This is a genomic window from Mesorhizobium vachelliae (assembly GCF_033977325.1).
GTDB lineage: Bacteria > Pseudomonadota > Alphaproteobacteria > Rhizobiales > Rhizobiaceae > Mesorhizobium > Mesorhizobium vachelliae.
The window spans coordinates 56,201-167,983 of sequence record NZ_JAVIIR010000014.1; the positions used below are offsets into that span (position 1 = coordinate 56,201).

At 64.5% G+C, this 111,783-nt stretch carries 113 protein-coding genes and 1 tRNA gene (2 of these 114 only partly in view); 63 read left to right on the top strand and 51 right to left on the bottom strand.

Going from position 1 to position 111,783, the window contains the following annotated elements; translation table 11 throughout:
• The 4 genes from addA to RFM41_RS25670 all read left to right on the top strand — a co-directional run.
• Window positions 1-998: the end of a double-strand break repair helicase AddA gene (addA, locus tag RFM41_RS25655; protein WP_320252216.1), read on the top strand. It extends 2,515 nt beyond the left edge of the window; only the last 998 of its 3,513 coding nucleotides appear in the window; its start codon lies beyond the left edge, outside the window; the stop codon is at window positions 996-998.
• A 74-nt stretch (window positions 999-1,072) separates the two neighbouring features.
• Complete coding sequence (trxA, locus tag RFM41_RS25660; protein ID WP_112129004.1) at window positions 1,073-1,396, top strand: thioredoxin; 324 nt, start codon at window positions 1,073-1,075, stop codon at window positions 1,394-1,396.
• Between the two features lie 133 nt (window positions 1,397-1,529).
• Window positions 1,530-1,811, top strand: coding sequence for a cupin domain-containing protein (locus RFM41_RS25665; protein ID WP_027166948.1), 282 nt, complete (start codon window positions 1,530-1,532; stop codon window positions 1,809-1,811).
• A gap of 69 nt (window positions 1,812-1,880) precedes the next feature.
• Window positions 1,881-2,072 carry a hypothetical protein gene (locus tag RFM41_RS25670; protein ID WP_320252214.1) on the top strand — a complete coding sequence of 64 codons (192 nt, stop codon included), beginning with the start codon at window positions 1,881-1,883 and terminating at the stop codon, window positions 2,070-2,072.
• A 108-nt stretch (window positions 2,073-2,180) separates the two neighbouring features.
• Here the strand turns inward: RFM41_RS25670 and RFM41_RS25675 are convergent, their stop codons facing one another.
• From RFM41_RS25675 to RFM41_RS25700, 6 genes are all read right to left on the bottom strand, one after another.
• Complete coding sequence (locus tag RFM41_RS25675) at window positions 2,181-2,591, bottom strand: VOC family protein (protein WP_320252305.1); 411 nt, start codon at window positions 2,589-2,591, stop codon at window positions 2,181-2,183.
• 61 nt (window positions 2,592-2,652) lie between these two features.
• Window positions 2,653-3,978 carry a bifunctional folylpolyglutamate synthase/dihydrofolate synthase gene (locus RFM41_RS25680; protein ID WP_320252212.1) on the bottom strand — a complete coding sequence of 442 codons (1,326 nt, stop codon included), beginning with the start codon at window positions 3,976-3,978 and terminating at the stop codon, window positions 2,653-2,655.
• A gap of 234 nt (window positions 3,979-4,212) precedes the next feature.
• Entirely contained in the window at window positions 4,213-5,139 is a 927-nt protein-coding gene (gene accD / locus RFM41_RS25685; protein ID WP_320252211.1) for an acetyl-CoA carboxylase, carboxyltransferase subunit beta, read from the bottom strand.
• A 95-nt stretch (window positions 5,140-5,234) separates the two neighbouring features.
• A complete protein-coding gene (gene trpA, locus RFM41_RS25690; protein ID WP_320252208.1) occupies window positions 5,235-6,074 on the bottom strand; it encodes a tryptophan synthase subunit alpha in 840 nt (279 codons plus the stop codon).
• A 2-nt stretch (window positions 6,075-6,076) separates the two neighbouring features.
• Window positions 6,077-7,327, bottom strand: coding sequence for a tryptophan synthase subunit beta (gene trpB / locus RFM41_RS25695; protein ID WP_320252206.1), 1,251 nt, complete (start codon window positions 7,325-7,327; stop codon window positions 6,077-6,079).
• 26 nt (window positions 7,328-7,353) lie between these two features.
• A complete protein-coding gene (locus tag RFM41_RS25700) occupies window positions 7,354-8,013 on the bottom strand; it encodes a phosphoribosylanthranilate isomerase (RefSeq protein ID WP_320252304.1) in 660 nt (219 codons plus the stop codon).
• Window positions 8,014-8,123: 110 nt separating this feature from the next.
• On the opposite strand from RFM41_RS25700, the gene RFM41_RS25705 reads away from it, so the two are divergent.
• A complete protein-coding gene (locus RFM41_RS25705; protein ID WP_320252205.1) occupies window positions 8,124-8,342 on the top strand; it encodes a hypothetical protein in 219 nt (72 codons plus the stop codon).
• Window positions 8,343-8,592: 250 nt separating this feature from the next.
• On the opposite strand, the gene RFM41_RS25710 is transcribed toward RFM41_RS25705, so the two are convergent.
• The 4 genes from RFM41_RS25710 to RFM41_RS25725 all read right to left on the bottom strand — a co-directional run bounded on the left by RFM41_RS25710 (window position 8,593) and on the right by RFM41_RS25725 (window position 11,983).
• The gene (locus tag RFM41_RS25710; RefSeq protein ID WP_320252203.1) at window positions 8,593-9,351 is read right to left on the bottom strand and encodes a M48 family metallopeptidase; all 759 of its coding nucleotides are present in this window, start codon (window positions 9,349-9,351) and stop codon (window positions 8,593-8,595) included.
• A 120-nt stretch (window positions 9,352-9,471) separates the two neighbouring features.
• On the bottom strand, window positions 9,472-9,951 hold the full coding sequence (locus RFM41_RS25715; protein ID WP_320252201.1) for a DUF2852 domain-containing protein: 480 nt from the start codon (window positions 9,949-9,951) through the stop codon (window positions 9,472-9,474).
• Window positions 9,952-10,066: 115 nt separating this feature from the next.
• Window positions 10,067-11,209: a benzoate/H(+) symporter BenE family transporter gene (locus RFM41_RS25720; RefSeq protein ID WP_320252199.1), complete on the bottom strand. Its 1,143-nt coding sequence runs from the start codon at window positions 11,207-11,209 to the stop codon at window positions 10,067-10,069.
• Window positions 11,210-11,212: 3 nt separating this feature from the next.
• Window positions 11,213-11,983 carry an alpha/beta hydrolase gene (locus RFM41_RS25725; RefSeq protein ID WP_320252197.1) on the bottom strand — a complete coding sequence of 257 codons (771 nt, stop codon included), beginning with the start codon at window positions 11,981-11,983 and terminating at the stop codon, window positions 11,213-11,215.
• 215 nt (window positions 11,984-12,198) lie between these two features.
• On the opposite strand from RFM41_RS25725, the gene infC reads away from it, so the two are divergent.
• The 8 genes from infC to RFM41_RS25765 all read left to right on the top strand — a co-directional run bounded on the left by infC (window position 12,199) and on the right by RFM41_RS25765 (window position 19,162).
• Window positions 12,199-12,735 carry a translation initiation factor IF-3 gene (gene infC / locus RFM41_RS25730; protein WP_112128992.1) on the top strand — a complete coding sequence of 179 codons (537 nt, stop codon included), beginning with the start codon at window positions 12,199-12,201 and terminating at the stop codon, window positions 12,733-12,735.
• A 158-nt stretch (window positions 12,736-12,893) separates the two neighbouring features.
• Window positions 12,894-13,541, top strand: a complete 648-nt coding sequence (locus RFM41_RS25735) for a methyltransferase family protein (RefSeq protein WP_320319306.1) — start codon at window positions 12,894-12,896, stop codon at window positions 13,539-13,541.
• 241 nt (window positions 13,542-13,782) lie between these two features.
• Window positions 13,783-13,986 carry a 50S ribosomal protein L35 gene (rpmI, locus tag RFM41_RS25740; RefSeq protein ID WP_027166935.1) on the top strand — a complete coding sequence of 68 codons (204 nt, stop codon included), beginning with the start codon at window positions 13,783-13,785 and terminating at the stop codon, window positions 13,984-13,986.
• Window positions 13,987-14,025: 39 nt separating this feature from the next.
• Window positions 14,026-14,427 (top strand): 50S ribosomal protein L20, encoded by a 402-nt coding sequence (gene rplT, locus RFM41_RS25745; protein WP_040968947.1) that lies wholly within the window; start codon window positions 14,026-14,028, stop codon window positions 14,425-14,427.
• A 185-nt stretch (window positions 14,428-14,612) separates the two neighbouring features.
• Window positions 14,613-15,665 (top strand): phenylalanine--tRNA ligase subunit alpha, encoded by a 1,053-nt coding sequence (pheS, locus tag RFM41_RS25750; RefSeq protein WP_320252194.1) that lies wholly within the window; start codon window positions 14,613-14,615, stop codon window positions 15,663-15,665.
• Window positions 15,662-16,114 carry a GFA family protein gene (locus RFM41_RS25755; protein WP_320252192.1) on the top strand — a complete coding sequence of 151 codons (453 nt, stop codon included), beginning with the start codon at window positions 15,662-15,664 and terminating at the stop codon, window positions 16,112-16,114. The genes pheS and RFM41_RS25755 overlap by 4 nt, the downstream gene beginning before the upstream one ends.
• Window positions 16,111-18,519, top strand: coding sequence for a phenylalanine--tRNA ligase subunit beta (gene pheT, locus RFM41_RS25760; protein ID WP_320252191.1), 2,409 nt, complete (start codon window positions 16,111-16,113; stop codon window positions 18,517-18,519). The genes RFM41_RS25755 and pheT overlap by 4 nt, the downstream gene beginning before the upstream one ends.
• 40 nt (window positions 18,520-18,559) lie before the next feature.
• Window positions 18,560-19,162 (top strand): nucleotidyltransferase family protein, encoded by a 603-nt coding sequence (locus RFM41_RS25765; RefSeq protein WP_320252190.1) that lies wholly within the window; start codon window positions 18,560-18,562, stop codon window positions 19,160-19,162.
• A gap of 237 nt (window positions 19,163-19,399) precedes the next feature.
• Here the strand turns inward: RFM41_RS25765 and RFM41_RS25770 are convergent, their stop codons facing one another.
• Window positions 19,400-20,395 (bottom strand): aldo/keto reductase, encoded by a 996-nt coding sequence (locus tag RFM41_RS25770; RefSeq protein ID WP_320252188.1) that lies wholly within the window; start codon window positions 20,393-20,395, stop codon window positions 19,400-19,402.
• Between the two features lie 96 nt (window positions 20,396-20,491).
• On the opposite strand from RFM41_RS25770, the gene RFM41_RS25775 reads away from it, so the two are divergent.
• The 18 genes from RFM41_RS25775 to RFM41_RS25860 all read left to right on the top strand — a co-directional run bounded on the left by RFM41_RS25775 (window position 20,492) and on the right by RFM41_RS25860 (window position 41,268).
• On the top strand, window positions 20,492-21,382 hold the full coding sequence (locus tag RFM41_RS25775; RefSeq protein ID WP_320252186.1) for a LysR family transcriptional regulator: 891 nt from the start codon (window positions 20,492-20,494) through the stop codon (window positions 21,380-21,382).
• Window positions 21,383-21,661: 279 nt separating this feature from the next.
• On the top strand, window positions 21,662-22,231 hold the full coding sequence (locus RFM41_RS25780) for a cytochrome b (RefSeq protein WP_320252185.1): 570 nt from the start codon (window positions 21,662-21,664) through the stop codon (window positions 22,229-22,231).
• A gap of 67 nt (window positions 22,232-22,298) precedes the next feature.
• Window positions 22,299-22,874, top strand: coding sequence for a YceI family protein (locus RFM41_RS25785; RefSeq protein ID WP_320252184.1), 576 nt, complete (start codon window positions 22,299-22,301; stop codon window positions 22,872-22,874).
• 381 nt (window positions 22,875-23,255) lie between these two features.
• On the top strand, window positions 23,256-24,242 hold the full coding sequence (locus RFM41_RS25790; protein ID WP_320252182.1) for a Gfo/Idh/MocA family protein: 987 nt from the start codon (window positions 23,256-23,258) through the stop codon (window positions 24,240-24,242).
• Window positions 24,243-24,283: 41 nt separating this feature from the next.
• A complete protein-coding gene (locus RFM41_RS25795; RefSeq protein ID WP_320252180.1) occupies window positions 24,284-25,939 on the top strand; it encodes an FAD-binding dehydrogenase in 1,656 nt (551 codons plus the stop codon).
• A gap of 292 nt (window positions 25,940-26,231) precedes the next feature.
• Entirely contained in the window at window positions 26,232-26,552 is a 321-nt protein-coding gene (locus RFM41_RS25800) for a hypothetical protein (RefSeq protein WP_320252178.1), read from the top strand.
• Between the two features lie 46 nt (window positions 26,553-26,598).
• The gene (locus RFM41_RS25805; protein ID WP_320252176.1) at window positions 26,599-27,486 is read left to right on the top strand and encodes an RNA polymerase sigma factor; all 888 of its coding nucleotides are present in this window, start codon (window positions 26,599-26,601) and stop codon (window positions 27,484-27,486) included.
• A gap of 124 nt (window positions 27,487-27,610) precedes the next feature.
• Window positions 27,611-28,198, top strand: coding sequence for a TMEM175 family protein (locus RFM41_RS25810; protein ID WP_320252174.1), 588 nt, complete (start codon window positions 27,611-27,613; stop codon window positions 28,196-28,198).
• Window positions 28,199-28,338: 140 nt separating this feature from the next.
• Complete coding sequence (locus tag RFM41_RS25815; protein ID WP_320252172.1) at window positions 28,339-28,650, top strand: helix-turn-helix domain-containing protein; 312 nt, start codon at window positions 28,339-28,341, stop codon at window positions 28,648-28,650.
• Window positions 28,647-30,662 carry a hydrogenase 4 subunit B gene (gene hyfB, locus RFM41_RS25820; protein ID WP_320252171.1) on the top strand — a complete coding sequence of 672 codons (2,016 nt, stop codon included), beginning with the start codon at window positions 28,647-28,649 and terminating at the stop codon, window positions 30,660-30,662. The genes RFM41_RS25815 and hyfB overlap by 4 nt, the downstream gene beginning before the upstream one ends.
• Window positions 30,653-31,609, top strand: coding sequence for a respiratory chain complex I subunit 1 family protein (locus RFM41_RS25825; RefSeq protein WP_320252169.1), 957 nt, complete (start codon window positions 30,653-30,655; stop codon window positions 31,607-31,609). Before hyfB ends, RFM41_RS25825 begins: the two co-directional genes overlap by 10 nt.
• On the top strand, window positions 31,609-32,271 hold the full coding sequence (locus RFM41_RS25830) for a hydrogenase-4 component E (RefSeq protein ID WP_320252167.1): 663 nt from the start codon (window positions 31,609-31,611) through the stop codon (window positions 32,269-32,271). Before RFM41_RS25825 ends, RFM41_RS25830 begins: the two co-directional genes overlap by 1 nt.
• Complete coding sequence (locus RFM41_RS25835; protein ID WP_320252165.1) at window positions 32,268-33,719, top strand: hydrogenase 4 subunit F; 1,452 nt, start codon at window positions 32,268-32,270, stop codon at window positions 33,717-33,719. Before RFM41_RS25830 ends, RFM41_RS25835 begins: the two co-directional genes overlap by 4 nt.
• A gap of 6 nt (window positions 33,720-33,725) precedes the next feature.
• On the top strand, window positions 33,726-35,285 hold the full coding sequence (locus tag RFM41_RS25840; RefSeq protein WP_320252163.1) for a hydrogenase large subunit: 1,560 nt from the start codon (window positions 33,726-33,728) through the stop codon (window positions 35,283-35,285).
• 123 nt (window positions 35,286-35,408) lie between these two features.
• Entirely contained in the window at window positions 35,409-35,948 is a 540-nt protein-coding gene (locus RFM41_RS25845) for an NADH-quinone oxidoreductase subunit B family protein (protein WP_320252161.1), read from the top strand.
• Window positions 35,949-36,075: 127 nt separating this feature from the next.
• Window positions 36,076-40,146 carry a Pls/PosA family non-ribosomal peptide synthetase gene (locus tag RFM41_RS25850; RefSeq protein WP_320252159.1) on the top strand — a complete coding sequence of 1,357 codons (4,071 nt, stop codon included), beginning with the start codon at window positions 36,076-36,078 and terminating at the stop codon, window positions 40,144-40,146.
• Window positions 40,147-40,160: 14 nt separating this feature from the next.
• Window positions 40,161-40,613: a GNAT family N-acetyltransferase gene (locus tag RFM41_RS25855; protein ID WP_320252157.1), complete on the top strand. Its 453-nt coding sequence runs from the start codon at window positions 40,161-40,163 to the stop codon at window positions 40,611-40,613.
• Window positions 40,614-40,656: 43 nt separating this feature from the next.
• Entirely contained in the window at window positions 40,657-41,268 is a 612-nt protein-coding gene (locus RFM41_RS25860) for a 4'-phosphopantetheinyl transferase family protein (RefSeq protein WP_320252155.1), read from the top strand.
• A gap of 31 nt (window positions 41,269-41,299) precedes the next feature.
• On the opposite strand, the gene RFM41_RS25865 is transcribed toward RFM41_RS25860, so the two are convergent.
• Window positions 41,300-42,205 carry a LysR substrate-binding domain-containing protein gene (locus RFM41_RS25865; RefSeq protein ID WP_320252154.1) on the bottom strand — a complete coding sequence of 302 codons (906 nt, stop codon included), beginning with the start codon at window positions 42,203-42,205 and terminating at the stop codon, window positions 41,300-41,302.
• Window positions 42,206-42,411: 206 nt separating this feature from the next.
• Here RFM41_RS25865 and RFM41_RS25870 point away from each other — a divergent pair, with 206 nt between their 5' ends.
• Both RFM41_RS25870 and RFM41_RS25875 read left to right on the top strand, forming a co-directional pair.
• Complete coding sequence (locus RFM41_RS25870) at window positions 42,412-43,707, top strand: FAD-binding oxidoreductase (protein ID WP_320252152.1); 1,296 nt, start codon at window positions 42,412-42,414, stop codon at window positions 43,705-43,707.
• A 22-nt stretch (window positions 43,708-43,729) separates the two neighbouring features.
• Window positions 43,730-44,908 (top strand): MFS transporter, encoded by a 1,179-nt coding sequence (locus RFM41_RS25875; protein WP_320252150.1) that lies wholly within the window; start codon window positions 43,730-43,732, stop codon window positions 44,906-44,908.
• Between the two features lie 49 nt (window positions 44,909-44,957).
• Here the strand turns inward: RFM41_RS25875 and RFM41_RS25880 are convergent, their stop codons facing one another.
• From RFM41_RS25880 to RFM41_RS25915, 8 genes are all read right to left on the bottom strand, one after another.
• The gene (locus RFM41_RS25880) at window positions 44,958-45,488 is read right to left on the bottom strand and encodes a dihydrofolate reductase family protein (protein ID WP_320252148.1); all 531 of its coding nucleotides are present in this window, start codon (window positions 45,486-45,488) and stop codon (window positions 44,958-44,960) included.
• 178 nt (window positions 45,489-45,666) lie between these two features.
• The gene (locus RFM41_RS25885; RefSeq protein ID WP_320252146.1) at window positions 45,667-46,584 is read right to left on the bottom strand and encodes an NADP-dependent oxidoreductase; all 918 of its coding nucleotides are present in this window, start codon (window positions 46,582-46,584) and stop codon (window positions 45,667-45,669) included.
• Between the two features lie 95 nt (window positions 46,585-46,679).
• On the bottom strand, window positions 46,680-47,165 hold the full coding sequence (locus RFM41_RS25890; RefSeq protein WP_320252144.1) for a DUF3788 domain-containing protein: 486 nt from the start codon (window positions 47,163-47,165) through the stop codon (window positions 46,680-46,682).
• A 39-nt stretch (window positions 47,166-47,204) separates the two neighbouring features.
• Entirely contained in the window at window positions 47,205-47,951 is a 747-nt protein-coding gene (locus tag RFM41_RS25895; RefSeq protein ID WP_320252142.1) for an FMN-dependent NADH-azoreductase, read from the bottom strand.
• 43 nt (window positions 47,952-47,994) lie between these two features.
• Window positions 47,995-48,540, bottom strand: a complete 546-nt coding sequence (locus RFM41_RS25900) for a carboxymuconolactone decarboxylase family protein (protein WP_320252140.1) — start codon at window positions 48,538-48,540, stop codon at window positions 47,995-47,997.
• Between the two features lie 34 nt (window positions 48,541-48,574).
• Window positions 48,575-49,204, bottom strand: coding sequence for a nitroreductase family protein (locus RFM41_RS25905; protein ID WP_320252303.1), 630 nt, complete (start codon window positions 49,202-49,204; stop codon window positions 48,575-48,577).
• 322 nt (window positions 49,205-49,526) lie between these two features.
• Window positions 49,527-50,483, bottom strand: a complete 957-nt coding sequence (locus RFM41_RS25910) for an AraC family transcriptional regulator (RefSeq protein WP_320252138.1) — start codon at window positions 50,481-50,483, stop codon at window positions 49,527-49,529.
• A gap of 164 nt (window positions 50,484-50,647) precedes the next feature.
• On the bottom strand, window positions 50,648-51,547 hold the full coding sequence (locus tag RFM41_RS25915) for an AraC family transcriptional regulator (RefSeq protein WP_320252136.1): 900 nt from the start codon (window positions 51,545-51,547) through the stop codon (window positions 50,648-50,650).
• Between the two features lie 173 nt (window positions 51,548-51,720).
• Here RFM41_RS25915 and RFM41_RS25920 point away from each other — a divergent pair, with 173 nt between their 5' ends.
• Window positions 51,721-52,680 carry an aldo/keto reductase gene (locus RFM41_RS25920; RefSeq protein ID WP_320252134.1) on the top strand — a complete coding sequence of 320 codons (960 nt, stop codon included), beginning with the start codon at window positions 51,721-51,723 and terminating at the stop codon, window positions 52,678-52,680.
• A 164-nt stretch (window positions 52,681-52,844) separates the two neighbouring features.
• Here the strand turns inward: RFM41_RS25920 and RFM41_RS25925 are convergent, their stop codons facing one another.
• Window positions 52,845-53,597: a sulfite exporter TauE/SafE family protein gene (locus RFM41_RS25925; protein WP_320252302.1), complete on the bottom strand. Its 753-nt coding sequence runs from the start codon at window positions 53,595-53,597 to the stop codon at window positions 52,845-52,847.
• 218 nt (window positions 53,598-53,815) lie between these two features.
• On the opposite strand from RFM41_RS25925, the gene RFM41_RS25930 reads away from it, so the two are divergent.
• Window positions 53,816-54,742 carry a LysR family transcriptional regulator gene (locus tag RFM41_RS25930; RefSeq protein ID WP_320252132.1) on the top strand — a complete coding sequence of 309 codons (927 nt, stop codon included), beginning with the start codon at window positions 53,816-53,818 and terminating at the stop codon, window positions 54,740-54,742.
• A gap of 327 nt (window positions 54,743-55,069) precedes the next feature.
• Here RFM41_RS25930 and RFM41_RS25935 read toward each other — a convergent pair whose 3' ends face one another.
• A complete protein-coding gene (locus RFM41_RS25935) occupies window positions 55,070-55,501 on the bottom strand; it encodes a MarR family winged helix-turn-helix transcriptional regulator (RefSeq protein ID WP_320252130.1) in 432 nt (143 codons plus the stop codon).
• Between the two features lie 140 nt (window positions 55,502-55,641).
• On the opposite strand from RFM41_RS25935, the gene RFM41_RS25940 reads away from it, so the two are divergent.
• The gene (locus tag RFM41_RS25940; RefSeq protein ID WP_320252128.1) at window positions 55,642-57,246 is read left to right on the top strand and encodes an FAD-dependent monooxygenase; all 1,605 of its coding nucleotides are present in this window, start codon (window positions 55,642-55,644) and stop codon (window positions 57,244-57,246) included.
• A 113-nt stretch (window positions 57,247-57,359) separates the two neighbouring features.
• On the opposite strand, the gene RFM41_RS25945 is transcribed toward RFM41_RS25940, so the two are convergent.
• Together RFM41_RS25945 and RFM41_RS25950 are read right to left on the bottom strand one after the other, a co-directional pair.
• Window positions 57,360-57,436: transfer RNA gene (locus RFM41_RS25945), tRNA-Arg, on the bottom strand.
• 187 nt (window positions 57,437-57,623) lie between these two features.
• A complete protein-coding gene (locus RFM41_RS25950) occupies window positions 57,624-59,114 on the bottom strand; it encodes an ATP-binding protein (RefSeq protein WP_320252127.1) in 1,491 nt (496 codons plus the stop codon).
• Window positions 59,115-59,369: 255 nt separating this feature from the next.
• On the opposite strand from RFM41_RS25950, the gene rpmH reads away from it, so the two are divergent.
• Genes rpmH through yidC form a run of 3 tightly spaced genes read left to right on the top strand, consistent with a single transcriptional unit; the run spans window position 59,370 to window position 61,718 of the window.
• Window positions 59,370-59,504 carry a 50S ribosomal protein L34 gene (gene rpmH, locus RFM41_RS25955; protein WP_008833937.1) on the top strand — a complete coding sequence of 45 codons (135 nt, stop codon included), beginning with the start codon at window positions 59,370-59,372 and terminating at the stop codon, window positions 59,502-59,504.
• A gap of 16 nt (window positions 59,505-59,520) precedes the next feature.
• Window positions 59,521-59,874, top strand: coding sequence for a ribonuclease P protein component (gene rnpA, locus RFM41_RS25960; RefSeq protein WP_320252126.1), 354 nt, complete (start codon window positions 59,521-59,523; stop codon window positions 59,872-59,874).
• 14 nt (window positions 59,875-59,888) lie between these two features.
• Window positions 59,889-61,718, top strand: coding sequence for a membrane protein insertase YidC (gene yidC, locus RFM41_RS25965; protein ID WP_320252125.1), 1,830 nt, complete (start codon window positions 59,889-59,891; stop codon window positions 61,716-61,718).
• 331 nt (window positions 61,719-62,049) lie between these two features.
• Here yidC and RFM41_RS25970 read toward each other — a convergent pair whose 3' ends face one another.
• Genes RFM41_RS25970 through RFM41_RS25980 form a run of 3 tightly spaced genes read right to left on the bottom strand, consistent with a single transcriptional unit; the run spans window position 62,050 to window position 65,340 of the window.
• The gene (locus tag RFM41_RS25970; protein WP_320252123.1) at window positions 62,050-63,594 is read right to left on the bottom strand and encodes a DHA2 family efflux MFS transporter permease subunit; all 1,545 of its coding nucleotides are present in this window, start codon (window positions 63,592-63,594) and stop codon (window positions 62,050-62,052) included.
• Complete coding sequence (locus RFM41_RS25975) at window positions 63,591-64,883, bottom strand: HlyD family secretion protein (protein ID WP_320252121.1); 1,293 nt, start codon at window positions 64,881-64,883, stop codon at window positions 63,591-63,593. Before RFM41_RS25975 ends, RFM41_RS25970 begins: the two co-directional genes overlap by 4 nt.
• A complete protein-coding gene (locus tag RFM41_RS25980) occupies window positions 64,876-65,340 on the bottom strand; it encodes a MarR family winged helix-turn-helix transcriptional regulator (protein WP_320252119.1) in 465 nt (154 codons plus the stop codon). The genes RFM41_RS25975 and RFM41_RS25980 overlap by 8 nt, the downstream gene beginning before the upstream one ends.
• A gap of 167 nt (window positions 65,341-65,507) precedes the next feature.
• On the opposite strand from RFM41_RS25980, the gene RFM41_RS25985 reads away from it, so the two are divergent.
• The 3 genes from RFM41_RS25985 (at window position 65,508) to yihA (ending at window position 67,272) form a co-directional block, all read left to right on the top strand.
• Window positions 65,508-65,822: a hypothetical protein gene (locus RFM41_RS25985; RefSeq protein ID WP_320252117.1), complete on the top strand. Its 315-nt coding sequence runs from the start codon at window positions 65,508-65,510 to the stop codon at window positions 65,820-65,822.
• Window positions 65,823-65,965: 143 nt separating this feature from the next.
• Entirely contained in the window at window positions 65,966-66,604 is a 639-nt protein-coding gene (locus RFM41_RS25990) for a CatB-related O-acetyltransferase (RefSeq protein WP_320252116.1), read from the top strand.
• Window positions 66,601-67,272: a ribosome biogenesis GTP-binding protein YihA/YsxC gene (gene yihA / locus RFM41_RS25995; RefSeq protein WP_320252115.1), complete on the top strand. Its 672-nt coding sequence runs from the start codon at window positions 66,601-66,603 to the stop codon at window positions 67,270-67,272. The genes RFM41_RS25990 and yihA overlap by 4 nt, the downstream gene beginning before the upstream one ends.
• Window positions 67,273-67,452: 180 nt before the next feature.
• Here yihA and RFM41_RS26000 read toward each other — a convergent pair whose 3' ends face one another.
• Both RFM41_RS26000 and RFM41_RS26005 read right to left on the bottom strand, forming a co-directional pair.
• Window positions 67,453-69,924, bottom strand: a complete 2,472-nt coding sequence (locus RFM41_RS26000; RefSeq protein WP_430691561.1) for a DNA translocase FtsK — start codon at window positions 69,922-69,924, stop codon at window positions 67,453-67,455.
• Window positions 69,925-70,144: 220 nt separating this feature from the next.
• Entirely contained in the window at window positions 70,145-70,843 is a 699-nt protein-coding gene (locus tag RFM41_RS26005) for a TetR/AcrR family transcriptional regulator (protein WP_320252112.1), read from the bottom strand.
• Between the two features lie 132 nt (window positions 70,844-70,975).
• On the opposite strand from RFM41_RS26005, the gene RFM41_RS26010 reads away from it, so the two are divergent.
• Window positions 70,976-72,169 (top strand): HlyD family secretion protein, encoded by a 1,194-nt coding sequence (locus tag RFM41_RS26010; RefSeq protein ID WP_320252110.1) that lies wholly within the window; start codon window positions 70,976-70,978, stop codon window positions 72,167-72,169.
• 117 nt (window positions 72,170-72,286) lie between these two features.
• Window positions 72,287-73,900, top strand: coding sequence for a DHA2 family efflux MFS transporter permease subunit (locus RFM41_RS26015; protein ID WP_320252108.1), 1,614 nt, complete (start codon window positions 72,287-72,289; stop codon window positions 73,898-73,900).
• Window positions 73,901-74,049: 149 nt separating this feature from the next.
• Here the strand turns inward: RFM41_RS26015 and msrB are convergent, their stop codons facing one another.
• The 4 genes from msrB to RFM41_RS26035 form a co-directional block, all read right to left on the bottom strand.
• Window positions 74,050-74,553 (bottom strand): peptide-methionine (R)-S-oxide reductase MsrB, encoded by a 504-nt coding sequence (gene msrB / locus RFM41_RS26020; protein ID WP_320252107.1) that lies wholly within the window; start codon window positions 74,551-74,553, stop codon window positions 74,050-74,052.
• A gap of 232 nt (window positions 74,554-74,785) precedes the next feature.
• On the bottom strand, window positions 74,786-75,343 hold the full coding sequence (locus RFM41_RS26025; protein ID WP_320252105.1) for a fasciclin domain-containing protein: 558 nt from the start codon (window positions 75,341-75,343) through the stop codon (window positions 74,786-74,788).
• Between the two features lie 206 nt (window positions 75,344-75,549).
• Window positions 75,550-76,266, bottom strand: coding sequence for an anti-sigma factor (locus RFM41_RS26030; RefSeq protein WP_320252301.1), 717 nt, complete (start codon window positions 76,264-76,266; stop codon window positions 75,550-75,552).
• On the bottom strand, window positions 76,263-76,802 hold the full coding sequence (locus tag RFM41_RS26035) for a sigma-70 family RNA polymerase sigma factor (RefSeq protein WP_041003574.1): 540 nt from the start codon (window positions 76,800-76,802) through the stop codon (window positions 76,263-76,265). Before RFM41_RS26035 ends, RFM41_RS26030 begins: the two co-directional genes overlap by 4 nt.
• A 150-nt stretch (window positions 76,803-76,952) precedes the next feature.
• Between RFM41_RS26035 and RFM41_RS26040 the strand changes: the two genes are divergently transcribed.
• The gene (locus tag RFM41_RS26040; protein WP_320252102.1) at window positions 76,953-78,449 is read left to right on the top strand and encodes an amidase; all 1,497 of its coding nucleotides are present in this window, start codon (window positions 76,953-76,955) and stop codon (window positions 78,447-78,449) included.
• A 111-nt stretch (window positions 78,450-78,560) separates the two neighbouring features.
• A complete protein-coding gene (argB, locus tag RFM41_RS26045; RefSeq protein ID WP_320252100.1) occupies window positions 78,561-79,454 on the top strand; it encodes an acetylglutamate kinase in 894 nt (297 codons plus the stop codon).
• Between the two features lie 55 nt (window positions 79,455-79,509).
• Here the strand turns inward: argB and bchE are convergent, their stop codons facing one another.
• Both bchE and RFM41_RS26055 read right to left on the bottom strand, forming a co-directional pair.
• On the bottom strand, window positions 79,510-81,063 hold the full coding sequence (bchE, locus tag RFM41_RS26050) for a magnesium-protoporphyrin IX monomethyl ester anaerobic oxidative cyclase (protein WP_320252098.1): 1,554 nt from the start codon (window positions 81,061-81,063) through the stop codon (window positions 79,510-79,512).
• Window positions 81,064-81,212: 149 nt separating this feature from the next.
• Window positions 81,213-81,689, bottom strand: coding sequence for an Lrp/AsnC family transcriptional regulator (locus RFM41_RS26055; protein WP_127883232.1), 477 nt, complete (start codon window positions 81,687-81,689; stop codon window positions 81,213-81,215).
• Window positions 81,690-81,824: 135 nt separating this feature from the next.
• Here RFM41_RS26055 and phhA point away from each other — a divergent pair, with 135 nt between their 5' ends.
• A complete protein-coding gene (phhA, locus tag RFM41_RS26060) occupies window positions 81,825-82,661 on the top strand; it encodes a phenylalanine 4-monooxygenase (protein ID WP_320252094.1) in 837 nt (278 codons plus the stop codon).
• A 79-nt stretch (window positions 82,662-82,740) separates the two neighbouring features.
• Here the strand turns inward: phhA and RFM41_RS26065 are convergent, their stop codons facing one another.
• From RFM41_RS26065 to RFM41_RS26080, 4 genes are all read right to left on the bottom strand, one after another.
• Window positions 82,741-83,109, bottom strand: a complete 369-nt coding sequence (locus RFM41_RS26065) for a MarR family winged helix-turn-helix transcriptional regulator (RefSeq protein ID WP_320252092.1) — start codon at window positions 83,107-83,109, stop codon at window positions 82,741-82,743.
• Between the two features lie 77 nt (window positions 83,110-83,186).
• Window positions 83,187-84,404, bottom strand: coding sequence for an NAD(P)/FAD-dependent oxidoreductase (locus RFM41_RS26070; RefSeq protein ID WP_320252300.1), 1,218 nt, complete (start codon window positions 84,402-84,404; stop codon window positions 83,187-83,189).
• Between the two features lie 13 nt (window positions 84,405-84,417).
• A complete protein-coding gene (locus RFM41_RS26075) occupies window positions 84,418-84,732 on the bottom strand; it encodes a Rieske (2Fe-2S) protein (protein WP_320252090.1) in 315 nt (104 codons plus the stop codon).
• A 42-nt stretch (window positions 84,733-84,774) separates the two neighbouring features.
• Window positions 84,775-85,881, bottom strand: a complete 1,107-nt coding sequence (locus RFM41_RS26080) for a fatty acid desaturase family protein (protein ID WP_320252088.1) — start codon at window positions 85,879-85,881, stop codon at window positions 84,775-84,777.
• A 188-nt stretch (window positions 85,882-86,069) separates the two neighbouring features.
• Here RFM41_RS26080 and RFM41_RS26085 point away from each other — a divergent pair, with 188 nt between their 5' ends.
• The 8 genes from RFM41_RS26085 to RFM41_RS26120 all read left to right on the top strand — a co-directional run bounded on the left by RFM41_RS26085 (window position 86,070) and on the right by RFM41_RS26120 (window position 94,834).
• On the top strand, window positions 86,070-87,101 hold the full coding sequence (locus tag RFM41_RS26085; protein ID WP_320252087.1) for a LacI family DNA-binding transcriptional regulator: 1,032 nt from the start codon (window positions 86,070-86,072) through the stop codon (window positions 87,099-87,101).
• A gap of 357 nt (window positions 87,102-87,458) precedes the next feature.
• The gene (locus tag RFM41_RS26090; RefSeq protein WP_320252086.1) at window positions 87,459-88,400 is read left to right on the top strand and encodes a sugar ABC transporter substrate-binding protein; all 942 of its coding nucleotides are present in this window, start codon (window positions 87,459-87,461) and stop codon (window positions 88,398-88,400) included.
• A 109-nt stretch (window positions 88,401-88,509) separates the two neighbouring features.
• Window positions 88,510-89,586: an ABC transporter permease gene (locus RFM41_RS26095; RefSeq protein ID WP_320252085.1), complete on the top strand. Its 1,077-nt coding sequence runs from the start codon at window positions 88,510-88,512 to the stop codon at window positions 89,584-89,586.
• Between the two features lie 2 nt (window positions 89,587-89,588).
• Window positions 89,589-90,359, top strand: coding sequence for an ATP-binding cassette domain-containing protein (locus RFM41_RS26100; protein ID WP_095768022.1), 771 nt, complete (start codon window positions 89,589-89,591; stop codon window positions 90,357-90,359).
• An 81-nt stretch (window positions 90,360-90,440) separates the two neighbouring features.
• Window positions 90,441-91,430, top strand: a complete 990-nt coding sequence (gene iolG / locus RFM41_RS26105; RefSeq protein ID WP_320252082.1) for an inositol 2-dehydrogenase — start codon at window positions 90,441-90,443, stop codon at window positions 91,428-91,430.
• A gap of 122 nt (window positions 91,431-91,552) precedes the next feature.
• Entirely contained in the window at window positions 91,553-92,440 is an 888-nt protein-coding gene (locus RFM41_RS26110; protein ID WP_320252080.1) for a TIM barrel protein, read from the top strand.
• A gap of 29 nt (window positions 92,441-92,469) precedes the next feature.
• Entirely contained in the window at window positions 92,470-93,264 is a 795-nt protein-coding gene (locus RFM41_RS26115) for an SDR family oxidoreductase (protein ID WP_320252078.1), read from the top strand.
• Between the two features lie 478 nt (window positions 93,265-93,742).
• Entirely contained in the window at window positions 93,743-94,834 is a 1,092-nt protein-coding gene (locus RFM41_RS26120) for a 3-deoxy-7-phosphoheptulonate synthase (protein WP_320252076.1), read from the top strand.
• Window positions 94,835-94,855: 21 nt separating this feature from the next.
• On the opposite strand, the gene RFM41_RS26125 is transcribed toward RFM41_RS26120, so the two are convergent.
• Window positions 94,856-95,491: a LysE family translocator gene (locus tag RFM41_RS26125; protein ID WP_320252074.1), complete on the bottom strand. Its 636-nt coding sequence runs from the start codon at window positions 95,489-95,491 to the stop codon at window positions 94,856-94,858.
• A 126-nt stretch (window positions 95,492-95,617) separates the two neighbouring features.
• On the opposite strand from RFM41_RS26125, the gene RFM41_RS26130 reads away from it, so the two are divergent.
• The gene (locus RFM41_RS26130; protein ID WP_320252071.1) at window positions 95,618-96,304 is read left to right on the top strand and encodes a helix-turn-helix transcriptional regulator; all 687 of its coding nucleotides are present in this window, start codon (window positions 95,618-95,620) and stop codon (window positions 96,302-96,304) included.
• Between the two features lie 41 nt (window positions 96,305-96,345).
• Here RFM41_RS26130 and RFM41_RS26135 read toward each other — a convergent pair whose 3' ends face one another.
• The 4 genes from RFM41_RS26135 to RFM41_RS26150 form a co-directional block, all read right to left on the bottom strand.
• Window positions 96,346-97,146 (bottom strand): class I SAM-dependent methyltransferase, encoded by an 801-nt coding sequence (locus tag RFM41_RS26135; RefSeq protein WP_320252069.1) that lies wholly within the window; start codon window positions 97,144-97,146, stop codon window positions 96,346-96,348.
• Window positions 97,147-97,287: 141 nt separating this feature from the next.
• Entirely contained in the window at window positions 97,288-97,824 is a 537-nt protein-coding gene (locus tag RFM41_RS26140) for a GNAT family N-acetyltransferase (protein ID WP_320252067.1), read from the bottom strand.
• Complete coding sequence (locus RFM41_RS26145) at window positions 97,824-98,129, bottom strand: type II toxin-antitoxin system TacA family antitoxin (RefSeq protein ID WP_320252065.1); 306 nt, start codon at window positions 98,127-98,129, stop codon at window positions 97,824-97,826. The genes RFM41_RS26140 and RFM41_RS26145 overlap by 1 nt, the downstream gene beginning before the upstream one ends.
• A gap of 92 nt (window positions 98,130-98,221) precedes the next feature.
• On the bottom strand, window positions 98,222-99,328 hold the full coding sequence (locus RFM41_RS26150; protein WP_320252064.1) for a LacI family DNA-binding transcriptional regulator: 1,107 nt from the start codon (window positions 99,326-99,328) through the stop codon (window positions 98,222-98,224).
• Window positions 99,329-99,945: 617 nt separating this feature from the next.
• Between RFM41_RS26150 and RFM41_RS26155 the strand changes: the two genes are divergently transcribed.
• The 7 genes from RFM41_RS26155 to RFM41_RS26185 all read left to right on the top strand — a co-directional run bounded on the left by RFM41_RS26155 (window position 99,946) and on the right by RFM41_RS26185 (window position 107,151).
• On the top strand, window positions 99,946-100,908 hold the full coding sequence (locus RFM41_RS26155; RefSeq protein WP_320252063.1) for a sugar-binding protein: 963 nt from the start codon (window positions 99,946-99,948) through the stop codon (window positions 100,906-100,908).
• Window positions 100,909-101,029: 121 nt separating this feature from the next.
• Entirely contained in the window at window positions 101,030-102,595 is a 1,566-nt protein-coding gene (locus RFM41_RS26160) for a sugar ABC transporter ATP-binding protein (RefSeq protein WP_320252062.1), read from the top strand.
• Complete coding sequence (locus RFM41_RS26165; protein WP_320252060.1) at window positions 102,592-103,587, top strand: ABC transporter permease; 996 nt, start codon at window positions 102,592-102,594, stop codon at window positions 103,585-103,587. The genes RFM41_RS26160 and RFM41_RS26165 overlap by 4 nt, the downstream gene beginning before the upstream one ends.
• A gap of 228 nt (window positions 103,588-103,815) precedes the next feature.
• A complete protein-coding gene (locus tag RFM41_RS26170) occupies window positions 103,816-104,658 on the top strand; it encodes a transporter substrate-binding domain-containing protein (protein WP_320252058.1) in 843 nt (280 codons plus the stop codon).
• Between the two features lie 190 nt (window positions 104,659-104,848).
• Window positions 104,849-105,595, top strand: coding sequence for an ABC transporter permease (locus RFM41_RS26175; protein ID WP_320252056.1), 747 nt, complete (start codon window positions 104,849-104,851; stop codon window positions 105,593-105,595).
• A 9-nt stretch (window positions 105,596-105,604) separates the two neighbouring features.
• The gene (locus tag RFM41_RS26180) at window positions 105,605-106,336 is read left to right on the top strand and encodes an ABC transporter permease (RefSeq protein ID WP_320319308.1); all 732 of its coding nucleotides are present in this window, start codon (window positions 105,605-105,607) and stop codon (window positions 106,334-106,336) included.
• Window positions 106,336-107,151, top strand: coding sequence for an ABC transporter ATP-binding protein (locus tag RFM41_RS26185; RefSeq protein WP_320252053.1), 816 nt, complete (start codon window positions 106,336-106,338; stop codon window positions 107,149-107,151). The genes RFM41_RS26180 and RFM41_RS26185 overlap by 1 nt, the downstream gene beginning before the upstream one ends.
• Before the next feature lie 201 nt (window positions 107,152-107,352).
• Here the strand turns inward: RFM41_RS26185 and phnN are convergent, their stop codons facing one another.
• The 7 genes from phnN to iolE all read right to left on the bottom strand — a co-directional run.
• On the bottom strand, window positions 107,353-107,979 hold the full coding sequence (phnN, locus tag RFM41_RS26190; protein ID WP_320252051.1) for a phosphonate metabolism protein/1,5-bisphosphokinase (PRPP-forming) PhnN: 627 nt from the start codon (window positions 107,977-107,979) through the stop codon (window positions 107,353-107,355).
• Window positions 107,976-109,115, bottom strand: coding sequence for an alpha-D-ribose 1-methylphosphonate 5-triphosphate diphosphatase (locus RFM41_RS26195; protein WP_320252050.1), 1,140 nt, complete (start codon window positions 109,113-109,115; stop codon window positions 107,976-107,978). The genes phnN and RFM41_RS26195 overlap by 4 nt, the downstream gene beginning before the upstream one ends.
• A 124-nt stretch (window positions 109,116-109,239) precedes the next feature.
• Window positions 109,240-109,947, bottom strand: a complete 708-nt coding sequence (locus RFM41_RS26200) for a DUF1045 domain-containing protein (RefSeq protein WP_320252049.1) — start codon at window positions 109,945-109,947, stop codon at window positions 109,240-109,242.
• Between the two features lie 36 nt (window positions 109,948-109,983).
• A complete protein-coding gene (locus RFM41_RS26205) occupies window positions 109,984-110,214 on the bottom strand; it encodes a hypothetical protein (RefSeq protein ID WP_320252048.1) in 231 nt (76 codons plus the stop codon).
• On the bottom strand, window positions 110,196-111,008 hold the full coding sequence (gene iolB / locus RFM41_RS26210; protein ID WP_320252046.1) for a 5-deoxy-glucuronate isomerase: 813 nt from the start codon (window positions 111,006-111,008) through the stop codon (window positions 110,196-110,198). Before iolB ends, RFM41_RS26205 begins: the two co-directional genes overlap by 19 nt.
• 16 nt (window positions 111,009-111,024) lie before the next feature.
• Window positions 111,025-111,237 carry a DUF3329 domain-containing protein gene (locus RFM41_RS26215; RefSeq protein WP_320252044.1) on the bottom strand — a complete coding sequence of 71 codons (213 nt, stop codon included), beginning with the start codon at window positions 111,235-111,237 and terminating at the stop codon, window positions 111,025-111,027.
• A gap of 64 nt (window positions 111,238-111,301) precedes the next feature.
• On the bottom strand, window positions 111,302-111,783 hold the 3' portion of the coding sequence (gene iolE, locus RFM41_RS26220; protein WP_320252042.1) for a myo-inosose-2 dehydratase. 433 nt of this gene lie beyond the right edge of the window; the window shows 482 of its 915 coding nt (coding positions 434-915); its start codon lies off the right edge, out of view; its stop codon occupies window positions 111,302-111,304.

Here is a 111,783-nt window from a genome sequence, read left to right on the forward strand (position 1 = left end):
CCAGCGATGTCGCCAATGGCGTCTCGAAGGCGGCATCGGTGCGGGCGCGCGAGCTGGCGGACGACGAATACCGGCGCCTGCTCTATGTCGGCATGACGCGCGCCGAGGACCGGCTGATCGTCTGCGGCTATCACGGCAAGCGTCAGCCGAGCCCCGGCACCTGGCACTCGATCGTCAGCCGGGCCTTGCTGGGCGCGCCCGAGAGTTCCGAACGGCGGCATCCGGCAACGGCCGAGGTGGCCGTGCATCGCTTCCACATGACCCAATTGCCGCCGGTGGCGCTGACCAGCGTCGATGAGGCAGGGCCGTTCGAGCACACGCCGCCGCTGCCTGACACCCTGTTCCGGCCGCTGCCGCCCTATGAGGAGCTGCCGCGGCCGCTTTCGCCGTCCGGCGCCTCGGCGCTGATCGAGGAAGCGAAGGACGCCATCCCCGACACACGCTCGCCGGTGCTCGACGCCGAGGCCGAGCCCGGCTTTGCGGTGGTGCGCGGTCTGGCCCTGCACAAATTGCTGCAGATGCTGCCAGGCATTGCGGAAGAGGAAAGGCGCGGCGCGGCTGAGCGCTATCTGGCGCGCGCCGGCGCGGGCTGGCCGGACGGCGAGCGCGACAAGGCGCTGGAGGCGGTGCTGTCGATCCTGTCCGACAATCGCTTCGGTGCGCTGTTCTCGCCGTCGTCACGCGCGGAAGTCGCGATCATGGGAAGCCTGGAGGTGAAGGGCAAGCTGCGCTCGATCTCCGGCAAGATCGACCGGCTGGCGGTCAGCCCGGAAAAAGTGTCGATCGTCGACTACAAGACCAATCGGCCTGCCCCCAAAAACCTGGCCGAAGTGCCGCCTGCCTATCTGCTCCAGCTTGCGCTCTATCGGGCGCTGCTTCAGCCGCTCTATCCGGGGCGTGGGGTGACGGCGGCGCTGCTCTTCACCGAGGCGCCGCGCCTGATCGAGCTGCCGACCAAGGCGATGGACGACGCCCTTGCCCGACTCACGGGAGCGTGACACAAGAACTGCTTGAACATCGCCGCCACAACCACCACATTTGGTGCAACCCGAGTTTTCGAAAGGATTTCAGCATGGCCACCGTCAAGGTCGACAATGGCAATTTCCAGGCCGATGTGCTCAACGCCAAGGAGCCGGTCGTGGTGGATTTCTGGGCGGAGTGGTGCGGTCCGTGCAAGATGATCGGCCCGTCGCTGGAAGAGATCGCCAAGGAGCTTGGCTCCAAGGTGAAGATCGCCAAGCTCAACATTGACGAGAATCCGGAGCTTGCCGCGCAGTTTGGCGTGCGCTCGATCCCGACGCTGATGATCTTCAAGGGCGGCGAAGTCGCCGACATGAAGGTCGGCGCCGCGCCTAAGACCGCGCTGTCGCACTGGATCAACGGCGCCATCGCCTGAGCCGATCCAAAAATCCAACGAACGAGCCCGGCCAATCGCGCCGGGCTTTTTCTTTGGCGTCATCGCTCGACGCGCTCTGGCCCTCGCACGCAGGGGCGTCATACTCTCTGCTTCAGAAAAAGGGAGAGCCTCCATGACCGGGACAGCCAAGGCCACAGTCCACGTCGACAATGAGCGCGTGATCGTCACCGAGTATCGCTTCGCGCCGGGCGCGAACACCGGCTGGCACCGGCACGGCCACGACTATGTCGTCGTGCCGCTGATGGACGGCAAGGTGAAGCTGGTGACCAAGGACGGCGAATCCTTCGCCGAGATGAAGCAGGGCGCGCCCTATTTTCGCCGCGAGGGGGTCGAGCACGATGTCATCAACGCCAATGACGGCGAATACGCCTTCATCGAGATCGAGCTGAAGTAAGGGAGTCGGCTGTCCATCAATTCATGGCAGAGACAGCCGGCGATCAGCTCCTTGAAAAGGGAGTGTCAAATGAACAAACCGAAAAGTGAACCCGCATCCACTTTCTATGCGCGGCTGGTAGCAAGGACTGGCACCAACATCGACTTGGAGAAAATCACCAGCGAAGGCCACCAAATTCATACGGGACCTGAGCTGCCCCTCGAACCGATCGAGGCAGAGCCCGAAAAAGGGCCATTTGCGATACGCGTCGAGACTAAATAGATCGTAGCTTTGGGTTGGCGGCGTGCCGTTCTCGATCGGCACCGCGCCGGTGGAATAGAGCGGACCGCCGATCAAGATTCGCAGCGCCGAGTAGTTCCAGTTGTCCAGTTACCAGTCGGCGACGCGATCGCCGCCGGTAAATTGCGCGCTTTTCCCGGTATATTCGAACAGCTCTATCTTCACGCCGTTGGGGTCGCGGATCCAAGCCTGGGAGGTGTCGTCGCAAGCAAGCTTCTTTGGCGTGACCTCCACGCCTTTCGACCGGATATGGTCGATCGCCGCGTCGATGTCTTCCACCTCCAGGCAGAAATGGTTGATCTGGTTCGCCTCGGTGTAGCTGGTCTCGCTCTTCTCGAACACCTCGACATGGCTGCGGCCGCCGCAGTCGAGATAGAAGCCGAAGATCCTGCCGTCGCGCAGGAAATTGAACCTTGTGTCCATGCCGAGCACGTCGCTGTAGAAGCGGCGCGTCGCTTCCAGGTCATGCGCGAAAATGCAGACATGGGCGAGCTGCTTCACCTTGATCAAGGCCGGTTCCTTTCGGCCCCCGCCGAATCCGCAGCGCTATCTTGACTTCACATCAGGTTGGCGGCGTGCCGTTCTCGGCCAGCACGGCGCCGGCGAAATAGAGCGAGCCGCCGATCAGGATGCGCGGCGCCGGGCCGTCCCAAGAGTCGCGCAACAGCATCAGCGCGCTGGCGACGGAGCTGACCGGCTCGGCCGACAAGCCGGCCTCTTCGGCGCGCAATGCCAGCTCGTCGTTGGGAACGCCGGCATCGCTGCTGCTTACCGGCACGGTGTAGACATGGCGGGCGAGCCCCTTGAAGGCGCTGAAATAGCCGGTCTGGTCCTTGGTGTTGATCATGCCGGAGATCAGGACCAGCGGTCTTGGATTCTTCTCCTCCTGCTCGGCCAGGGCCTCGGCAATGACGATGCCGGCGCCGGGGTTGTGGCCGCCGTCCAGCCAGATCTCGGCGCCCTTCGGCGCAAGGTCGACGAGCTTGCCCTGTGTCAGCTTCTGCATGCGTGCGGGCCAGGCGACATGGGTCATCGCCCGTTCGGCCGCGCGATGGCCGATCTCGAAGCCGGCCGCCTTGACGGCGGCGATCGCCGCCGCGGCGTTGGCGTATTGATGGCGCCCCGGCAGGCGCGGCGAGGGCAGGTCCATCAGCCCGTCCTCGTCCTGATAGACCATGCGGCCGTTCTCCTCGAAGGCGAGGAAATCCTGGCCATAGACCACGGTCGGGCAATCCAGCCGCTCGGCCGTCTCGATCAGCACCTGCAGCGCGGTGTCGCTTTCCTGGGCGCCGATCACCACCGGGCAGCCGCGTTTCATGATGCCCGCCTTTTCGGCGGCGATCAGCTCGACGCGGTCGCCGAGATAGGCTTCGTGGTCCAACGAGATCGGCATGATCACCGAAACGGCGGGCCGCTTGATGACATTGGTGGCGTCGAAGCGGCCGCCAAGGCCGACCTCGATGATCGCCGCCTCCGCCGGATGCTCCGAAAACAGGACGAAGGTGACCGCGGTGAGGATCTCGAAGACGGTGATCGTCTGGCCTTGATTGGCCTCGGCGACGCGCGAGATCGCCTCGGCGAAAACGTCGTCGTCGACGAGCTTGCCGCCGCCTTCGGCCGCCAGCCGGTAGCGCTCGTGCCAGTTCACCAGATGCGGCGAGGTGTGGACGTGGACGAGGTGGCCGGCCGCTTCCAGCAGCGCGCGCGAAAAGGCGGCGCAGGAGCCCTTGCCGTTGGTGCCGGCGATGTGGATGACCGGCGGCAGCCGGTCCTGCGGATTGCCGAGGCGTTCGAGAAGCCGCGTGACGCGGTCCAGCGAAAGGTCGAAGCCTTTCGGATGCAGCGTCATCAGATGTTCGATTTCGCGTTCGGCGGAAAGCGTTGTCATGGCGGAATCCTAGAGCGGTTCATCATCTCATGGAATGCAGAACCGCTCTCTTTTTTGTTGACGCAATTCCGAACGGAAAACCGTTTCACACTTTTCCTGGAATTGCTTCGGCGCCTAACCCAGAGACCGGGAATCGGTCTCGGAACGGTCATGCGCAAATCAGAGGCTACAGCACACAACGGACAGCGCAAATCGCGGTTCGCGGCGAACCATATCGCGCCGGCCGATATCGTGTCAGGCTTGCGGCCGCGCCTCGGCGTTGACCACCGCCGGCGGCAGGATCTCCGGCTCGACCGGCTTGTCGGCCGGCGGCATCTTGAGCAGCATCTTCAGCAGCCGGGAGATGGTCTGGCGCATATCGAGGCGCGAGACCACCATGTCGACCATGCCGTGCTCCATCAGATATTCGGCGCGCTGGAAACCGTCGGGCAGCTTCTCGCGGATGGTCTGCTCGATGACGCGCGGGCCGGCAAAGCCGATCAGCGCGCCGGGCTCGGCGATGTGGACGTCGCCCAGCATGGCGTAGGAGGCGGTGACGCCGCCGGTGGTCGGGTTGGTCAGCACGACGATATAGGGCAGGCCGGCTTCCTTCAGCCGGTCGACGCCGACCGTGGTGCGCGGCAATTGCATCAGCGACAGGATGCCTTCCTGCATGCGGGCGCCGCCGGAGGCGGCGAACAGGATCAGTGGCCGCTTGCGCTGCAGCGCCACCTCGAAAGCGTGCACGATGGCCTCGCCGGCGGCCATGCCGAGCGAGCCGCCCATGAAGGCGAAGTCCTGCACGGTGACGATGACCGGCAGCCCGTCGATGGTGCCGGCGCCGTTGAGGATCGCATCCTCGAGGCTGGTCTTGGCCTTGGCCTCCTTGAGGCGGTCGGTGTAGCGCTTCTCGTCGCGGAACTTCAGCGGGTCCTGGACGACCTTGGGATTGTCCAGCACCTCGTATTTGCCGTCGTCGAAGAAGTATTTCAGCCGCTCCTTGGCCGAGATCTTCATGTGGTGGCCGGAGGCCGGGATGACGAACTGGTTGGATTCGAGATCCTTGTGGAAGATCATCTCGCCGGTCTCGGGATCCTTGATCCAGAGATTTTCCGGCATGTCGGTGCGCCGGCCGAGCATCGAATTGATCTTCGGGCGGACGTAATTGGTGATCCAGTTCACGGCTTCGGCTCCTGTCCTGGAAGAGACTTCGAGCAATTCAGGAAAAATCTGTGGCGGATTTCCGGCCCGAATTGCTGAGGGAACAAATAGTCAGCCTATTCGGCGGCAGCAAGCCGGGCCGAGCGGACGCCCTGGGCAAGACCGCTGACCAGAGTGGCGACGGCCTCCGCCGGATCGGCCGTTTTCTCGCCCCTCGGTCCCAGCACATTGGCGATCGCGTTGACGATCGCCGTGCCGACGACGACGCCGTCGGCCGAGGCGCCGATGACCCGCGCCTGCTCGGCGGTCTTGACGCCGAAGCCGACGCAGACCGGCAGCGCCGTGTGGCCTTTGATGCGCGTGACCGCCGCTGCGACCTTGGCGGTGTCGGCGAGCGCCGAGCCGGTGATGCCGGTCATCGAGACGTAATAGACGAAGCCGGAGGTGTTTTCCAAAACCTTGGGCAGGCGCTTGTCGTCGGTGGTCGGCGTCGCCAGGCGGATGAAATTGACGCCGGCCTTCAGCGCCGGAATGCAGAGCTCCTCATCCATTTCCGGCGGCAGGTCGACGACGATCAGACCGTCGATGCCGCTGGCCTTGGCGTCGGCGAGGAAGCGGTCGACGCCGTAGATGTAGATCGGATTGTAGTAGCCCATCAGCACTATCGGCGTCTCGTCGTCGCCGGCGCGGAATTCGGACGCCATCTTCAGCGTCTTGGCCAGCGTCTGGCCGCCCTTCAGCGCCCGAAGCCCCGCAGCCTGGATGGCCGGGCCGTCGGCCATCGGGTCGGAGAAGGGCATGCCGAGCTCGATGATATCGGAGCCGGCGCCCGGCAGCGCCTTCATGATGGCCAAGGCGGTGTCGTAGTCCGGGTCGCCGCCCATGAAATAGGTGACGAGAGCCGGGCGGCCTTCGGCTTTGAGCTTGGCCATGCGGCGGTCGATGCGGGTGGTCATTGTCAGATCTCCATGCCCAGCATGTTGGCCACTGTGTGCACGTCCTTGTCGCCGCGGCCGGACAGGTTGACGATGACGATCTGGTCCTTATCCATCTTCGGCACGATCTTCATCGCATGCGCGATGGCGTGCGCCGATTCCAGCGCCGGGATGATGCCTTCGACACGGGTGGTCAGCTGGAAGGCCTCAAGCGCCTCGTCGTCGAGGATCGGCTCGTACTGGACGCGGCCGGAATCGCGCAGCCAGGAATGCTCTGGGCCGACGCCCGGATAATCGAGGCCGGCCGAGATCGAATGGCCGTCGAGGATCTGGCCGTCGGCGTTCTGCAGCAGATAGGTGCGGTTGCCGTGCAGCACGCCGGGCTTGCCGGCATTCATCGAGGCGCAGTGCTCGACCCCGTCTAGGCCGCGGCCGCCGGCTTCGATGCCGATGATGCGCACATCCTTGTCGTCGAGGAAGGGATGGAACAAGCCGATGGCGTTGGAGCCGCCGCCGACGGCGGCGATGATGACATCCGGCAGGCGGCCCTCCTGCTCCTGAATCTGGGCGCGGGCTTCCGAGCCGATCACCGACTGGAAGTCGCGCACCAGCTCCGGATAGGGATGCGGGCCGGCGGCGGTGCCGATCAGGTAATAGGTGTCCTCGACATTGGTGACCCAGTCGCGCAGGGCCTCGTTCATGGCATCCTTCAGCGTGCCGTGGCCGGCGGTGACCGGCCGCACCTCGGCGCCGAGCAGCTTCATGCGGAATACGTTGGGGCTCTGGCGGGCGACGTCGGTGGCGCCCATGTAGACGACGCAAGGGTAGCCGAAGCGCGCGGCGACGGTTGCCGAGGCGACGCCGTGCTGGCCCGCGCCTGTCTCGGCGATGATGCGCTTCTTGCCCATGCGCTTGGCAAGCAGGATCTGGCCGAGGCAGTTGTTGATCTTGTGCGAGCCGGTGTGGTTCAGGTCCTCGCGCTTGAAATAGACCTTGGCGCCGCCCCCGAGGCCCTTCGCCGAGGAAACCTCACGAAGATGCTTCGTCAGGCCTTCGGCGAAATAGAGTTTTGACGGCCGCCCGGCGTAGTGGGTCGACAGGTTCTGCAGCTCGGCCTTGAATTCCGGATCGTTCTTGGCCTTGTTCCACTGCTCTTCCAGATCGAGGATCAGCGGCATCAGCGTCTCGGCGACGAAGCGGCCGCCGAAAATACCGAACATGCCCTGCTCGTCGGGCCCGGTGCGGAAGGAATTGGGCATTGCCGGCTTGTTCATCGCCGATCTCCTGATTTTGGTTGTGCTCAGGCGGCGCGGTTGTCGCGCGCGGCCCTGACGGCCCGGAAAAACTGCTCGATCAACGCCGGATCCTTGACGCCGGGAGCGCTTTCCACGCCGGACGAAACGTCTATTCCGGGCGGATTTGCCTGTCTCAGGGCATCGCCGATATTGGCGGCGTTGAGCCCTCCGGAAAGCATGTAATCGACGCCGGCGTCAAGGCCGGCAAGGACGTGCCAGTCGAAGGAAACGCCGTTGCCGCCCGGCAGTTGCGATCCCTTCGGCGGCTTGGCGTCGAACAGGAAACAGTCGGCGACGCCGACAAAGGGTTTTATCCGCTCCAGATCCGCCGCCTCGCTGACCGACAGCGCCTTCATCACCGGGAGGCCATAGCGGGCCTTGAGCTGCGCCACACGCTCGGGCGTTTCCGAACCATGCAGCTGCAGCATGTCCGGCTGCATCCTGGCGACAATCTCGTCGAGGAAGGCGTCATCGGCATCGACGCCGACGGCGACCGCCTTGGCCTTGCCGCGCGCCGCTTCGCGCAGTCGTCCGGCTTCGGCGGGCTCGACATAGCGCGGGCTCTTGGCGAAGAAAATGAAGCCGACATGGCTGGCCCCGCCGGCAAGCGCGGCGGCCATCGCGGCGTCGGTCTTCAATCCGCAGATCTTGATGTCGAGCGTCATGGCGCGGGATTGGCACGAAACGGCTAAAGAGTCGAGAAAAAGCATGCTGTTGCCCGGCGGTCGGAAAACACTACCTTCATATAGGAAGCACAGGCGGGAGCAGGATAATCATGGCCGACCGGACCATCGCCGAACTCAGGCAGAAGATCGCGCAGGCGCGCGAGGTGATTGCGCATCTGATGGAAAAATCCGACTTCAACGGCGCCGAAGCGCACCGGGCGCTGGATTATTTCGGCAGCGATGCGTTCGACCGGAACTTTTTGCCGTGGCCGCATCAGGGGGAAGAGGGGCTGCGGCCGGAGGAATTGAACGCGGCGAATGATGATTGAGGGGTTGCGTCCCGAACCCAGCGGACACCTGCGGGACAGCGCCCTCCTCTGGTCTGCCAGACCTCTCCCCCTCTTGGGGGGAGATCAGACGTCACGCCGGCTTTCGCCAATTACCAGCGCGGCAGGAAGAGCGAGGCGCCCAAGCTGCCAATCTCCCCCCAAAGAGGGGGAGATGTCCGGCAGGACAGAGGGGGGCGCGAAGGAACTCGACGTTTCGTTTTGTGCGTTTCTGCGCACAATGGCGGTTTTATTACTCGAAAACAATCGCCTGCAGCGCGCCGCCGTTGCGCTTCAGCCAGTCCTTGCAGCGATCCGTGTCAGGACAAAGCTTCTCGCACAGCTTCCAGAATTTCGGGCCGTGGTTCATCTCCTTGAGATGCGCCACCTCATGCGCCACCAGGTAGTTTATCACCGCCGGCGGCGCCATCATGATGCGCCACGAGAAGGAGAGATTGCCCTCCGAGGTGCATGACCCCCAGCGGCTGGAGGTATCCTTATACCTTATCGCCTTGGCGCGCTTGCCGATCGCCTCGGTGTGCTTCACCACCAGCTTCTCGATCTCTTTCTTCGCCTCGCGCTTGAGGTAGTCGGCGATACGGCGCGGCAGGTGGATGCGCTCGCCATGGACGATAAGCAGCGGGCCGCGCTCGTCGCGCGAGACCGTGACGGTGCCGCGCCTCGAAGGCTCATGCACGATGCGGTGCGGCACGCCGCGGATCGGGATCCTGATGCCGGGGCGCACCTGCGGCCTTGTCGGCACCTTCGCCAGGCGCTGTTCCAGCCAATCCTGGTGGCGGTCGAGGAATTTCTCCACCTCGCCCCGGCGCAGACCGGGCGGCACGGTGACGCGCAGGCCCTGGCCGCCGGAATCGATACGCAGCGTAAGCCGCCTGGCCCTGGCGCTTTCGACGATTTTCAGCGGCAGCGTGCGGCCGGCGACGCAATGCTCTCGCTCCACGACAGGCGTGGGCTTTGGCTTGGTCAGATTGCGAAAGAAGCCGAGGGTCATGGCTGGACGATACGCGATTCGAAAAAAACGGCCAGTGGAGGAAAGCTACGCAGAGAACAAAAAAGAAACGGCGCCGCTCGCGCGACGCCGTTTTATCAGTCTAAGACCTGTCGCCGGATCTTAGTCGTCGAGCAGGTTCGTGCCCTTGCCGCGCTTGGGAGCGGTCTTGTCGGTCGAGCCGGTGGTGGTCGGCGCGGTCGACTTGTTGCGGTTGGCCATGAAGCGATCGAACTCTTCCTGGTCCTTGGCGCGGCGCAGTTCGCGGGCGTAGTCGTCGAACTCGGTCAGCATCTCGTCCAGCTTGCGGCGTTCCTCGGCGAGGCGCTCCAGCTCCTTCTCGCGCCAGTCGTCGAAAGCGACGTTGCCGGTGCGGGCCGAGCCGTGGCCCCAGCGGGCCGCCTTCCCGGAACCGCGGCGGCAGCCGGCGAAGATGCCGTCCGTGGCGCGGTTGACGTCGCGCTTGAAGCCATCGAGCCGGTCGCCCCAGATGATGTAGGCGAGCATGGCGAAGCCGAGCGGCCAGAACACCATGAAGCCGATGACCATCAGCGCGATGGTGGCCGGCGTCCAGGCCGGACGGATCAATGCAGTCGTATTCATTTCTCCCAATCCTTCCGTTGGAGACAGCCTAACCGGCTGCGTGGAATCGAAATGGGAAGGCGAAATAGGCTATTCAAGGTAGTTCCGGCCAAAACCGGCGAAGCATCTGAAATGATTATCGCTTTTTGAGTTTCTCCAGGAAAAGCACTGCCATTCCGGCAACCAGGCCCCAAAATGCCGCGCCGACGCCGAAAAGCGTGAGCCCCGAAGCCGTGACGGCGAAGGTGACGGTGGCCGGCATGCGTTCAGCCTCGTTCTTCAGCGCGATCGACAGCGCGTTGGCCAGAGGCGCCGTCAAGGCGAGCCCCGCGACCAGCACGATCAGGCTTTGCGGCAGAACGGCGAAGATCGCCACCAGCGAGGCGCCGAAGATCGCGAAGACGAGATAAGCAAGCGCGTAGAACGGCCCGGTCTTCCAGCGCTCGGCCGGGTCGGGATGGACATCGGGGCCGGTGCAGATAGCGGCCGAGATCGCCGCAAGGTTGGTGGTCGCGGCGCCGAACGGCGCCGAGAGCAGCGAAAACAGACCGGTGACGCCGATCAGCGGACCGGGCTCCGGATGATAGCCCGCGGCGCGCAGCACCGCGAGGCCGGACAGGTTCTGGGACGCCATGGTGACCAGATAGAGCGGCACGGCAAGGCCGATGATCGCCGATGCGGTGAATTGCGGCGCAATGAACGTCAATGTCGACAGTTCCGGCGCCGGCAGGCTGCCGACGCGGCCGGTGAGGAAAGCGGCGAGGCCACCGCCGATCAGCACCACCAGCACCGATAAAGCCGGATTGAGCAGGCGGATGACGAAGAAGGCGGCGATCAGCGGCAGGATCAGCCAGGGATCGGCGGGAATGGTCTTCACCGCATTGACGGCGAAGCTGACCAGGATGCCGGCTAGCATGCCGGAGGCGACCGAGGTCGGGATCTGCGCGATCAACCGGGTCAGCGGCTTGAACAGGCCGGTAGCGACCAGAAGGATGCCGGTGACGATGAAGGCGCCGACGGCCTGTGGCATCGTGAAGCCGCTGGAAGCCCCAATCAGCGCCAGGCCGGGCGTCGACCAGGCCGTGATGACCGGCATTTTCGTGCGCCAGGACAGCCACAGGCATTCGATCGTCATGGCCAGGCAGATCGCCGTCACGCCGCTCGCGGTCTCGATCTGGGTGGCGCCGACCGCCTTGGCGGCGGCAATGACAAGAGCCAGCGTGCCGCCGAAGCCGACGATCGCCGCGACGAAGGCGGATATCGGGATGGAGATGCGCATCGGTCAGGCGGCCTGCCTGACCATGTCGCCGACAACCCGTGTGAGCATCTCGAGATCCTCGGGACGGGAAAGGCGATGGTCGCCGTCCGGGATCAGTGACAGCGTCACGTCGTCGGCGGGCAGCATCGCGGCCAGCTTCAGCGCATGGCCGGACGGCACGTCCGGATCGGCAAGGCCCTGCAGGATGTGCACCGGGCAATGCGTGTCGATCGGCCCGGTCATCACCCGGTTGGCGCGGCCGTCCTCGATCAGAGCGCGCGTGTAGATATAGGGCTCGTCCGAATAGTCGGACGGCTCGGCGAAGAAGCCTTTTTCCTTGAGGTCCCGCCGTTGCGCATCGGTCAGCACGGGTTCGACCAGCTCCACGGTGAAGTCCGGCGCCGGGGCGAGCAGCACCAGGCCGGCAACGTTCGTGTCGCCCGCCTTGCGCAGCTCCTGCACCATGCGCAGCGCGATCCAAGCCCCCATCGAGGAGCCAACCAGGATCTGCTTGCCCTTGCTGAACCGGCGAAAGACGGCAAGGCTCTCGGCCAGCCATCTGGAGATCGTGCCCTCGGCGAATTCGCCGCCCGACTCGCCATGGCCGGAATAGTCGTGGCGCATATAGGCCCGGCCCTCGCGAGCGGCCCAGGCGGCAAGCGTCTCGGCCTTCGTGCCCAGCATGTCGGACTTGTAGCCGCCGAGCCAGACCACGCCGGGCGCCGCGCCGGGGGCCTGCCTGACGGCGATGTTCGACCCGTCCACATCGATGAAAACCGGAGCGCTGGCAGCCATGAGCTTGTCCTTTCGACGGGTCTTTTGGCACAGGCCAGGGTTCAACGAAAAGTGCTCGCGGCGTTTCTTTGCTTGGTGCAGACAATTGCCAGGCGACAGGTGATTTTCCGGCGCGGCTATGCTATTGACTCACGCCCCGCGCTCACCACATAGGCGCGTCCACCTATTTCTTGTCTAAAGAAACCCTGAACGAAACGGCCAAGGAGACCACGACCATTCGCAGACCTTTCAAAGCAGCGGCACCCACCAAGGACGGGCCGCGCTCCAACCGAGACATCCGGGTGCCCCGGGTCCAGCTTATCGACGCCGACGGCCAGAACCGAGGCGATGTTTCCATCAACGACGCATTGCTGCTGGCCGAAGAGGCCGGGCTCGATCTGGTCGAGATATCGCCCAATGCGGTGCCCCCTGTCGTCAAGATCCTCGATCTCGGCAAGCTGAAATACGCCAACCAGAAGAAGGCGGCCGAAGCGCGCAAGAACCAGAAGGTCATCGAGATCAAGGAGATCAAGATGCGCCCGAACATCGACAGCCATGACTACGAGACCAAGATGAAGGCCGTGCGGCGCTTCTTCGAGGAAGGCGACAAGGTCAAGCTGACGCTGCGCTTCCGCGGCCGCGAGATGGCGCATATGGAACTCGGCATGCAGCTTCTGAACAAGGTGCGCGAGGAAGTGTCGACGATCGCCAAGGTCGAGGCGGAGCCGAAGCTTGAAGGCCGCCAGATGATGATGGTTCTGGCGCCGCGCTAAATCCCGCCAGAATCATGGCGCAAGGCGTCCCGACGATCGGCGGGGCGCCTGTTTTCTATCCGATCGCCAGCAATCTCGACGATCGGGTTTTTCCCGATCGCGAGCAAATCGACGATCAAGTTCCTTGATCGCGAGCAAATCGATGATCGGGTTTCGCCATGGCCGATGAAATGAAGTCCCAGCCCGCCAGGCAAACGGAAGGTCTTGGCGGCTATCAGCACATGCGCCGAATCGTGCTGGCGGTGCTGATCGTGGTGCTGTTTGCCGCGCTTCTGTTTGGACAGTCGACCTTCCCGCCGGACACACCGGTGCACGAGTCGATCGAGATGTTCGGCGTGCTTTTGATCTTCCTCGGCATCGTCGGGCGGCTGTGGTCGACGCTCTATATAGGCGGGCGCAAATCGGCCGAAGTGGTCACCGGCGGTCCCTACTCGATCACCCGCAACCCGCTCTATTTGTTTTCGACGGTCGCTGCCGCCGGCGTCGGCGCGCAGATCGGCTCGTTTTCGGGCATCATTCTCTTCGCGCTGCTCTGCGCCGGCGCCTTCCACATCGTCATCCTGCGCGAGGAGCGCTACCTGAAGGAAGTGCTCGGCGCGCCCTACCAGGCCTATCTCGCCAGGGTGCCGCGTTTCTTCCCGAACCTGACGATCTACCAGGAAGGCGATACCGGCAGCTTCAAGCCGCGCCTCTTGTTGAACACGCTGCTCGACGGGCTGGTGTTCCTGGTGGCACTGCCGGCCTTCGAACTGATCGACGGTCTGCAGCAGTCGGGGATGCTGCCGGTGTGGTTCAGGCTGCCCTGACCTGAGACAGAGCGGCGCATCCGGTGAGGTGTTGCGCACCGGCCCCGTTTGATCTATAGGACCGCCGTTCCGCGTATCGGCCCGGAAATCATCTCTGATTTACGGAAAGCACGATACGCAGAGCAAAAAACAAAAACCGCCCGGCAGGGCATGCCGTGGCGGTTTCATTTGCTTTTCGGGCTTTGGTCGGCCCGAAGCGAAAAAGAAGCGCGATGGTGCGCCACCAATACGGAGTAGCAAAATGCCCAAGATGAAGACCAAATCGGCCGCCAAGAAGCGGTTCAAGATTACTGCCACCGGCAAGGTGCTGTCGGCTGCCGCCGGCAAGCGCCACGGCATGATCAAGCGTTCCAACAAGTTCATTCGCGATGCCCGCGGCACGATGGTTCTGGCTGAACCGGACGGCAAGAAGGTCATCAAGAATTTTCTGCCGAACGGCCTCTAAAGCATTCGGTCCGGAACAGCGTTTTAAGGAGATCATGACATGGCACGCGTAAAGAGAGGCGTCACCGCCCACGCCAAGCACAAGAAGGTCCTGAAAGCCGCCAAGGGCTTCTACGGCCGCCGCAAGAACACCATCCGCATCGCCAAGCAGGCGGTGGAGAAGTCGCTGCAGTACGCCTACCGCGACCGCAAGAACCGCAAGCGCTCGTTCCGCGCGCTGTGGATCCAGCGCATCAACGCGGCGGTGCATGAGCATGGCCTGACCTATGGCCGCTTCATCGACGGCCTCAACAAGGCCGGCATCGAGATCGACCGCAAGGTCCTTTCGGACATGGCAATCCACGAGCCGCAAGCTTTCGCCGCGCTTGTCGCCAAGGCCAAGGTCGCGCTCGAATACCTGAAGAACACCACGCCGAATGCTTTTGAGAGCGCTGTCGCCTAAGCCAGCGCTTCCCAAGCATTTTTAGTACTGATTTGGGGAACCCGCGCTGGCACGGCTGGCGCGGGTTTTTCTTATGCCCGCTGTAACCAAAATGGTGACGCACCGAACCGCGGTGGTTGCCCGATCGAGAGAGTTTCGCCGTGAACGCCACCGCTGGAAATCTTGAAACCCTTGAAGCTTCGCTGATGGCCGACATTGCGGCCGCGGCCGACGAGCCGGCGATCGAGGCGGTGCGCGTCTCGGCGCTGGGCAAGAAGGGCTCGGTCTCCGAAATGCTGAAGACGCTGGGTGCCATGAGCGCCGAGGAGCGGCAGGTGAAGGGCCCGGCGATCAACGGGTTGAAGAACCGCGTCACCGAAGCGCTCGCCGCGCGCAAGGCGGAGCTGAAGGATGTGGCGATCGCCGCCCGGCTCGAGGCCGAGAAGGTCGATGTCACGCTCCCCGTTCGCCAGTCGCCGGCCGAGCGCGGCCGCATCCATCCCATCAGCCAGGTGATCGACGAGATCGCGGCGATCTTCGGCGATCTCGGTTTCTCGATCGCCGAAGGCCCGGACATCGAGACCGACCACTACAATTTCACCGCGCTCAACTTCCCCGAGGGACATCCGGCGCGCGAGATGCACGACACCTTCTTCTTCCGGCCGGACGAAAAGGGCGAGCGCAAGCTGTTGCGCACGCACACCTCGCCCGTGCAGATCCGCACCATGGAACGGCAGAAGCCACCGATCCGCATCGTCATCCCCGGCAAGACCTACCGGCAGGATTCCGATGCCACCCACTCGCCGATGTTCCATCAGGTCGAGGGGCTGGTGGTCGACAAATCAGCCAATGTCGCCAACATGAAGTGGGTGCTGGAGGAGTTCTGCAAGGCCTTCTTCGAGGTGCCGTCGGTCAAGATGCGTTTCCGCCCGTCCTTCTTCCCGTTCACCGAGCCCAGCCTCGAGGTCGACATCCAGTGCGACCGCTCGCGTCCGGGCGAAGTGCGCTTCGGCGAAGGCTCCGACTGGATGGAGATCCTGGGCTGCGGCATGGTGCATCCGAACGTCCTGCGCGCCGGCGGGCTCGACCCCGACGAATACCAGGGCTTTGCCTGGGGCATGGGCATCGACCGCATCGCCATGCTGAAATACGGCATGCCGGACCTGCGCGCCTTCTTCGACGCCGACGTGCGCTGGCTCACGCATTACGGCTTCAGGCCGCTCGACCTGCCGACGCTGTTCGGGGGGCTGTCGACATGACCGCACCCCACACCGGGGGCTGCCGCTGCGGTGCTGTGCGGTTCGAGGCTTCGGCCGAGCCGCATCACATCAGCTATTGCCATTGCGGCGATTGCCGGCGCGCCAGCGGCGCGCCGGTGTCGGCCTTTGTCGGCTTCATGGCCGACCAGGTCGCGCTCAACGGCAAGTCGCTGAAAAGCTACCGCAACGGCCCGGTGGAACGGTCATTCTGCGGCATCTGCGGCTCGCCGATCGCCTATGTCGACCAGCGGCTCGACAACAAGATCTATTTCATGCTCGGCGCCATGGACATGCCGGCCTATTTCCGGCCGACGCTGCATGCCTATGTGCGTGAGCAACTGCCCTTCCTGCACATGCCGGACGATCTGCCCAGGCATCTGAAGACCAGCGTGCCCCGACCCAATCAACAAGGGCCTGAAGGGCAAGGACCGAACGGAACAGAACCATGAAATTCACCCTCTCCTGGCTCAAGGACCATCTAGAGACCGACGCCTCGCTTGCCGAGATCGTCGAGCGGCTGACCGCGATCGGCCTCGAAGTCGAACATGTCGACGACAAGGCGGGCCTAAAACCCTTTGTCATCGCCAAGGTGCTGACGGCGGTGCAGCATCCCGACGCCGACCGGCTGCGCGTGCTAACCGTCGACACCGGCGACGGCAAGCCGCCGGTGCAAGTCGTCTGTGGAGCGCCCAACGCCCGCGCGGGCCTGATCGGCGCCTTCGCGGCGCCCGGCACGTATGTTCCCGGCATCGACGTGACACTCTCGGTCGGCAAGATCCGCGGCGTCGAAAGCCACGGCATGATGTGCTCGGAGCGCGAGCTGGAAATCTCCGACGAGCATAACGGCATCATCGATCTGCCCGAGGACGCGCCGGTCGGCACCAGCTTCGCGGCTTATGCGCATCTCGACGATCCGGTCATCGAGATCAATTTGACACCAAACCGGCCGGACGCGACCAGCGTCTACGGCATTGCGCGCGACCTCGCGGCAAGCGGACTTGGCCGACTCATCGGCGGCGGGATCATGCCGCATGCCGGCGAGGGCCTTTGCCCGGTCAAGGTCACGATCGAGGCGCCGGAGCTCTGCCCCGGCTTCGCGCTGGCGCTGGTGAAGGGCGTCAAGAACGGCCCGTCGCCGAAATGGTTGCAGCAGCGGCTGCTCGCCATCGGGCTTCGGCCGATCAGCGCGCTGGTCGACATCACCAACTACGTCACCTTCGACCGTGGCCGGCCGCTGCACGTGTTCGACGCGAAGAAGGTCGCCGGCAACCTGGTGGTGCGCCGCGCCAGGGAAGGCGAAAAGGTGCTGGCGCTGGACGGGCGCGAATACACGCTGACGCCGGAAATGTGTGTGATCGCTGACGACAATGGCGTGGAATCGATCGCCGGCATCATGGGCGGCGAGCATTCGGGCTGCGACGAGAACACCACCGACGTGCTGATCGAATCGGCGCTCTGGGACCCGATCACCACGGCCCGCACCGGCCGCGCGCTCGGTATCATCACCGATGCGCGCTACCGCTTCGAGCGCGGCGTCGATCCGGAATTCATGGTGCCGGGCGTGGAGCTCGCGACCAAGCTGGTGCTCGATTTCTGCGGCGGCACGCCTTCTGAAATCGAGGTTGCCGGCTATTCAGGCCATAAGCCGAAGGTCGTCTCCTTCCCGCTGTCGGAAGTGAAGCGGCTGACCGGCATCGAGGTGCCGAGGGAAGAAGCCCTCGACATCCTGACCCGTCTCGGCTTCGAGCCGAAGGGTACCGGCGACGTCGTCAAGGTGAAGGTGCCGTCCTGGCGGCCGGATGTCGACGGCAAGGCCGACCTGGTCGAGGAAGTGATGCGCATCCATGGCGTCGACAACATCGCGCCGCAGCCGCTGACCTCGCATGATGCGGTCAACGGCAAGATCCTGACCACGCTGCAGGTGCGCACCCGCGCGGCCAAGCGCGCGCTGGCCGTGCGCGGCATGATGGAGGCCGTCACTTGGTCGTTCATCCCGGCGAAACATGCCGAGCTGTTCGGCGGCGGCCAGACGGCGCTGAAACTCGCCAACCCGATCGCCGCCGACATGTCCGACATGCGGCCCTCGCTGCTGCCAGGGCTGATCGCGGCCGCGCAGCGCAACGCCGACCGCGGCATCGGCGACGTGGCGCTGTTCGAGGTCTCCGGCACCTATGAAGGCGACTTGGCCGACCAGCAGCGGCGGGTGGCCGCCGGCGTCAGGCGCGGCACCGCCAAGCTCGACGGCTTGGGGCGCAGCTGGGCCGGCAATGCCGGACCGGTCGGCGTGTTCGACGCCAAAGCGGACGCGATCGCGGCGCTCGAAGCCTGCGGCTCGCCGGTCGACCGGCTGCAGATCGAGCCCGGCGGCCCGGCCTGGTATCATCCCGGCCGTTCCGGCACGATCAAGCTCGGCCCCAAGACCGTGCTCGGCACGTTCGGCGAGTTCCATCCGAAGACGCTCGAAACGCTGGACGTCTCCGGGCCGCTCTGCGGCTTCGAGGTTTTCGTCGACGCCGTGCCGGAGCCGAAGGCCAAGCCGACGCGCACCAAGCCGAAGCTGGAGCTCTCGCCCTTCCAGGCGGTGATGCGCGACTTCGCTTTCGTCGTCGACAGGTCGGTCGAGGCCGGCACGCTGGTGCGGGCGGCTCTAGCTGCCGACAAGAAGCTGGTCACCGGCGTTTCGGTGTTCGACGTCTTCGAGGGCGCATCGCTGGGTGCTGCCAAGAAGTCGATCGCCATCGAGGTGTCGATCCAGCCGGTCGAAAAGACGCTGACCGACGAGGATTTCGAGGCGCTGGCCAAGCGCATCGTCGAGAACGTCAACAAACAGACGGGCGGCGTGCTGAGGGCGTAAAGGCATTGCGGAGTGATGGCGAATCGCCCTCCAAAGGGCGATGGACCATCTCCGCTATTCCGGTCTTTCCTTCGAGGCGCAACGCGAGGCCTTCCTCGCCATCGTCGCAGCAGACCCGCTGCTCGATGAAACGCTGGCGCGCGTGCGCCGGCTTGCACTGCCGGACTGGCTGGTGGTTTCCGGCGCGCTGTATAACAGCGTCTGGAACCATCTGACCGGCAAGCCGCCGGGCTACGGCATCAAAGATGTCGACCTGTTCTATTTCGACGATGCCGACCTCTCCTACGAGGCCGAGGACGCGGTGATCCGCCGGGCGGCGGCGCATTTCGAGGGGCTGCCGTTGCCGGTCGAAGTGCGCAACCAGGCGCGGGTGCATCTGTGGTATCCGCAAAAATTCGGGCAGGAATGCCCGCGCTATGCGAGCGCGAGCGAGTCGGTGAGCTATTTCGCGTCGAAGACGCATGCGGTGGGGGTGCGGCATAGGCCGGATGGGGCGCTGGAGGTGGTAGCGCCGTTCGGGCTCGACGATATTTTTTCGTTCCGCATCACGCCGAACCGGGTGATGGACAACCAGCGCACGCATGAGGCGAAGGGCGCGCGTGCCAAGGAGTATTGGCCGGAGATTAGCGTGGTGCCGTGGTAGGGTGCAGAGATAAGATACGTCGGCGCGAGGCCCCCCTCTCTGTCCTGCCGGACATCTCCCCCTCAAGGGGGGAGATTGGCAGTGTCGATGACGGCACTCCCCTTGCAACGCCGGTAATTGGCGAAAGCGACCGCGACATCCGATCTCCCCCCTTGAGGGGGAGATGGCCGGCAGACCAGAGAGGGGGGCCTCGCGCCAACCTTTCAATATAGGGGGCGCCGAAGTGTCCCTAATGCCTCACCCATTCACCAGCGCCAGCAGCTCCTCGGTATAACGCTTGCCGACCACCTTGTCCGGCGACAGCGCATCGCCAATTGCGGCAACCTCGGCTGCGCTCAGTTCAATCCCCGCAGCCGCCGTGTTCTGCTCAAGGTGGCGTATTTTCCTTGCACCGGGGATCGGCACGATGAAGTCGCCCTGGTGCAGCACCCAGGCGAGCGCAAGCTGCGCCGGCGTCACGCCCTTCTCGGCCGCCAGCTTTTCGAGCACGGCGATGACGGCGTTGTTGGCCTCCATCGCTTCGGCCTGGAAGCGCGGCAAGGTAAGGCGCCAGTCGCCGGCGCCGAGCGCGTCGGGCTTGGCAATCGTGCCGGTGAGCAGGCCGCGGCCGAGCGGGCTGTAGGGCACAAAGCCGATGCCGAGCTCGCGGCAGACGGCGAAGATCTCGTTCTCCGGATCGCGGCTCCACAGCGAATATTCGCTCTGCACGGCGGCGATCGGATGCACGGCATGCGCCCGGCGCAGTGTCGCGCCGCTCACCTCCGACAGGCCGAGCGCGCGGACCTTGCCCTCGCGCACCAGCTCGGCCATGGCGCCGACCGTGTCCTCGATCGGCACGTTCGGGTCGACGCGATGCTGGTAATAGAGGTCGATCACGTCGGTATCGAGCCGCTTCAGCGAGGCTTCCGCCACCGCCTTTGCGTGCTCGGGACGGCTGTCGAGGCCGATCATGCGGTCGGTGCCCGAGCCGTGCTCGGAAATCTTGAAGCCGAATTTGGTGGCAATCGTCACCTTGTCACGCACCGGCTTCAGCGCCTTGCCGAGCAGGATCTCGTTCTCGAACGGACCGTAGACTTCCGCGGTGTCGAAGAAGGTCACGCCGATCTCGACGGCGCGGCGCAGCGTGGCGATGGCTTCCGCCTCGGGCTGGCCGCCGTAGACAAAACTCATGCCCATGCAGCCGAGGCCGACCGGGAAGACTTCGAGTTCAGTTCCAAGCTTGCGGGTTTTCATCACGCATCTCCTTGTTGCGATGCGAGGGAGGTAAGGCCTTGCGTCTCGTTCGATAATCGGTTCTCTTTTGCACGGCTTGCTCTATAAAATAGAACAATGAACCGAACCAACCTCTCGCAGCTCGCGGTGCTTGCCACCGTCGCCCAATGCGCCAGCTTCCGCGGCGCCGCGCGCGAGCTCGGCATCGCGCCGTCGGCGGTCAGCCACGCTGTCTCCAGCCTGGAGGCGCGGCTCGGCGTGCGGCTGCTGGCGCGCAGCACGCGCAGCGTCGCGCCGACCGAGGAGGGCGCGCAACTGCTCGAACGGTTGCGGCCGGCGCTGTCCGAGATCGACCTGGCGCTGGAAACAGCGGTCGAGGCGCGCGACCGACCGGCCGGCAACCTGCGGCTGACCGTGCCGCGCACGGCCGCTCATCTGACGCTGACGCCACGGCTCGGCGCCTTTGCCGCCGCCTATCCCGAGATCGTGCTGGAGATCGTCATCGAGGACCGCTTCACCGACGTGGTCGAAGGCGGCTTCGACGCCGGCGTGAGGCTCGGCGAAAGCCTGCAGCGCGACATGATCGCGGTGCGCATCGGCCCCGATCTTCGCGGCGCCGTGGTCGCCGCGCCGTCCTATTTCGCGACCATGCCGAAACCGCGCCATCCGCGTGAGCTGGCGGACCATCGCTGCATCCGCTTCCGTTTCTCCAGCGGCATCCTCTACCGCTGGGAGTTCGAGAAGGGCGGCGAGGACATCGAGATGGCGGTCGAAGGGCCGCTGATCCTCGACGAGGATCATCTGATCGCCCAGGCGGCGGTCGACGGCGCCGGGCTTGCCTTCGTCTTCGAGCCCTATGTGCGGGCGGCGCTCACCGACGGCAGGCTGGTCCGCGTGCTGGAGGACTGGTGCCCGTCCTTCGAGGGCTTCTTCGTCTATTATCCAAGCCGCCGGCAGATGCGGCCGGCGTTGCGGGCGTTCGTGGATTTCTTCAAGGTGAGTGGGTGAGCCTACACTCTCCTTCTGTGAGGGCAGGGCAATCGCATAGGGCGCTCCCCCACTCCGTCTCGGCTTCGCCGAGCCACCTCTCCCCCCAACATTCGCGGAGGGAGAGGAAATGCCAACCGTGAAGGGTAGCGGCCTTGAAAAGCTTGGGTTCCTCTCCCCATGAACATGGGTGGCCGCGCAGCGGCCGGAGTGGGGGCTGGCGCCACCATATGCGATTGGCTTGCCTCAAGGAGAGGTAAGGCCCAGGAAGAAAGCCGACGCCGGCTTCGTTCGCCTCTCATGCAATCCCTCACCAACACCCCAACCCGCTATGGCTGGGCGATGATCGTCCTTCACTGGCTGATCGGCATCGTCTTCATCGGTCAGTTCGTGCTCGGCGTCGTCATGGTGCGCACGACAAGCCAGCGGACGTCCTTCGAGCTGATCCAGCTGCACAAATCCTTCGGCTTCCTGCTGCTGGGGCTGATCATCCTGCGCATCGCCTGGCGGCTCGGCAATGCCGCGCCGCCGCTGCCGGCCTCAGTCGGGACATTGGAGCGTAGGGCGGCGCCGCTGGCGCATTTCGCGCTCTATGCCTTCCAGATCGCGCTCCCCTTATCCGGCTGGGCGCTGGTGTCGGTATCGACGCTGGAGATCCCGACCATGCCGTTCGACCTGTTCGTGATGCCCAATCTGCCGCTGACCGAATCCGACGCGGCGGAGAGTTTTTGGACTTCCGCGCATTGGTATCTCGCCTATGCCGGCATCGCGCTGGTGGCGCTGCACATCGCGGCGGCGCTGCGCCATCATTTCCTGCTGCGTGACAGCGTGCTCAGGCGCATGATCACACCTTCGTCAGGCGGGGAATAGAACCGCTCCCTCCTTCGTTGGTGGGGCAAGAACGCAGAAAAAGCGTATCTGCGGAAGGAAGAAACCCATGAACGCGCGTATCCTCGGATTGGCAGCCTTTGCCGCTTGCCTTGCCGTGCCTGCCGTTGCCGCGGTGGCGCTCAGCGACGCCGCTGGCAGCTACACGATCAGCCCGTCGAGCTCCTCGATCCGCTTCACCATCGGCAAAGCCGGCGGCGGCGGCTTCGACGGCGCCTTCGGCCGCTTCAAGGGCACGATCCGCATCGACAACGGCGATGTCGGCCGCTCGAAGGTCGACCTCACCATCTATCCCGAAAGTGTCGGCACCGGGCAGGGCCGCATCGACCAATTCCTGCGCTCCGACGCGGTGTTCGACGCCGCCAACAATCCGGAAATCCAGTTTCGCTCGACCAACGTGACCCGCACCGGGGACACGACTGCGCTGGTGACCGGCCGGCTGACGGCGCGCGGCAAGACGTTTTCGGAAAAATTCACGGCCGAGCTCGACGGGTTGAAGGGTGGGACCATCAAGTTCCACGTTACCGGCAAGGTGCTCAGGTCGCGCTACGGCATGGATGTCGGCACGCCGCTTTACTCCAATGTCGTCGACTTCAATATGATGCTGACGGGCAAGAGGGGATAGCTCAGCCCCTTTCCTCGCCCCCGCGAAGGCGGGGGCTACGCTACGAACTCATGTTCCGTGACTGGCGCAACTGATCAGGCCGAAGCTTGATTTGCGACGTGGTTCCCCCAATCCGTCGCTGCTTTCGCAGCGCCACCTTTCCCCCCTCCGGAGGGAAAGGAAGGGAGCGTTGCTTGACGAGCGTTGACGGCAAAAAGCTTGGCACCTTTCCTCTAGCCCGTCGATCGGGGGAGAGGTGGCTCGGCGAAGCCGAGACGGAGTGGGGGTCGACCAGCGCTAAATGGACAATGCATGCGCCAAGCTGCACGGAGCGTCTGCAATTGGCTTTTCCCTCGATTTGGGGCACACCTCCATCGATGTAAACCGACATGGAGAAGCGTGATGTTCCGATGGGGTGTTCTGTCGACGGCGAAGATTGGCCGCGAGCAGCTTTTGCCGGCAATCGTGGATTCGGAGAACGGCGTCCTGTCGGCGATCGCCAGCCGCGACCTGTCGAAGGCCAAGGCTCTGGGCGAGCGTTTCGGCGCCCGCCATGCCTTCGGCTCCTATGAGGAGCTGCTCGCCTCCAAGGAGGTCGACGGCGTTTATATCCCGCTGCCCACCTCGCAGCATGTCGAATGGACGGCGAAGGCTATCGAGGCGGGAAAACACGTGCTGGTGGAAAAACCGCTGGCGCTCGATGCCAAGGACATCCCGCCACTGATCAAGTTGCGCGATGAGAAGAAGGTGCTCGTCTGCGAGGCCTTCATGGTCGTCTACCATCCGCAGTGGATCAAGGTGCGCGACCTCATCGCCGGCGGCGCCATCGGCCGGCTGCGCCATGTGCAGGGCGCGTTCTCCTATTACAATGTCGATCCCAAGAACATGCGCAACCAGCTCGATCTCGGCGGCGGCGCGCTGCCCGACATCGGCGTCTATCCGACCGTGTCGACGCGGTTCTCGACCGGCAAGGAGCCGCTGCGCGTCCAGGCCAATATCGAGCGCGACAAGACCTTCGGCACCGACATCTATTCCTCGATCCGCGCCGATTTCGGCGACTTCGAGCTCTCCTTCTATCTCTCGACGCAGATGGCGGCGCGGCAGGTGATGGTGTTCCACGGCGAGAAGGGCTTCATCGAGGTCTTCGCCCCTTTCAATGCCGGGCTCTACGACCACCACCGCATCGAGCTGCACAACCAGAACCACACCGAGGCGCAGGTGTTCCGCTTCCCCGGCACGCAGCAATACCGGCTGGAATGCGAAGCCTTCGTGCGCGCCGCCCAAGGCGGCAAGGACCGCGTCTTCACGCTGGAGGAATCGGTGCTCAACCAGAAGGTCATCGATGCCATCTTCCGCGCCGGCGAGAAGGACGGCTGGGAACCCGTCTAAATCCTCACAACAAGCTGCCGGCTAACTTCTGGGAGGAATAGATGGCTGACGCGGACGTGATCATTGTCGGCGCGGGGTTGGCCGGCCTCGTCGCCGCGGCCGAGGTGGCTGACGCCAGCAGGAAGGTCATCATCGTCGACCAGGAGCCGGAGCAGTCGCTGGGCGGCCAGGCCTTCTGGTCGTTCGGCGGGTTGTTCCTGGTCGATTCGCCCGAGCAGCGGCGCATGCGCATCCGCGATTCGCATGATCTCGCGTTCGAGGACTGGATGGGCACGGCCGCCTTCGACAGGCCGGAGGATTTCTGGCCGCGCAAATGGGCTGAGGCCTATGTCGGCTTCGCCGCCGGCGAGAAGCGCTCCTGGCTGATCGAGCGCGGCCTGAAATTCTTCCCCGTCGTCGGCTGGGCCGAGCGCGGCGGCGGCAATGCTATCGGGCACGGCAATTCGGTGCCGCGCTTCCACATCACATGGGGCACCGGCCCCGGCGTGCTGGAGCCTTTCGTGCAGCGGGTGCGCGAGGCGCAAAAGCGCGGGCTGGTCCAGTTCAGGTTCCGCCACCGGGTCAACGAGATCATCCGTACCGGCGATACGGTCACCGGTGTGCGCGGCGATGTGCTGGAGCCGAGCAGCGTCGAGCGCGGCCGCAAGAGCTCACGCGCCGTGACTGGCGGTTTCGAGCTTAGCGCGCAGGCGGTGATCGTCGCTTCCGGTGGTATCGGCGGCAACCACGATCTGGTGCGCCAGAACTGGCCGCAGCGCCTTGGCGCGGCGCCGAAGCGCATGATCACCGGCGTTCCCGACCATGTCGACGGGCGCATGCTGGCGATCACCGAAGCGGCCGGCGGGAGGGTCATCAACCGCGACCGCATGTGGCATTATGTCGAGGGCATCAAGAACTGGGCGCCGATCTGGACCGAGCATGCGATCCGCATCCTGCCCGGCCCCTCCTCGCTCTGGCTCGACGCGCGCGGCAAAAGACTGCCGGTGCCGCTCTATCCGGGCTTCGATACGCTCGGCACGCTCAGCCACATCACGAGCACCGGCTTCGACTATTCCTGGTTCATCCTGACCAGGAAGATCATCCAGAAGGAGTTCGCGCTGTCGGGCTCGGAGCAGAACCCCGACCTCACCGGCAAAAGCTGGCGGCAGGTGCTGGGCCGCGCGACATCGGGCATTCCCGGCCCTGTGAAAGCCTTCATGGAAAAGGGCGAGGACTTCATCGTCGAAGCCGACCTTGCGAAGCTGGTGGCGCGCATGAACGCGCTGGCCGGCGGCGAGCCGCTGCTGGAGGTTGCCCAGGTCGAGCGCGAGATCCGCGCCCGCGACAGGCAGCTCGACAATCCGTTCTCCAAGGATGCGCAGATCACGGCCCTGCGCGGCGCGCGCGCCTATCTCGGCGACAGGCTGATCCGCACCGCCAAGCCGCACAAGATGCTCGATCCGGCCAACGGCCCGCTGATCGCGGTGCGCCTCAACATCCTGACCCGCAAGACGCTGGGCGGCCTGCAGACCGACCTCGACAGCCGCGTGCTCGATGCCCAAGGCCAAGCGGTGCCGGGGCTCTACGCCGTGGGCGAAGCCGCCGGCTTCGGCGGCGGCGGCGTGCATGGCTACGCCGCGCTGGAAGGCACTTTTCTCGGCGGCTGCATTTTTTCGGGTCGCAGCGCGGGACGGGCGGCGGCGAAGGCGGTCGGCTGAGCGGCATCTATGTCGCCGGAGATGTTGGCGGGACAGCGCCCCCCTCTGTCCTGCCGGACATCTCCCCCACAAGGGGGGAGATTGGCAGTTCCGGCGCCTCGCACCTTCCTGCAACGTTGGCAATTGGCGAAAGCCGACGCGACATCTGATCTCCCCCCAAGTGGGGGAGATGTCCGGCAGGACAGAGGGGGGCGCGAAGGATCGCGACGCAGCAGTTTTCGCTTTTTTCGCTGCCCGAGAATCCTTTCGCTCATCCAAAACGTCTTCCTCATACCAACCGAAGGAGACGACCATGACCTACAATCTCATCCGCTACGGGGTGAAGGACGCCAGCATCGCCGAGAACCGGGCGCTGGTGGCAAAAGTGTTCGAGGCGCTGGATGAAACACAGCCGCAGTCGGTGCGCTATCTGGTGCTCGAGCTGGAGAATGGCGAGTTCGTGCACCTCGTCGGCTACGACAAGGACAGCTCGGCGCTGACCGAGCTCGACGCCTTCAAGGCCTTCGGCGCCGATCATGCCGCCCGGCGCTCGACGACGCTTGCCAGGTCACCGGCGAAGATCGTCGGCGATTATCGTATGCTGACGAAGGCCGGGGAGGTCATGCCGGCCTGACCGGCGCGGCATGGTTCGCGAGCCGGCGATCGAGAGAACAAGGCCGATGAGCGCAGCGAAATTCGACCGCGCGGAACTTGAAGCCATGCTCGTCGGCCTGCGGCCGAAACTGCATCGCTACGCGGCCCGCATGGCCGGCTCGTCGATCGAGGGCGAGGACATCGTTCAGGATGCGGTGGTGAAGGCGCTTGCCGCCCATGACGGCGGCGCTCTGGTCGAACGGCCCGAGCAGTGGCTGTTCCGCATTGCCCACAATGCGGCGCAGGATCACCTGCGCCGCCGCCAGCGGGAGCGCTCCCGCGTCACCGAGGCCGACATGACGACGATCGAGGATCCTTCGGCCAATGCCGAGGCGAGGCTTGCGGCGGCAGCAAGCCTGCGCGCTTTCATGCAGCTTTCGCCGGCGCAGCGCAGCGCCGTGGTCCTGACCGACGTGCTCGGCCTCAGCCTTTCCGAAACCTGCGAGGTGACGGGCGCGACCTTGGCCGCCACCAAGGCGGCGCTGCATCGCGGCCGGGCGGAGCTGAAGGCGCTGGCCGCCCGAACCGGCGAAGTGGCCATGCCGAAGCTCGATCCGCAGGAAGAGCGCCGGCTGCGCCGCTATGTCGACCTGTTCAACGCGCACGACTTCGACGGGGTCAGGATGCTGATCGCGGAGGATGTCCAGGTCGACGTCGTCAACCGCGCCCGCCTCAACGGCAAGAAGGAAGCCTCGACCTATTTCGGCAATTACGACCGCCTCGGCGATTGGGCGCTGTCGCTCGGCTTCGTCGACGGCCAGCCGGCGCTCCTGATCCGCAACCCGCAGGCGGACGATGCCGTGCGCGGCTTCGTGCTGATCGACTGGCGCGGCGAAGAGGTCGCGCGCATCCGCGATTTCCGCCACGTTCCTTATTGCGCTGCCGAGGCGGATATCCGCCTCCTTACCGATTGAGCCGCGACGCGATCACGGGTTCGAATAGAACCGAGCGTCGCGTTGAGGTGCTGTCCAGCCTGTTCGCATCGGCCGCCGCCAAAGTTATACTTCGACCTGGCGGCACCGGCGAGAGGACGGCCACATGCTTCCTTCATCAGGCCTCGAACGGCTGAACGCGTTCTCGGACGGTGTGTTCGCCGTGCTCATCACCGTGCTGGTGCTGGAGCTTCGCCCGCCGGAAATCCCGACCTTCGCGGCGCTGCTCAGGCTCTGGCCGACCTGGCTGAGCTATGGCGTGAGCTACCTTTTCATCGCCATCGTCTGGGCGAACCACCATCACCTGCTGCGCCACGCGACCGGAATGACCGCCCGCCTGATGTGGCACAATTTCGCGCATCTGTTCTCGGTTTCCCTGCTGCCGCTGGCCACCGCCTGGATGGCCGTCAGCGAACTCTCGCCGCAGCCCGTCGCCTTCTATGCCGGCGTCTTCTTCCTGGTGAACCTGACCTATGTCTTCCTCATCCGCGAGCTGATCGAGCCGCTGCCGGCGGAGACGATTCCGCAGAGCGCGCGCAAAACGATGCGCCTTCGCGCGGCGACGACGCTTTGTCTGTTCGGGCTCGCAGCGATCGTCGCCCTGAAATATCCGATCGCCGGACTGGCCATCTGTTGCTGCTGCCTGGCCGTCTATCTGCGTCCGGAAGCGCCGGGCATCCGGCACCAGGGCTGACAACGGTCAGGCTCCGCCTGTGAGACTTGCCAGCACCATCAACATAGATGTTTCAAACATCAATCCTTGACGGTAGGACATTTTAATGTAGGGTACAGCACCGAGACCTCATATCTCAGAACTGAACAAGAGACTCCTCGGTGATAACCGCACCGCAATTGCGCGCCGCCAGATCGCTGCTCGGCATCGATCAGCGCCGGCTTGCCGAACTGTCCGGCCTGTCGGTGCCGACGATCCAGCGCATGGAAGCCAGCGGCTCGATCATCCGGGGCAATGTCGATTCGCTGATGAAGCTGATCGCGGCGCTCGAGGTCTCCGGCATCGAGCTGATCGGGGAAGGCGCGGTGAGCCAGGGCGGCGGACGCGGCGTGCGGCTGAAAGCCGGTTTCGATCCGGCCAAGGCATCCGAAGCCGATGGCGACGGGGCTGAATCCGGCGGGAGCCAGCCGTGAATTCGACCGTCGCGCTTCTACTGTGCGGCCCTGCCGCGCTTCTGGCAACCGCCATCCTCGCCGCAGCCGTCAGCCGGCACAGCTTTGTGACGCGTCTGGTCTATGGCGCTGCGTTTGTCATTTCATCCGTCCTGATGGTGATCGTCGCCGGCCATCTCGCCGGCAACTCCGGCGAGGCGTCCGCCACCTTGCCGCTCGGCCTGCCCTGGACCGGCGCCCGATTCCGCCTCGACGGCCTGTCGGCGTTCTTCCTCGTCGTCGTCAATCTGGGCGGCGCCATCGCCAGCCTCTACGGCCTTGGCTACGGCCGGCACGAATCCGCGCCGCATCGCGTACTGCCATTCTATCCGGCGTTCCTCGCCGGCATGAACCTTGTCGTGCTGGCCAATGACGCCTTCAGCTTCCTCTTGTCCTGGGAGTTCATGTCGCTCGCCTCCTGGGCGCTGGTCATGGCGCACCACCGCGACGAGGCCAACAGGCGGGCCGGCTATATCTACCTGGTGATGGCGAGCTTCGGCACGATGGCGCTGCTGCTTGCCTTCGGCCTGCTGGCCGGACCGGCTGGAACCTATGCGTTCGACGCGATGCGGACGGCGCATCCAGGCCCGCTAGCGGCCGGGGCGGTGCTCGTTCTCATGCTGCTCGGCGCCGGCTCCAAGGCCGGCCTCGTGCCGCTGCATGCCTGGCTGCCGCTTGCCCATCCGGCAGCACCCAGCCACGTTTCGGCGCTGATGAGCGGCATCATGACCAAGGTCGCCATCTATGGCTTCATCCGCGTGGTGTTCGGCCTGCTTGGCGAGCCGGCATGGTGGTCGGGCATCGCTGTGCTTCTCATCGGCGGCGTGACGGCGGTGCTGGGCATCCTTCACGCGCTGATGGAAAAGGACCTGAAGCGGCTGCTTGCCTATTCGACCATCGAGAATATCGGCGTCATCTTCACCAGCCTCGGCCTTGCGCTCGCCTTCAAGGCGAACGCCATGCCCTCGGCCGCTGCGCTGGCCTTCACCGCGGCGCTCTTCCACGTGCTCAACCATTCCTTCTTCAAAAGCCTGCTGTTCTTCGGCGCCGGCGCGGTGCTGACGTCGACCGGCGAACGCGACATGGAAAAGCTCGGCGGCCTCATCCATCGCCTGCCGGTGACCAGCTTCGTCTTCCTCGTCGGCTGCGTCTCGATCTCGGCGCTGCCGCCCTTCAACGGCTTCGCCTCCGAATGGCTGGTCTTCCAGGCCATATTGCGCAGCCCCGAGCTGCCGCAATGGGGGCTGAAGGTCATCGTGCCCGCGGTCGGCGGCATGCTGGCGTTGTCGGCAGCCTTGGCCGCGGCCTGCTTCGTCAAGGCATTCGGCATCACCTTCCTAGGCCGGGCGCGGTCGGCCGCGGTGGAACGGGCGCATGAGGTCGACCGCTGGTCGCTGGCGGCGATGGCCGTGCTTGCCGCCTTCTGCCTGCTCGCCGGCATCCTGCCCGGCTTCGCCATCGACGCCTTGTCACCGGTGACGCTGTCACTGATCGGTGACCGCATGCCGGTGCAGATGGCGCAGCCCTGGCTGTCGATCGTGCCGATCGCCGAGAGCCGCAGCTCCTATAACGGCCTCCTGGTGTTCGCCTTCATCACCGTCTCGGCGTCGCTCGCGGCCTTCTTCATCCACCGCTTCGCCTCGCATGCGCTGCGCAGGGGCATCGCATGGGGGTGCGGCTTCGCGGACGCGGTGCCGGCCGCGCAATACACCGCCGTCAGCTTCGCGCAGCCCATTCGCCGCGTCTTTGGCGGCTTCGCGTTCAGGGTTCGCGAGACGGTGGACATGCCGGCGCCGGGCTCCCTCGAACCGGCGCGCCTCAAGGTGGACATGCATGACGTGGCCTGGGAGACCTTCTACCAGCCGATCACCGGCGCGATCGATTTTGCCACCGAGCGGCTCAACCACCTGCAGTTCCTGACCATACGCCGCTACCTGACGCTGGTCTTCCTCTATCTCGTCATCCTGCTTCTGGTGCTTGCGCTATGGCCGTGATTTTCCAGCTGGCCGTGCAGGGCGCACAGATGCTGGTCGTGCTTCTGCTGGCGCCGCTTCTGATCGGCTTCGTGCGCAAGCTGAAAGCGAGGCTGGTCAGGCGGCAGGGGCCCCCGGTGATCCAGCCCTATCGCGATCTCGTCAGGCTCATGCGCAAGGAGGTCGTGCTGGCGGACAATGCGTCCTGGCTGTTCCGCGTGATACCCTACCTGATCTTCGCAGCAACCTGGGTGGCGGCGGCGCTCGTCCCGACATTCGCCATCGGCCTCGAGTTCAGCTGGGCCGCCGACCTCATCGTCATCGTGGCGCTGCTCGGCAGCGCGCGCTTCTTCCAGGCGCTGGCCGGAATGGATGTCGGCACCAGCTTCGGCGGCATCGGCGCCAGCCGCGAGGTGATGATCGCCTCGCTCGCCGAACCCGCGATGCTGCTCATCGTGTTCAGCCTGGCGCTGGTGGCTGGCGCCACGCAGCTTTCGACCGTCGCCGCCTTCATGGGCTCGCCGCAAGTCGGCCTGAGGGTGTCGCTCGGCATGTCGCTGATTGCGCTGGTGATGGTGGCGATCGCCGAGAACGCGCGCATTCCGGTCGACAATCCGGCCACGCATCTGGAGCTCACCATGGTGCATGAGGCGATGATCCTGGAATATTCCGGCCGCCATCTTGCGATGATAGAGCTCGCCAGCTTCCTCAAGCTCCTGCTCTACATGTCGCTGATCTCATGCGTCTTCCTGCCCTGGGGGCTGGACGGCGCGGACGCGGGGCCGAAGGCCCTGGCCATCGGCGCCGCCACCTATCTCGGCAAGCTCGTTGTGCTTGCCGTCCTGCTTGCCGTGTTCGAGACGGCCGTCGCCAAGATGCGTGTCTTCCGCGTCCCGGACTTCCTGGGCGCGGCGCTGATGCTGGCGCTGCTCGGCACGCTCTTGCTGTTCGTGTCGCGGAGCCTGTGATGAACGGTCTCACCTTCGACATCGCCCATCTGCTCGCCGGCAGCCTGGTGCTGATCTCCTTCATGATGCTCTACCAGGACCGGCTGTTCGCGCTGATCAACGTCTTTGCGCTGCATGCGGTCGTGCTTGCGCTGTCGGTGGCCTGGCAGGCCTATATCCAGGACGCGCACGACCTCTACATCACCGCGGCGATAGCGCTGGTCTTCAAGGCGATCGTCATTCCCGTCGGGCTGCATCGCATCATCCAGCGGCTCGGCATCCACCGCGACATCGAGACCGCGGTCGGCATCGGCCCGACCATGCTCGCCGGCATCGGGCTGGTGACGCTCTCCATGGTGCTGATGCTTCGGGTGACGCCCGAGGCCGATCCGCTCGCCCGCGAGGATCTCGCCTTCGCGCTGTCGATCATCCTGCTGGGGCTGCTGGTGATGGTCACGAGGCGCAACGCCGTCAGCCAGGTCGTCGGCTTCATGTCGCTGGAGAACGGCCTGGTGCTGGCCGCCACCGGCGCCAAGGGCATGCCGCTGGTCGTCGAGATCAGCGTCGCCTTCTCGATCCTGATCGCCTTCATCGTCATCGGCGTCTTCCTCTTCCGCATCCGCGAACGGTTCGATTCGGTCGATATCGGCGCGCTTGACGACTACCGGGGAGAACGCCGGTGAGCGGGTTCTCCTTCGACGCCGTGGCCGCGATCCTTTTCATTCCAGCAGGCGCCGCGGCCATCCTGGCGGCATTGCCGAACTACAAGATGACGGCGGTCGTCAACGTCATTGCGAGCCTGCTCACCTTGCTCGCTGCGCTGTCGCTGTTCGTCACGGCACGGCCGGCCCCGGGGCAATATCTGCTGGTCGACGACCTCAACATCGTCTTCATCGTGCTCAACACATTCGTCGGCTTCACCACCAGCGTGTTCAGCGCCTCCTATATCGCGCATGAGCTGGAGACCGGGCGGCTGACCGCGCCGAACCTCCGGTTCTACCACGCGATGTACCAGATCATGATGTTCGGCATGAACCTCGCCTTCGTGTCGAACAATATCGGCCTGATGTGGGTCGCGGTGGAGCTCGCCACGCTGACCACCGTGCTGATGGTCGGCATCTACCGCACGCATGAGGCGCTGGAAGCGGCGTGGAAGTATTTCATCCTCGGCAGCGTCGGCATCGCGCTCGCGCTGTTCGGCACCATCCTCGTCTACATGGCCGCCCAGCCGGTCGTCGGCGAGGGCACCAACGCCATGGTCTGGTCAGTGCTGATCGAAAAGGCGGCGCATTTCGACCCCGCGCTCCTCAGCGTCGCCTTCATCTTCCTGCTGCTCGGCTACGGCACCAAGGTCGGCCTTGCGCCCTTGCATGCCTGGCTGCCCGACGCGCATGCCGAAGGCCCGACGCCGATCTCGGCGGTGCTGTCGGGCCTGCTGCTCAACGTGGCGCTCTACGCCGTGCTGCGCTTCAAGCTCCTGCTCGCGGCGAGCCCGCAGGCGATCGGCCCGGGGCCGCTGATGGTCACGATGGGGCTGACCTCGCTGATCTTCGCGGCCTTCATGCTCTACCGCCGCCGCGACATCAAACGCCTGTTCGCCTATTCCTCGATCGAGCATATGGGCATCATCGTCTTCGCCTTCGGCATGGGCGGACCGCTCGCCAATTTCGCCGGCCTGCTGCACATGGTCATGCACAGCCTGACCAAGTCGGCGATCTTCTTCGCCGTCGGCCATATCGCGCAGGTCAAGGGCACGCAGAAGATCTCCGAGATCAAGGGTCTGACCGAAAGCCATCCCGGGCTTGGCTGGGCGCTCGTCATCGGCGTCGTGGCCATCGCCGGGCTGCCACCGCTGGGCATCTTCATGAGCGAGTTCCTGGTCGTCAGCTCGACTTTCGCCAGGCATCCGTGGCTGGCGATCCCGCTGGTGTTCGGGCTGCTCCTCGCCTTCGGGGCGCTGTTGCTGCGGCTGACCGGCGTCGCCTTCGGCGAGCCGCGCGGCGGCACCGCGCCGGTCGAGGCATCCTATGTGCCGATGTATTCGCACCTCGCCCTGGTGTTTGCCGCCGGCATCTATCTGCCGGCGCCGCTGGTGGCGTGGTTCCAGCATGTCGCCGGTATCCTGGGGTAAAGGCGCATGATCCGGAAGAATTTACCCGCACTCGCCGATCTCATCGAAGCCGGCCGCCGGATCGATCATCACGTCCCGTGGCCGCGCGCCGTGGTGGCGCCGAAGGTCTGGAACCTGGCCGTCGAGCAGCTCGCCAGTGGCCGCTGGAGCCTGCTCGGCCTGTGGGGGGAGCCGGACAAGGTGCACATGGCGCTTCTCGACGAGGCGCTCGACATCGGCGTCATCAGCCTGGACTGCCGGGGCGGCCGCTACCCTTCGGTCGGCCAATATCATCCGCCGGCCTTGCGGCTGGAACGCGCCGCGGCGGATCTTTTCGCTCTGGCGCCGCAGGGCCTGCCCGATACCCGCCGCTGGCTCGACCATGGCCAATGGGGCGTCTCGCATCCGCTGGCGGCGCAGCCGGGCGGGCCGGCGGCCGCCGCCTCCTACCGGTTCCTGACTGCGGAGGGCGAAAGCCTCCACCAGATCGCGGTCGGGCCGGTGCATGCCGGCATCATCGAGCCGGGACATTTCCGCTTCACGGCCGGCGGCGAGACGGTGGTGCGGCTGGAAGAGCGGCTGGGCTTTGTGCACAAGGGCATCGAAGGCCTGATGGCGGGCGCAGCTCTGGATGGCGCGGCCAAGCTGGCGGGCCGGACATCAGGCGACAGCACGGTCGCCTATTCGTTGGCCTTCGCCCGCGCCGTCGAAGCCGCGCTCGGCGTCGCGCCACCGCCGCGCGCGATATGGCTGCGCGCGCTGATGGCCGAGCTGGAGCGCCTCGCCAATCACCTCGGCGACATCGGCGCCATCTGCAACGACGCCGCCTTCGCGATCATGCACGCGCATTGCGGCGTGCTGCGCGAACGCGTGCTGCGCGCCGCCGATGCGGCCTTCGGCCACCGCCTGATGCGCGACCGCATCGTGCCCGGCGGCGTGACAGGCGATCTCAACGAGGCGGGTGGAAACGCCATCCGCTCGCTGGTCACGGAGATCAGGCAGCGCTTCCCGCGTCTGGTCGAGCTCTACGACAACACAGCCTCGCTGCAGGACCGCACGGTGGCGACCGGCCGGCTGAAAGTCGAGCTTGCCCGGCAATATGCGGCCGGCGGCTATGTCGGGCGCGCGTCGGGCCGCGATTTCGATGCAAGGCGCGGCCCTGGCTACGCGCCTTACGACGAGCTCGCCTTCGATGTGCCGGTGCTGCAGGAGGGCGACGTCAACGCGCGCGTCTGGATCCGCGTGCGGGAAGTCGAGCAGAGCCTGTCGCTGGTTGAGCAGATTCTCGGGCGGCTGCCCTCCGGCCCGACCCTTGTCGCGGTCGCGGCGGACAATGCCGCAAATGGGGCCGCCGATGGGACCGCGGATGCGCCGCGCGAGGGCATGGCGCTGGTCGAGGGTTTTCGCGGCGACATCTTGGTTTGGCTGCGCATCGGCGAGGACGGCACGATCGAGCGCTGCCACCTGCGCGACCCTTCATGGTTCCAGTGGCCGCTCTTGGAAGCGGCGATCGAAGGCAACATCGTCGCCGACTTCCCGATCTGCAACAAATCGTTCAACTGCTCCTATTCCGGCCATGATCTCTAGAGCAATTCCAGGAAAAGTGCGCAGCGGTTTTCCGTCCGGAATTGCGCAAAAACAAAGAGTTGGAGCAGGTCGGCGATTCTATCAGACGCTGAACTGCTCCAACCCGGGCCAAGGCACACCGCCATGCGCAAGCTGCTCTTCGAAAGCCTGATCCGCCCGCCCTTGACCGAGCGCCCGCCGCAAGTCAGCGACGCGGCCGCCGACGAGCTGGCGCGCGCTCTCGACGGCGTCGCCCGCAAGCGGCTCGGCCGGAGCCTGTCGATCCGCGCGGTCGACGCCGGCTCCTGCAATGGCTGCGAGCTCGAGATGCATGCGCTCAACAACGCCTTCTACGACATCGAGCGCTTCGGCTTCCGCTTCGTCGCCTCGCCACGCCATGCCGACGTGCTGATGGTCACCGGGCCGGTCACCAAGAACATGCGCGAGGCGCTGAAGCGGACCTTCGACGCGATGCCCAACCCGAAATGGGTGGTCGCGCTGGGCGGTTGCGCGAAGGACGGCGGCTGCTTCGCCGGCAGCTACGCGGTGGTCGGCGGCGTGTCGGACGTGGTGCCGGTGGACCTGCACATTCCAGGCTGCCCGCCGCCGCCCATCGAGATCCTGAAGGGGCTGATCGCCCTGATCGAGGGCGCGAACGGAAAGGCCCGCGCCGCCAAGGGCTGAGAGAGCAAAGCACGTCGCATCTCAATTCGGCCGCAAAGGCAAATCAACTGGCCCAATATCACCAGCTTATTGTCTTTTCGCCAATCGCGGCATAGTGCGAGCGAATACGAGCTCGCGGGGGCCCCCAATGTCTCTCAATGAAGCAAGCAAGCCTGCCAGGCAACGCTCTCGCACATCCAAGGCGGCAGAGCAGCCGTCGGCGCAAGACCAGGTCCTTGTCGGCCCCGATTTCATCCACAAGGGCGAGCCGAACGAAAGGCTCGACCGGTTCTTCGGCGACCTGGCGAGCCGCTTCGACGCCGCGCCCGCGGTCATTTCCGGCGGCCGCGCCTGGTCGTATCGCGAGATGAACAACCGCGCCAACCAGTTCGCGCATCTTCTGATCGAGCGTGGCGTCAAGCCGGGCGATCGGATCGGCCTTTTGCTGGACCGCTCCGCCGAGACATACATTGCTGTGCTGGCCGTCATGAAGGCCGGGGCGGCCTTCGTGCCTTTAGCCACCGCGTTTCCCGAAGACCGCATGGTGATGATCATCGACGACGCCAATGTCACGTTGGTGATCAGCGTCTCGGGCTATGCGGCGCGCGTGGCGCGCCTGCCGGTGCCGCATATCTCGATCGACTCCGCGGAGTCCGAAATCGCGCTCCAGCCGGAAACAGCGCCCTTGCCGGACGGCGTCCAGGATCAAACCTGCTACATCCTCTATACATCCGGCACCACCGGCAAGCCGAAAGGCGTTGTCATCACCCACCAGAGCTTCTGCAACTTCATCCGGGTCGCCGCGGCGTCCTACGGCTATCAACCCGGTGACCGGGTATACCAGGGCATGACGATCGCCTTCGACTTTTCCTCGGAGGAGATCTGGGTGCCGTTCACCGCCGGCGCCACGGTGGTGCCGGCTCCGGGTCAGCAGCCCCTCGTCGGCGAGGAACTGGCCGCTTTCCTGCGTGAACACCAGATCACATGCATGGCCTGCAGCCCGACCCTTTTGTCGTCGATCGAGAGCGACGCGCCGAGCCTGCGCGCGATCCTGGTCGGCGGCGAAGCCTGCTCGCATAAACTCGTGGTGCGTTGGGCGAAGCCTGGCCGCCAGATCCTGAACACCTACGGCCCGACCGAAGCCACGGTCACCGCCACGATGGCGCTCCTGACGCCGGACGAGCCGGTGACGATCGGCAGGCCTCTGCCCACCTATTCGATCGCCATCCTCGACCCGGAAAAGCCGGCGGTGCTGACCGGCGACCAACTGGGTGAGATCTGCATCGGCGGCATGGGCGTGGCGGTCGGCTATCTCAACCGGCCGGAATTGACGGACCAGAAATTCATCCAGGATTTCATCGGGCTGCCGAACAATCCCAGCGGCCGCATCTACCGGACGGGCGACCTTGGCCGGATCAACGACAAGGGCGAGATCGAATATCACGGCCGCATCGACACGCAGGTGAAGATCCGCGGCTATCGTATCGAACTGGGTGAGATCGAGGCCGTGCTGCTGGACCAGCCAGGCATAGCGCAGGCGGCGGTCACCACCTGGGAGATCGAACCCGAGCGCACGGAACTTGTCGGCTACTATGCGCCCAAGGCCGGGGGCGAAGGGGTGGATCGCGCCGTGCTCGTGCAGGAGCTGAAGCGGCGGCTGCCCGACTACATGGTGCCGGCCTACCTGGAGCAGTTGTCCGCTATCCCGATGACGGTCTCCAACAAGGTCGACCTGAGGAAATTGCCGAAACCGACCAGCGCGCGTGTCGCATCCGGCCATGCGATGGTCGACCCGCGCAACGAGGACGAGAAGTTCCTCGTGGACACGCTGCAGGACGTGCTGAAGTTCGAGGATATCTCGATCGAGGATCATTTCTTCGACGATCTCGGCGCAAACTCCCTGTTGATGGCCCGGTTCTGCGCCCGCATCCGCGCCCGCAAGGCGTGGTCGACGACGTCGATGCGCGACATCTACCTGTATCCGACGGTCTCCAAGCTCTCCGATCACCTGCGGGAGCCGCAGATGGCCGCCGTCGCCGCAAGCGAGCCCATGCTGACGCATCGGGCTTCCAACCTTGCTATCTGGGCAACGGGATTCGGCCAGTTGCTGTTCTACGCGGTCTACAGCTATCTCGCGCTGTGGGCGACCAATGATGGCCTCAACTGGGTCTATGACGCCCTGGACGACCCGGGAACCCTTTACGTGCGCTGCGTTATCTTGTCCGCCGGCGTGTTCTTCGGATTGAGCGGCTTCGCCATCGCCGCCAAATGGCTGCTGGTCGGCCGCTGGAAGGCCGAAACCTTCCCGATCTGGGGCTGGCGGTATTACCGCTTCTGGATCGTGAAGACACTGGTCCGCAGCGCTCCGGTCGTGCTGTTCCGAGGCAGCCCGCTCTACAGCCTCTATTTGCGCCTGCTCGGCGCCAGGCTTGGCGAACGCACCGTCATCGAATGCCGCGCCGTTCCGGTCTGCACCGACCTGATCACGATCGGCGACAACTCGATCCTGCGCAAGGAATCGATGATTCTCGGCTTCCGCGCCCAGGCGGGCTACATCCACACCGGCCCCGTCGACATCGGCAACAATGCCTTCATCGGCGTCGGCTCGACGCTCGACATCGACACGCGCATGGGCGATGGCACCCAGCTCGGCCACGCCTCGTCGCTGCATCGCGGACAGACTATTCCCGCGGGAGAGCGCTGGCATGGCTCGCCGGCGATCCGGACCGAGGCGGATTACTGCACTGTTCCCAACGTGCCGCTATCGAGAGTGCGCCGGGTCGTCTATGAGGCGATCCAGCTCTTCATCCTCTTCGCCATCGTCACGCCTTTCCCGCTGCTTTTCCACGCCTATTGGGAAAATGTCGGCGACGACTATCAGGAGACGATCGGTCTGGTGGCGATCGGCACCACGGTCACGGTGGCCGGCTTCATCGTCGGCGGCGTGCTGCTGGCGACCCTCGTGCCACGGCTGTTCAACCTCCTGCTGAAGCCCGGCCGCAACTATTCTCTCTACGGCTTCCACTATTGGCTGCAGTCGATGCTCGAGCTGGTGAGCAATGTGCGTCTGCTGAACGTCCTGTTCGGCGACAGCTCCGCCGTCGTCTACTATTTGCGCGCGATCGGCTGGCAGCTGAACAAGGTGGACCAGACCGGCTCGAATTTCGGCACCAACCAGCGGCACGAGAATCCGCAGTTAAGCGAAATCGGCTCGGAAACGATGGTGTCCGACGGTCTGTTCATGGTCAACATGCAGAAGTCGGCCAACTCTTTCCGCCTCGAGCACACGCGGGTCGGCGAGCGAAACTTCTTCGGCAACAACATCATCTATTCACCGGATTCCCGCGTCGGCGACAATTGCCTGCTCGGAACCAAGGTCCACGTGCCGGTGGACGGTCCCATGCGCGAGAATGTCGGGCTGCTGGGCTCGCCGCCCTTTGAGATCCCGCGCATGGTCAATCGCGACAAGGAGCTTCTCGGATTGATCTCCGACAAAGAGCGCAGTCGCCGCCTGCCACGGAAGAACCTGCACAATCTCGTCACCGCGCTGATGTTCGTGGCCGCGCAATGGGTGATCCTGTTCCTGACGCTCGCCATCTGGGACCGGGCGCTCAACTACTACACCGAATGGGGGGCGACGGCGCTGTTCGTCGCGGTGATGCTGACCACGGCAATCGGTATTCCGTTCTATATCTTCCTCGAGCGCGCCAGCCTCGTCTTCCGCCGGCTGAAGCCCAGGATGGCGACGATCTACGACCCGGTTTTCTGGCGGCACGAGCGCCATTGGAAGCTGTCCGATTCACCGATCATGGGGCTGTTCGCCGGCACCCCGTTCCGGCCGCTCATGCTGCGCCTGCTGGGTGTGAAGGTCGGGCTGCGGCTTTATGACGGCGGCTGCATCATAACCGAGCGGTCGCTGGTGGAGATCGGCGACGACGTGACGCTCAACGAGGGCTGCGTGATCCAGCCGCACTCGCTGGAGGAAGGCGCGTTCAAGTCCGATTACATCCGTATCGGCAATGGCTGCACGCTGGCGCCCTCCGCCTTCGTTCACTACGCGGTGGTGATGGGCGAGGGGTCCGTGGCCGACGTCGACTGCTTCGTCATGAAGGGCGAAGTCCTCGAGCCGAACACGGTCTGGCGCGGCAATCCGGCGAAGCTTTACGGCGTCGTGACGCCGATCGATGCCCGCGCGATGGAAATCGGGCATGCCCCGTGACGCGCGCCGACGGCATGAGTGACCAGCCAGTTGCCCTGGAGCCAGTCGGCAGGGGCAACCGGGCGGCGATACTGGCGCTCGAGCTGTCACCAAGACAGCAAGGCTTCGTCGCCTCCAACGCGGACTCGCTGGCCGAGGCTCGCCAGGATGACGAGGCAATCCCACGCGCCGTGATCTCGGCAGGGCGCGTCGTCGGATTCCTGATGTACAGCGCGCCAGACGACGATGACGAAGCGGTCATCTATCGTTTCATGATCGACCGGCGCGAGCAGGGCAAGGGCCTTGGCCGCGCCGCCGTCGCCAAGGCGCTGGAAGAGATTACGCGCCTTGGCCATGTACGTCGCGTCTCGATCTGCTACGAGCCGGAAAACGAGCCGGCGCGCCGGCTTTACGCCGGCTTCGGTTTCATCGAGCAGGGACTGGACGAGGATGGCGAGATGATCGCCGTGCTCGAATTGGGCGGATAGGGCGTTGAACACCCCACCGAATGGGGCACGGCCGGACATCGAGATGGCCGTCGAGCGCGCATTGACGGGCTTTGCACCGCCTGGCATGATCACCGGTTGCCGTCTTATTCGCACCGGAGACGAGCAATATCTGCTGCCAGCGGAAAACGCCTCCATTGCTGCACGCGACCGCAGAGCGCGCGCCGCCAGCGGGGCGGGCCGTCAGGTGGTGCATGGATTGCTGCGGCGGCTTGGGTGCGCGGAGCCCGCCGTGCCACGCGGCCAATTGGGAAACCCGATCTGGCCCGCGGGCATCATCGGTTCGATCGCGCATGACGACGACCTCGCCGTGGCGGTCGCCGCGCGATCCGACGCGATGAGAAGCGTGGGCGTCGACATCGAGCCGGCCTTGCCATTGCCTCCTGAACTGGAGGCGATCGTGGCCACGCCTCAAGATCGCCAAGGTGATCTTGATCCCGGTACTGGCAGCCGCGTCCTGTTTGCCGCCAAAGAGGCAGTCTACAAGGCGTCGTTTCCGCTCGATGGCCGCGTGCTGGGCTTCGAGGACATCGCCGTCGATTTGGAATCGGGCAAAGCCGTCACATCATCCGGCCGCAGGCTGACGGTGCGCTTCGCCATCTCGCCCAGAATCCTGGCGCTGGCATACACGGCATAAGCCGCGTTGCTCATCCCGGCTTCCGCCTGCCTCACAAGACGCTTCTCATCCACGCCAGGAAGGACTCCATCACCGCGGATCGCGGATTGTGCTGCATCCACACGACATAGAAGCTGTAGCCCGGCAGGGACAAGGGATGGGCCTTGACGAGCGAGCCGCTTTCCAGTTCGCGGCCGACGACGACGTCGCTCAGGATCGCGATGCCTTGCCCGGCGACAACAGCGTCGATCGCGTGCAGTTCCTCGCGGAAGCTCAGATCCCAGGCTTTGTCAGGGATCAGGTCGGGATCGATCGATCGAGCCGTGGCCAACCATCGGCGCCAGGTCGGCGCGTCCGGGTCCCGGTTCATCCAGTCGAAATGGATCAACGGATAACGCAACAGTTCGGCGGCCCGTTCGATCGCCCGCCCATCGCTTGCCAGCAACCCCGGACTGCAAACGGGAAAGAAGGAGTCGCGGCATACCTCCTGCGCCGCAAAGCCCACGGGCGGGCGACGTGTGTAGCGGATCGCCACATCCGCGGCGCCGGCGCGCAGATCGAGCAGCGCGTCCGTCCCGATGATCTCAAGCGGCACGGCCGGGTTGGACTCCCGCCATTTCGGCAAGCGCGGCACCAGCCATCGGCTGGCGAAAGCGTTCGGGCTTGTCACTCGCAATGGCGCTTCAACATCCGGCTCGGCGACCGCGGCAAGGGAGCCGGCGAGAAGATCGAAGCCATTGCGGAGGAGCGGGAACAGCCGCGCTCCGGCGCTCGTCAGCACCAGCGGGCGCGGCCGGCGCTGGAACAGCTTGCGACCGCATATCTCTTCCAGCAGGCGGATTTGGTGGCTGATCGCTGTCGGCGTCACGCCAAGCTCTTCCGCCGCTGCCTTGAAACTGCCGTGCCGGGCGGCTGCCTCGAAGGCATGTAGCGCACGGAGCGGCGGCAAGTTTCTCATGCCGGCAGTGTAGATGAATTTTGCTCATCCAGTAGCGAAGAATTTCGCTTTTGCAGAAGGCCGGACCCTGTGAGACCGTAGCCCGGTTGGAACCGAGGGCGGCACCGATGGACATTCCGCGACAGACCGATGAGCTGTTAGACCGATCCCCTTCCTCGAACACGGCGATCGCACGGCTACGGGAGGGCTTGCAAGGCGAACTGGTATTGCCGACGGACGCCTGCTACGACCAGGCGCGCAGAGTGTGGAACGGGGCGATCGACAAACGGCCCTCGGCAATCGTCTTTTGCGCCAATGCCGATGACGTCATCCTTGCCGTGACCTATGCCCGGTCGCAAGGCTGCCTCGTGGCCGTTCGCAGCGGCGGCCACAACGTCGCCGGCCTGTCGGTCTGCGACGATGGCATGGTGATCGACCTGTCGCGCATGAAGAAGATCGCGGTCGATCCCGAGCGCCGGGTCGCCAGGGCCGAAGCCGGACTGACCCTTGCCGAGTTCGACGCAGCCACGCAGGCGCATGGGCTTGCGACGACCATGGGCGTCAACGGCGACACCGGCATTGCCGGCCTGACGCTCGGCGGCGGCTTCGGCAAGCTCGGGCGCAAGCATGGTCTCAGCTGCGATAATCTGATCGCAGCTGAAATCGTCACCGCCGACGGACGGCTGTTGCGGACAAGCGCCGGCGAGCACCCTGACCTGTTCTGGGCCTTGCGCGGCGGCGGCGGCAATTTCGGCATCGTGACGGCGTTCGAATACCGGCTGCACCCGCTCGGCCCGGACCTTCTCGTGGGCTCGGTGCTTCACGCCTGGGATCAGGCGCGCGAGGCCATGCGGTTCTACGACAGATTCTCCCGCGACGCCCCGGACGAGGTGAGCGTCGATGCCGCGCTCGTCACGCTGCCCTCGGGCGAGCGCGCCTTCAGCATCTCGGCCTGCTATGCCGGGCCGCTCGAGGCGGGCAAGCCTGTCATCGCGCCGCTGATGAAATTCGGATCTCCCATCGATAGCCGTCTCCAGGCCATCCCCTACCTCCAGATTCAATCGGCGGGCGACAGCCTCTTTCCACGCGGGCGACGCTATTACTGGAAGGCGCAGTTCCTGCGCGGGATCAGCGATGGCGCGATCGAGGCTCTGCTCGACGCTTACGCCAAGGCTCCCAATCGCTCGTCCCTGCTGGTCTTCCAGCAGGTCGGCGGCGCGATCGCCCGCGTGCCCGCGTCGGATTCGCCCTACGCCAACCGCGATGCGGCCCTCGACTGCTTCCCGATCGCCATCTGGGACGATCCGGCCGATGACGCGGCCAATATCGGTTGGGCGCGCGAGCTTTGGAATGCGGTCAGACCATTCTCAACCGGCGGCGTTTATGCCAACAATCTTGGCGACGAAGGTGACGAGCGCGTGCGTGATGCCTATGGCGCCAATTATGCGCGCCTCGCCGCCATCAAGACGCAGTACGATCCGACCAATTTCTTCCGATTGAACCAGAATATCAGGCCTGGATAACTCGAAAATCCGTGGGGGACCCGTGCGCGGCCGCTGGACGATCCTTGCCGTCCTCTTTGTCGCCCGCGCCGCGATGGCGGTGCAATTCCAGAGCATCGCGGCCATCGCGCCGGAGCTTGGGAAGGCGCTGAACGCCAATCTCGCCGATATAGGCGTGCTTATAGGCCTCTATTTCGCGCCGGGCATCGCGCTGGCGCTTCCGGGCGGCGCGATCGGACGGCGCTTTGGCGACAAGGCGACCGTGCTTGCCGGGCTGGCCATGATGCTGGCGGGCGAGGCGCTGCTTTGCAGCTCGACTTCATGGAGCGTGCAGATCGCAGGCCGGCTGATCGCGGGCATAGGCGGCGTGCTGCTGAACGTGCTTATGACCAAGATGATGGTCGACTGGTTCGCGGGCCGGCAGATCGCCACGGCGATGGCGATCTTCATCAACTCATGGCCGCTGGGCATCGCCCTGACGCTCGTCGTGCTGCCGCTGATCCAGGCTGAGTTCGGAATTGCCGGCGCGCAGATCGCGGTCATGGCGCTTATCGGCGCGGCCCTGGCACTGGTCGGGCTTTTCTACCGGCCGCCAGACCACTCCGTCGCTCCGGTTTCGGCCCAGGCTGCGCGGCTCGGGCCGCCCGTCGTCTGGGCGGTGCTGCTGGCAGGGTTGATATGGGCCTTCTACAATGTCGGCTTCGCCATGATCTTCAGTTTCGCGCCGTCGATGCTGGTCGAGCGCGGCTGGTCGACCGCCGCCGCCGGCTCTGCGGTCAGCATCGCACTGTGGCTCGCGGCGCTGTCGGTTCCGCTCGGAGGCTACCTCGCGGACCGTGCGGGAAGCCGCAATACGCTGCTTGTCGCAAGCAGCCTCGCTTTCGCTGCACTGATCGCGCTGTTGTGGCGGGGCTCGCCGGTGCCGCCCACATTGGTTGCGCTCGGCCTCGTCTGCGGGCTTCCGGCTGGATCGATCATGAGCCTGCCGGCGCGGGTGCTGGCGCCGGCGACACGAGCACTGGGAATGGGGCTTTTCTACACCGTCTACTACGCCACGATGCTGATGGCGCCCTGGCTCGGCGGCAGGCTTGCGCTTTGGACAGGCGGCGCAGGCGCGGCCCTCGGCCTCGGCTCGGCGGCTCTTTTGGCCTGCCCGCTCCTTTTGTGGGGGTTCGAACGCAGGCTGCTCGTGCAGGCCCGGACGGCACCGCAGGCGAGCTGAGATCCTTACGAATTTTCTGCCGTCGGCGGCACGGCAGGATGTCGCAAGATCAGACGGGAACGTAGGTCAACCTGATCACATCCTCGCCGATGCGATCGTGAGCCATGAGGCGCAGCGGCGGCCGGGGTCCGGCGAAATAGGGCTTGCCGTGACCAAGCACCACAGGGTGGAGGTAGATCCGATACTCATCGATCAAGCCCAGTTCGGTGAGGCTTCGCGCAAGGTCAGGGCCGGCGACCTCGATCTCACCGTCGCGCCCGGCCTTCAGCTTGCGGATCGCGTCCGCGAGATCGCCCTCGACAAGCGTGGCGTTGGGACCGACCGACTGCAACGAGCGCGAGACGACCCATTTCGGCTGGCGCCGCCACGCCGCCGCGAAGGCCTGCTCCTCCGCACCCCATTCAGGATGCTCGTCGTCCCAGTAGCGCATGATCTCATACATGCGGCGACCGTAGATGCTGCCGGCCTGTCGCTCGGCCTCCTCGATGAAGTGGCGGAAGAGCGTGGGGCTTGGCCCAAACGCGGTATGATCGACGTAGCCGTCCAGCGACTGGTTCATTCCGAACACAAGCTTGGCCATTGCCTGTTCCTCAAATGGCATTCGCGCAATCTGATTGCGCTATGCAATCGGTTTTAGGTTAAGTCGACCGATTTTATTTTGCAATTGGTTTTTGGGTGTCATATCGCTCAGCGCGCGACCCGGCGGGACACGGAGATGACAATCGGGGAGAGAGGAAGCGCCCTCTCTCCCCAAGTTCTCACGAGCGAACGCGGATGACCGTCTTTCCCGCGCGCCGCTCGGTCGAATTGAAGGTTGCGACGGCATCGTCGAGCGATGACACCTTGCCGATGTTGGTCCGCAGCCTTCCGTCCCGTACCCGCTGGATTATCTCCGATAGCTGGGCGCGATCAGCCTCGACGACGAAGTCGATCGCCAGGCCGTCGGCGGGTCGAACATCCGTCGGCGCGACGACGGTTACCAGCGTTCCTCCAGCCCGGATCAGGGCTGCGGACCGCTTCTGGATATCGCCGCCGATGACGTCGAACACAAGGTCGACGCCGCCGATGTCCTCCAGAGTGTCGTTGCCGAGGTCGACGAACTCGTTCGCGCCGAAGTCGAGCGCCTTCTGGCGGTCGGCGGCGCGTCCGGTGCCGATGACATAGGCTCCGGCTTCGCGTGCAAGCTGCGTCACCACCGAGCCGACGGCGCCGGCCGCGCCATGCGCAAGCACGCTCTGTCCCGCCCGAAGGCGGCCGTGCTGGAACAGGCCCTGCCATGCGGTCAGGCCCGAGATCGGCAGGCTTGCGCCCACCGTGAAGTCGACATCGCCGGGCAGCGGCGCGAGGTTGCGTGCCTCCATGGCGACGTACTCGGCAAGTGTGCCGTCGCGATGCCAGTCCGACAGGCCGAACACCCGCTGACCGATCGAAAGCCCCGTGGTGCCGTAGCCAAGCGCGGTGACCACACCGGCCAGCTCGTGGCCGAGGATGGACGGCGTCCGGTCATGGAAGGCCCGATCGGCCCAGGTCGAAGGCCACTCCAGCTCGGTGTTGACGAATCCCGCCGCGTGAACCTGAACGACGACGTCGTTTATCGCCGCCTGCGGCTCGGGCCGCTCCACCAGCTTCATTCCGGCCGTTCCTGCCGTCTGGTCCGTAACAACGATTGCTTTCATGGGAATTGTCTCCTTTGTTGGTTCGGGGGTAAATTGCGGGCGCGGAAGGTTTTCTCGGTCCCTCACGCGACCGATTATCGGCTCGACGCCTTCCGCTACGGCCTCGATGTCGAATTGCCGTGCGACGGCAGCGGTCGCTTCATGGTCAGAAGCTCCGTCACATCGCGCAGATCATCCGCCGATGAGACGGCAACCGTCAGCCATTTCCCGTCGATGTATGTCCTGGCTTCATCGTAGAGCGCGGCCAATGGCGGGCGCCAGAGACAACGCCGCTCCTCAAACTTCTCTCGTTCCGCCCCACCCATGACCACCACGGCCGAAAACCGCCGGTATTCCGGCACCAGGGTGCAGAACGCCTTGGTTTTCTTGTAGCGCAGGGACCAGCCGCGGTTCTTGCCGCCGTAGAGCCAGTCCGGCGCGAAAACGCCTGGGTAGAATTCGTCGATCCAGTTCCGCAGCTCGGCCCAATAGCCGAACGCCTCTGGTCCGACCCATTCACGGATGGCGCTGTCATCGGGTGCTACTGATTTGTCGGTGATCCTGTCGCCGATTTGGGGAAGCGTAGCGGTCGGTAAAATCATCGGAAGACCTCGTGTTCACGGTCCGGCGGAGGCCGGAGGTTAAGATGCGGGAGCGCCCAGAGCTTGCGGCGTGCCTGAGAACATTGCTGGCGCGACGCTCCCAGGAGCAGGGCGGACATCGCGATACGATCTGCCGGCGCCTGAGAGCACCGCAGGCCAGGCGTCGCCGTCTCGAAGGTCTGCCACGGGCGTCAGGTCGATAGCGGCGAGCGCTTTTTCCCTCGCCAACGGAGCTTGGTCCCGATCGAGGAACGCGGTGGCCTGCAGGGGAAGAAATTGCTGGGTTTTCAGCCCAACGGAGCGCAGTGCCAGCGACAGATAGGGCGTGAGAAAATCGGGCTGGTTTGCCCTGTCGCCGGTAAAGACGCCACCGGAAGCGACGCCGATGAACACCGGACGATCCCGGAGCATCCCCACCTTCCCGGCCGGCGTCGACTTCATCGTGCGACCGACACGCAGAATCTGGTCGATCCACGCCTTGAGGGCCGAGGGAACGGTGAAGTTGTACATCGGCGTCCCGATGACGATCACGTCAGCGGCTTCGACTTCCCGAATAAGCGCTTCGGAAACATCCAGAGCGCCCTTCGGCGGGGCGGCCAACGTGGCCGGCGACGCCAGCGCTCCGGCGTAGAGAGCCACGGTGTGGGGCAAGGGTTCAGTCCCCAGATCACGCCGTGTGATGCTCGCCTCGGGGGCAACCTCAAGAAGCTTTTCGACGATCGCCTTCGAAAGCTGGCGGCTATGCGATTCTTGTCGCGGACTGACATCGATATGGAGGATGTTCATGTGACGGATCCAGTGCTTCGGGAGGTTTCGGCAGGACAGGGGCTCAGATCGAGCCGGCTGGCGTGACGGCGGGAAAGTCCTTGTCGTGATCGAACACGTTGTTGAAGAAGTTCGTCAGGGAGTACATGGCCACCAGGGCGACAATCTCGATGATGTTTGCATCGGTGTAGCCCGCATCGCGGACAGCTTTCAGATCGGCGTCGCTGACGTGACCGCGGGTCTCGATGACCTTGCGCGCAAACTGGACGGCCGCATCCCGTTTTGCGTCGTTGGCACGACCCTTCCGGGCGAGAATGATGTCCTCGGCTGGCAGCTTAGCCATATGTTCGGCGGTGAAGCTGTGAACCGTCAGGCAATAGTTGCAGCCGTTCACTTCGGAGACGGCGAGGCCTATGCTGTCGCGTGTCTTCACGTCGAGCGTTTTGCTGAGAGAGCCGAGCAACGTAGCCCACGAGTTGAATGCGATGGGGCTCTGCGCGAAGGCGGCCATCATATTCGGGGTGAACCCGATGTTCCTGGTGAAGGCATCGAGAGCCGGCTTCGATTCAGCCGGTACCTGTTCCGGCTTCAGGGCAGCAATCCTTGCCATGATAGTCTCCATAAACTTCTGATTTTATTGAGAATTATGCGAAGTCCAGCACATCGGCGACGGGCATGCGCGGCTTCTGCGGCCAGTTGCCGGCGCGCTCCGGCCCGACGGTCAGGAGCATCACCGGCACTTCGTCTTCGGCGAGGCCGAACTCGCTGTGCACGGCTTCGGCGTCGAAGCCGATCATCGGCGTTGAACCCCAGCCCAGCGAGCGGGCCGTGTAGATGATCGCGGCAGCGCCAAAGGTGGCGGTGCGCACTGCCTCGTCGCGTTGCCGCTGGGGTTGACCGTCATACAGACCGCGAGCGGGCATTTCCCAGTCGGGCACAAGGTGCGCCGGCATGATGCCGGCTTCCACCACCGGTGCCAGGCGCGCGGGAACGGTGCTGGCATCGGCCAACTGGCCAATGACAATGAAGGTAACGGCGGCGTCGGTGATCGCGGGCTGGTTCCAGGCGATCGGGCGCAACCGGGCCTTGGCCTCAGGCGTGCGGACGGCGATGAACCGCCAGTTCTGCAGGTGGAAGGATGTCGGCGCGGATGTGCCGATCCGCACAAGGTCACGGATCTGATCGTCGCTCAGGGTGGCTGCCGGGTCATAGTACTTGGCGGCGCTGCGGCTCAGGATCGTTTCGATGACGGCGTTCGTGGGCGTCGTCCGCATGGGCAAATGGGAAGGCTGGGGCGAAAGTGCGATTCCGCTCGTCTCGGTCTGCGCGTGGATGTCGGCGATCGCGCCGGTTGCCGGCTTGCCGGTGATGCAGTTCATTGGGTGGCTCCCTAATCAAGTGATTACGGAGCCTAAGTTACGCCATGCTTCGCAACATTCGAGACTGGATTAGCTCAATATGATGCTCAAAAGGATCAAGCCGCGCGTATGAGACCTAGGCTGCGCGTCTCGCTGAAACGGATTCGGGCGACGCGCCTTAGGTCTTTTTGTTTTGATGCATATCCCGGAACCGCTGCACACGTCTGGGCGACATGCATCAAACGCCCTTGTGCGCCAGTCGGCGCCATTCGCCCGGCGTCATCCCCATCCTCTCCGCAAACACACGTCGAAATGCCGAAACGGATTGATACCCGACCGCCTCGGCCACAGCCTCGGTGCTGATCGCCGGCTTCTTCAACTCGTTGGCTGCCAGACTCATGCGAAGATCGGTCAACAAGTCGAGCGCGGAGCAACCCAGCCTGTCCTGAAAGTGCCTCATGAACGTGGCGCGCGACATGCCGCACAAGTCCGCCAGATCGGGCAGTTTCCAGGACCGCGTCGGATCGGCGAACATTGCCGCAATTGCTGGAGCCAGCCGCGGATGGCCGGCCAGGGCCAACAAGCCTTCGGGCGCTCCCTCGGCTTCGCTTGCCGCGCGCAATACCAGCGTGAACAGAGCCGAAGAAAGCGCGTTTAGCATGGCTCGTCCTCCGGCTCTGTCCCCCGAGGACTCCATCCGCATCAGGTTCACCAGGCTGGCCAGCTGGCTGGAGGCTGAGCCCACTCCATTTTCTCCATGACCGCTCATGGCCCGCGTCACCAGATTCGCGGGCATGTAGTTGCGGATCAGCCGGTCATGGGGCGGCGCGATGAAAAATCGCCCGCACATCAGATCGAGTCGCTCGCCCTCGCCATCGTTCTCGCTCAGCATCCATCCGGCAGCCCCGCGGTGTTGACGGGTACGGATAGGTGCTTGCCCACTACCGTCATGCAGCACATGCGCAGCGCCGTGAGGCAAAAGCACGATATCTCCGCTCACCAGCTCTCGTGGTGTTCGGGTCTCCGGGTCCTCCATAATGGCGCGGCCCTTGACGATGACATGGTAGGGAATTTCGTTCGCCGCAGCCTGGCTCCAGGCAACGCGCCACGGCGCACCATAGGCGCAGCGGACCTCGAGCTGACCGGTTACGGTGACGATTTGCAGGAGATGGCTTAGCCAGTCGACTTCAGACATCGGGCCTCGGGAACCGGAAATGGTGAAACATCTTATCGCAATTGTGTGTTGGTTCTACTTGTCGCCCACGTTTCCAACCTGGCTCCCTAGCGGCCTGGATCGTGAGCGAGCCACCCGGCCATATTTGGACTAAACCTTAATGCGCCGACGTCGGCAGGCTGAGCTCAAGCGACCACTGCCAAGGCCGGCGAAGCGCGCAAGCGGGCTATGTCGCGCGCCGGCGGCTCTCCAAAGTGGCGGCGATATTCGCGACTGAACTGCGACGCGCTTTCGTAACCGACATGGAAGGCGGCAGTCGTGGCATCGATGTCCTGGACCAGCATCAGGCTGCGCGCATCCTGCAGCCTGAGCTGCTTCTGGAACTGCAGCGGCGTCATCGCCGTCACGGCGCGAAAATGCTCGTGCAGGCTAGACGAACTCATGCCTACTTCCGCGGCAAGCCGCTCGATGCTGAACCGGTCCCGGAAGTTCTTGCCGATCCAGGCGATGGCGCGGCCGACCTGGGCCAACCGACCCTGGCTGGAGGTGATGTGGCGCATCCTGGCGCCGTCCGGGCCGGCGAGCAGGCGATAGAGAATTTCCTGCTCGGCCAGCGGCCCGAGCACGGGCAGCGCTGCCGGATCGTCGAGCAGGCGCAGCAGGCGCAGCGTCGCGTCGAGCAGACCGGCGCCAGCGTCGGACACCGTCTTGCCTATGGGCAGAGAGGGCGTTCCGGGTGGCGGCGGCACGCGCAACGCCAGGTCACCCAGCATGACCGGATCGAAATCGAGGTACAGGCAGAGATAGGGCTTGTCGGGCGTCGCCTCGATCACATGGCCTATAGCCGGCAGGTCGTAGGTCACGACCCCGTAGCGCCCCGGTGCGTATCTGAACACGCGGTCGCCCAGCGCGACCTCCTTTCGCCCCTGCACGACGAGGACCAGTTGCGGCCGGTAAACATTCGGCATCGGCATCGTCACCGTGGAGGATCGAACAAGCGTCACACGCTCGATGGGGGTGGCGTTGAAGCCATCCTTCGAGACGTGCCGGGCAATCACGGCCGCGATTTCGGTCAGTGTTTCCATGAACCCGACCATCGCACGCGGGCGGAAGCGCGGCAATGCGAACCGCGGCTTCTGGAGGATCAGGCAGGAATCCCGGCGCATCAGGCTAACGGTTCGGCCTCGCCGAGCATCACTTTATCAGCGGCGCCCGGGTCACAGCGTACCTGGCCGCGGAACACGTATGGAGAGCAAACATGACAACCGATAATCTGAAGATCCCCACCGTCGCGCTGGGCACGTGGGCCTGGGGCGACAGCGGCGAGGCTGGCGACGGCTATTTCGGCAGCCCCCTGACTCAGGCTGGTTTGGAAGAGGTCGCGGACAAGGCGCATGCGGCCGGCTTCACCCTGTGGGATACCGCCGCAGTCTACGGCATGGGCCGTTCCGAGACCGTTCTCGGGGACGTCCTGAAGCCCTTCGCCCGCAGCGACTACCAGCTCTCCACGAAGTTCACCCCGCAGGCTGCGGAAACCGGCGACGATCCGGTGACGGACATGCTGGGGCAGAGTCTGGCCCGCCTCGGCACCGACTACATCGACCTCTACTGGATTCACAATCCGGCAGATGTAGCACGGTGGACTCCGCACCTGATCCCGTTGCTGAAAAGCGGGAAGGTCAAACATGTGGGCGTCTCGAATCACAAGCTGAGCGAAATCGAGCTCGCCAATCGGATCCTCGGAGAAGCTGGGTTCCGGGTGGAGGCCGTCCAGAACCACTATAGCCTCCTTTACCGCAGCTCCGAGGATGCTGGCATCCTGGACTACTGCCGCAACCAAGGCATCCCATTCTTCGCCTATATGGTGCTCGAACAGGGCGCCTTGACGGGCAAGTACAGCCCGGAGAACCCGCTGCCGGAAGGCAGCAACCGGGCGGCGACTTACAATGGCATGCTGCCTCAGTTGAAGGCGCTGACGGACAAGCTCGCCTCGATCGGCCAGAGGCAGGGTGCAGCAGCTCCCGAGGTCGCGACGGCTTGGGCTATCGCCAAGGGCACGACGCCGATCATCGGGGTCACCAAGCCCTACTATATCGATGGCCTGGTCCGAGCTACCAGCATAGCGCTCTCCAGCGACGACATTACGGCGCTGGAAGCTCTCGCCGACGCCGCCAACGTGAACACGCGCGGCTGGTGGGAACAGGAGATGGAAGTCTGAATGGGCCAGTCATAGTCGCGTCGTCATATCGCTCAGCGCGCGGCCCGGTGAGACACGGAGATGACAATCGGGGAGAAAGGAAGCGCCCTCTCTCCCCAAGCTCTCACGAGCGAGCGCGTATGACCGTCTTCCCCGCGCGCCGCTCTGGCGCATCGTCATCTGTCTCAGAGGAAGAATGGGTGAACGGCCAGTTCGAGGCCAAGAATTGCAAGGAGAATAAGGAACCAGCGTCGAAAGATTGCGGCGCTTATGCGCTCGCGGACCGTTGTTCCGACCCACATGCCCAGCAACGAGGGAATGACCGCGAGCGCTGACAAAGCAACATTTCCAAGATGGAAAGCTCCGCCACGGGCCAAGCCCGCCGCAAGCGCTATTGTCGAGACCGTGAACGACAGTCCCAATGCCTGGATCAGATTGTCCTTGGAAAGGCCGAGGGCCTGGAGGTAGGGAACGGCAGGAAGCGTGAAGATTCCAGTTGCCCCGTTGATTGCTCCGGTTGTCAGCCCAATAACAGGCGACAGCAAACGTTCACGGCGCCCAGGTATCGACAATGGCTTCGCCCACAGGCCGTGCACCGCGTAGAGAATCAAGGCGGAGCCCAGTCCGACGCTTGCATATTCTGTATCGACACTCGTCAGAAGCCATGTGCCGGCGAGCGTGCCAACCACGATGCCGAGCATCATCAGCGAAAACCTTTTTATCAGCGCCAGACAACCCGGCCCCATGAGCAGCTGCCAAAGATTGGTGACAAAGGATGGGATGACCAGCAGCGAAGCTGCACTGACCGGCGACATGATCGAACCGAGGATACCCATGGCGACGGTCGGCAGGCCCATCCCCGCCACGCCCTTGACGATCCCGGCGAGGAAGAATGTCAACACGACAATCAGGAGGTGCGGTGAAAAGTAGTCGTTCATTTTTGGCTTGCTCAACCTGAAAGTGCTGCATTCGATGGCTTCGCTTGGGCCGATGGCACCCACGCTGCCTCATAGGGCGGCCCAGCCAACGGACACGCTAGCTCTTATCGCGCGCCAGCCACGTTAACCGCTTGCTTTATTGTCTAAAATCAGAAATTCTGATGTCGCGCACAGACAGAATAAACGAGCGAGTCAAACGTCACAATTGGTAGTTCCCGATGGGAAAGTTCGGCAAAACCGAAGGAAAGGCCTTGCGCTTCGATTTGACGGATATGCGGTTGTTCCTGGCCGTCGTGGAGCAAGGCAGCCTGACCAAGGGCTCCGAGATCATGAATCTGGCTCTCGCTTCGGTCAGCGAACGCATTTCCGGAATGGAATCGTCGCTTGGCGCACAGCTCCTGGAACGAAATAGGCGGGGGGTCACGACGACCGCGGCCGGTGATGCCCTGGTTCGCCATGCCCGTTTGATCTTAAACCAGGTGGAGCAGATGCGCGGGGAACTGCGCACCTACGGCACCGGTCTGAAAGGGCGCATCAGGCTCCTGTCCAACACGGCTGGGCTGGCTGCCTTTCTACCGCATCGACTCTGCCGATTCCTGGTCGCTTATCCGGACCTTTCCATTGATCTCGGTGAGCGGCCAAGCACCGAGATTGCTCTGACCATCGCGGAAGGTCGTGCTGATTTGGGAGTTGTGGCCGACATTGCCGATCTGGCAGCGTTGCAGACTCGCGTTATCGCGCAGGACCAGCTCGTCGTCGTGATGAGCGAAACGCATCGCATCAGCGATCGACGATCGGTGGCTTTTGCGGACGTCGTGGGCGAGCCGTTCGTCGGCCTGTCCGATGCCGCGCTGGAAGCTCATCTGGGAGAACGTGCGGCCCGCCTGGGCCGCCAGATTTACTACCGCATTCAACTCAGACGGATTGAGCACGTCGCAATGCTGGTCAAGTCCGGTGTTGGGATCGCGATTTTATCAGAGGCCTCCACCCAAGACTTGACTCGCCTCGGCTTGGCAATTGTTCCACTGCGAGACCCCTGGGCGCTCAGGCAGCTTCATCTTTGCGCGCATGATTTCTCTGCGCTCACGCCGCACGCCAGCTTGCTTGCGCAAGAGCTTATGGAGCCGAAGGTTGCTGCCTCTTAGATGATAATCGGGGAGAGGACTGCCCTCTCTCCCCAAGTTCTCACGAGCGAACGCGTATGACCGTCTTTCCCGCGCGCCGCCCGGTCGATAGCTGGGCTCGATCGGCTTCGACGACGCGGAAAGTACGGGTCCTCACCGAGATGCTGATCAAGAGCTTCGAACTGAATCCACACCTTTGGGGCCTCAACCGCTGAACTCGATCAGAACGAAGCTCAGATCAGGGGCAGGAGTTCGAAGATCGCTCTGCTCGGCCGCGAGCGCGACGATATGGCCCGCGCGGTCCGTCGACTCGACTCAGCTCAATGCGTCGCAGGAAGGGCGGCGCGATCAGCCGGCACGCAGTTTCCCCAATATCCTGACAAGCGCATCCAGATCACCTGCCGGCAGGCTTGTCAGTTCCGGCGGCGGTTGGCGGTAGGCCGCCTGCAAATCATTCTTTGTCGCTGCCCCCTTTTCGGTTGCCCGCACGAGCTTCACACGCCGATCGCCGGGGGATGGAATGCGCTCGGCCAGGCCAGATCGCTCCAGCCGGTCCACCAGCCATGTCGCGGTCGAGGGATCGCATCCCCATTCGCGCGCCAGTGCCCCGATCGGCTTGCCTTCGGCGTCGAGCAGGAACAGGGCGCGGGAATCGTTCGGCGTCAGCTCATGCCTTTGCTGCGCCTCCAAACGCTGCGGCGCCGAACGCATCAGAAAGTCGAACATCAGGCGCCAGGCCTCGCCGGCAAGGTCGGGCGCGTCGCGGGGAAGTGTCGTCATGCTTCGGTTCCCGTGCTGCTGAGGCAGCTTGACATATTTTGATTAATCAAATAGTTTTGTCAATCAAAATAATTACTGGCCACTTGCAGCCCGGCTCCGCCGGGAAGGAATCCGTCGTGTCCCAAGCACAGGAGTATCCCATGAGCACGCGCATCCCGATTGTGATCGTCGGCGGCGGCCTGAACGGCCTGACGGCCGCCGCGCTCCTCGCCCATCAAGGTATTGGCTGCATGGTTGTGGAGCGCCACGCCGACACCTCGATCCAATACAAGTTCGCCGGCATCTCACCGCGCAGCATGGAGATATTCCGAGGTCTCGGGCTGGAGACGGAAATCCGCGCCAAGCGCACCGGCGATCAGCAGGGTGGCGGCATTGCACGGGCAAGAAACCTCGCCGATCCGGATATCCGATGGGGCGGCCCGGCATGGCCCGATGCCAGCCCCTACAGTCCCACGCAGCCCGCGACCTGCGACCAGCATGTGCTGGAGCCGATCCTGCGGCATTGCGCGGAAAGGCTCGGCGCGGACATTCGCTTCGGCACCGAGTTTTCATCCCTGGAGCAGGACGCCGCCGTCGTTCGTGCCGTCATCCGCGATCGCGAAACCGGGGAGGAAGAAACGGTCGTCGCCGACTATCTGATCGCCGCCGACGGCGCCAACGGCACGCTGCGCGAAAGTCTCGGCATCGGCCGCAACGGCCCGGGCGTGCTGCAGCACTGGATGAACATCATCTTCGACACCGATTTGTCTCCCGAGATCGGCGGCAGGCCGCTCACTTCCTGCTTCGTCAGCGACCTCAACGCCACCGTCACGCCGCGCCCCGGCGGACGCTGGCTGCTGGCGCTGCAATATTTTCCGGCAAGGGGCGAGCGGCCGGAGGACTTCGACCGCGACCGTTGCCGGGACCTCGTCGAACAGGCGGCGGGCCGATCCGGCGTCAAGGCCGAGCTGGTCGATGCGCGGTCCTGGGAGATGGCGGCATTCGTTGCCGACCGTTTCCGCGCGGGCCGCTGCTTCCTGATCGGCGACGCCGCCCACCTGATGCCGCCGACCGGGGCGTTCGGGGGCAATTCGGGCATACACGATGCGCATAACCTGGCCTGGAAGCTCGCCATGGTCGTCCGCGGCGAGGCGGATCCCAGCCTGCTCGACAGCTACGATGCGGAGCGCCGGCCGGTGATCGCCGCGACGCTGGCGCAGGCACTCGCCCGCCTACAGCAGTGGTTCAAGGACCCTGCGGGGCGCTTGCCGCCTGCCGTCGCCATCGTGGACGACTACGACGTCGTGTTCGGACAGCGCTACGACAGCGGCGCTTTGGTGCCTGAGGCAGCCCGCAACCGGCCATTCGAGCCGGTCGCGGAACTCGCCGGCGTTCCTGGCAGCCGCGCGCCCCATCTTATCCTTGAGCGTGAGGGCAAAAAGCTCTCGACGCTGGATCTGTTCGGAAGCGACTTCGTGCTGCTTGCAGGCGATGCGAGGTGGCGCGCCGCGGCGGATCGCTTGCGCGAGGATGGCGGCGTTCCGCTCAGCTGCCATGTCCTCGGCTCGTCCGGCGATCTCGACGCTTCGGGAGGAGGCTGGTCGCGCGCCTATGGCGTGGGCGATGGTGGCGCCGTGCTGGTTCGCCCTGACGGCTTCGTGGCATGGCGTGCGCCAGGCGCGGAGACCGACTTCGAAGGCCGGCTTGTCCAAGCTCTGGACGAGATCGGTGTGCGTGTCGGCCATCATGACGGGGCGTGTCAATGACGTGATGTCAGGCGATTCCGAACGTGACTTTGCGTCCGTCGGGTCATCGGCCCCGGCAAGACCCTCGCGAGCGCATGGCGGCGCTATCATATTGCAAAGGACAATCGGCGGTTTGGCGCGCCCGAAGAGATTCGAACTCCTGACCCCCAGATTCGTAGTCTGGTGCTCTATCCAGCTGAGCTACGGGCGCGCAATAGGCCGTGTTTGACACAAGCCCCGCGATCCGGTCGAGACGGCCGGCCGCGATGTGGAGTGTTCCCTAACGACTGAATTTGCGAAAAGCAAGCCGATCCGGCAAAAGTTTTGTCGCAGGTGTTTTTTGCCGATGCTGACCGAGGCGCGCCGCTGCCGACAGCGCTCAGCCAGACGTGGTGGTCTCAAGCTGGGCGGCGCAGACCGTTGCGCGCTTGATCGAGCCGCACCGGCTGGTCGGGGATGGTGACGGCAAAGACGGTGCGGCCGCCGATCGATTCGACGAGCTCGACCGTGCCGCCATGGGCGCGGATCAATTCATGCGCGATCGCCAGGCCAAGGCCGGTGCCGCCGCTGCGCGCCGAGCCGCGGAAGGCGGCGAACAGGTTCTCGCGCGCCTTGGGCGGCAGGCCGGGGCCGGTGTCGGTGACGGTGATGCGGCTGACGCTGCCTTGGCGCTCGGCGGCGACCGCCAGCCGGCGCACCACCGCGCTTTCGGTGTCGGCGGCCATCGCCTGCACCGCGTTGCGGCAAAGATTGGTGAGCACGCGGAAGAGCTGGTCGGAATCGGCATCGACCTCGAAGGCGAGCTCGACGCCATTGATGAACTCGATGCCGTCCTCGATGTCGAGCAGGCCGTGCACGTCGTCAACCAGCTGGCGCAGCCGCACACGGCGGCGCGACGGCGCCGGCTCCTGCGTGCGGCCATAGGCGAGCACGCCTTCGGAATAGGCGACGGCGCGGTCGAGCGCGCGCAGAAGCTTGGGCGCGAAGGACTGCACGGTGGGATCCTTCACCTGGCGCAACCGATCCGACATCAGCTGAGCGGAAGCGAGGATGTTGCGCATGTCATGGTTGATCTTGGAGACGGCCAGGCCGAGGTCGGCGAGATGCTTCTGTTCCGACAGCGTCTTCTGCAGCCGGTCCTGCATCCGCGACAGTTCGCGCTCGGCCACGCCGATCTCGTCGGCGCGGTCGGCGGGGCGGATGACCCGCCCGGGATCGTCGGGCGCCTCGGAGAAGGCCAGGATCGAGCGCGTCATGGTGCGGATCGGCCCGATCATGATCAGGTCGATCGCCGCATAGACCAGCATGGCGGTGAAGAGCGAGATGAGCAGCGAGACGACGGCGACATTGCGCGAGTATCTCAGCATGGCGTCGCGCAAGCGGTAATCCGGCATGATCAGCTCGAATTCCTTGTCGCTGTCGCCGACCGGGCCGAAGACGCGCAGCATGCGCTTGCCGCCGAAGAAGAGCGTGTCGAGCGCGCCGGTCATGCCGTTGACCAGCCCGACATCGGCGATGTCGATATGCTCGTCGACCTGGGGCGGCATGTCGGAAACGACGAGCAGCCGGGAGACCCCGCCGTCGCGCACGGCGATCGCCTTGGCACCGATCGCCATCAGCACGTCGTTCTGGGCGTTGTGCGACAGCGAGTTGGGCTCGCCCTGCAATAGCACGATCGACACCGCGGCCGCGGTGCTCAAGCGCTCCTTCAGCCAATTGACCCGGTAGCTGGCGATCCAGGGCAGGAAGATCAGGACTTCGGCCAGGAGCACGAAGGCGATGGTGAGGAAGAGAAGCTTGGTCGACAGGCCGCGCGACAGCGGCACCCGGCGCGTCGAATTCGCCGGCGGCCTTGCCTTTTCATCGGTGGACAGGACTTCACTCGTCATGACGCGGTCTTCACGAAGCCTTGATCAGCCAAGATTATGTGATTTGCAGCTTTTTTGCCAATTTCAACCTTGGTCCGCGAAAAAATGCCTCGCGGCCACGCCGGATTGACTTCCAAAAACCTTCTTTCTATAAGCCCGCTCACGCTCGGGCCATTCGTTCCGGCGCGGTTTCGATCGCGCCTAAGCCGGCCCGGCAAAGCTCCTGTTACAGAGTGACAGAATCAAGAAGGGCCGCACCCCGCGGTATTAAAACAAATGAAGCGTACCTACCAACCGTCCAAGCTCGTCCGTAAGCGCCGGCATGGTTTCCGTGCCCGCATGGCCACCAAAGGTGGCCGTGGCGTCGTTGCTGCCCGCCGCAACCGCGGCCGCAAGCGGCTCAGCGCCTGAACGAAAGACGAGATCGTTGCCCGCAACCGGCAAGCCAAAGGGGAAAACTCCCGGGCGGCTTCTGAAACGCGCGGATTTCCTGGCTGTGCGCGGCGGCGAGAAACGCCGCGGGCGGCTTTTTCTCGTTGAAGTTCTCGACCGCGGCGACGACCTTGCGCCGCGCGTCGGCTATACCGTCACCAAGAAGGTCGGCAACGCCGTGGTGCGCAACCGCGTCCGGCGACGGCTGAGGGAAGCCGTGCGCGCGCATGCCGCCGATGACATGGCGCCCGGCAATGACTATGTCATCGTCGGGCGTGAGGACGTGCTTGCCATTCCGTTCGGCCAGTTGAAGGCCGAGCTTTCCCGCCGGCTGCGCGGAACACGATAGGCCAAGGGCTTTCGATGGAAAACAACCGCAATTTCTTCATCACCATCGCGCTGTCGGTGCTGATCCTGACGCTCTGGCAGGTGTTCTACATGAACCCGCGGATGGAGCAGCAGCGCGAGCAGGCCCGCATCGAGCAGCAGCGCGTGGAAGCGCAGAAGAAGGAAGCGCAGGGGACCAACCCCGGCGCGGCCGGCACGCCCGCCCCGGCGGCCGGCGGTGTCCCCGGCGCCCCAGGCGGCGACACCGTGACGGCAGCCAGCCGCGACCAGGCCGTCGCCGCGACCAAGCGCGTCAAGATCGACACGCCGAGCCTCGATGGTTCGATCAACCTGACCGGCGCGCGCCTCGATGACCTGAGGCTCAAGCGTTATACCGAGACGGTCGACAAGAACTCGCCCGAGATCGAGCTGCTCAACCCCTCGTCCTTGCCTAATGGCTATTTCGCCGAGATCGGCTTCATCGGCAACGACACGACCGGTGCCGTGCCGGGCGCGGATACGGTGTGGAGCGTCGAGGGCAATCCGACGCTGACTCCGTCGTCGCCGGTGACGCTGACCTTCACCAACGACAAGGGCCTGACCTTCAAGCGCACCATCTCGGTCGACAACGAGTATATGTTCACCGTGTCGGACACGGTGCAGAACTCGGGAGCCGCCCCGGTCTCGCTCTACAACTACGGACGCGTCACCCGCTTCGACAAGCCCGCGATTGCCAGCACCTACGTGCTGCATGAGGGGCTGATCGGCGTCACGGGCAGCGAGGGATTGCAGCAGTTCAAATACGCCGCGATCGAAAAGGACAAGGAAGTCAAACCCGGCAAATCGACCGACGGCTGGCTTGGCATCACCGACAAGTACTGGGCGGTGACGCTTGTCCCGACCACCAAGCAGCCCTTCCAGCCGAAGTTCTCGTTTTTCGAGCTCAAGGATGGCCCGCACAGCCATAGCTATCAGGCCGACTTCCTTACCGACGCGATCAACATTGCCCCTGGGCAGTCGGCGACAGCCGAGTCGTCCGTATTTGCCGGGGCGAAGGTGGTCTCGACGATCAATGGATATGAGCAGGACCGTCACATTCGCCAGTTCAACCTGCTGATCGACTGGGGCTGGTTCTATTTCATCACCAAGCCGATGTTCTGGCTCATCGACACGCTCTACAAATTCTTCGGCAATTTCGGGCTGGCGATCCTCGCCACCACCGTCATCGTCAAGGCCATCTTCTTCCCTCTCGCCAACAAGTCCTACGCCTCGATGGCGAACATGAAGAAGGTGCAGCCGAAGATGGTCGAGATTCGCGAGAAATACGCGGACGACAAGATGAAGCAGCAGCAGGCGATGATGGAGCTTTACAAGACCGAGAAGATCAATCCGCTCGCCGGCTGCTGGCCGGTGGCGCTGCAGATCCCGGTCTTCTTCTCGCTCTACAAGGTGCTCTATATCACCATCGAGATGCGGCACGCGCCGTTCTTCGGCTGGATCCACGACCTCGCGGCGCCGGATCCGACCTCGATCTTCAACCTGTTCGGCCTGCTGCCCTTCGCGGCGCCCGCCTTCCTGCCGCATATGGGCGCCTGGGCGGTGGTGATGGGCATCACCATGTTCCTGCAGATGCGCATGAACCCGGCGCCGCCGGACCCGACGCAGGCAGCGATCTTCACCTGGATGCCGGTGATCTTCACCTTCATGATGGGCTCTTTCCCGGCCGGCCTCGTCATCTACTGGGCCTGGAACAACACGCTGTCGATCCTGCAGCAGGGCGTGATCATGAAGCGCCAGGGCGCCAAGATCGAGTTGTGGGACAATCTGGCGGCAATGTTCCGCAAGAAACCATCGCCAGCGGAATAGAAGGTTCCGCGAGCTCCAGAACCAAAACCCCGGCCTTGCTTTGGCCGGGGTTTTTTGTTGGTTGCCGCTTCAGGGGGCTCACCGTTTCGCCGAACCGCTGAACCGCTTCACCCTGTTTGTTCGCGTGTGGTTGCCCAGGAACCCAGCGCGCGTCCGGGCGACATATTGGATTTTTCGCAAATTTGTCGGGAGCCCGTGAAACTCCGCGCCGGCTGGCCTCGTATGATTCCAGTCCTCCCCAAAAAGGCCGGATGGCTTCCGGCGCAATGACGCCGGTGTTTGGGAGGCTGTTCGGCAGACCGGGATCCCGCCACGGCGGGATCCCGGTCCCTCATTCCATGACAGCGCTGTGATCGATCTTGGCCGGCGTGCCAGGCTTGCGCAACAGAAGCACCAGCGGGATGGCGGCCAAGGACAGGATCATCATCAGCTTGAAGTCGTCGACATAGGAAATGATCGTCGCCTGCAGCGTGACCAGGCCGTCGAGCGCGGCGCGGCCGGCGGCGGTGTAAGGGCTCATCGCCTGCGAGATCGCCGGATCGCTGAAGGCCGGATTGTAGGGCGTCACATAGGTGGCGATGTTAGCGTGGTTGATCTGCTGGTTCTGCGTCAAAAGCGCCGTGACAACCGAGATGCCGACGCTGGAGCCAATGTTGCGCGACAGATTGTAGAGGCCGGTGCCTTCCGAGCGCCGCTCCGGCGCCAGCGTGGCGAAGGTGATGGTGGTGAGCGGCACGAACAGGAAGCCCAGGCCGGCACCCTGGATGAAGCCGGTGCTGATGATCGTCCATTGCGAGACGTCCGGCGTCCAGCCGGTCATGTCGTACATCGCCCAGGCGGTGATCGCGAGACCGATGAACAGCAGCCAGCGCGTGTCGACCTTGCCGACCAGGCGGCCGACGATGAACATGCAGGCCATGGTGCCGAGGCCGCGCGGCCCCATGACGATGCCGGCCGTCACCACCGGATAGCCCATCAGCGTCTGCAGGTAAGGCGTCATCAGCGCCAGCGAGGCGAGATAGGTGATGCCGATGATGAAGATGAAGATCATGCCGACGGAGAAGTTGCGGTCGAGGAACAGCCGCGGGTTCACGAATGTGTCGCGTGCTGTGAAGGTGTGGACGATGAAGATGTAGAAGGCCGATGCGCAGACCAGCGCCTCGACGATGATCTCGGCCGAGGAGAACCAGTTGAGCTGCTCGCCGCGGTCGAGGAACATCTGCAGCGAGGCGATGGCGATCGAGAGCATGCCGAAGCCAAGCCAGTCGAGCCTCGCCTTGAGGTCGAGCTTGGTTTCCTGGACGAACATCGAGACGCCCATAAAGGCCAGCGCGCCGATCGGCACGTTGATGTAGAAGACCCAGCGCCAGGAGACGTTCTCGGTCAGCCAGCCGCCGATGACCGGGCCGAGCACCGGGCCGACCATGACCGAGACGCCGAACAGCGCCATGGCCGAGCCGCGCTCCTCGACGCTGTAGATGTCGAGCAGGATCGACTGCGACAGCGGCACGAGTGCCGCGCCGAACAGGCCCTGCAGCAGGCGGAAGCCGACGATCTGCGGCAGCGACTGGGCGAAGCCGCACAGCACCGAGGCCACGACGAAGCCAGTGATGGCGACGAGCAGGATGCGCTTGCGGCCGAAGCGGTTGGCGAGATAGCCGGACGGCGGCGTCATCACCGCCGCGGCGACGATATAGGAGGTGAGCACCCAGTTGATCTGGTCGGCGCTCGCCGAGACGCTGCCCTGGATATAGGGCAGCGCCACATTGGCGATGGTGGTGTCCAGCGCCTGCATGATGACCGCCAGGATCACGCAAGCGGTGATGGCGCCGCGATTGGCGACCACGGGCGCGCCTGTCGCGGAAGCCGTTGTCATGACTTTTGTCCGAAACGCTTGAGGAGGTCGGTGACGAAGTCGGGCAGGCCGCGGGCGTGGCCGGTGTCGATGCTGACGACCGCGCTCATGCCGCCGCGCAGCGGCGGCTTGCCGTCCGGATCGTCGATCGTCACCCGCATCGGGATGCGCTGCACGACCTTGACCCAGTTGCCACTGGTGTTCTGCGCCGGCAGCAGCGAGAAGCTGGACGAGGAAGCAGGGCTGATCGAGCCGACCGTGCCGTGCCAGACCTCGCCCGGATAGCCGTCGATGCTGATCGTCGCCTCCTGGCCCGGGCGCACATAGGTGAGCTCGGTTTCCTTCGGCTCTGACGCGATCCAGATGTCGGTCGACGACACCAGGCTGAAGGCCGGCTGCGAGGCCGGCAGGTACTTGCCGACCTGCAAAGCGTCGACATTGGTGACGATGCCGTCGAACGGCGCCTTGACGACGGAGTCGTTAAGGTTGCGTTGCGCATCGTCAACCGCCGACTGGGCCTGCAGGTAGAAGGGGTTCTGCTCGACAGGCTGGCTGGCGTCGCCGCCGAGCTGGGCAAGCATCGCCTGCGCCTGCGCCTTGGCGACGGTCACCTTCTGGCGGGCCGCTATGAGATCGTGCTGGGCGCTGTCGAAGGTGGCCTTGGAGGCGGTCGAGGTCTTGAGCAGGTCCTGCTGACGCTGGAAAGCGGACTCGTAATAGGGGAGGTCCGCCTGCGCCTGGTCGATCGTGGCGAGCGACTGCTGGTAGCTCGCCTGCAGCGTCAGCACCTGGTTGCGCACGGTGCCGAGCTGCGCCTTGGCGCCGGCGAGCGCGGTCTCGAAGGAGGCCGGCCGCAGGCGGAAGAGCACATCGCCCTTCTTCACCGCCTGGTTGTCGTGCACGTCGATCTCCTGCACGGTGCCGGAGACGTCGGTTGAGACGCCAAGTGACTGCGCCTGGATATAGGCGTTGTCGGTGGTCATGACCTGGCCGCCGATGACGTAGTAGTAGCCGCCGGCCACCAGCGCGACGGGCAGAAGCGCAAACAGGATCGGCCGCGTCAGGCTGCGGCGCGGCTTGACGGGCGCGGGCGGAGCCACCGTGACGGCAGCCGGCTTCGGCTGGGCCGAGGGAGCCTCCAGCGTCGCCGGCTCTGGCGCCACGGGCGCTTCCAGCTCATCGTCTTCGACGACAGGCGGATTGCCGCGCCTTTGCTCGCGCTGGCTGTCCAGGTGAATGACCTGGTCGCTTGCTCTTTCGCCAACATTTTCCTCGTCGGCGGGCTTTCTGGGTGAGGTTCCTTCAGACATGGATTTTCTCCCGGTCGACGGCCGGCTGGGTGCAGGCCTCGAGCAGATTGGATTTGATCAGGCAAAGGGTTTGCAGCAGCTGCTGCTGCGCGTCCGCGGACAGGCCCGTAAAGGCCTCCTCGCGCGTCTTTTGGCCATTGCTGCGCATCACTTCGATGAGCGGATGAGCCTTCGGGGTCAGATAGATAAGCCACGCCCGGCGGTCGGCCGGATCGGGCCGCCGCTCGATGAAGCCGCGCGCCTCCATCTTGTCGAGCAGCCTTGCGAGCGTGATCGGCATGATCTCGATGAGGTCAGCCAGCTTGTTCTGATGGATGCCTTCCTGCCGCGAGAGATAGGACAGCACCTGCCATTGCGCGCGGGTCAGGTCAAAGGCGCGCGAGCGCTGCTCGAACCGCTTCCTGAGCAGGCGCGCGACATCGTGCAGCACGAAGCTGATATTGGGCGAGGTGGACATGGGAGGACTTCAGAGTCGACAGACAGGCTTTCGTAAGCATGCTTATTATCATCATGCACATAATCCTGCTGGACGCGGAGCGCAAGACCGACTAAGGCGCTTGGTAAAAATATCGCATAGGCCAGAACCCGGTCCGACCGGCTTTGGGTCACGGCACGGACAAGACGATGAAACGGCTCAAGATCGCCATGCTGGCGCTGCTCATGGGATACGCTTTTCCGGCCGCCGCGAAGGACGCGGTGAGCTGCGGCGGAGCGGCGATGCTGGGCGGCGCGCAGCTCAACTGCAGCCACGTGCAACCCAAAGCACCGCCGCAGTTCTGCACCTTCAGCTGGGCCCTGCACACGACGACCGGCGACCAGAAAATCGTCGAGGGCAGCTTCTCGCTGCCGCCGGGAGCGTCGAACGTCCAGGTCTACCAGGGCAGCGGCTTCGACAGCGCCCTTTCCAACCCGATCGTGATCTGCCGCGGCAGGCAGTGAACGGTTGGTGCCGCAGCCGGATCACGTTAGTTTGATCGGACGTTGACCGCGCCGGATACGCACTGTCTCTCTTTTTTACGCAATTCCGGACGGAAAACCGCTCACACTTTTCCTGGAATTGCTCTAGCCACGGAGGGACGGCGATGACCGGACCCAACCCCAACATCAAGCATCCGATCGCGATGCATCCGCGCGTCGGCTTCCTGAAGGGGCTGGTGACGTCGCCCAACATCGAGATCGGCGACTTCACCTATTACGACGACCCCGACGGCCCGGACAAATTCGCCGAGAAATGCGTGCTGCACCATTACGACTTCATCGGCGACCGGCTGGTGATCGGCAAGTTCTGCGCCATCGCGGAAGGCGCGCGCTTCATCATGAACGGCGCCAACCACGCCATGTCCGGCTTCTCGACCTTTCCGTTCAACATCTTCGGCCATGGCTGGGAGGAAGGTTTTGACCCGCAGAGCTGGTCGAAGGAAATCCGCGGCGACACCATCGTCGAAAATGACGTGTGGATCGGCATGGAGGCGGTGATCATGCCGGGCGTGAAAGTGGGCGACGGCGCCATCGTGGCGGCGAAATCGGTTGTCACGCACGACGTGCCGCCTTATGCGATCGTCGCCGGCAATCCGGCCAGGGTGGTGAAGATGCGCTTCGACGAATTCACGGTGCGGCGGCTGTTGAAGGCTGCCTGGTGGGACTGGCCGGTCGACAAGATCAGCCGCAACCTCAACGCCATTCGCGGCGCCGACATTTCAAAGCTGGAGGCGGCGGTTTGAACGCGCCCGGCAAAAGCACGAACGAAACGGCAATCAGCCAGGATCTGTTCACCCGCGGCTGGATCTTCATCCGCGGCGTGCCGTCGATGAAGTTCCTGCCGCCGGAGGGACCGCCGGAGATCGCCTTCGCCGGCCGCTCCAATGTCGGCAAGTCGTCGCTGATCAACGCGCTGGTCGGGCACAAGGGCCTGGCGCGCACCTCGAACACGCCGGGACGCACGCAGGAGCTCAACTATTTCGTGCCTGACGGCTTTTCCGGCGAAGGCGCCGACCTGCCGCCGATGGCGCTGGTCGACATGCCTGGCTACGGCTATGCCAGCGCGCCGAAGGACAAGGTCGATGAGTGGACGAAACTCATCTACGAATATCTGCAGGGTCGCGTGACGCTGAAACGCGTCTATGTGCTGATCGACGCCCGCCACGGCATCAAGGCCAAGGACGAGGAAGTGCTGACCCTGCTCGACAAGGCGGCGGTGTCCTACCAGGTGGTGCTGACCAAGACCGACAAGATCAAGGCCGCCGGCGTGCCGAGGCTGATCGAGGAGACGCTGGCCAAGATCAAGAAGCGGCCGGCGGCGTTTCCGGTGGTGCTGGCGACCTCTTCGGAGAAAGCCTCTGGCCTGGATGAGCTGCGCGCGGCGATCGTGCTGGTGGCGAACGGCGGCTGACGCAGTTATCGCCTTGGAGCGGGTAGCCGCGTATGGCGCTCCCCCTCGCCCAGCCTCCGCTTCGCTCGGCTGACCTCTCCCCCAGGGGAGAGGAGACGATCGGCGCCGACGCCAATCTCTTCTCCCCTCGGGGAGAAGGTGGCCGCGAAGGGGCCGGATGAGGGGGCTGGCGCGGCCCGCTCAGTCTATGTCCTCGCGCTCCGGCTCGCGATCGCGCCGGCCGGTGAGGATCTCGCGCTTGCCGACATGGTTGGGGGCGCCGACCAGGCCTTCCTTTTCCATGCGTTCGACCAGCGAGGCGGCGCGGTTGTAGCCGACGCCGAGACGGCGCTGGATGTAGGAGGTCGAGCATTTCTTGTCGCGCTTGACCACCTTGACGGCTTCCTCGTAGAGCGCGTCGCCATCCTCCTCGGCGATCGCGCTTTTGTCGAACACGGGACCGGTGTCGGCCGCTTCCTCGGCCTCTTCCTCGTCGGCGGTGACGGTGTCGAGATATTCGGGACGCCCCTGTGCCTTCAGATGCGCCACGACGTGCTCGACCTCGAGGTCGGACACGAAGGGGCCATGCACGCGCGAAATGCGTCCGCCGCCGGCCATGTGCAGCATGTCGCCCTGGCCGAGCAGCTGCTCGGCGCCCTGCTCGCCCAGAATGGTGCGGCTGTCGATCTTCGACGTCACCTGGAAGGAGATGCGGGTCGGGAAATTCGCCTTGATCGTGCCGGTGATGACATCGACGGAGGGCCGCTGCGTGGCCATGATCAGATGGATGCCGGCGGCGCGTGCCATCTGCGCCAGTCGCTGGATGGCGCCTTCGATCTCCTTGCCGGCCACCATCATCAGGTCGGCCATCTCGTCGACGATGATGACGATGTAGGGCATGGGCGCGAGGTCGATCACGCGTTCCTCGAACAGCGGCTCGCCCGTGCCCTTCTCGAAGCCGGCCTGCACCTGCATGGTGACGACCTCGCCCTTGTCGCGGGCGCTTGCCGCACGCTGGTTGTAGCCGTCGATGTTGCGCACGCCGAGACGCGCCATCTTGCGGTAGCGGTCCTCCATCTCGCGCACCGCCCATTTGAGGGCGGTCACCGCCTTCTTCGGATCGGTGACGACCGGCGTCAGGAGATGCGGGATGCCGTCATAGACGGAGAGCTCCAGCATCTTGGGGTCGACCATGATGAGGCGGCATTCCTCCGGCTTCATCCTGTAGAGCAGCGACAGGATCATGGTGTTGATGGCGACCGACTTGCCGGAACCGGTTGTGCCCGCCACCAGCAGATGAGGCATCTTGGCGAGCTCGGCGATGACCGGCTCGCCGCCGATCGTCTTGCCGAGGCCGAGCGCCAGCTTGCAGGAGGTGTTGCGGAAGCCGGCCGATCCGATCAGCTCGCGGAAATAGACCGTCTCGCGCGTCTCGTTGGGCAATTCGATGCCGATGACGTTGCGGCCCGGCACCACGGCGACGCGCGCCGAGATGGCCGACATCGAGCGGGCGATGTCGTCGGCCAGGCCGATGACGCGGCTGGACTTGACGCCCGGCGCCGGCTCGAACTCGTAGAGCGTGACGACAGGACCGGGGCGGACATGGATGATCTCGCCCTTGACGCCGAAATCCTCCAGCACGCTTTCGAGCAGATCGGCATTCTGCTCCATCCGCTCCTGCGACATGTAGAAGCCCTGGCCTTCCGGCGGCAGCTGAAGAAGATCCTCGGAGGGAAGCTCGTAGCCGGTCATCGCGGATAGCGGCATGACCTCGCCGGCCATGGGCAGCGAAGGCGCCTGCCTGGGCGATCTTGCGCTCACGGGAGCGGAAACCGGCACGGGCTCGACAGGCGTCGGTTGGACGGTCGCGAGGGCCGGCGTGGACGTCGAAGCAGAGCCAGCATTCGGCACATTGGAGCGCCATTCGATGACCCGGTAAAACGACGTCGCCTCGCTCATGAAGGGGGCGTGAGCCTGCCTAGGCTGGGCCGCCGGACGCTGCGCCGGCATCGGCTTGACCGGTGGCTGCGCCGGAACGGCGGGCGCCTGACCGGCTTCGCTCAAACGTGCCCGCGCCAGGCGCTCGGCGAGGAAGGGCATGCCGAATTCGAAGAAGGCATGGTCGGAAAGATAGGACCAGCGCAGTCCGCTCGGGCGCGGTTTTGGCGTCGGAGCGGCGGTAACCTGGGTCGACGCGGTCGGAGGAGCCGGAACCGCGGCCGGAGCAACCGTGGAAGGTGCGCGGACCGCTTTGGCTTGCATCGGCGCAGCGGCGGGGACGGCGGGATTTTTCCGGACCGGAGCGGCTGGCGGCGAAGCCGGCGGCGCGGGCCGAACGGGCTGAATCGTGGGCGCCTTGCCTGGCGCGGCGTCTTCCTGCGGGGCGGCCCGCCTGGCGAGGTCGGTGTCCGGCGTGCGGGTGAACCGCACATTGGGCGCAAGGAAGAAATAGTCCTGCCAGGCCGGGCGGCTGAATTCGCCGCCATCGGCCGAATCGAGCGATGCGTTGCGCGCGGCATCCGATTCGCTTGCCGGCGCGGCGCGGAGCGGAACCACCTGCCCCGCCTGCGCCCGCGAAACCCCGCCCCGGCGCTCGTCCGCGCTGTGATCGTCGTCGCCTTGATAGGCGGAAGCACCGGAAAGATTGGCACGGGGAAAGCGCATGGATGTCATACTCGAGACTCGCCGGTTGAACGTCTCCCGAGACATAGGAAGCGATGGTTAACAGGCCCTTCCGAAAGTGCCTGCCTGACGATGCCGATCAATATTTTGGGAAGGACGACGGACGATCTCGATGGCGTCGCGTTCAGCCGTCATACCCGCGCCTTCAAGGACGCGCACGGCCTTTCAGCCCTGCTTCACGCTGCTTCGGGATTCATGTGCCCCGGAGCGGTCAGGCGGGTTGCAACGCCTTTTCCTCGGCGAGGAATTTTTCCGTGGCGTAGGCCTTGAGGAAGACGTCGACGCCGGACTTCACGACACGCTCGATCTCCGCCGGGGTCGGCGCCTTTGTGCGGTAGGAAAAGATGCACTGGCGAAACAGACCGGCAAGGCAGAGCTCAGTGAACTGATAGGCGGCAAGGTCGACATCGTCGATCTTGAGCAGGCCGCGTTCGACGGCTTCGTTGAGGAAAGCCATGACCTTGTCATGGCCACGCTTCGGGCCGCGCTCGTAGAAGCGCGCGCCAAGCTCGGGAATCCGGTCGGCGGCGCCGACCACGGTGCGCTGGGCCTGGATGACCTTGGCCGAGGTGATCTTAGCGGAGAGCCCCATGCCGAACTTGACCAGCGTCTTGCGGAGGTCGTCGAAATGGTCGAGCACCTCATACATGTTCTTGAAGATGGTGCCGCGCTCTTCCTCAATGAGAGCCTCGAACAGCTCTTCCTTGTTTTGGAAATAGACGTAGATCGTGCCCTTGGAGACGCCGGCCTCGCGCGTGATGTCGTTCATCGAGGCGGCCTCGAAGCCCTTGTCTATGAAGACGCGGCGGGCGCCTTCGATGATCTGGGCGCGCTTGACCGGGTCCTGCCCGGCGGCCGGGCGCCCTTTGCGTAAGTCGAGCAGATCGCTATCGGCTGTCGTTTCGACCATGGAAGTCGTTCCTTGAAAAATATTTCGAACCGCTCGGTTCGATTTCCTCTTGATATGGCTCTCTTTCCGCGCTATGTCAATCACCAATTCGAACCGAACGGTTCAGTATGACTGACATCCAGAGAGATCCCCATGTCCTCGAACGCGCCCGCCACCGCCGAAGTCCGCACCTTTCCCAACGCCAAGGTACAACCGTCGACCGAAGCGCCGGAAATCCCTCTCCAGCCCGCCGCTCCGGTTGCGACGCCCGCGGCTGAGGCACCAGCCAAGAAGAAGCGTTCGGCGCGCTCTTTCCTTTTGCCGATCATCGGCCTTGCCCTTCTCGGCGCCGGCTCCTGGTATGGGTATAACTATTGGACCGACGGCCGGTTCATGATCTCCACCGACGACGCCTATGTCCAGGCCGATATGTCGTTCGTTTCACCAAAAATATCGGGTTACATCGACAAGGTGCTGGTGAGCGAGAACCAGAAGGTCAAGGCCGGCGATCCGCTGTTCGTCATCGACAATGGCGACTACAAGATCGCCGTCGCCCAGGCCGAGGCGCAGATCGCCACCTTGAGCAAGACGCTCGACCGCATCGACGCCCAGACCAAGGCGGCCCAGGCCTCGCTGTCGCAGGCCCAGGCGCAGAAGGTTGCCGACCAGGCGGCCGCCGACAATGCGGAGCGCGCCCAGATGCGCGCCGCGCAGCTGCTCAAGACCCATGTCGGCACGCAGGCTCAGCTCGACGATGCCCAGACCGCGCTCGACCAGGCCAAGGCGGCGCTTGTCGGCGCCGATGCGCAGATCGCCGCGGCGCAGGCCAATATCGGCGTTCTGGAAGCACAGCGCGCGGAATCGGCCTCGACGCTCGCCTCGCTGCAGCTCACCCGCGACAAGGCCCAGCGCGACCTCTCTTTCACCGTGCTGAAGGCGCCCTATGACGGCGTCGTCGGCAACCGCTCGGTCGAGCAGGGCGACCTCGTCAGCCCGGGCCAGAAGCTCGCCGTTGTCGTGCCGATGGACAAGCTCTACATCGTCGGCAACTTCAAGGAGACGCAGCTCGGCCGCATGGTGCCCGGCCAGAAGGTCCGCATCACTGTCGACGCGATCGACGGCCAGACCTTCGAAGGCACGGTCTCCTCGCTGGCGCCGGCTTCGGGCGCGGTGTTCTCGCTGCTGCCGCCGGAAAACGCCACCGGCAACTTCACCAAGGTGGTGCAGCGCGTGCCCGTGCGCATCGACGTGCCGGCCGATGTGCTGAAGACCGGCAAGCTGCGCGCCGGCCTGAGCGTCGTCGTCGCGGTCGACAACCGCACCGCGCCGGCCTCGACGACCAACTGATCGGGGGGCGGTTCGGTGGCCATTCGAGCGCCGAGCCGCCCAGCCTGCTTTATCCGTTCGACGCAATCCGGGACCGGCCCGCGCCTGTCCTCGAGAATTGCTTAGGGAGGCCATGACATGGCAACCGCAACCATCACCGCAGGAGCAATGCCGGGACGCCCCATCGCCGCCGCGCCAGCCCTGTCCGCGGACCATATGCCGGTGCGCCGCGTCGTCGCCTTCCTGGCGATGGTGTTCGGCATGTTCATGGCGATCCTCGACATCCAGATCGTCTCGGCCTCGCTGTCGGAAATCCAGGCGGGCCTGAGCGCCAGCTCCGACGAGATCCCGTGGGTGCAGACCGCCTATCTGATCGCCGAGGTGGTGATGATCCCGCTGTCCGGCTTCCTCAGCCGCATGCTGTCGACGCGGGTCCTGTTCACCACCGCGGCGGCCGGCTTCACCGCGGCCAGCGCGCTCGCCGCCACCGCCACCAACATCGACCAGATGATCGTCTACCGCGCCATCCAGGGTTTCATCGGCGGTGGCATGATCCCGAGCGTCTTCGCGGCCGCCTTCACCATCTTCCCGCCTTCCAGGCGCGCCATCGTTTCGCCGATGATCGGCCTGGTGGCGACGCTGGCGCCGACGATCGGCCCGACGGTGGGCGGCTATATCAGCCACGCCATGTCCTGGCACTGGCTGTTCCTGATCAATGTCGTGCCCGGCATCCTGGTGGCGACGGCGGCCTGGGCGCTGATCGATTTCGACAAGCCCAACCTGAAACTGTTCTCCAAGTTCGACTGGTGGGGCCTGATCGGCATGGCCGCTTTCCTCGGCTGTATGGAATATGTGCTGGAGGAAGGCCCGAACCATGACTGGCTGCAGGAGCCGGCGGTCTTTGCCTGCGCCATCATCATGACCATCGGCGGCGTCATCTTCTTCTGGCGCGTCTTCACCGCCGAAGAGCCGATCGTCGACCTCAGGGCCTTCAGCAACGTCAACTTCGCCTTCGGCTCGCTGTTCTCCTTCGTCGTCGGCATCGGCCTTTACGGGCTCACCTATCTCTATCCGGTGTTCCTCGGCCGTATCCGCGGCTACGATTCGATGATGATCGGCGAGGCGCTGTTCGTCAGCGGCCTGGCGATGTTCTTCACCGCGCCCATTGCCGGCATCCTGTCGAACAAGATCGATCTCAGGCTGATGATGATGATTGGTTTCCTCGGCTTCGCCACCGGCACCTGGTGGATGACGCATCTCACCGCCGACTGGGATTTCTATGAGCTGTTGATCCCGCAGATCCTGCGCGGCTGCTCGATGATGCTGTGCATGGTGCCGATCAACAACATCGCGCTCGGCACCCTGCCGCCGGAACGGCTGAAGAATGCGTCCGGCCTGTTCAACCTGACCCGCAACCTCGGCGGCGCGGTCGGCCTCGCGCTCATCAACACAGTGCTGATCGACCGCAACGCCTTCCACTACGCCCGGCTTTCCGAGCACGTGCAGTGGGGCAGCCAGGCGGCGCAGACCAAGCTGCAGAACATGACGCTGAATTTCGAGCAGACCGCCGGCCTCGACGCCACAAGTGCCGCGATCTCGAAACTGTCCGGCATGGTGCAGCAGCAGGCCGCGCTTTTGTCCTTCATGGACGTGTTCATGATGCTGACGGTGCTGTTCGCCTCGCTCGGATTCTTCGTGCTGTTCATCAACAAGCCGGAGCAGCAGCGCGGCGGTGGCGGCGGAGGCCATTGAGGAGCCGGAACCCCCGCCTGGCTTCCTCAACGCGTGACCCCGGAAATCGGCGACGATTTCCGGGGTCATTCTTTTTCGAGCAGTTGAAAGTTGTTCTTGCTTGCAGCAATTCCGGACGGAAAACCGCTGCGCACTTTTCCTGAAATTGCTTAGGCAGAGGCTGGCTTGAAGCTCAGCGCCACGCCGTTGATGCAGTGGCGCAGGCCGGTGGGCGGCGGACCGTCGTCGAAGACATGGCCGAGATGGCCGCCGCAGCGCCGGCAGTGCACTTCGGTGCGCACCATGCCGAGCGTGCGGTCCTCGGTCTTGCCGATGGAATTGGCGATCTCCTGCCAGAAGCTCGGCCAGCCAGTGCCGGAATCGAACTTCGTCTCCGACGAATAGACCGGCAGGTCGCAGCCGGCGCAGGCGAAGATGCCCTTGCGGTGCTCGTTGAGCAGCGGGCTGGTGCCGGGATATTCCGTGCCTTGCTTGCGCAGCACGTCGAAAGCCTCGTCCGAAAGGATGGCATGCCATTCGGCATCGGTCTTGGTGACCTCGAAGGTCTCGGCGGCGAGAGCGGGCTTGGGTCCACCGGCGCGCAGCATCGCTGCGGATCCGACGATGAGAGCGGTGGCGGCAGCCCCGCTCCAGAGAAAATCGCGACGGTTCATGGCCGTTCCTCCTGACGCATTTTGCCAAGATAGAGCCCGGCCCGAAAATCAAAAGCCGGTGACGCTCCATCTCCTCATTCGAGCAATTCCGGACAGAAACCTCGCGGAACACTCCGGATGCTGCTCCGCGCCGCCCTTGCGGCACGACGCGGAGCACACCCTTGCCGGCGGCGCGGATCTTTAATATCGCGGCCGGCGCTCAGCCATGTCTTCGCCGGCCAGGTCCGCTTTGTTACATCTTCGGCAAGAGAACCTTGTCGATGACGTGGATGACGCCGTTCGACTGGCGGACATCGGCGATGGTGACGTGGGCGACATTGCCGTTCTCGTCGGTCACGGTGACCTTGCCGTTCTGCGCCTTCAGCGTCAGCTCGCAGCCGCCGACGGTCTTGACCTGGTGCGCGCCGCCATCGGCCTTGGCCATCTTGGCGACATCGGCGGCCAGCGCCTTGGCGGCGATGACATGGCAGGTGAGCACCTTGGTCAGCTTGTCCTTGTTCTCGGGCTTGAGCAGCGTGTCGACCGTGCCGGCGGGCAGCGCCGCGAAGGCCTCGTTGGTCGGCGCGAAGACGGTGAAGGGGCCGGCGCCCTGCAGCGTGTCGACCAGGCCGGCTGCCTTGACGGCGGCGACCAGCGTGGTGTGGTCCTTCGAATTGACGGCGTTCTCGATGATGTTCTTCTTGGCATACATCGGCGCGCCGCCGACCATCGGATTGGCGGCGTAGGCAACGGCGCCGAGCACCGAAAGGCCGAGCGTAGAGGCAAGCAAAAGGGTGGCGAGTTTGCGCATTTTATCAGTCTCCTCGGGTTGTTTTTCCCGTCCTTGGGAACGCGAGGAGATACGGTCTTGAAAAAAGTTAGTTTCACGAAGGTCGATAGATTTTTTCTTCGACCGATCTATTTCGTTCTCCCCGCTCGTGACGACAGCAGCCTCTATCCTCCCGGTAAAGGCCGGATATAGACTTTCATTAGACTTTTAGAATGTGCCGCCTGGGATCAGATGCCCTTCAGGTCACCGGCGGCGACGACCGGACCGGTCGGCTGGCCGGTCGGCGAACCGCCCGAAGGTTCGAGGCTGACGGCGAGCACGGCGCCCTGCGCGAGCTTCTGCTGGACAGCCGGGGTCACCGCCATGCGTGCGGTCGGGCCCGCGGGGATGACGCCCATCGAGACCGGCGCGTTCTTGCCTTCGATCATCCACAGCTCGAAGTCCTTGCCGGCGCCATGGTCGCCAGAGACCAGCGACAGTCCGACCTCGCGGCGGGCGGCGTCATAGACGGCAAGATATTTGACGCTGCTGTTGTCGGCGGCGAGCGACGCGACCAGCCTGGTCGCGGGCTGCGGCGCCGGTGGATTGACGTAAGGCACGGCGACATAGATGGCCAATGCGGCAATGGCCGCGGCGGCAAGGCCGCGCCAGAAGGCAAGGCTCGTCCACAGACTGCCCCCGGGCACCGTGGACGCGGACGACGCAAACAGTCGCCGGTCGATCGCCGCCTTGACCGAAGCCGGCGGCTCGACCGCGGCATAAGCGGCGGCCATCGGGGCGAAGCGGACCTCCCAGGCATCGACCAGGCGGGCGAATGCCGCCTCCGTATCGATGCGGCGGGACGCGACCTGGCGTTCGTCGGCGGGCAGGACGCCGAGAACATATTCGGCGGCGAGCAGGTCGTCGCCTCCACGTTCCGGTCCGTTGTCTTCCGCCAGCGTCATCTTTCCAGGCATTCTCTCAGTTTGAGCAGGCTTCGCCGCAGCCAGGTCCGCATCGTGTTCAGCGGAACCTTGAAGCGCTCCGCCAGCTCGGCATAGCTTTCGCCGCTCAGATAGGCGCCCCGGACGGCCGCCGCCCGGTCTTTCTCCAGTTCGTCGAGGCAATGGTGGATGCGTTCGGTCTCGCCGCCCGCCACAGCCATCGCCTCAGGTCCCGGCGTCGGATCGGCGACGTCGAGGGCTGCGTCGATGTTGGCGGAAGGGCTGCGCCGCGCCCTGATGCGATCGATCGCATGGTTGCGCGCAATGGCCACCAGCCAGGAAATCGGGCTCAGATCGGAAACGGCGAAACGATCCGCTTTCGTCCAGATCTTGACGAAGACTTCCTGCAACGCTTCTTCCGCATCTCCCCGGTCCCTCAAGACACGAAGGCAGACGCCGAAAAGTTTCCCGCTGGTCTGCTTGTAAAGCAGATCGAACGCAGCCCGGTCCTTCATCGAAGTCCGGACGATCAGCTTGCTGATGTCCTGCGGCGCCATGGCGGCAAATTAGAAGATTGCGATTGAATTGCAACGGGCGCTGAAGGCGTTGTCCACCAAGGGGTGTGGGCCGGTCCGGCGCAGCCCGCACCTGCGTCGTTGCCAAGCGAATAGGACGCCGCTAGCCTCGTCAAAAATCGGGGGATGCGGATGTCGATCGAGCGCGTGCTTTGGGAGCAGGATGCGACAGGGCTTGGCGAGCTCGTGCATCGGGGCGAGATCGCCCCGCAGGAACTCGTCGACGCGGCGATCGCGCGCGCCGAAGCGACAAGGCCGGACATCAACGCCATTGCCACGCCGCTTTACGACGCGGCGCGGGCACGGGCGAAGACCGTCGACCGCACGCTGCCGCTGGCCGGCGTGCCCTTCGCGCTCAAGGATCTCGGCATCGGCCTCAAAGGCGTGCCGATCCATGGTGGCAGCCGCATCCCGCCCTTCACGGCCGATTTCAACTCGGTGATGGTCGAGCGCTATCTCGCCGCCGGCCTGATCCCGATCGCCACCTCCACCTCGCCCGAGCATGGGCTGAGGCTGATGACGGAATCGGCCCGCTTCGGCATCACCCGCAACCCCTGGAACACCGGCCACACCACGGGCGGCTCGTCCGGCGGCGCCGCCGCGCTGGTAGCAGCGGGCGTCGTGCCGGCGGCGCACGCCTCCGACGGCGGCGGCTCGATCCGCGTGCCCTCGGCCTGCAGCGGGCTGGTGGGCTTGAAGACCTCGCGCGGCCGCGTGCCGCTGACGCCGCTCGTCAGTGAGAGCTGGTACGGCATGGTCGTCGACCACGCCGTCAGCCGCTCGGTGCGCGATACCGCGCTTCTGCTCGACCTCACCCACGGCGCCGATCCGCTTTCGCCCTACGCGGCGCGCGCGCCGCAGGGTTTCTTCGCGGTCGCCGCGGCGCGCGACCCGGGCAAGCTCAGCCTCGCCGTCTACCGGAAATCGCCGCTCGGCCTGCCGATCTCGGCCGAGACGCTTGCGGCGCTCGACACCGCGGTGGCGCTGGCGCGCGAAGGCGGCCACGCGGTGGAGGAGATCGACCTGCCTTTCATCGGCCGCGACTTCATCGCCGATTTCTGCAAGACGGTCGCTTCCGCCGTCGCCGGCACGATGCGGGGTGAAGCGCAGCGCGTCGGCCGCCCGGTGACCGGCGAGGTCGAGCGCGCGACGCGTGTGCTCGCCCGTCTCGGCGAAATGCTGTCCGCCGGCGAGGTCTATGAGGGCGTGCAACGGCTCAACGCCACGGCGCGGCGGCTGATCGAAGAGACGGCCCGCTATGACGCCGTGCTGATGCCGATCATCGCACATCCGCCTCTGGCTTGCGGTTCGATGGACCCGAAGGGCGCCGACGAGTTCATCGAGAACCTGCTCGACAAATTGCATCTCACCCGCCTGCTCAAGGTCAAGGCGCTGTTCGGCCAGTTGATGGACAAGAGCCTGTGGTTCACGCACTGGCCGGCGATCCAGAATGTCAGCGGCCAGCCTTCGATCGCGCTGCCGGTGCATGTTACCAAAGCCGGCCTACCGCTGGGCATCCAGGCCGCCGGCCGGCCGGGCGACGAGGAGACGCTTCTGTCCTTCGCGGCGCAGATGGAAAAGCTTTCGGAATGGCTGAAGCGGCGCGCGCCGCTCAAGGCGCCGGGCTGATCTGGAACTCACCGCCGCAGATTTCATCATTGTGACCGCAAAGCCGTTTGCGACCTGCGGCAATTCCCGCTAAGACCCCGCCGTCCTTTCCTAGAAGCCGGGATCACATCGATGACGGACATCGCCGCCAACGCCGAAATGCAGGCCGCGCTGCTCTCACGCGCGCTGCCTTACATGCAGCGCTACGAGAACAAGACGGTGGTGGTGAAATATGGCGGCCATGCCATGGGCGATACCGAGCTCGGCAAGGCGTTCGCCCGCGACATCGCGCTGCTGAAACAGTCCGGCGTCAACCCGATCGTCGTGCATGGCGGCGGGCCGCAGATCGGCGCCATGCTTTCCAAGATGGGTATCGAATCCAAATTCGAGGGCGGCCTGCGCGTCACCGACCAGAAGACGGTCGAGATCGTCGAGATGGTGCTGGCCGGCTCCATCAACAAGGAGATCGTGGCGCTGATCAACGCCGAAGGCGAGTGGGCGATCGGGCTCTGCGGCAAGGACGGCAACATGGTGTTCGCCGAGAAGGCGCGCAAGACCATGATCGACCCGGATTCCAACATCGAGCGGGTGCTGGATCTCGGCTTCGTCGGCGAGCCGGTCGAGGTCGACCGCACGCTGCTCGACCTTCTGGCGCGCTCGGAGATGATCCCGGTGCTGGCGCCGGTGGCGCCTGGCCGCGACGGCCACACCTACAACATCAACGCCGACACGTTCGCCGGCGCCATCGCGGGCGCCTGCCGCGCCTCGCGCCTCTTGTTCCTCACCGACGTGCCGGGCGTGCTCGACAAGAACAAGAAGCTGATCGACGAGCTGACGGTCGCCGAGGCCAAGGCGCTGATCAAGGACGGCACGGTTTCTGGCGGCATGATCCCGAAGGTCGAGACCTGCATCGAGGCGATCGAGCGCGGCGTGGAAGGCGTCGTCATCCTCAACGGCAAGACGCCGCATTCGGTGCTGCTCGAGCTCTTCACCGAGCACGGCGCCGGTACGCTGATCGTTCCGTGACAAGGGCAGGCAAGCTCACCGTTTTCGCAAACGGTGAGCTGCCATGATCAGCCGGCTAATCTTCTTCGCTCCGCACGGGCTGATCTCCTATGACAGGCACCTTTCGGGCCGGACGCCGGACGACCATCGATTCCTCCTCGGCGTCCTGCGGCGCGCCCCAGAATTCGGCGAGCGTCGGGCCATTCGTGACGCGGCCGTCGCGAGCCAGAAACCCCCAGACCTCGCGGAACCAGACGCGACGGCCCATCTTGGTGTACCAGCGCATCGAATGGCGCTGCTCCGGGTCGGGGTGGAACAGGATGCGCGCCAGCGCCTTCGGGCGCGACTGCACGGCAACTTCGATCAGCTTGACCGCGAAGAACAGCATCCAAGGCTTCAGCCGGGTCATGTGCAGCACCTGGTGCTTGTAATCCCAGAGACGGACGTCCTTCTGGATTACCTTGCGGTCGCGCGCGATGCGGAAGAACGGCGTCCAGCGATGCGGCGTGACATAGAGCGCCTGGATCTGGTCGGGATCGTAGGCGATGAGCTGGCGGAAGCCGTGCCAGAGATCGCGCAAGGTCTCGTCCTCGAAGCCGGCGACCCAGGTCGCCATCGACAATATGCCGTGCCGGCGCAGCAGCTGGATCGCCTCGCGGTCGGACTTGACGCTGCCGCCCTTGCGGATCAGCGACAGCGTCTCCTCGTCGGTGTTTTCCATGCCGAGCAGCCAGCGAATGATTCCGGCCTTGCGATAGAGATGCAGGATATCGGCATCGCGCACGATGTCGTCGGCGCGGGTCGAGCCGACGATCAGCACCGGCACGTTCTCGGCGATCATGGCGTCGAGGAAGGCGCGCCAGGCCTTCTTCGAGGAGGTCGGGTTCTCGTCTGCCAGGTTGATCAGCTCGACGCCGTGCTCGCGATGGAGCCAAGCGATCTCCTTGGCGAATTTGACCGGGTCGCGGTAGCGCCAGCGGGTCCAGAAGCCGCGCTGGCCGCAATAGTTGCACAGATGCGGGCAGCCGCGCGAGAACTGCATGACCACCGCCTGCTTGCCGCCCCAATAAGAGTAGCGGCGATGATCGATCAGCTCCCAGCCGACACGATAAGCATCGAGATCAGCGATGGTCATGGCCGGCTGCGTCGCGACCGGACGGCCGCAATCGTCGCGATAGGCGATGCCGGCGACGCTCGCCACCGGCTGGCGCATCTCGATCGCCTCGACCAGCGCCGTCGCGGTCGCCTCGCCCTCGCCGCGCACGATGAAGTCGAAGGCGTCGGCCGCGGCGAGGATGTCGCGCCAATGATAGGTCGGAAAGACGCCGCCATAGATGACGATGACACCCGGCGCGCGGGCCTTGATCATTTCGGCGATACGCAAGGCCGTCGGATGCGCCGAGGTCGAGCCGGAATGGCCGATCAGCACGAAATCCGGATCATCTCCCAAGGCCTCATCGACAAGCATTGTGAGCGGCATCGGCCCGAATTCGGCATCGACCAGGCGCACCCGATGTCCAGAATCGATCAGCGGTCCGCCGATCGCCAGGAGGCCGAGCGGCGGCAGATGATCGTCGGGCACGCGGCTGCCGATGGCCGTGTGCGGTGGATTGATCAGCACGATGTTCATGGCGGACCTCCAGTTGGTCCGCCTGTGCTAGCCGCCGATGCCGAAGCCGCCTTGGCGCGGTTCAGCAGTTTCCACGCAGCTTTTCGGGAGAAGTTTGTTTTGAAGCAATTCCGGACGGAAAACCGCTTCACACCTTTCCTGGAATTGCTTTAGCGCCGCAGATGACTGAGCGGCACGTGGCCTGGGCCCTTGATGTTCTGCAGCACCAGCTGGGTGTGGACGTCGCGCACGCCGGGCAGCCGCATCAATCGGTGCATGACGAAGGCGTTGAGATCGTCGACCGACGGCACCATGACATGCAGCAGGAAATCGTGGTCGCCGGTCATCGTCCAGCAGGACGAGACCTCGTCCATGCGCTGCACGGCGGCGATGAAGCTTTCGGGCGAGCCGTCGCTGTGGCTGACCAGCCGCACCTGGATGAACACCTCGACGGTGAGCCCCACGGCGCGGCGGCTGAGCACCGCGGCAAAGCCCTTGATGATGCCGGTTTCCTGCAAGGCCTCGAAGCGCCGCGCGCAAGGGGTGGTCGACAGGCCGATCTCCTGCGCCAGCTCCGAGACGGGCTTGCGGCCATCGCGCTGCAGAATGTCGAGCATCCTTATCTCGAAATCATCGAACTGAGGCATGTCTTCTCGATCTCACGTTGATCTGAGTGCTTTTACCTCAAAATCCACGAGCGAGCTACGAACAAGGCTGATTTGCCTCAGCGACCGTCCCTAAACTTACCCTCACGATCCGCGGATCACGATCTTGAGGAGGATATGATGACGATCAGTGTTGCCGATTACGCCGCCGAATGCGCGGCGCAGGGCCTTCGCGGCGACTATTCGGTGTGCCGCAGCGATTTCACCGTGGCGCAGGGCTACGACTATTCCGCCGAGGAACAGGCGGTGTGGCGTACGCTGTGCGACCGCCAGACGAAGCTGACCCGGAAGCTTGCGCACCATTCCTATCTGGATGGCGTCGCCGCGCTCGGCCTGCTCGACAGGATTCCCGATTTCGACGAGATCAGCGAAAAGCTCGCCAGGCTGACTGGCTGGGAAATCGTCGCGGTGCCGGGCCTGATCCCGGCCGGCCCGTTCTTCGACCATCTCGCCAACCGGCGCTTCCCCGTGACCAACTGGCTGCGGACGAAAAAGGAGCTCGACTACATCGTCGAGCCGGACATGTTCCATGATTTCTTCGGCCATGTGCCGATCCTGACCCAGCCGGTGTTCGCCGATTTCATGCAGATGTATGGCGAGAAGGCCGAGGACATGATCGCGCTTGGCGGCGACGAGATGATCACGAGGCTTTACTGGTACAGCGCCGAATACGGCCTCATCCAGGAGGCCGGCCAGCCGGTGAAAGCCTTCGGCGCCGGGCTGATGTCGTCCTTCACCGAGCTGCAATTCGCGGTCGAGAGCCAGGACGCCCACCATGTGCCGTTCAAGCTCGAGACGGTGATGCGCACCGGCTATGAGATCGACAAGTTCCAGCGCGCCTATTTCGTGCTGCCGTCCTTCGATGCGCTGCGCGATGCTTTCGCCGATGGCGATCTCGCCGGCATCGTGGGGCGGTTCAAGGGTCAGCCGGTGCTGGACCCGGCGACGATCTGAGGTCGGTTTTCGCCCAACCGACGCTTCAGGGCGGTTCAGCTGCCGGCGTGCGGCTGGGCCGCTTTGACCTTTTTGCCGATCAACTCGTTTTGTCGGGCTCGGCCTTGATCCTGGCCAGCTGCTCGCTCTGCAGGTCGAGAGCGGCGTTGACGAAGCGGAGCACAGTCTCAAGCTCGGTATCGCTGAAGCTCGCCACCACCTTCTCGCCCTCCCGCGCGATCGTGCCGTAATAGCGCTCCGACAGCTCCCTGGTCTGTTTGGTCGCCTCGATCACCACCTTGCGCCGGTCCTCCAGGCTGCGGGTCCGGGTGACGTAGCCGCGCGCCTCCAGCCGGTCGGTCAAGGCCGTCACCGCCGCCGGCGTCAGCCCGGTCGCCGCCGCCACGGCGCCCGCCGATTGCAGCCCCGAATAGAGCAGGCCCAGGCAATGCCGCTCGGCGACGATCAACCCAAGCCGCGCCCCCAGCGTAGCCGAGACCGAGAGAGCATCACATGCGATTCCCCTGCTCCACAAAAAAGGCAAACTCACGCCGCCAGCAGCGACTTCAGCTTGACCGCTTGCGAGCCGAGCGCCTCCGGCGCCGGCGCCGCTCGCCTGGCGATCAGCATTTCCGCCAGGCGGATATCGCGCGCCACCGCGTTGCCGGGGCCGATGCCGCTGGCTGCAACCAGCCTGCCATCGTCGGCCAGATGGAACAGGATGAAGGCGCCGTCGTCGAGGTCGCGCCGCACGATGCTTTTGCCTTCGTCCGACAGCCCGGCGATCTGAAGCGTGAGGCCATACTGATCCGACCAGAACCACGGCACGGCGGCATGCGCCTCATCGGCGTCCAGCATGTTCTTGGCGGCAAGCGCGCCCTGTTCCTGCGCGTTGCGCCAGGCCTCGAGACGCACGCGCCGGCCGCCATAGACCGCGAGCGGGAACGAGCAGCAATCGCCGGCGGCGAAGATATCCGGGTCTGTCGTGCGCAAATGCTCGTCCACGGCAATGCCATTGTCGATGGCAAGGCCCGCCTCGGCGGCTAGCGCCGTCACCGGCACGGCGCCGATGCCGATCACCGCGAGATCGGCGAGGATCCTCTGACCGTCGGCCAGCGTGATGCCGACTTCCTTGCCGTGATCGGCGATCGCGGCGATCCCCTGACCGGTGCGGATCGAAACACCCTCAACCTCATGCGCCTTGTGGATGATTTCGGCGATCTCGGCCGGCACGCCGCGCATCAGGATGCGCGGCTGCGCTTCGATGACGGTGACCGTGGCGCCGAGCTTGCGCGCCGAGGCGGCAAGCTCCAGGCCGATGAAGCCGCCGCCGATGATGGCGACGCGGTTTTCCGGGTTGAGATGGGCGCGGATGGCCAAAGCGTCGTTGAAGGTCCTGAGATAAACGCAGAGGCCCCCGAGCCCCGGCATCGGCAGCTTGCGCGGCACGGAGCCGGTGGCCAGCAAAAGCTTTTCATATGGCAGGGAGGATCCGTCCGACAGCTGCACGGTATGGGCTGCACGGTCGATCGCGACGGCCCGGACGGAATGGACGTGATTGATCGAGCGTTCGGCGAAGAGCTCGTCGGTGGCGATCGCCTTGATGGCGGGAGCCTCTCCGGTCATCGCTTCCTTGGACAGCGGCGGCCGTTCGTAAGGCAGGTGCGGCTCGTCGCCGACCAGCGTCACCGGCCCTTCGTAGCCGAGATCGCGCAGAGCGAGCGCCGCGCGTCCGCCGCATTCGCCTGCCCCGATGATCACCATCCCCGCCATTATCTCACCCGATCTGGATCAGGACTTTTCCGGCATCGACCTTGACCGGATAAGTCTTGAGGTTGACGCAGACCGGCGCGCCGCGCGCGTCGCCGGTCTTGTAGTTGAAGCGGCCATTGTGCTTGGGGCATTCGATGATGTCATCCATCACCAGCCCGTCGGCCAGATGCACCTTTTCATGCGTGCACAGGCCGTCGGTCGCGAAATATTCGTCGTCCGGGCTGCGGTAGACGGCGAAGGTACGGCCGCCATGGTCGAACCGCATCACGTCCTCTTCGTCGATGTCTCCGGCCGCGCAGGCCTCGACCCAGTCGCTCATCTTGTCCTCCGCAAAAATCGATTGGTTAAGCTCTTCGGCGGCTCACTCGGCCGCGGCCGCCACCGGATTGTCGTTGTGCAGTTCTTCCCGGTAGGGCTTCGCCGTCGGCGGTAGCGCGCGCTTGAGGAAATAATCCTCGTTGCGCAGCTGGCGCAGGAAGGCCGGGATCATCTCGCGATAGCCGGCCAGGATCGACGGCGTCGGCGCCGGCAAATCGTGCTTGATCATCTCATGCAGCTTCGGCAGCGCGTGATAAGGCACCATCGGGAACATGTGATGCTCCACATGGTAGTTCATGTTCCAGTAGATGAACCGGCTGATCGGATTCATGTAGACGGTGCGGCTGTTGAGCCGATGGTCGACGACATTGTCGGCAAGCCCGCCATGCTGCAGCAGGCCGGTCATGACGTGATGCCAGGCGCCATAGAGGCGGGGCAGGCCGACCAGCATCAGCGGCAGCCAGGAATGCAGGTAGAGGGCCAAGGCGATGGTCGCGAGATAGATCGCGAGCCAGATGCGGGCCACGCGGATCGCCTTCGGCTGCTCTTGCTCGGGAATGAAGGTCTTTTCAGCGGCGCTGATGACGCCGGCGGCATTGCGCACCATGTCGGCCATCGCGTGCCAGGCGTCGAGGATGCCGAAGAAGTTCAGCACCACGCGCAGCAGGTCCGGCGGCCGCATGACGGCGATCTCCGGGTCGCGGCCGACGATGATCGTGTCGGTGTGGTGGCGCGTGTGGCTCCAGCGCCAGGTCACCGGGTTGCGCATGATCATGAAGCAGGCGAGCTGGTAGACGGCGTCGTTCATCCACTGCGTGCGGAAAGCCGTGCCGTGGCCGCATTCGTGCCAGCGGGAATCGGTCGAAGAGCCGTAGAGGGTGCCGTAGACGAAGAAGAACGGCACGCACCACCAGCTGCCCCAGAACCAGATACCGCCCGCGGCGCTGACGACGAAAGCCGCCAGCCAGATGATGGTGTCGCGGATCGCCGGCTGGTCCGAGCGCTGCATCAGCTCCTTCATCTGCTTGCGCGGGATTTCGGTGTGATACCACTCGGCCGCGGCCAGGCCGTTCTCCACCGCGAGCCTGGCGTCTCGCCCGGTCAGGCTGTAGTCGCGCGGCGACGCCGCCGAAGACGTTATTGCCGTCATTGGGGTTCCTCCGCCAGCGCTTGGCGAACCGCCTCGACCATGCAGGGCTCGCGCATCGCTGACTTTCGGCTTCAGCATAGCCGCAAGGTCTGATAGTCTCAACATCACAAAGATAGTTTCTATCATTTCCTATCAGAATGAGATATCTTGAATCGGATATCCGGAGTCGGGCAAGCGAGGAAGCATTCATGGCAAAGCGGCCGACCATCACCGATCTCGCGCGCGTCTCGGGCGTAAGCGTCGCCACCGTCGACCGGGTGCTGAACAGCCGCCTGCCGGTGCGCGAGGAGACGGCGCGCCGGGTCTACGACGCCGCCACCGAGATCGGTTATCACGCGGCCGGGCTGATCAAGCAGCGCATGCGCCAGGAATTGCCGGAATACCGGCTCGGCTTCCTGCTGCTCAGGGGCAATGATGTCTTCTACAGCGATTTCGCCAAGGAGCTCGAGCTGGCAGTCGCCCAGTCGCAGCGCTTCCGCGGCGTTGCGACGGTCGACTTCGCCGCTTCGCTGGCGCCTGACGAGATCGCCGCCCAGATGCGCAGCCTGGCGGCAAAATCCAGGGCCATCGCCGTTGTCGGCCCGGACCATCCCAACCTCACGGCGGTGGTCGAGGCGCTGAAGGCGAGGGGGCAGCCGGTCTTCTCGCTGTTGTCGGATTTTGCCGCCGGCATCCGCGAGGGCTATGTCGGTCTCGACAACCGCAAGGTCGGGCGCAGCGCGGCCTGGATGATCGCCAAGGCCGCCAGGAAGCCGGGCAAGGTCGCGCTCTTCGTAGGCAGTCACCGCTTCCACGGCCATGAGCTGCGCGAGATCGGCTTCCGCTCTTTCTTCCGCGAGCATGCGCCGGACTTCACCGTGATGGAGACGCTGGTCAACCTCGAGGCCAATGACGTGACGCACGACGCCATGATCGACCTCCTGGCGCGCCATCCCGATCTTGCCGGCTGCTACGTTGCCGGCGGCGGCATGGAAGGCGCGGTCTCGGCGCTGAGGACGACCAAGCCGACCGAGATGCCGGTCGTCATCTGCAACGAAATCAACGCCGTCTCGCGCGCCGCACTTGCCGACAACATCCTCACCATGGTGATCTCGACGCCGCTCGCCGCGCTCTGCCGGGAGCTCGTCGGGCTGATGGCCCACGCCATCGAAAGCGGCGCCGCCAATGCGCCGGGGCAGACCTTCCTGCCCTTCGACATCTATCTGCCGGAAAACATCTAGACCCCGGAGCAACGGGACCGCCTTGAAAGAATCCATCAGCCTGATGGATTCTTTCAAGGCGGTTTGCCGCGATTCTGGCCCACGCGATCGACCATCGCGGTCTTTGTAGCGCCGATAGTGATCGAAAAACCGGCCGCCCCGGTCGGAATCGCCCTTGACGTTTCCGAAACGAAATGGAATAAATATTTCACGAACTAGGCCTTTTGGTCCTTTCGTTCCGGAGCGTCTGTTCGAACGGAGGAAGAGGCGTTCCAGCCGAATTGGCGACGCCGCATGGCCGCAGGGAGAGATTCCCCGGGCAAACCGGGGATTCCGGTTCAAATGGGTGCAGCCGGACACCAAGTGGAGGAGAATAAAATGAAGAAACTTCTTTTGGGCGTCGCGCTTTCGGCGCTGATGTGTTCATCCGCCTTCGCCGCCAAGATCGGTGTTTCGATGGCGCGTTTCGACGACAACTTCCTGACCGTGCTGCGCAACGGCATGATCGCCCAGGCCAAGGGCATGAGCGGCGTCGAGCTTCAGGTCGAGGACGCGCAGAACGACGTGGCCAAGCAGCTCGACCAGATCAAGAACTTCGCCGCTTCGGGCGTCGACGCCATCATCGTCAACCCGGTCGACACCTCGGCCACCCAGGCGATGTCGGACGCGGCCGCCGCGGCCAAGATCCCGCTGGTCTATGTCAACCGCCAGCCGGTCAATGTCGACACATTGCCGGACAATCAGGCCTTCGTCGCTTCGAACGAAGCCGAGTCCGGCACGCTCGAGACCAAGGAAGTCTGCCGCCTGTTCAAGGAAGCCGGCAAGAAGGAAGCCAATGTCTATGTGATCATGGGCGAGCTTTCCAACCAGGCCGCGGTGCAGCGTACCAAGGACATCGATGAAGTGATCGCCACGCCGGATTGCAGCTTCATCAAGATCATCGACAAGCAGACCTCGAACTGGCAGCGCGACCAGGCGCAGAACCTGATGACCAACTGGCTGTCGGCCGCCAAGCAGTTCGATGGCGTCATCGCCAACAACGACGAAAGCGCCATCGGCGCCATCCAGGCGATGAAGGCCGCCAACATCGACATGAAGACCATGATCGTCGGCGGTGTCGACGCCACCCAGGACGCGCTGGCCGCCATGCAGGCAGGCGACCTCAAGGTGACGGTGTTCCAGGACGCGGCCGGCCAGGGCGCCGGTGCGCTCGATGCGGCGCTGAAGCTCGCCAAGGGCGAGAAGGTGGAACACAAGGTCTATATCCCGTTCCAGCTCGTCACGCCGGCGAACATCGACAAGTTCTTGAAGAAGAACTGAGGCGACCCGATACGGGGCGGCGCATCCAATAGGAACAACTGCGCCGCTCCGCCCTTCCTCCCGCCCGCTCGGGAGGCAGGACAAGCGCGCCCCGACGGAGGAAGAAGACGTGTCACAGACATCGCATGGCATTGGCGGATTGAGTTATGACGCCAAGAAGCGCCCATGGCCGGCCGAATTCAACGTGTTCCTGGCGCTCGTCATCCTGGTCGGCCTGTTCGAATTGATTGGCCGGGTCTTCCTCGGCGACAGTTTCCTGTTCAATACCCGCCCGAACGTCAACGCGATCTTCAACGAGCAGCGCCTGCAGATCATCATCCTGCAGGTATCGATCGTCGGCATCATCGCCATCGGCGTCACCCAGGTCATCATCAGCGGCGGCATCGACCTGTCTTCAGGCTCGGTCGTCGGCGCCACCGCCATGATCGCCATGAGTTTCGCCCAGGTGGCGACGGTCAATGGCAACCCCAACCCCAAGGCCATGTTCCTTACCTATGGCTGGATCGATCTGCCGGTTATCGTGCCTTTGCTCGTCGCCATAGGTTGCGGCCTGATCGCCGGCCTGGTCAACGGCATGTTGATCGCCTACACCCGCATCCCGCCCTTCATCGCCACGCTCGGCATGATGGTCACCGCGCGCGGCATCGCCAAATGGTGGTCCAAGGGCGAGCCGATCTCGTTTCCGACCGACAGCTTCGCCGCGATCGGCAAGGGGCTGATGCCCGTCGTCATCTTCATTTCGCTGGCGATCCTGTTCCAGCTCATCCTGACCTACACGAAATACGGCAAGCACTGCTACGCCATCGGCTCCAACGAGGACGCCGCACGCATGTCCGGTATCAAGATCGCCAACCACAAGGTGCTGGTCTACGTCATCGCCGGCATCCTCGCCTCGCTTGCAGCGGTGGTGCTCTGCTCCAAGAACCTCACCGCGCAGTCCGGCATGGGCGTGATGTATGAGCTCGACGCCATCGCCATGGCGGTCATCGGCGGCGTCTCGCTCTCGGGCGGTCGCGGGTCTATCATCGGCACCGTGATCGGCTCGTTGATCTTCGGCGTCATCATCTCCGGCTTCACCTTCCTGCGCCTCGACGCCTACTACCAGGAGATGGTCAAGGGCGTGATCATCGTCGGCGCGGTCGTTCTCGATCAATGGCGCCAGCGCCGCCGCGCGATAGGAGCTTGACCATGTCCGACATCGTTCTGAAGACCGAGAACCTCACCAAGCACTATGGCGGCGTGCATGCGCTGCAGGAGGCCAACTTCGAGCTGCGCAAGGGCGAGCATGTCGCCATCATGGGCGACAACGGCGCCGGCAAGTCGACCTTCGTGCGCCAGATCACCGGTGTCGAGCAGCGTACCGACGGCAAGATCTGGTTCGACGGCAAGGAAGTGAACTTCGCCGGCCCGATCGAGGCGCGCGAGGCAGGCATCGAGACCGTGTTCCAGAACCTTGCTCTGGCCGACGACCTCGACGTGCCGTCCAACCTCTTCCTCGGCCGCGAGAAGGTGCTGTTCAACCTCGGTCCCTTCTCCATCCTGGACCGTAAGGCGATGCGCAAGGCCACCGAAGCGGCGCTTGTCCGCACGGCGGTGAAGATCCCCAACCTCTCCAGCACCATCCGCCACATGTCGGGCGGCCAGCGCCAGTGCGTGGCGATCGCCAGGACCGCGACCTTCGCCTCCAAGCTGATCATCATGGACGAGCCGACGGCGGCGCTCGGCGTGCAGGAGACGGCGCAGGTCGAAAACATCATCCGCACGCTGAAGGAAAACGGCGAGCCGCTGATCCTGGTCAGCCACAACATGCGCCAGGTGTTCGACCTGGTTGACCGCATCGTCGTCTTCCGCCGCGGCCGTATCGTCGCGAATCTGCGCAAGCAGGATACCGACGGCAACGACATCGTCGCCTACATCACCGGCGCCAAGACCGGACAGGCGGAGCTTCAGGCCGCCTGACGAGGCGCCACGACGGGACCCACCAATCGTCCGCGCCAGAAGGCGCGGACATCTTTCAGAACCGCCCTCAAAGGACATTCCATGACACTCCGCTTCGCTCTTCTCGGCGCCGGCCGCATCGGCAAGGTGCATGCCCGCGCCGTCGCCTCCAACCCGCAGGCCAAGCTGGTGGCCGTGGCCGATGCCTTCGAGAAAGCGGCGACGGAGCTGGCCTCCGCTTATGGCGCCGAAGTCCGCACCATCGACGCCATCGAGAAGGCCAAGGACATCGACGCCGTCATCATCTGCACGCCGACCGACACCCATGCCGACCTGATCGAGCGTTTCGCCAAGGCCGGCAAGGCGATCTTCTGCGAGAAGCCGATCGATCTCTCCGTCGAGCGGGTCGAGAAATGCCTGGCCGTGGTCGAGAAGACCGGAGCCACGCTGATGGTCGGCTTCAACCGCCGCTTCGACCCGCATTTCGCCGCCGTGCGCAAGGCGATCGACGACGGCGCCATCGGCACGGTCGAGATGATCACCATTACGTCGCGCGATCCCGGCGCCCCGCCGCTCGACTATATCGCCCGCTCGGGCGGCATTTTTCGCGACATGACCATCCACGACTTCGACATGGCGCGCTTCCTGCTCGGCGAAGAGCCGGTTGCGGTGAGCGCCCATGCCTCTGTGCTGGTCGACAAGAAGATCGGCGACGCAGGCGATTTCGACTCGGTCAGCGTCATCCTCGAAACCGCCTCCGGCAAGCAGGCCGTCATCTCCAACTCGCGTCGCGCCACCTATGGCTACGACCAGCGCATCGAGGTGCATGGCTCCAAGGGCATGGTCGCGGCCGAGAACCAGCGTCCAGTGTCGATCGAGCTCGCCAACGACAAGGGCTACACCCGCCCGCCGCTGCACGACTTCTTCATGACCCGCTACATCGACGCCTACGCCAACGAGATCGCGTCTTTCATCGCCGCGGCAACCGCGGGCAAGAAGGCGGCGCCGAGCGGCAAGGACGGGCTCGTTGCGCTGAAGCTGGCCGACGCCGCGCTGAAATCGGCCAAGACGGGCAAGACAGTGTCGATCTAGAGCAATTCCAGGAAAAGTGTGTAACGGTTTTCCGTCCGGAATTGCGTGAAAACAAAGAGTTAGAACGGTTCGGCGGTTCCGTGAAACGCTGAACCGCTCTAGGATATCGGCTGAGAAATACGATGACCGCGCAACTGAAGTTCTCGCTGAACCACATGGCGACGCCCAGACTTGACTGCCGGGCGTTCCTCGATCTCGCCGCCTCTCTTGGCTGTATCGGTGTCGAACTTCGCAATGACCTGGCCGAGAAGAAACTGTCCACCGCCGCATTTTTCGACGGTGAAGCGCCGACCGTCATAGGCGGCTACGCGCGATCGAAAGGGCTTCGGCTTCTCGGATTGTCGGAAGCTTACGGCTTCAACGCATGGTCCGATGGAATGCGCGCAAAAGTGCAGATGCTGATCGACCAGGCCGCGCAAGCTGGCGCCGAGTCGATCAGCCTCATCCCGCGCAACGATGCGCCGCAATATGCGGCGGGCGAGCGCGATGAGGCGCTGCGACGCTCGCTCGGTGAAATACTGCCGATGCTGGCAAGCGCCGGTCTTGTCGCGCTGATCGAACCGCTCGGCTTCGTTACTTCGTCGCTGCGCCACAAGGCAGACGCCATTGCTGCGATCGAGGCTGTTGGAGGGGAGGCGCATTACAAACTCGTGCACGATACCTTCCACCATCACCTCGCGGATGAGCGCGACGTCTTCCCGGCATATACCGGCATTGTCCACATCTCTGGCGTCGTCGATCAGGGGTTGCGCACCGAGCAGATGCAGGACGGGCATCGGATACTCGTCGACGACGGGGACCGGCTGGGCAATGTCGACCAGATACGAGCTTTGCTGGACAACGGCTATGCCGGCGCGTTCTCGTATGAGCCGTTCTCAACAGAGGTCCATCGGCTGGCAAACCCAGCCGAAGCGATCGGCAGCAGCATGGACTTCATCCGCGGCAGTCTTGAGGCCGCTGGGCAGCTCGCGGATGCGGCGTCAGGCAAGACCGTCCGCCTCGACAAGTAAGAACTGGAACTCGACCCAGGAGCTGAGCGATGAGCACATCAGCCGATCGCAATAAGAAGACTCGCGCCATCGTCACCGGCGGCGCGCAAGGCATCGGCTTTGCCGTCGCCGAGGTCTTGGCCGACGAGGGCTGCAAGGCACTGGCGCTGATCGGCCGCTCGCAGGAGAAGGGCGACAAGGCCGTTGCCCATTTCAGGAAGCTCGGCGTCGATACGATCTTCATCAGCGCCGACGTCGCCAAGGTCGCTGACTGCAAGCGCGCCGTGGCCACGGCAATCTCGCATTTCGGCACCATCAACGCGCTGGTCAACGCCGCCGCCACCTCGGCGCGCGGTTCGCTGGTCGAAACATCCGAGGAGACCTTCGACCAGATCTTTCAGACCAATGTGCGCGGCCCGTTCTTCCTGATGCAGGGCGTGGTGGCGCATCTCCTGGAAACGAAAGCGCCGGGCTCGATCGTCAATGTCCTGTCGATGGCGGCGCATTGCGGCCAGTCCTTCCTGGCGCCTTATTCCTCCAGCAAGGGCGCGCTGGCGACGCTGACCAAGAATGTCGCCAACGCCTATCGCTTCAACCGTATCCGCTGCAACGCCGTGCTGCCCGGCTGGATGGACACCGAAGGCGAGAACGTCGTGCAGAAGAAATGGCACGGCGCGTCGGACGACTGGCTGGCAAAGGCCGAGGCCGGCCTGCCGATGGGCCAACTCGTCAAGCCGGCCCAACTGGCACGGCTGATCACCTACATGCTGAGCCCGCAGGCCGGCGTCATGACCGGATCGCTAGTGGATTATGATCAGAATGTTGCGGGGACTTCGCCGGAGTAGCACCGGCGAGTCTGGCGGAAACGCCCATCGCTTCGTCATCCACGGGCGGAGCAAGGAGCGCAGCGACGCAGCGCAGACCCGAGGATCCATGCCGCGACTTTCGCGCGTTGCTACGGTGCAGAATTCTGCTCCGCTGCGCTCTTCGCCTGGCGTCACGGAATGGATCCTAGGGTTTCCGCCACGTCGCTTCGCGACTGCTCCACCCTAGGATGACGAAGTTCGGGAGGCTTCGGCCAATCGCGAACGGGTTGGACGATACTTCCTCGTCGTCACCCCCGTGACAAACGCCTCCGCTTCCACTATATGACCCGCATGATCCACCTGACCGCCTCGTTTTGGTACTTTAGCTACGGTAGCTCGCTGGCGGCGGGAGGATTGCGCTCGATCTGAAAAACTCCAGATCAAAATCCGACAAGCCGCCAGACCTGGCGGCTTTTTTGTTTCAGCCGGCAGGTCTCCTAAACAGGAGCAGAAAGCCGTGTTGACCACCACAGACGACCTTCGGGTCAAGGAACTCAAGGTCCTGAGCACGCCGGACGACGTGATGCGCGAGATACCGCGCTCGCTCACGGCGACGCGTACCGTTGCCGCCTCGCGCAACGCCATCCATTCCATCCTCACGGGGGCCGACGATCGACTGGTAGTCATCGTCGGCCCTTGTTCCATCCACGATCCGGTCGCCGCCGTGGACTACGCCAGCCGTCTGGCGGCGCTGCGCGAGGCCCTGGCCGACCGGCTCGAGATCGTCATGCGCGTCTATTTTGAGAAGCCGCGCACCACGGTCGGCTGGAAGGGTCTCATCAACGATCCCGACCTCGATGGCAGCTTCAACATCGACAAGGGCTTGCGCATGGCGCGCAACGTGCTCTCGGCCGTCAACAATCTCGGCCTGCCGGCCGCGACCGAATTCCTCGACATGACGACGCCGCAATACATCGCCGACCTCGTCGCCTGGGGCGCCATCGGCGCGCGCACCACCGAAAGCCAGATCCATCGCGAGCTGGCCTCGGGCCTTTCCTGCCCGGTCGGCTTCAAGAACGGCACCGACGGCAATCTTCGGATCGCCGGCGAGGCGGTGAAGTCGGCCGCCCAGCCGCATCATTTCATGGCGGTAACCAAGGGCGGCCGCAGTGCCATCGCAGCGACCACCGGCAACGAGGATTGCCATGTCATCCTGCGCGGCGGCATCACGCCGAACTATGACGCCGCAAGCGTCGAGGCCGCCGCTGCCGAGCTCGCCCGCATCGGCGTCGCGCCGCGGCTGATGATCGATGTCAGCCACGCCAACAGCGCCAAGAAGCCGGAAAACCAGCCGAAGGTCGCGCATGACGTGGCCGGCCAGGTCGCGGCGGGCGACGAGCGCATCATCGGCGTCATGATCGAGAGCAATCTCGTCGCCGGCCGGCAGGATGTCGTGCCCGGCAAGCCGCTCGCCTACGGCCAGAGCATCACCGATGGCTGCATCGACTGGGCGACCACCGAGACCGTGCTGCACGGCCTCGCCGGCGCCGTCGAATGGCGCCGGTCGGTGAAGCGCGAGATGCTCGCGACCCGTCAGGGCGCGGCCTGAGCGGGAAAGCGAGGGCGGCGATCACGCCGCCCTCAACCCTTCCCAGGCGGTGAATATCGAAACGGCAAACAGCAGCAGCCCTGCTGCGCGGCCGGCAAATATGGTCGCTTGCGGATTGTCGACCAGCAGTCCCCGGCTGCGCCCCGCCGTAACGGCAAGTCCGCCATAGATCGCGGCCTGCGTGGCGACCGTCAGCAATCCCATGATGGTCGCCTGCATCCAGATCGGACCGTAAGCCGGCTTCAGGAATTGCGGATAGACGGCAAGGATGAAGAGATAGGCCTTCGGATTGATCAGGCAGGTGACCAACCCCTGGCGAAACGCCTTCCAGGCCGAGCGGCTGCCCGTAGGCCCGTCATCGGCGACGGTGATCGAGCTGCGCATCAGCGAAATGCCGATATAGGCCATGTAGGCGGCGCCTGCGACCAAGAGCGGTGTGAACAGCATTGGCACGAAATGCATGAGCAGGCCGACACCGATCGCTCCGTTCAGTGTGTGCACCGCCCCGCCCAGCATGATCCCGGCGGTCGCCGCCAGGCCGCGGTTGCTGCCGCCGGTCAGCGCATTGGCCAGCACGAACAGCATGTCCATGCCCGGTACGGCGATGATGCCGAACAGAAGCATGAAGAACAGCCAGAGGTTTTCGCTGTAGCTCATGTCAGTTGCCTGTTGCCGCGCCGGCGCGGGCGAAAAGGAATCTGTTGATTTTCAAGCCGGTAGGCGGCCCTATAGGTCATCCCAACTGACGAGGGTGTGTCAGTTGCGTTTCCGTCGGATGGAAAAATGCGCAAGGCCTCGCGCCTGTTCGAGATCATCCAGATCCTGCGTCTGGCCAAGAGCCCGGTGACGGCGGCGGCGATCGCCGAGCGGCTGGAGGTGACGGTTCGCTCGGTCTATCGCGACATCGCCGCCCTGCAGGCGATGCGCGTGCCGATCGAGGGCGGGCGCGGCATCGGCTATATCCTGCGCCCCGGTTTCGACCTGCCGCCGCTGATGTTTTCCATCGAGGAGATGGAGGCGATCGTGCTGTCGCTGGCCTTGCTCGAGCGCACCGGCGACGAGGAGCTCAAGCAGGCCGCGAAACGCGTCGGCGCCAAGATCGCCGGCGCCGTGCCGCCGCCTTTGCGGCAGACGCTCGACGCCAACGGCTTTGCGCCGCCGTCCGCCGCCGTCGACCTCGCGCTGGTCCGCCGCGCCATCCGCGACGAGGAGAAGCTCGACCTCTCCTATCGCGACGAGGCGGGACGGACGACCGACCGCATCATCCGTCCGGTCGCGCTGATCTATTATGCCGAGACCGCCAACATCGTCGCCTGGTGCGAACTGCGCCAGGCCATCCGCAATTTCCGCAGCGACCGCATCGAGCACTGCCGGCCGGCGGGCCTGTGGTTCAAGGGCGAAGGCGACCGGCTGCGGCAGGTCTGGGTCGACGGCTGGGAGATCAATGCCGCGACCGCCGTCGGCAACTGACGCCTTGCCGGCTCAGCGATTCTACACGCTCGACGTGAATTTCAAGGCACGATGCCGCGACAGGCCCAGGCGACATTGGCGAAGGATCGCGGCCCATCGGGCCGGCCGGCCTGATAGGCATCGCGGACGGCGGCCTCGATGCGCTTCTGCTCGGCCGCGTCCAGCGTGGTCATATATCTGCCGAGCGGGCCTTCGCCGGCGCCGATCGGCGCCCAGAAGTCGTTGAAATCCGCGTAGTCCATGCGGATCATCAGCTCGGCCTCGGTGACGTCGACGAGACCCTGCTCGACAAAGGTGCGCTTCATCTCGCCAGGCTGCATCATCGGCTGGAAGCAATAGCGGCTGCGCATCTGGCGCCCGCTTTCGCCGAGCGCCGCCATCGTATCGATTATCATGCGCATGCCGGTCATGCCGCCATAGTGGTCCCAGACCACGGCCGCGACCACGCCGCCCGGCCGCACCACGCGGCGCATCTCGGCCACCGCTTTGCCGGCTTCCGGCACGAAGTGCAGCACCAGCAGCGCCAGCGCGCGGTCGAAAGCATGATCGGCGAACGGCAGCGCCATGGCGTCGGCCTGGCCGATAGTGATACGCGGATCGCTGTTGCGTTGCCTCGCCGCCTCGACGAACACCGGCGAAAAGTCGATGGCCTGGATCTCCGCAAGCTCGGCCGACCTTGCCAGCTCGAAGGTGAGACTCCCGGTGCCGCAGCCGACATCGAGGATTTTTTCGCCGCCGGCCAGACCGGCGAAGTCGATGAACTTGGGCGCGAGCCTGCGGCTCCAGCGTCCCATCAATTGCTCATAACCGGATGCTGCATGGACGGTGAAGGTGGACGTCATCTGAGCCTCTCATTGATGAGCCTAAGCTAAACGACGGCGCAATTGCTGCATAGGCCGGGTGATCTCGTTGCCGGAGCAAGGATATCGTGGCGCGCCCGAATGTTTATGTGGGCGATCTCACACTGACTGATGGATCAGGGCTCAAATGCCCGAGAATAACGCCTGCACAGTCTCGATCGGCAGCAGCATGACTCGCTCACCCAACGGAGACGCAAGGAAGCCGTGCCGTTGATAGAAACCTACAGCGGCATCGTCGACAGCATGCGCAACTACGGCACGGACTCCGGCAATGTTCGAGACAGCGAGGCACCGCCGCAAGGCGTCCGAAAGCAGGTCTCCTCCGAGTCCTATCCCCTGGAACGTCTGATCGACCGCAAGGCGACCGATCAGGAGCAAGGGCACTTGGTCGGGCATGCCACGCCGCAGCTTTGCGCTTGGCAGCGCGATCCGTTCTTCCATCGCCGTGGAGATCGCATAGTAGCCGACGACGCGATCTCCCTTGCCCGCGTCACAGACGACATAGGTTCGGGCGGACAGTCCTTCGCCAACCATGGCCCGATTTCGCAGCCAGTCATCAAGCGAGGGATGCTTGCCGTTGTGAAATTCGGAAACGTCGTGGCTGATGGTCAGGCGTTCCGGAGCGCGGACTCGCAATCCTCCCGATTGCTCTGCAGGCATCAGCGCTCCCAGGCAGGCTTACGCGTCATACGGGTGCGCAGCTCCTCCGACGGTTTGTTCGGAGCATCAAGCAGGTCAAGAAATTCCTCGTGCGCGTCAGTATCGAGAAAGAAGGCTCGCTGGTCGAGGATGGTCTCCTCGGCCTGCTTGCGGGCACTGTCCAGCATGAACTCCGAAAGCTTCTGCCCGCGCAAACTCGCGGCTCGGTTGAGAATAGCCTTCGTTCCCGCCGAAGCGCGGATCTGAATCACGTCATCCTTGCGTGCTGAGTCGTGATTGCCGCCAGCATGACCGGACTGCGCCATCGAAGTTCTCCTGTGTCAGGACAAGATATCTAGCGACTGTCAATACAATGTCAATACACCACGAGGTTTGAAGAGGTAACCTCAGGGTATGCTCATCCCTTCGCGTCTGCGACCGACTCCCGCTCCACCAGCGGGCACTCCAGCTTGGTGATGGGGTACCGTCCGCGGCCGGGCGTCGGCGGCGTCTCCAACTGCTCGATCGCCCATTGACCCATTGCCAGATGCGGCAGGATAGAGGTGGTCAGCGGCGGGAAGAGATGGCGGGCGATCTCCTCGTCGTCATAGCCGACCACGGAAATGTCCTGCGGTATGTGCAGGCCGGCTTCCTTCAGCGCCTCGTAGCAGCCGATCGCGGTGCGGTCGTTCTGGCAGAAGATGGCGGTGGGCCGCTCCTTGAGCCCGAGCAGCTTGACCGTCGCGGCGTAGCCGGCGCTGGCCGACCAGTCGCCCTCGACCACCAGCTCGGGATCGAACGGGATATCGGCCGTGGCCAGAGCGCGGCGATAGCCTTTCAGCCGATCTTGAGCGGCCTGCATCCAGGGCTCGCCCGTGATGGTGGCGATGCGGCGATGGCCATGACTGATCAGATGCCTTGTCGCGCTCTGGCCGCCGGCGATCTCGGAGGGAACCACGGCCGGGAAGGCATAGTCGGCGGTGTAGCAGTTGAGCAGGATCACCGGGATGTCGAGGCTGTAGAGGAAATCCGGCGCGGCGATCTCGCGGGTGAAGATGGTCATGTAGATCAGCGCCGAGATGCCGCGCCTCGTCAGCGCGGAAATCGCGCGCGGCTCCATCACCGCGTCGCCCATGGTCTGCGCCACCAGAAGCACATTGCCGGCATTCCACGAGGCCTGCCGCGCGCCCTCGATGGCGACCACCGCCTCGGGGCTGGTGGCGAGCTGGTCGACCGCGAAGCCGATGACGCCGTCCAGGCCTTCGAACGGCGTCACGGGCGGCCGGAGCGCCGAAAAGACCGGCGGCGAATAACCCAGCGCCCGGGCTGCCTCGATCACACGGTCGCGTGTCTGCTGCGACAGCCTGATGCCCGGCGAATTGTTGAGCACGAACGACACCGTCGCCTGCGAGCAGCCGGCGGCGCGCGCGATGTCGGTCATGGTGACACGCCCCTTGGGCTTGGCGGCAGGCTTGCGGCGCCTGGAAGCCCCGGGAGAATCGCTGAGTTCCGTCGGTTCGCTCATGATCGTTTCCCAAACCCAGCCGGCTCTAAAGCAAAGGCCGACGGCAACGGCAAGATGGTCGAGGTCGGCGCGTTTATCGAGATTGCACCAGACTAATACATATTAGCAAGCGCGTTGGGCAAATCACCGGCTGCACCGCTTCGCGACGAAACCGGTCAGACAAGGTCAACAGTGCTGACAATTCCTGTATCTTCGGCACGGCTGCAAGCCTTGCCGCGCTCGTTCTCCTCACTCCCGGCGCGCCCTTCGACCAGCGTCTCCTCCGCTTCGAAAATACGCGCCCCGGCTTCATAACTAATACTCTTTACTAATAGCCGTTAGCGTTCTACTGTCAACTCGTCGTCTCCGTTCGGTGGCGACAGGTGCGAGGGACGCTTGCATGAAAACCGGCGGCTTCGCCGGTCTGGGCTCGGGTCCATTCTCACGAAAATGTCAGACAAATCGGACTATTTACGAAAGCCACATGAGTGTCTAGTGTCTCGACCGCGGCCGGATCGGCACCGTTCTTAAGTCGGCGGACCTTTGCGCCGCACCCTTGAGGAGGAGGGTTATCCAGGCCGCGGCCGAGACATCGGCGACGAGTTCTACAAGGCAAGTTCTACAAGGGAGGTTGAACTATGAAATCCATGATCCGTAATGCATCTGTCGCCGCGGCGGCCCTGGTTGTCGGGCTTGCGGCCACAGCGGTTGCCCGCGCCGACGACAAGCCGACGCTGGCCTTCGTCGTCAACGGCGCGTCAGACTTCTGGAAGGCGGCGGAAGCTGGCGTGAAGAAGGCGCAGGGCGAGTTGCCCGACTACAATCTCGAGCTCAAATATCCGGAACAATCCTCGGTCGCCATCCAGCAGCGGCTGATGGACGACCTAGTGACGGCAGGCGTCAAGGGCATCATGGTCTCGGCCGTCGATCCCAAGACCTCGACCGACGGGCTGAACAAGATCGCGTCGCAAACCGCGCTGTTCACCACCGACTCCGATGCGCCGCAGACCAAGCGCGTCGCCTATATCGGCTCGTCCAACGTCGATGCCGGCAAGCAGGCCGCCGAGATCGCCAAGAAGGCGATGCCCAACGGCGGCAAGTGCCTGGGCTTCGTCGGTCTGCTCGGCGCCGACAACGCCAAGGAGCGCATCCAGGGCATGAAGGACGGGCTCGCCGGCAGCAAGATTGAGCTGGTCGACGTGCGCGGCGACGACATCGACCAGGCGCGCGCCAAGAAGAATGTCGAGGACGCGCTGGTCGCCAGCCCCGACATCACCTGCATGGTCGGCTTCTACTCCTATAACACGCCGCGCATCTATGAAGCGCTGCGCGACGCCGGAAAGCTCGGCCAGATCACCGTCGTCGGCTTCGACGACGATCCGATCACGCTGGGCGGCGTCAAGGAAGGCACCGTGGCCGCGACCGTGGTGCAGCAGCCGTTCGAATGGGCCTATCAGGGTATGAAGCTGATGGCCGCCTATCTCAAGGGCGACAAGTCCGGCATTCCGGCCAACAACCTGATCATCATCCCGACCAAGATCATCGGCAAGGATGATGTCGACGCTTACGCCGCCAACCTCAAGGCGATGGCGGGCAAGTAAGTCCAGCACAGTTGCGCCGGCTCAAGGGTTTGCCTTGGGCCGGCGTTCGTATTGACGGGCCGGCCGAGGCCCGTCAGTCTGTGGCCACCGGCTGTTACCCCCTGCGGTAAACTTAGGCGCGATGACCTCTACCGACACCACTCACCCCGACACCGCTCCGTTTCTGGGCCTGGATGCCGTGCGCAAGACCTATCCGGGCGTTGTCGCGCTGGACAGGTTCTCGATGGAGGTCCGGCCCGGCGAGGTCATCGGCCTGGTCGGCGAAAACGGCGCCGGCAAGTCGACGCTGATGAAGATCCTCGGCGGCGTGACGCGGCCGGACAGCGGCACCATCACCGTCGATGGCGCGGCGCATGATGGATTGACCGTCGAGCAGAGCATCGGCTCCGGCATCGCCTTCGTGCACCAGGAATTGAACCTCTTCGAAAACCTCGACGTCGCCGCCAACATCTTCTTCGGCCGCGAGCCGCTGCGCGCCGGGCCGCTGAGGCTGGTCGACCGCGCCAAGCTGCGCGAGATGGTGGCGCCGCTCCTGAAGCGTGTCGGCGCCAATTTCTCGGCCGACGCGCCGGTGGCGTCGCTGTCGCTGGCACAGCAGCAGATGGTCGAGATCGCCAAGGCGCTGTCGATCAAGGCCCGCCTCGTGATCCTCGACGAGCCGACCTCCAGCCTGCCGATCGCCGAGACCGAGAAACTGCTCGACGTCATCAAGGGCCTCAAGGCGGAAGGTATCAGCGTCATCTTCATCTCGCACCGGCTGCATGAGATCGAGCGCGTCGCCGATCGTGTCGTGGTGCTGCGCGACGGCACGCTGGCCGGCACGCTGGCGAAAGATCAGATCAATCACGACGAGATGGTCAGGCTGATGATCGGCCGCATGCTGAAGGAGCGCGAGAAGGCCGGCGAAGCCGCCCGCGCGCCGGGCAGCGTCGCCCTGTCGGCGGATGCCATCCGCACCAGCACTTATCCGGATCGGCCGGTCAGCATCGAGCTGAGGCGCGCAGAGATACTCGGCCTCGCGGGCCTGGTCGGCTCCGGCCGCACGGAGTTGGCGCGCGTGCTGTTCGGCATCGACGAGCGGCTGGCCGGCAGCGTGACGCTCGACGGCAAGCCGCTCAATGTCGGCTCGGCCGCCGATGCGGTGGCGAACGGCATCTTCCTGGTGCCGGAGGACCGCAAGCTGACCGGCATATTGCTCGATCTCTCGATTGCGCAGAATATCTCGCTGCCCAACCTGCCGGCCCATGCCAGGCGCTCGCTGGTCTCGGCCAGTGCCGAGCTGGAGACGGCAGAAAAGCAAAAGAAGAACCTCGGCATCAAGGCGCCGTCGGTGCTGACCCGCACCGGCACGCTGTCGGGCGGCAACCAGCAGAAGGTGGTCCTGGCCAAGTGGCTGGCGATGAACCCCAAGGTGATGATCCTCGACGAGCCGACGCGCGGCATCGACATCGGCGCCAAGGCCGAGATCTACGGACTGATGCGGGCGCTGGCCGATGCCGGCGTCGCCGTGCTGATGATCTCCAGCGACATGGAAGAGGTGATCGGCGTCTCGGACCGCATCGCGGTCATGCATGAGGGGCAGATTTCCGGCATCCTCGACAAAGACGATTTCAGCCAGGAGAACGTGCTCTTGCTGGCGGTCGGCAAGAAGCCGAAACTGCTGCAAGCGGCGGGAGGAGCGCAATGAGCAAGAAAGATCTCGGCCTGCTGATCCTGATCCTGGTGGTCGGCGCGGTGGTGACGGCCATCAACCCGCGCTTCCTGTCGACGATCAACCTCGCCAACACCTCCAACCTCGTCGCGCTGTTCGGCATCCTGTCGATCGGCCAGGCCTTCGTCATCATCACCGGCGGCATCGAATTGTCGGTCGGCTCTCTGATCGCCTTGCTCGGCACGCTGTTCATCGACTTCATCGCGGTGCGCGAGGTGAACTGGCCGCTGGCCTTCGTGCTGATCCTCGTGCTCGGCGCCGTCATCGGCTTCGTGCATGGCTGGCTGATCACGCGGCTCAAGCTGCAGCCCTTCGTGGTGACGCTGTGCGGCCTGTTGATCTATCGCGGCGTGGCGCGCTTCTACACCGCCGACGGCACGGCGGGCTTCGCCTTCGGGCAGAATTTCCCGACGCTCGAATTCCTGACCGCCGGCCGGTCGGGCGGCCTGCCGAACTCATTCATCGCGCTGATCGTCATCGCCATCGTCATGTGGGTGGTGCTGCACCGCTCGGTGTTCGGCCGCTACCTCTACGCCATCGGCAAGAACGAGGAAGCGGCGAAGTATTCCGGCATCCGCACCGGCCGGATCATCATCGCCGCCTATGTCATCTGCGGCGTGCTGACGGCGCTGTCGGCGATCTATTTCGCCATGTACACGCGCTCGATCTCGCCGGCGAGCCACGGCCAGTTCTACGAGCTCTATGCCATCGCCGCGGCGGTGCTCGGCGGCTTCTCGCTGCGCGGCGGCGAGGGCTCGCTGGTCGGCGTCGTCCTCGGCACCGTGCTGCTGCAGGAGCTGCAGAATCTCGTCAACCTGCTCGGCATCCCGTCCTCGCTCAACTTCGCGGTGATGGGCGGCGTGATCCTGATCGGCGTGCTGGTCGACCAGCAATGGGGCGTCTTCCACGCCCGGCGCCGCATGATCGAAGCGACGCGCCAGAACGTTGCGGGCGCGCCGGCGGAATAGTCTCACTCTCAAGGCATCCCAGGAAAATCCGTAGCGATTTTCCGTTCGGACCTGCTGAGGCAACGGTCCTGATTGGATCGATGCTCGCGGCTTAGCCGCTGGGCGGGTCCAGATTCGTCGATGATTGCAACAACACGTGAACCGGAAAACAGCCCTTGTCGGCGAATCGGGGCTGGGCTAAGCAATTGGTATCTGAGGGTTCCAAGAACAAAAATGGGAGAAACTACCGTGACATCATCACGTTGGATCGCGCTCGCCGCGCTGGCGTTGACCTGCTCGACCCCGGCAATGGCCAAGGACTGGAAGACCGTGACGGTCGCCATGGAGGGCTCCTACGCCCCCTGGAACCAGACCGATGCCAGCGGCAAGATCGTCGGCTTCGAGGTGGACATCCTCAACGACGTCTGCGCCCGCGCCAAGCTCGAATGCAACATCGTCGCTCAGGATTGGGACGGCGTCATCCCCGGCCTCACGGCGGGCAAGTTCGACATCGTCATGGATGGCATGTCGATCACCGAGGAGCGCCTGAAGACGATCGACTTCTCGATCCCCTATGCCTCCTCGCCGGTGGCTTTCCTTGCCGACAAGAACGGTCCGCTGGCCCAATTGTCCAACAGCGGCAAGATGATCGACCTGTCGAAGGATGACGCTGAATCCAAGGCGGCGCTCGACACGCTGCGCAAGGAGCTCACGGGCAAGAATCTCGGCCTGCAGGTCTCGACCACCGAGGCAACCTTCGCCGACAAGTATCTCAAGGACGTCGCCAACGTCCATGAATACAAGACCACCGACGAGCACGATCTCGACCTGATGGCGGGCCGCATCGACGTCGCTTTCGCCGACACCACCTATTTCCTCGGCACACTGGCCAAGCCGGATGCCAAGGACCTGGAATTCGTCGGGCCGCAATTCAAGGGCGGTCCGATCCTCGGACCGGGCATCGGTGCTGCCTTCCGCAAGACCGACAAGGACCTGCAGGACATCTACAACAAGGCGCTCAAGGCCGCGCTCGACGACGGCTCGGTGTCGAAATACTCGATGCAGTGGTTCAAGATCGACATTACCAAGTAATGTCGCAACGGGAGCAGCCAAGGCTGCTCCCGTTTTGCATTGAGTGCATGTCGCCCGAAAGTGCCTAGCGGTTTCGGGGAAACGACATGCGCAAGATAAAGTGCATGTCGCCCGAAAATGCGCGGCGGTTTGGGAGAGCGCATCAAAGGCAAGCCGTCGATGCCTATCTCGGCGCCCGCAGGAGCCGTAAGTGGAGTTTCTCAACGATCTCAAGGACCAGGTGTCGACGGCCTATGAGCTGTTGGCCGCCGGCTGGGGCGTCCAACTGCTCTGGGGTATCGGCTGGACGCTCGCCGTCACCGTCGTCTCGATGCTGATCGGTGCCACGCTTGGGTCGCTGGTCGCGGCGGCCAAGCTCTCGCAGCGCGGCGGATTGCGGTTCATCGGCGAGAGCTACACCACCATATTCCGCGGCGAACCGGAACTTTTGATCATCTACCTGTTCTACTATGGCGGCACCCAGGTGCTGACCGGCGTGGCGAGGTCGACCGGATCGATCGGCTCGACGGACATCTTGAACATGCCGAGCTTCCTCGGCGGCGTGCTCGCGGTCGGCATCATTTCCGGCGCCTACCAGGCCGAGGTTTTTCGCGGGTCGTTCCTGGCGATCCATCGCGGCGAGCTGGAAGCGGCACGCGCCTACGGCATGTCGGCTTGGCTGCGGTTCCGCCTCGTGATCATGCCGCAGGTCCTGCGCCTCGCCGTGCCGGGTCTGGGCAATGTCTGGCAATTGACCATCAAGGATTCGGCGCTGATCTCGGTCACCGGCGTCGCCGAGCTGATGCTCACCGCCAACAAGGCTGCGCGTTCGACCCATCATTCGCTGCTTTTCTACACGCTGGCCGGCATCCTCTATCTGGTGATGACGTCGGTCTCGACGCCGATCTTCGACAGGGCCGAGCGTTACACCTCGCGCAGTTTCACGCGGCCGAAGTGAGAGGTGGCGGTGGATTTCGACTTCTACCTTTCGACCATGTGGAGCGTGCTGAAGGCGCTGCCACTGACGCTCGAGATCTGGTTCTTCGGCATCGCCTTCGGGCTCATCATCGCCACCGGCCTGACCTGGCTGCGAGCTTCCGGCTATAAATTCGGCGAATATTTCACCCGCGCCTATGTCTTCATCTTCCGCGGCTCGCCGCTCTTGGTGCAGCTCTACCTGATCTATTTCGGCCTGTCCCAGTTCGATTTCGTTCGCCACAGCCCGATCCTGTGGCCGATCCTGCGCGATCCGATGTATTGCACGATCGTCGCCATGGCCTTGAACACAGCCGCCTATGAGAGCGAGATTTTCCGCGGCGCGCTTAGGGCTGTTCCTGTCGGCCAGATCGAGGCGGCCAAGGCGTTCGGCATGTCGGCCTTCACCCGTTTCCGCCTCGTCACGCTGCCGATCGCGCTGCGGCTCGCCTTGCCGGCCTATTCGACCGAGATCATCCTCATGACCAAGGCGACCGCGCTCGCGTCCGTGGTCACCATCATGGAGATGATGGGAACGGCGCAGAAGATCCAGCACGACACGTTCCGGCCGATCGAGGTGCTGACCTGCGCCGGTGTGATCTACCTGCTGCTCAATCTGTCGATCGCCCGGCTGTTCGCCTGGGTCGAATACCGGCTTTCGCCGCATCTGCGCCCCCCGCCCGAGCAGAGCCAGCTGGTCAAACCCATCCCGGAGGTGTTGTGATGCCGGCAAATGTCGCCGCTGCAACGAAAGCAGCACGGTCCTCTGACGAGACGGCCGCCATCAGCGTCAAGGACCTGCGCAAGTGTTTTGGCGATCACGAGGTGCTCAAGGGCATTTCGCTCGAAGCCCACAAGGGCGATGTGATATCCATCCTCGGCTCCTCGGGCTCCGGCAAGAGCACGATGCTGCGCTGTATCAATCTCCTGGAAACCCCGGATTCCGGCGAAGTGCGGGTGGACGGCGAGCTTATCCGGATGAAGCGGGGCCGCGACGGTCATCAGATGCCGGCCGATATCCGCCAGGTGGAGCGCATCCGCGCCAACCTCGCCATGGTTTTCCAGAGCTTCAATCTTTGGTCGCACATGACGGTGCTGGAAAACCTCGTCGCCGCGCCGACGCATGTGCTGAAGCGTCCACGTGCGGAGTGCCTGGAGCAGGCCGAGGCGCTGCTGAAGCGCGTCGGCATATGGGAGCGCCGCAACTATTATCCGCCGCATATGTCCGGCGGCCAGCAACAGCGTGCGGCCATCGCCCGCGCGCTGGCCATGAACCCCAAGGTGATGCTGTTCGACGAGCCGACATCCGCGCTCGATCCGGAACTGGTCGGCGAGGTGCTGCGCGTCATGCGCTCCCTCGCTGAAGAAGGGCGCACCATGCTGGTCGTCACCCATGAAATGGGCTTTGCCCGCGACGTGTCGAGCAAGGTGATGTTCCTGCACAAGGGCGAGGTGGATTCGGTCGGCGAGCCGAAGGAAATGTTCGCCAGGCCGCCGACACCGCAGTTCAAGCAATTCATCGCCAACTTCAACAAGTGAAGCGTCGCTTTCCCCTTCTCCCCTTGTGGGAGAAGGTGGATCGGCGCGAAGCGCCGAGACGGATGAGGAGTGTTCCAGCTTGGCGATGGCGTTCGCCTGGCAGCACCGTTGTGCCCAACCGCTGGCGCTTCATTCCTTCCAGCACCCCTCATCCGGCCGCTTCGCGGCCACCTTCTCCCGCAAGGGGAGAAGGGGAAGGCGCTAAATCATGTCCGACAGGTCCGAGAACGCCATCGCCTTGCGCAGCACCTCGGCGAAGCGTTCGCCGGCGATTTCCTTGTCGCCGCTGTTGTCGATCGAGGTCACGTCCGGTCCCGTCAGCTTGACGCTGGTGCTGCGCGCCAGGCGGGCAAGCACTTCGCCGCGCGATTCGCGGCCGCGCGCGGCAAGCCGCTCGGCGAGGATCTCCGGCGCGGCGGTGATCTCGACCACGGCCAGGTTCGCGTAGCGTTCGCGCAGCGCCGGGATGACCGCGCGCGATACGTTGGCGACCGCCACATGGCCGTTCGCCACGGCCCAGTCGACATCGGCCGGCAGGCCATAGCGCAAGCCGTGCGCGTCCCAGCACAGCGAGAAGGCGCCGTCCGCCTCCGCTTCGGCAAAGGCGGCATCGGCCAGCGTGTCGTGGTCCTCGCTTGCCGTATCGCTCGGCCTGGTGATGACGCGGCGCACGAATTCCAGCCGCGTCTCGCCGGCAAAGTGCTGCTTGGCATAGCCGATCACCGTGTCCTTGCCGGCGCCGCTCGGGCCGACCACCGCGACGAAGACGCCGTTGCGGATCGGCAGGCTCTCGGCCAGCTCGCGCTCGATCAGGGCCGAGACCATCATGCGACCCGGCGGCCCTGGCGCCACACGGTGCGCACGACCGGCACATGGTCGTCCACGCGCACGCGCACTAGGTCGGCGCGGCGGCCCGGTTCGATGACGCCGCGGTCGGCGAGACCGACCGCCTCGGCCGGGTTCTTCGACACCATGGCGACCGCCTGCGGCAGTGAAATCCCTTCGACAACATCGCCGAGGAAGAAGGCCGACTGGATCAGGCTGAAGGGGATGTAGTCGGACGACAGGATATCGAGCAGGCCGTCGGCGGCGAGCGTGCGCGCCGAGACGTTGCCGGAATGCGAAGCGCCGCGCATGACGTTCGGCGCGCCCATCAGCACGCCGAGGCCCGCCGCCTTCGAGGCTTTGGCCGCTTCTTCCGTCGTCGGGAACTCGGCCACGCGCACGCCCTGCTCGATCGCTTCGTCGACATGGCTGGCGGTCGCGTCGTCATGGCTGGCCAGCACGATGCCGCGCTCGCGGCAGGCGGCCGAGATGAAGACGCGGTTCGGGCCGGAGTTGCGTGCCGATTCGCCCATGCGCTTCTCGCAGAATTTCTGGAAGTCGCGGTCGGTCAGCTTCAGCTTACGCTGGTAATAATAGGCATAGGTCTCAAGGTTGACGAACTGGCGCTGTCCAGGCGCGTGGTCCATCAGCGAAGCGAGCTTCACCCTGTCGTCGGTCTCGAAATTGGCGAAAGCCTCAAGGCAGTCCGGCGCCGAGACCTCGCAGCGCAGGTGGATGAAATGGTCGGCCCTGAGCCGGTCCTGGCGCACGCTGTCCTCGATCGCGTCGGCCAGCTTGCGGACGTCGTCGGATTTCAGGTCGGCGTCCTCGTCCATGCCGACGCGCAAGGCGTCGAGCACGGTGGTGATGCCGGCGGTCGCTACCTGGGCGTCATGGGCAAGCACGGCGGCGATGGGGTTCCAGCGCACTTTCGGGCGCGGCGCGTAATGGCCTTCGAGGTGGTCGGTGTGCAGCTCGACAAGCCCCGGGATGATGTAGTCGCCGCCCATATCCTCGCCGGCGTGGGCAGCGCCCGGCTCGACGGCGGCAATCAGGCCGTCGCGCAACAGAAGCGAGCCCTCGACGATTTCGTCGGGCAGCACGATGCGGGCATTGGTGAGAACGGTTTCGGCGGTCATCTCAGGTGGTCCTGTCTCGAGCGGTCATATCAGGGCAATTCCAGGAAAAGTGCTTTGCGGTTTTCCGTCCGGAATTGCGTAAAAACAAAGAAATAGGGCGGTTCAGCGTTTCCGCTGATCCGCCTTAGGCGGTCTTGCGGGCCGGGCCACGGCCAAGCGCATGGTGGGAAAGCACCATGAACGGGGCGCCCGGCTCGGTCTCGACGAACAATGTCAGCGCATCCACCGGCACCGGCTGCCGCAGCACGTCGGCGAACAGGCCGTCGATCGCTGCGCGAAGACGTGGGCTTTCCTGCGGCCCGACCCGCCCAGACAGCGTCATGTGGAAGCGGAATGTGTCGAAGACGTATGGATAGCCCCATTGGCAGAGGTTGCGAAACTCGTCCGGCTTCAGCGCATCGGGGCTGCGGCGCTCGATCTCGGCGTCGGTGAGCGGCGCGCGGAACGGATCGAAGGCGCGCACCACCTCGCCGGCGAATTGGTTGAGCGGCGCAAATCGCGTTTCCGGCACCAGCGCGAAGAAGCCGTCGATCTGCCCGACGACGAGACGCGGGATCACGACCGGCGGCGTCGCCTCGGCGAACCTGTCGAGCGCGGCGCGCAGCGAGGCTTCCGTCTCGTTCGGCGCTAACCGGAACGGCGCCTTCAGCGTCGCGTGGAACCCGTAACGCCTGGCGGAGGCGGTGTGGAAGGCGACTTCCGCGGCCGACAGATCGCCCACGGCCTCGACCGGCCGCGTCGCCGCGCCGAACGGGTCGCGGCCCAGCCAGTTGGCGGCAATGCGCGCCAGTGGCTCATCCTGTGCCGGGGTGTAGTAGATGGCGTAGCGCATCGGCGGTCCTCGTCAAGCGCGCTGCGCCCCGAAGGATCATGCGACGCGCTTCAAGTCATTGTTTTGGCAAGTCGTGGGTCCAAAAAACGCCAGAGCGCTTGCGGCGACATGCATCAGACCCGCTGCCATAGGTGATTTCCATGACGGATTGACGAAGCTTTCATGGGTTTTCGAAGGCAAGTCCAGCACGGAGCTTGTTAGCCGACGATTTTTCCGTACTGGACCAACGGCTTTGCCAAGCTGCCCGGTCAGGCCTTCATCAGCCATTCGTGCTCGGCCGCGTTGTGGAATTTCCACGTCCGCTTCGGCCCGGCCATGACATTGAGGTAATAGAGGTCGTAGCCGTGGCAGGCCGCGCAGGGGTGATAGCCCTTGGGCACCAGCACGACATCGCCGTCCTCGATCGCCATCGCTTCGTCCAGCTCGCGCACGCCGTTGCGGTCGGCATCGGTGTAGACGCGCTGGAAGGCAAAGCCCTGCGGCGGGTTGAGGCGATGGTAATAGGTCTCCTCGAGGTAGGATTCCGCCGGCAGATTGTCCTGGTCGTGCTTGTGCGGCGGATAGCTCGACGTATGGCCGCCGGGCGTGATGACCTCGACCACCAGCAGCGAATCCGCCGGCTTGCCCTCGGGCAGGATGTTGGTGACGTAGCGCGTGTTGGTGCCCTTGCCGCGCACCTCCTGGCCGAGATCGTCAGGCCCGATGACGCGCACCGGCAGGCCGCCGCCTAAGCCCGGGGCCGAGCAGACGGCGAGCTCCAGCTCGGTGTCGGCGGTCACCGACCAGTCGGCGCCTTGCGGCACATAGACCGACCAGGGCTTGCCCTCGAAGGGCGACATGCGCTCGCCGAGCAGGCCGAGGTCCTTGCCGCTGGCAGAAGCCTTGCCCTTGCCGGTGACGAAAACCAGGCAGACCTCGCGCTCGCCCGTCTTTCCGGACGCCGTCTCGCCCGGACGAAGCCGATGCAGATCGAAACCGACATAGGTCCAGCCGGCGCTTTGCGGCGTGACGTGAGCGACGTGGCCATGGCCCTTGTCGGCCTTGACGAGCAGTTTCGACATGCGGGGCTCCTTTGGATCATTCCTTCGGCTCGGCCGGAGGCTTGTTCTCCTCTGCCGGCTTGTAGAGGTAAAAGAACTGCCACACCGCGTAGCCTGCGAAGCCGAGCGCGATGACGCCCCAGAACGGCGTGCCAGAAGCGAACTCGATCACCGACCAGACCAGGCAGACCTCGACGACGGCGATGCGGCGCCACAACGGCCGGAAGAAGGGATGCTCATAGTCTTTCATCGCGCCAATCCAGGATTTGCCCAAAGCGCAACGGATAAACCGCGCGCCCCGGCGAATCCACCGTTTACGCCGGAAACCCTTGTGTCTCCACCGTGTAGCCGGCGGCCGTCATCACCCGCATCAGCTCCTTGTGGCCGACTTGGGCCATCTTGAGCGGCGGGTTCTTCTTCGGATCCTGCTCGGCCTCGACCACGAACCAGCCTTCATAGCCATGATCGGCGAAGCGCTGGACGATGGCGCCGAAATCGAGCGAGCCGTCGCCAGGCACCGTGAAGGCGCCGAGCGCCACCGCGTCGAGGAAGGACTGTTTCGAGCGGTCCAGCCCGTCGATCACGCCCATGCGCACGTCCTTCACATGGACATGGTTGATGCGCTTGTGATGGTTGTCGATGGCGCGCAGCACGTCGCCGCCGGCAAAGGCGAGGTGACCGGCGTCGAGCAAGAGCGGAATGCCTTCGCCGGAATGGCGCATGAAGGAATCGAGCTCCGGCTCGGTCTCGACCACCGCCGCCATGTGATGGTGGTAGGACAGCGGCATGCCCTGGT

Bases quoted from the DNA above. Each gene is read 5' to 3' on its own strand.
- rpmH (WP_008833937.1), top strand. From the start codon at position 59,370: ATGAAGCGTACCTACCAACCGTCCAAGCTCGTCCGTAAGCGCCGGCAT.
- RFM41_RS25940 (WP_320252128.1), top strand. From the start codon at position 55,642: ATGAGCACGCGCATCCCGATTGTGATCGTCGGCGGCGGCCTGAACGGC.
- RFM41_RS25900 (WP_320252140.1), bottom strand. From the start codon at position 48,540: ATGGCAAGGATTGCTGCCCTGAAGCCGGAACAGGTACCGGCTGAATCG.
- RFM41_RS26135 (WP_320252069.1), bottom strand. From the start codon at position 97,146: ATGACGTCCACCTTCACCGTCCATGCAGCATCCGGTTATGAGCAATTG.
- RFM41_RS25895 (WP_320252142.1), bottom strand. From the start codon at position 47,951: ATGAACATCCTCCATATCGATGTCAGTCCGCGACAAGAATCGCATAGC.
- RFM41_RS25665 (WP_027166948.1), top strand. From the start codon at position 1,530: ATGACCGGGACAGCCAAGGCCACAGTCCACGTCGACAATGAGCGCGTG.
- RFM41_RS25725 (WP_320252197.1), bottom strand. From the start codon at position 11,983: ATGGCTGCCAGCGCTCCGGTTTTCATCGATGTGGACGGGTCGAACATC.
- RFM41_RS26080 (WP_320252088.1), bottom strand. From the start codon at position 85,881: ATGACGGCAATAACGTCTTCGGCGGCGTCGCCGCGCGACTACAGCCTG.
- RFM41_RS26100 (WP_095768022.1), top strand. From the start codon at position 89,589: ATGTCCGACATCGTTCTGAAGACCGAGAACCTCACCAAGCACTATGGC.
- RFM41_RS26010 (WP_320252110.1), top strand. From the start codon at position 70,976: ATGTCCTCGAACGCGCCCGCCACCGCCGAAGTCCGCACCTTTCCCAAC.
- rpmI (WP_027166935.1), top strand. From the start codon at position 13,783: ATGCCCAAGATGAAGACCAAATCGGCCGCCAAGAAGCGGTTCAAGATT.
- RFM41_RS26030 (WP_320252301.1), bottom strand. From the start codon at position 76,266: ATGACGCTGGCGGAAGACAACGGACCGGAACGTGGAGGCGACGACCTG.
- RFM41_RS25670 (WP_320252214.1), top strand. From the start codon at position 1,881: ATGAACAAACCGAAAAGTGAACCCGCATCCACTTTCTATGCGCGGCTG.
- RFM41_RS26160 (WP_320252062.1), top strand. From the start codon at position 101,030: ATGACCTCTACCGACACCACTCACCCCGACACCGCTCCGTTTCTGGGC.
- RFM41_RS25715 (WP_320252201.1), bottom strand. From the start codon at position 9,951: ATGAATACGACTGCATTGATCCGTCCGGCCTGGACGCCGGCCACCATC.
- RFM41_RS26015 (WP_320252108.1), top strand. From the start codon at position 72,287: ATGGCAACCGCAACCATCACCGCAGGAGCAATGCCGGGACGCCCCATC.
- phhA (WP_320252094.1), top strand. From the start codon at position 81,825: ATGATGACGATCAGTGTTGCCGATTACGCCGCCGAATGCGCGGCGCAG.
- RFM41_RS25990 (WP_320252116.1), top strand. From the start codon at position 65,966: ATGACCGGACCCAACCCCAACATCAAGCATCCGATCGCGATGCATCCG.
- RFM41_RS25790 (WP_320252182.1), top strand. From the start codon at position 23,256: ATGTTCCGATGGGGTGTTCTGTCGACGGCGAAGATTGGCCGCGAGCAG.
- RFM41_RS26200 (WP_320252049.1), bottom strand. From the start codon at position 109,947: ATGCGCTACGCCATCTACTACACCCCGGCACAGGATGAGCCACTGGCG.
- RFM41_RS26055 (WP_127883232.1), bottom strand. From the start codon at position 81,689: ATGCCTCAGTTCGATGATTTCGAGATAAGGATGCTCGACATTCTGCAG.
- RFM41_RS26110 (WP_320252080.1), top strand. From the start codon at position 91,553: ATGACCGCGCAACTGAAGTTCTCGCTGAACCACATGGCGACGCCCAGA.
- RFM41_RS25935 (WP_320252130.1), bottom strand. From the start codon at position 55,501: ATGACGACACTTCCCCGCGACGCGCCCGACCTTGCCGGCGAGGCCTGG.
- RFM41_RS25850 (WP_320252159.1), top strand. From the start codon at position 36,076: ATGTCTCTCAATGAAGCAAGCAAGCCTGCCAGGCAACGCTCTCGCACA.
- RFM41_RS25975 (WP_320252121.1), bottom strand. From the start codon at position 64,883: ATGTCTGAAGGAACCTCACCCAGAAAGCCCGCCGACGAGGAAAATGTT.
- RFM41_RS26125 (WP_320252074.1), bottom strand. From the start codon at position 95,491: ATGAGCTACAGCGAAAACCTCTGGCTGTTCTTCATGCTTCTGTTCGGC.
- iolB (WP_320252046.1), bottom strand. From the start codon at position 111,008: ATGTCGAAACTGCTCGTCAAGGCCGACAAGGGCCATGGCCACGTCGCT.
- RFM41_RS25880 (WP_320252148.1), bottom strand. From the start codon at position 45,488: ATGGCCAAGCTTGTGTTCGGAATGAACCAGTCGCTGGACGGCTACGTC.
- RFM41_RS26000 (WP_430691561.1), bottom strand. From the start codon at position 69,924: ATGACATCCATGCGCTTTCCCCGTGCCAATCTTTCCGGTGCTTCCGCC.
- RFM41_RS25890 (WP_320252144.1), bottom strand. From the start codon at position 47,165: ATGATTTTACCGACCGCTACGCTTCCCCAAATCGGCGACAGGATCACC.
- iolG (WP_320252082.1), top strand. From the start codon at position 90,441: ATGACACTCCGCTTCGCTCTTCTCGGCGCCGGCCGCATCGGCAAGGTG.
- RFM41_RS25705 (WP_320252205.1), top strand. From the start codon at position 8,124: ATGGCCGACCGGACCATCGCCGAACTCAGGCAGAAGATCGCGCAGGCG.
- RFM41_RS25680 (WP_320252212.1), bottom strand. From the start codon at position 3,978: ATGACAACGCTTTCCGCCGAACGCGAAATCGAACATCTGATGACGCTG.
- RFM41_RS26185 (WP_320252053.1), top strand. From the start codon at position 106,336: ATGCCGGCAAATGTCGCCGCTGCAACGAAAGCAGCACGGTCCTCTGAC.
- RFM41_RS26085 (WP_320252087.1), top strand. From the start codon at position 86,070: ATGGCAAAGCGGCCGACCATCACCGATCTCGCGCGCGTCTCGGGCGTA.
- RFM41_RS25810 (WP_320252174.1), top strand. From the start codon at position 27,611: ATGCTTCCTTCATCAGGCCTCGAACGGCTGAACGCGTTCTCGGACGGT.
- RFM41_RS25970 (WP_320252123.1), bottom strand. From the start codon at position 63,594: ATGACAACGGCTTCCGCGACAGGCGCGCCCGTGGTCGCCAATCGCGGC.
- RFM41_RS25775 (WP_320252186.1), top strand. From the start codon at position 20,492: ATGAACCGAACCAACCTCTCGCAGCTCGCGGTGCTTGCCACCGTCGCC.
- RFM41_RS25735 (WP_320319306.1), top strand. From the start codon at position 12,894: ATGGCCGATGAAATGAAGTCCCAGCCCGCCAGGCAAACGGAAGGTCTT.
- trxA (WP_112129004.1), top strand. From the start codon at position 1,073: ATGGCCACCGTCAAGGTCGACAATGGCAATTTCCAGGCCGATGTGCTC.
- RFM41_RS25910 (WP_320252138.1), bottom strand. From the start codon at position 50,483: ATGTCTGAAGTCGACTGGCTAAGCCATCTCCTGCAAATCGTCACCGTA.
- RFM41_RS26150 (WP_320252064.1), bottom strand. From the start codon at position 99,328: ATGAGCGAACCGACGGAACTCAGCGATTCTCCCGGGGCTTCCAGGCGC.
- RFM41_RS25950 (WP_320252127.1), bottom strand. From the start codon at position 59,114: ATGACGAGTGAAGTCCTGTCCACCGATGAAAAGGCAAGGCCGCCGGCG.
- RFM41_RS26165 (WP_320252060.1), top strand. From the start codon at position 102,592: ATGAGCAAGAAAGATCTCGGCCTGCTGATCCTGATCCTGGTGGTCGGC.
- pheT (WP_320252191.1), top strand. From the start codon at position 16,111: ATGAAATTCACCCTCTCCTGGCTCAAGGACCATCTAGAGACCGACGCC.
- rplT (WP_040968947.1), top strand. From the start codon at position 14,026: ATGGCACGCGTAAAGAGAGGCGTCACCGCCCACGCCAAGCACAAGAAG.
- bchE (WP_320252098.1), bottom strand. From the start codon at position 81,063: ATGAACATCGTGCTGATCAATCCACCGCACACGGCCATCGGCAGCCGC.
- phnN (WP_320252051.1), bottom strand. From the start codon at position 107,979: ATGATGGTCTCGGCCCTGATCGAGCGCGAGCTGGCCGAGAGCCTGCCG.
- RFM41_RS26025 (WP_320252105.1), bottom strand. From the start codon at position 75,343: ATGCGCAAACTCGCCACCCTTTTGCTTGCCTCTACGCTCGGCCTTTCG.
- trpA (WP_320252208.1), bottom strand. From the start codon at position 6,074: ATGACCACCCGCATCGACCGCCGCATGGCCAAGCTCAAAGCCGAAGGC.
- RFM41_RS25805 (WP_320252176.1), top strand. From the start codon at position 26,599: ATGAGCGCAGCGAAATTCGACCGCGCGGAACTTGAAGCCATGCTCGTC.
- RFM41_RS25770 (WP_320252188.1), bottom strand. From the start codon at position 20,395: ATGAAAACCCGCAAGCTTGGAACTGAACTCGAAGTCTTCCCGGTCGGC.
- RFM41_RS25755 (WP_320252192.1), top strand. From the start codon at position 15,662: ATGACCGCACCCCACACCGGGGGCTGCCGCTGCGGTGCTGTGCGGTTC.
- RFM41_RS26040 (WP_320252102.1), top strand. From the start codon at position 76,953: ATGTCGATCGAGCGCGTGCTTTGGGAGCAGGATGCGACAGGGCTTGGC.
- argB (WP_320252100.1), top strand. From the start codon at position 78,561: ATGACGGACATCGCCGCCAACGCCGAAATGCAGGCCGCGCTGCTCTCA.
- RFM41_RS25710 (WP_320252203.1), bottom strand. From the start codon at position 9,351: ATGACCCTCGGCTTCTTTCGCAATCTGACCAAGCCAAAGCCCACGCCT.
- RFM41_RS25930 (WP_320252132.1), top strand. From the start codon at position 53,816: ATGGGAAAGTTCGGCAAAACCGAAGGAAAGGCCTTGCGCTTCGATTTG.
- RFM41_RS25905 (WP_320252303.1), bottom strand. From the start codon at position 49,204: ATGCGGACGACGCCCACGAACGCCGTCATCGAAACGATCCTGAGCCGC.
- RFM41_RS25700 (WP_320252304.1), bottom strand. From the start codon at position 8,013: ATGACGCTCGACATCAAGATCTGCGGATTGAAGACCGACGCCGCGATG.
- RFM41_RS25800 (WP_320252178.1), top strand. From the start codon at position 26,232: ATGACCTACAATCTCATCCGCTACGGGGTGAAGGACGCCAGCATCGCC.
- RFM41_RS25915 (WP_320252136.1), bottom strand. From the start codon at position 51,547: ATGGAAACACTGACCGAAATCGCGGCCGTGATTGCCCGGCACGTCTCG.
- trpB (WP_320252206.1), bottom strand. From the start codon at position 7,327: ATGAACAAGCCGGCAATGCCCAATTCCTTCCGCACCGGGCCCGACGAG.
- RFM41_RS26145 (WP_320252065.1), bottom strand. From the start codon at position 98,129: ATGGCGCAGTCCGGTCATGCTGGCGGCAATCACGACTCAGCACGCAAG.
- RFM41_RS25920 (WP_320252134.1), top strand. From the start codon at position 51,721: ATGACAACCGATAATCTGAAGATCCCCACCGTCGCGCTGGGCACGTGG.
- RFM41_RS26195 (WP_320252050.1), bottom strand. From the start codon at position 109,115: ATGACCGCCGAAACCGTTCTCACCAATGCCCGCATCGTGCTGCCCGAC.
- RFM41_RS26070 (WP_320252300.1), bottom strand. From the start codon at position 84,404: ATGGTGATCATCGGGGCAGGCGAATGCGGCGGACGCGCGGCGCTCGCT.
- RFM41_RS25980 (WP_320252119.1), bottom strand. From the start codon at position 65,340: ATGTCCACCTCGCCCAATATCAGCTTCGTGCTGCACGATGTCGCGCGC.
- RFM41_RS25860 (WP_320252155.1), top strand. From the start codon at position 40,657: ATGGCCGTCGAGCGCGCATTGACGGGCTTTGCACCGCCTGGCATGATC.
- RFM41_RS25765 (WP_320252190.1), top strand. From the start codon at position 18,560: ATGGACCATCTCCGCTATTCCGGTCTTTCCTTCGAGGCGCAACGCGAG.
- RFM41_RS26140 (WP_320252067.1), bottom strand. From the start codon at position 97,824: ATGCCTGCAGAGCAATCGGGAGGATTGCGAGTCCGCGCTCCGGAACGC.
- msrB (WP_320252107.1), bottom strand. From the start codon at position 74,553: ATGAACCGTCGCGATTTTCTCTGGAGCGGGGCTGCCGCCACCGCTCTC.
- RFM41_RS26005 (WP_320252112.1), bottom strand. From the start codon at position 70,843: ATGGTCGAAACGACAGCCGATAGCGATCTGCTCGACTTACGCAAAGGG.
- RFM41_RS25720 (WP_320252199.1), bottom strand. From the start codon at position 11,209: ATGCGCATCTCCATCCCGATATCCGCCTTCGTCGCGGCGATCGTCGGC.
- RFM41_RS25825 (WP_320252169.1), top strand. From the start codon at position 30,653: ATGGCCGTGATTTTCCAGCTGGCCGTGCAGGGCGCACAGATGCTGGTC.
- RFM41_RS25795 (WP_320252180.1), top strand. From the start codon at position 24,284: ATGGCTGACGCGGACGTGATCATTGTCGGCGCGGGGTTGGCCGGCCTC.
- RFM41_RS25865 (WP_320252154.1), bottom strand. From the start codon at position 42,205: ATGAGAAACTTGCCGCCGCTCCGTGCGCTACATGCCTTCGAGGCAGCC.
- RFM41_RS26205 (WP_320252048.1), bottom strand. From the start codon at position 110,214: ATGGCTGATGAAGGCCTGACCGGGCAGCTTGGCAAAGCCGTTGGTCCA.
- pheS (WP_320252194.1), top strand. From the start codon at position 14,613: ATGGCCGACATTGCGGCCGCGGCCGACGAGCCGGCGATCGAGGCGGTG.
- RFM41_RS26090 (WP_320252086.1), top strand. From the start codon at position 87,459: ATGAAGAAACTTCTTTTGGGCGTCGCGCTTTCGGCGCTGATGTGTTCA.
- RFM41_RS26035 (WP_041003574.1), bottom strand. From the start codon at position 76,802: ATGGCGCCGCAGGACATCAGCAAGCTGATCGTCCGGACTTCGATGAAG.
- RFM41_RS26130 (WP_320252071.1), top strand. From the start codon at position 95,618: ATGCGCAAGGCCTCGCGCCTGTTCGAGATCATCCAGATCCTGCGTCTG.
- RFM41_RS25925 (WP_320252302.1), bottom strand. From the start codon at position 53,597: ATGAACGACTACTTTTCACCGCACCTCCTGATTGTCGTGTTGACATTC.
- RFM41_RS25785 (WP_320252184.1), top strand. From the start codon at position 22,299: ATGAACGCGCGTATCCTCGGATTGGCAGCCTTTGCCGCTTGCCTTGCC.
- yidC (WP_320252125.1), top strand. From the start codon at position 59,889: ATGGAAAACAACCGCAATTTCTTCATCACCATCGCGCTGTCGGTGCTG.
- RFM41_RS25855 (WP_320252157.1), top strand. From the start codon at position 40,161: ATGAGTGACCAGCCAGTTGCCCTGGAGCCAGTCGGCAGGGGCAACCGG.
- RFM41_RS26075 (WP_320252090.1), bottom strand. From the start codon at position 84,732: ATGAGCGACTGGGTCGAGGCCTGCGCGGCCGGAGACATCGACGAAGAG.
- RFM41_RS25780 (WP_320252185.1), top strand. From the start codon at position 21,662: ATGCAATCCCTCACCAACACCCCAACCCGCTATGGCTGGGCGATGATC.
- RFM41_RS25845 (WP_320252161.1), top strand. From the start codon at position 35,409: ATGCGCAAGCTGCTCTTCGAAAGCCTGATCCGCCCGCCCTTGACCGAG.
- RFM41_RS25985 (WP_320252117.1), top strand. From the start codon at position 65,508: ATGAAACGGCTCAAGATCGCCATGCTGGCGCTGCTCATGGGATACGCT.
- RFM41_RS25885 (WP_320252146.1), bottom strand. From the start codon at position 46,584: ATGAAAGCAATCGTTGTTACGGACCAGACGGCAGGAACGGCCGGAATG.
- RFM41_RS25840 (WP_320252163.1), top strand. From the start codon at position 33,726: ATGATCCGGAAGAATTTACCCGCACTCGCCGATCTCATCGAAGCCGGC.
- RFM41_RS26215 (WP_320252044.1), bottom strand. From the start codon at position 111,237: ATGAAAGACTATGAGCATCCCTTCTTCCGGCCGTTGTGGCGCCGCATC.
- RFM41_RS26115 (WP_320252078.1), top strand. From the start codon at position 92,470: ATGAGCACATCAGCCGATCGCAATAAGAAGACTCGCGCCATCGTCACC.
- RFM41_RS26155 (WP_320252063.1), top strand. From the start codon at position 99,946: ATGAAATCCATGATCCGTAATGCATCTGTCGCCGCGGCGGCCCTGGTT.
- RFM41_RS25830 (WP_320252167.1), top strand. From the start codon at position 31,609: ATGAACGGTCTCACCTTCGACATCGCCCATCTGCTCGCCGGCAGCCTG.